Genomic DNA, 111,792 nt, shown 5'->3' on the forward strand with positions numbered 1-111,792 from the left:
CCAAGCAGCTCGAAGTGCGCAAGGCGTTGATGGATACGGGCTACGGGGTGACGCCGGTGATCGACCGAGATTATTTCTGGGCGATCTATTTCCGCACGCCGGGCGGCGTTCTGTTCGAAGTCGCCACCAACGAGCCGGGCTTCGACAGGGATGAGGACACCGCACATCTGGGCGAAGCGCTGAAGCTGCCGACGCAGCACCAGCATTTGCGGCCCTATCTCGAACAGCATCTGCAGAAGCTGGAAGGCTGAGCCATGAGCAAGGACGCTTACATCCATAAGGTGCTGCCCGGTTCGCCGGGCGGCCCCATGCTTTTCGTCTTTCACGGCACCGGCGGTGACGAGAGCCAGCTTCTGTCGCCGGGGCGCGATCTCGTGCCCCAGGCCACCATCATCTCGCCGCGCGGCGATGTGTCCGAATATGGCGCGGCGCGCTTCTTTCGCCGCACCGGCGAAGGCGTCTACGACATGGACGACCTGGCGCGGGCAACCGACAAGATGGCCGCCTTCGTCAAGGCGCATGTCGAGGCTGCGAGGCCCTCGATAGTGCTTGGCCTCGGCTATTCCAACGGCGCCAACATATTGGCGTCCGTGGTGTTCGCCGAGCCCGAGCTGTTCGACGCCACGGTGCTGATGCATCCGCTGATCCCGTTCGAACCGCAGGTCCAGGGCAGCCTCGCCGGCCGTCACATGCTGCTGACCGCCGGCAAGCGCGATCCGATCTGCCCGCCGAACCTGACGACGCGTCTCGATGCCTATTTGCGTGCCGACGGTGCCGATGTCACAGTGGAATGGCACGAAGGCGGGCACGAGGTGCGGCCAAATGAAATCGAAGCGGCCCGGCGGCTCTTTGCCGGTGTCGCTCAAGGAGTTTAGACATGCCCGACCAACTGCCTGAAATCGAACTGGAAGACCGCGGCTCCAAGGGGCGCTATGTGCTGCGGGGCCCTGGAGGCGCCGAGGCCGAGATGACCTTCACCAAGATCGGTGAACACCAGATCATCATCGACCACACCGAAGTGCCGGACGCGTTTCGCGGCCAGGGTGCCGGGCTTAGGCTCGTCACCCGCGCCGTCGAGGATGCGCGCGCGGCGGGCAAGAAGATCATCCCGCTTTGCCCGTTCGCCAACGCCCAGTTCCGCCGCCACGCGGAATGGGCCGACGTGCTGAAGCACTAGAGTGTTTCACCGTTTCATGGAAACGGCGAACCACTCTAACTCTTTGTTTTGACGCAATTCCCTAGGGAAAGCGCTACGCGCTTTTCCCGGGAGAACCGCTCACACTTTTCCTGGAATTGCTCTAGGAAGCGCAGGCACGTCATCGACAGGCAGCGAGGGGATAAAAGGGCAGTCCCCGCTGCCGGTTGGCTTTGTCATTTGCCGCGACCAGATATCTTGCCTAGATATGATGTCTCGCCGTGACGACAAACGAACTGAATGATCCCCCGATGACCGAAACCGACCTCGTCCCCGTCTTCGACGGCCACAACGATACGCTGCTCAGGCTGTATCAATCGAAGGACAGGGACGTCGAAAAACTGTTCGTTGAAGGCAAGTCGGGCGGCCATATCGACCTGCCGCGCGCCAAGGCTGGCGGCTTCGCCGGCGGCATGTTCGCGATCTTTCCGCCGCCGGTCGAAAAAGCCAGGCGCAGCGCCGTACCCCTGGCGCCGAGCGACAGCGAGCCGCTGCCGCCGGAGGTGCCGCGCGCCGATGCGCTCAACTCGACGATCGCGATGGCCTCGATCCTGTTTCGGCTGGAACGGGCCGGGGCTCTGGCCGTCTGCCGCACTGCCGGCGATGTGCGCAACGCCATGGCCAAAGGCACGATCGCCGCGGTGTTCCACATCGAGGGCGTCGAGGCGATCGATCCGGAACTGACCATGCTCGACGTGTTGCACGCCGCCGGCCTGCGCTCGCTCGGCATCGTCTGGAGCCGGCCGAATGCCTTTGGCCACGGCGTGCCGTTCCGCTTTCCGTCCTCGCCGGATACCGGCCCGGGGCTGACCGACGCCGGCAAGGCGCTGGTCAAGGCCTGCAACGAACTGAAGATCATGATCGATCTTTCGCATCTCAACGAGAAGGGTTTTCGCGATGTCGCCGGTCTCAGCGACGCGCCGCTGGTCGCCACCCACTCCAACGTGCATGCGCTCTGCACCCATTCGCGCAATCTCACCGACTGGCAGCTCGGCGCCATACGCGAGTCCGGCGGCATGGTCGGGCTGAACTTCGCCACCGGCTTCCTGCGCGAGGACGGCCGCATGAATGCCGACACCAGCCTCGACATCATGGTGCGTCATGTCGATTCCCTGCTGCAGGCGCTGGGCGAGGACGGCGTCGGCCTCGGCTCCGATTTCGACGGGGCGATGATCCCGGCCGTCATCGGCGACGTCGCCGGTCTGCCGAAGCTGATCGATGCCTTGGCGGCGCGTGGTTTTGGCCGTGCCCTGATCGAGAAGATCGCTTACCGCAACTGGCTGAGCATGCTGGAAAGAACCATTGGATAGCGCGCAGGCGCTTACTCGAAGCCGATCCTTTTGAGCCAATCCTTGCCGACGCCGCGATCGCGGATGATCGGCAGCGGGTTCTCCGAATCGAGCCGCGCGCAGATGCGGTAGACCTCGAGCGTCTCGGCGCTCATCTCGCCGCGCTTGTAGAAGAACATGGCGGCGGCATAGCGCGTGCGGCCGGACCATTTTTCGCCGAGCGGCGTGTTGACCAGCTCCCACTGCTCGGCCGCCTCCAGCTCTGCTTCGTCGGCCATGGTCAGAAATCCGCCGGCGGATTGGCGATGCGGCGGTCGAGCTTGATGAAGGGCCGCGCCACGACCTTGGCCCGTTTCATCAGCTTCTGATATTGCAGCTCGCGCATGGCGTAGATCTCGACCCAGAGGTCTTCGACGACAGTATCACCATAGGGCCGCGCCAGCGAGGCGATGGCGATGTTGCGCTTGGCCATCGGCGACCACATGGCGGCGCTGACCAGGCCAACCTCCTGGCTCTTCTTGTGATAGACGATGGCGTGTTCGGCCGGGATGTTGCCCTCGATCTCCAGCCCGACCAGCACATGGCGCAGCTTGCGTTTGGCGCGCGCCTCGAGGATGGCGCGGCGGCCGTTGAAATGGGCTTTCTGCGGATCGATCATGAAGCCGAGACCGATCTCGTCGGGCCTGCGCAAGCGATCGGCGCGGATGGCGTGCTCGGCGGTGGTGAAGTCGGCATTGGCCACGATCAGCCCGGCCTCGAGCCGCGCGCGGTTGAGCGCGGTGTAGCCGACGGCGCGGATGCCGCGCAGCTCGCCGGCTGTCATCAGCCGGTCCCAGAGGCTCAGCGCCTTGTCAGCCGAAACGAACAGTTCGTAGCCGAGATCGCCGGTGAAGCCGGTGCGCGAGATGGTGACGGTTGCGTCGTCGTGCGGGAAATCCGCAAGGTCGAAGACCTTGAGTTTTTCGACACCGGCAAAGCCGGCCTCGCGCAGCACGGCGAAGGAGGTCGGCCCTTGCAGCGCGAGGCCGGCAACAGCTTCGGTTTCTTCGTCGACGGTGACGTCGAAACCAATGGCGCTGTCGAGCAGCCACGGCAGATGCCGCTCCTGCGAACACAAGCGGAAACGCGCCGGCGACAGGCGAAACAGCGTGCCGTCGTCGAGGACAAAGCCCTCGTCGTCACACCATGCCGTGTAATGGACACGGCCGGGCCTGAGCCTGGTGACGTCGCGCAAGGTGACACGGTCGAGGAAGGCTTCGGCATCCGGCCCTTCGATCCGGTATTTGGTCATCGGCGAGATGTCGAACAAAGCCGCCTGGCTGCGGATGGCAAAGTATTCGAGTTCCTCGTCCCACAGCGAATGCGGCGCGCGATAGCCGGCCCAATTGTACCAGTCCTGGGTTTTGGCCAGTGCGTCGAGGCGCGGCTGGAACGGTGTGCCGAGGCGCAGCGTGCGGAAATGAGATTGCGCATCGATGCGGGCCGAGACAGCCGCATCTTCTGTCTTTGCAACGGGCCTCTTCCTGGTTGCCTGGGCCATGACCTATCCCTTCATCGCAATGATGCGTCGCGCGGCGTTGAGGCCTGGGGCGCCGGAGACGCCGCCACCGGGATGCGAGCCGGCGCCGGCCAGGAACAGCCCTTCGAGCGGCGTGTCGTAGCCCGACCAGCCGGAGACGGGCCGCGAGATCAGCATCTGGTCGGCCTGCAGCTCGCCGTGGTGCCAATGGCCGCCGGGCATGCGGTAGCGCGCCTCGATATCGGCCGGTGTCAAAAGCTCGGCGTGAACAACGCTCTCGCCGATGCCAGGCGCGTAAGCCTCGAGCTGCGCCATGATGGCCTCGAGGAATTTCGGCTTGCCCGCAGCCCAGCCCTCCTTCAACGCATAGGGCGCGTATTGCACCACCGCTGAGAGCACACAGGCGCCATCAGGCGCGAGCGATGGATCGGCGAGGCTGGGCAGCGTGATTTCCATCACCGGTTCGGGCGAGAATTCGCCATACTTGCTTGGGTTGAAAGCGCGCTCGACATGGTCGGGCGAGGGCGCAATCACAAGCCGCCCGTTGTGAGCGGCGGCATCGGCGCCGGTGAATTGCGGCGGCCGGTCGAGCGCCAGGTGAAGTTTGGCGGCATCGCCCTTCATGCGGATGTTTTTCATCTTGCGCACGAAACCGGTGTCGATCTCGCGAGGTCCGACAAGGTCGAGGAAAGTGGTTGCCGGACTGATCGCCGAGACAATGGTCCTGGCGCGCAGTTCCTCGCCAGTGTCGAGCGCGACGCCGACGGCATGGCCCTTCTCGACGGTGATTTTTGCCACCGCAACCGATGTGCGGATGGTGACGCCAGCCTTCTCCGCCGCGGACCGAATGGCGGCGACGACGGCGCCCGTACCGCCTTGCGGCAGGACCTGCGCACCGGCCGCTCCACCGGTCTCGCCGGCCAGGCGATAGTAGAGGCCGAGCAACGAGGCCGGCGAGCGCGGGCCGAGATGGCTGCCGAGCGTCGCGTCGAAGGCGAGCAGGCCTTTCAGCCTGTCATCTTCGAGCTGCTCGTCGAGCAGGTCGGCGACGTTCATCAAGAGCACGCGCAGGAAGTCGCGCATGTCTTCCTTGCCGAGTTTTTTCAGCGCCAGGGCGGTCTGGCCGAGCCCTGTGGTCTCCAGCAACGACATGGCGGCGAGATCGGGCGGACGGCGCGACAGGAAGGGCTTCAGTATGCCGGCATAGCGCAGCAATTGCGCGCGCAAGTCTTTCCAGGCCGACTGTTCGGAGGAACTGGTGCCCGTCAGCACCTCACCATAGGCGCCATGCAGCATCAGCGCCGGGCCGTCCTTCGACAGTGCCACCGACGGCAGGAAGTCGGCGCGGGCGAATTGCAGCCCATGCCTCTCCAGGTCCAGCGTCTTCACCACATCGGGATGCAACCGGTTCAGCAGATGAGCGACCGACGAGACGCGAAAGCCCGGGGCAAATTCCTCGGTGCGCGCGGCGCCGCCGACTTCGCTTCCAGCCTCCAGCACCAGCACCTTGCGGCCGGCTTTGGCCAGCGTGGCTGCGGCGACGAGGCCGTTGTGGCCGCCGCCAATGACGATTGCATCAAATGACGTCATGGGCTGGGCTCATATGCGAGGTGGATTTGGCGAGATCGCGCAGGATTTCGGCGGCTGAATTGCGGCCGGGCGCGCCCATGACACCGCCGCCCGGGTGGGTCGAGGAGCCGCACATATAGAGGCCGCCGACCGGCGAGCGGTACTGCGCGTAGCCTGGCACCGGGCGGTTGAACAGAAGCTGGTCGAAGGTCAGTTCGCCCTGGAAAATATTGCCTTCGGTCAAGCCGACCTCCGCTTCGATTTCGCGCGGCGTGCGCACCTCCATATGGACGATGCGGTCACGGAAGCCGGGCGAGTACTCGGCGATCTGTGCAATCACGCTCTCGGCGAAACCGTCGCGATCGGCATCGGTCCAGTCGCGGCCGTTCACCTTGGGCGGCGCGTATTGCACGAAGCAGCTCATGAAGTGCTTGCCTGATGGAGCCATGGTCGGGTCGAGCGTCGTCGGGATGACCATGTCGAGGAAGGGGTCCGCCGACCAGCGCCCGGCCTTCCAGTCGTCATAGGCGCGCTCCATGCGCTCCATCGAATCTGTGAAATGCATGTCGCCGCGATAGACCGGTGAATCCTTCGGCAAAGCGGGGAATTCCGGCAGGGAATCCAGCGCGATGTTGACCTTGCCGGAGGAGCCGCGGATCTTGAAGTTCTTCACCCGGCGCAGGAAAATATCGGGCAGTTCCTTCTCCTCGACGAGCTTCAGGAAGGTGCGCTTCACGTCGGCATTGGAGACGACGAGCTTGCCGTAGATTTCCTCGCCGCCGGCCAGCACCACGCCCTTGGCCTTGCCGCGGCTTACCAGCACATGGTCGACCTCGGCGCCGGTGCGGATGGTGCCGCCCGAGGCCTTGAACGACGCGGCGAGCGCCTTGGTGACGGCACCCATGCCGCCGCGCGCATAGCCCCAGGCACCGACCGAGCCGTCGACCTCGCCCATATAGTGGTGCAAGAGCACATAGGCCGTGCCGGGCGACATCGGGCCGAGCGCGGTGCCGATGATGCCGGACAGAGCGAAGTTCGCCTTGATGACATCGGTCTCGAAATACTCGTCGAGGAAGTCCGAGATCGACATCGTCCAGAAGCGCAGCGTCAGCGCCATCTCTTCGGCCGACAGGCCGGCGAATTTCTTGCCGAGATAAAGAAGCTCGCCAAGGTCGCGCGGCTTGAGGCTGGTCGGGTCGGGCGCGGTGCGCATCAAAAGCGGCTGGATGAAGCGGCACTGCCGCGTCACGTCGCGGGCGTAGCGGTCATAGGCTTCGGCATCGCGCCTGGAGAAGCGGGCGAATTCGCGCCGATGCACATCATGGTCGCGGTAGTTGGCGAGATAGTCTCCGTCGCGGGTGAACACCGCGCCGCCTTCATAGGAAATGACCTGCAGGCCGAAGCGCGGCAGTTCGAGGTCGCGCATGATCTCGGGGCGAAACAGCGAGCAGACATAGGAGCAGTTGGAATAGAGGAAGCCCGGCGTCAGCTCGCGGCTGGTGGCCGCACCCCCGACCCAGTCGTTCTTCTCCACCACCAGCACGTCGAGCCCGGCGCGCTGCAGGTAGCAGGCATTGACCAGGCCATTGTGTCCGCCGCCGATGACGATCGCGTCCCAAGCTTTCATTGTGGCCCAGTCTCTTTGTTTCCAAGCAATTCCCAAGCGAAAACCGCCCACATTGTTCCTGGAATTGCTCTGTGCGACCCGCTGTTCATTTTTGCGTGATCTGTTCCCGAATGCGCGGAATTTGGCACGGTATCGGGCATTCTGTCCAGTCATTCTGAATGAATGTTCAACAAATGATATTGCGTTTTCCCCGGCATGCGCTAGGCTTTGGCGGTGTTCGAAACGGGCATTCATCGATTGGGGATCGAGGGCTGATGATCGCAACGGCAGATGCCGAGTATGACGATACCACCATCCGCTTCCTCGAGGCGCTGTGGGGCGATGGCTACCTGTCGCCGGGCGGCCCTGAAGAGGTCGACCGGGTCGTCGAAGGGCTTTCGTTCGAGGGCAAGACGGTGCTCGACATTGGCTGCGGCTCCGGTGGCATCACGCTGCATCTGGTCGAGCGCCATGGCGCCGCCCACGCCACCGGCTTCGATGTTGAACAGCCGGTGATCGAGGCGGCCAGGCGGCGAGCCGCCGCGCACGGGCTCTCGGACCGCGCCAGCTTCGTCCAGGCGCCACCCGGAGCGCTGCCTTTCGCCGATCGCTCCTTCGATGTCGTCTTTTCCAAGGACGCACTGCTGCATGTGCCTGACAAGGACGGCCTGTTCGCCGAGATCTTCCGCGTGCTGAAACCGGGCGGCGTCTTTGCCGCCTCCAACTGGATGATCGGGCATGACGGCGAACCTTCACCCCAGATGAAGGCCTATATCGCGGCGGAAGGGCTGTCCTTCGCCATGGCCTCGCCGGCGCGCTATGCGCAAGCGATGCGGCGCGCCGGCTTTGCCGATGTCACCGTCACGGACCGTAACCCCTGGTACCGCGAGGTGGCGCGCGGCGAGCTGGAAAGGCTGAAAGGACCGCTCTATGCGCCGGTTGCCGCCGTGGTCGGCGCTGCCTATGTCGACAAGAACATCCGAACCTGGGAGGCCATGCAGAAGGTGCTTGACAGTGGCGAGCACCGTCCCACTCATCTGCGCGGTTGGAAGCCGGATGCGATTGGATAGCCGGCGATGCTGGAGACGATCACACCCATGAAAACGGCAGATGCCAAGGATGCCCTCCTTGAACCGGCGGGGAAAGCCGAGACCGAGAAGCGCGGACGCAAGGCTTCGAAGGAGGTCCGTCAGCTGCAGCTGATCGAGGCGACGATCGATTCGCTGGCCAAGCGCGGCTATGCCGAGACGACGATGGCTGATGTCGCCGATGGCGCGGGCCTGTCGCGTGGCATCGTCAACTTCCATTTCGAGAGCAAGGAAAAGCTGCTGATCGCGACGCTGCAGCACATGTATGACGAGTATTCGGCGCATTGGCGCGCCTCTCTTGAGAAGGCAGGCGACGATCCGGCGCGGCAGCTGCAGCAGCTGGTATGGGCCGACTTCGACCGCTCGATCTGCAACAAGCGCAAGCTCGCTGCCTGGCTGGCCTTCTGGGGCGAGGCCAAGTCGCGTCCGACCTATCAGGCGCTGAGCAGTTCGCGCGATGCCTATTACCAGCAGGTCTTCATCGATCTGTGCACGACGCTCAAGCAGAGTGGCTCATATGCCTATGAGCCGCAGGTGATGGCGCTGGCGCTGTCGGCCATGCTGGAAGGGCTGTGGCTGCGGCTGATGATGGGCACAGAGGACACAACGCGCGAAACTGCCTTGCAGGCCGCCAACGCTTTCTTGGCCGCTGCCTTCCCGAAGCATTACGGTTAGCAACAGCCGGCCACCAAGACCGGCAAGACCAAAAGAGGATGGAACAGCATGAAGAACCTTAGCCGACGCCTGACATTGACATTGGCGCTGGGCGGCGCGCTTGCGGCTTCGGCGGCAGCGTTTGCCGTTGCCGCCGACAAGGACCTGATCGTGTTCGACTGGTCGGGCTACGAGGATGCGAGCTTCCATCCGAAATATGTCGAGAAGCACGGCGATTCGCCGACCTTCGCCTTCTTCGGCGACGAAGACGAGGCGTTCGAGAAGGTGCGCTCGGGTTTCAAGGCCGATCTCGGCCACCCCTGCTCGCAGAGCGTGACGAAGTGGCGCGAGGCGGGTCTCCTGCAGCCGCTCGACACGTCGAAGATCACGGGCTGGAAGGACCTCAATCCCGGCATCATGGCGATGAAAAATCTCGCCACCACCGATGACGGCAAGGCGTGGTTCATGCCTTGGGACTGGGGCAACACGCAGCTCACCTACAACGCCTCCAAGATCGACGCCAAAGAGGTCCAGTCGCTGAAGGCGTTTGCCGATCCGAAGTTCAAGGGCCGGGTGTCGATCGGCGACAATGTCGACGACGCCTATGCGCTGGCGAGCCTCGCCATCGGCCTGAGGGACTGGACCAAGATGACGGACGACCAGTTCAAGCAGGCTTCCGACTTCCTTCGCCAGGTGCACAAGAACGTCCGCTCCTACTGGACCGATACCACCGATATCGTGCAGCTGTTGAGCGGCGGCGAGGTCGACCTCGCCTGGGCCTGGAACGATGCCACGGTGCAGTCCGTCAAGGCGGGCGTGCCGATCAAGTCGGTAAAGGATACGAATGAAGGCATCTCGACCTGGGTCTGCGGCTATGTGCTGTTCAAGGACGCGCCCGGCAACATTGACAAGGCCTATGACTATCTGAACGCCATCAACGATCCGGAGACCGCCAAGGTGCTGGTCAAGGACTGGGGCTATGGCCAGGCCAACGCCAAGGGCATGGCCGGCGTCGATCAGGTGATCCTCAAGGAAAAAGGCTATGACGACGTGCAGAAATTCGTCGACAAGACACTGTTCCAGTCGCCGTTGCCATCCGATCTCAAGCTGAAGATGATCGCCGAATTCGAGAAGATCAAAGCCGGGTATTGAGCGGTGGTTAAAGGTGCTGCGCAGACCTCGATTTTCCCATCATTTGAGACGTTTGCGCCGCCCCTCACCTGCCTGCCGGCATCCGCTCCCCGTATAGTGACTGGGAGAGGGGCGCTCTCATCGATGGTTTCGCCAATCTCCAGCGTTGCAGGAATAGCACCGAGGCTGCCGTCAGCCCCTTTCTCCCCGTCACTGTACGGGGAGAGATGTCCGGCAGGACAATGAGGGGCGGCGCTGACGTTGGCAGGCTCGCCAAATCTCACGAATTCTCTTAACCTCGCGCGAAATCTTCAACGGGGGAATTTCGCCATGACGCCAATGCTACGCCGCCTGGCGCTTGCCGCCGCCTGCGCGATCGGCGCCGGCGCGGCCTATGCCTGGGCGGAAGGCGGCGGCGATCTCGTGGTGTTCGACTGGTCCGGTTACGAGGACCCGCTGCTGCATCCCGCCTATACCGCCAAACACGGCGCCGAGCCGACCTTCGCCTTCTTCGGCGACGAGGACGAAGCCTTCGAGAAGATGCGGGCGGGCTTCGAGACCGATATCGCGCATCCTTGTTCGCAAAGCGTGGCGAAGTGGCGCGACGCGGGCCTGCTGCAGCCGCTCGACACGTCAAAGATCACGGGCTGGAAAGACCTCAATCCCGGCATCATGGCGATGAAGAACCTCGCCACCACGCCCGACGGCAAGGCCTGGTTCATGCCGTTCGACTGGGGCAACACGGCACTGCTCTACCGCACCGACAATGTAACGGCCGATGAGGCGCAGTCGCTGCGGATCCTGGCCGATCCGAAATTCAAGGGTCGCGTCACCATCGGCGACAATGTCGACGATGCCTACGCGCTGGCGAGCCTGGTCATCGGCCTGAAAGACTGGACCAAGATGACCGACGCGCAGTTCAAGGAGGCGTCCGATTTCCTGCGCCAGGTGCACAAGAACGTGCGTCTCTACTGGACCGACTCGAGCGATATCGACCAGGCTTTTTCCGGCAATGAGGTCGACCTTGCCTGGGGTTGGGGCCAGACACTGATCGCGATGAGCGGGCAAGGTGTTCCCATCGCCATGAACCGTGACACCAAGGAAGGCATGTCCACCTGGGTGTGCGGCTACGTGCTGATGAAGGACGCGCCGGGCAAGCTTGACCAGGCCTATGATTTCCTGAACGCGGTCAATGCGCCCGACATTTCGAAATACATGGTCACGACATTCGGCTACGGCCATGGCAACAGCGCCGGCATGGCTGCGATCGACCACAAGGTGCTGGCCGAGCGCGGTTTCGACGATATCGGCAAGTTCCTCGACAAGACCCTGTTCCAGCAGCCGATCGCGCCCGAACTGAAGAAGCGCATGGTCGACGAATTCGAGAAGATCAAGGCCGGCTATTGACGGACGAACTGGAAAGAACCGACGTCGTCATCGTCGGTGCCGGCTTCACCGGCCTGTCGGCGGCGCTTGAGCTGAAGCAGGCTGGCATCGATTTCGTGCTGATCGAGGCGCGCGATCGTGTCGGCGGACGGGTGGAGGCCGTTCGGAATGGACTTGGCGAGCGCATCGACAGCGGCGGCCAATTCCTGTGCGAGGACATGCCGGAAGTGATGGCGCTGGCGAAGGCGCGCGACAAGACATTCGTCGAAACCTATGTCGAGGGCGACTTCACCACACATCCGTCGATGCAGCCCAAGGACGCCAAGCAGACCTATTACGGCGCGATGGCGATCCGCGAGCGCATGAACGGCATCGAGCCGGACGACCCGTCGATTGCCGGCATGAGTGTCGCGGGCTGGCTGGAACAACAGCATGATCCCATCGATGCCAAGACGGCTTTCCGCTCGATGATCGAAGGCCTGTGGTGCCTGCCAATGGACAAGGTGCCGCTCTGGCACCTGATCGACAATGACCGGCGCATCACCAACGAGGTGCCCGAGCTGCAGTATTCCCTGCGCGAGACCATGCAATCGCTGGCCGAGGATCTGGCTGGCGATCTCGGCGACCGGGTGCGGCTTGGCGAACCGGTCACGCGTGTCGAGCACGGGTCGCAAGGCGTTCGTGTCGTCACGGGCAATGGCGTGATCCAAGCGCGTCAGGTGCTGGTCGCCCTGCCGCCGGCGACGGCCGCGAAGCTCGTTTTCGCGCCGGCCCTGCCGGCGACACTCGCGAAGGCGCTTGGCGTCTGGGAGAGCGGCGCGGTGATCAAGATCCTGGTGCGCTATCCCAAGCCATTCTGGCGCGAGCAGGGTTTGAGCGGCATGGTGATGTGGCGCGATCTGCCGGGGCTGTTTGCCTGCGACGCCAGCAGGGACGCGGAGCATGCCGCGCTCGTCGTCTTCGTCGGCGGGCCGCTGGCGCTCGCCTGGCGTGCGCTGGACGAGGCGGCGCTGCGGGTGGAAGTGGTCACCCGATTGCAGAAGGCCCTCGGGCCGGATGCCGGCGATGCCGTCGATTTCAGCTCACGCGACTGGATAGGGGATCGCTGGAGCGGCGGCGCCTATAGCGACCTCATCGTCGACGTGACGGCGAGGGATGCCGAGCGAACGATTCTTTCGGGTGCGCCGCCGGTGCATTTCGGCGCTTCGGAACTGTCGCCGTCATTCCCCGGCTATGTCGAGGGCGCGATCGTCGCCGGGCGTATCGCGGCGCGCAAGATCTTGGCGCAGCTTCAATCCCCCATCGCCACCAGCGCCTCGGGATCGTAGGCAAGGCGGATCGGGGTGCCGACGGGAATGTCGTCGGCGCCGAAATCGTTGGTCTCGGTCACCGACAGCGGCTTTTCCAGCCCCGGTATCTCGACGATCAGATGGGTGATTTCGCCGAAATAGTGGCGTTCGACCACCTTGCCGGCAACCTCGAATTTAGCCGTCGCATTGTCCCACAGCACGCGCAGACGCTCGGGGCGGATTCCCAGCGTGGCCGCGCCGCCATTGCGCACGAAGGCCTTCGGCTTGTCGGTTTTCACTCGGCCGAATCCCAGAGTGTCGACGATCAGCGAAGCGCCGTTCTCCTCGACGATCTCGGCCTTGACGAAGTTCATGCCGCCGAGGAAGTCGGCGACCTGGCGGTTGACCGGGCGCTGGTAGATTTCCTTGGGCGAGGCGACCTGCGCGATCCTACCGCCGAACATCACCGCGATGCGGTCGGACATTGCGAGCGCCTCATACTGGTCATGGGTGACCAGCACGAAGGTGATGCCGACGGCCTGCTGCAGGCGGCGCAACTCGACCTGCATCTGCTCGCGCAATTTCTTGTCGAGCGCCGACAGCGGTTCGTCGAGCAGCAGCACCTTGGGCCGCATGACCAGCGCGCGGGCGAGCGCCACACGCTGGCGCTGGCCGCCGGACAGTTCTGTCGCCAGCCGCTTGCCGAGCCCGGTCAGAGAGACCTGCGCCAGCGCCTCCTCGACGCGGCGTTTCTCCTCGCCGCCCTGCAGCTTCAGCCGCTTCAGCCCATAGGCGACGTTCTGCTCGACATTGAGGTGCGGGAAGATCGCGTAGCTCTGGAACACCATGTTGGTCGGCCGGCGGTTGGCAGGGATGCCTTCCATCGGCTGGCCGCCGACCGCGATCGATCCGCTGGTTGGGTTGTCGAAGCCGGCGATCATGCGCAAAAGCGTGGTCTTGCCGCAGCCGGACGGGCCGAGCAGCGAAAAGAATTCGCCCTCCCTTATGGTCAGGGACGCGTCGTCCAGCGCCTTGAACGATCCATAGCTGCGGGTGACGTTGCGGATCTCGATCATGGCTCGGTCAGATTGGGCTCGGTCAGACTGGGCCCGATCGGATTGAGGGCGCTCGATCTGCGGCTGTTCAGGCATAGAGGCCTCCCTCGTTCCGGGTGCGTCTGGCAGCGCGGCGGCGCAGGATTTCGGCTATTGTCATCAACAGGAAGGAGGCAACCAGAAGCAGCGTGCCCAGCGCCAGCACGCCGGGCAGTTTCGAGGCGAAGCGCAACTGGCCCCAGATGTAGATCGGCAGCGTCGCTTCGGTGCCGGTCAGGAAGAAGGCTATGATGAACTCGTCGAGCGAGAGGGTGAAGCAGACGAGCAGGCTGGAGATGATGGCCGGCGCCACCATCGGCAGCGTCACGCGGCGGAAGGTGCCGAAGGCGCTTTCGCCGAGATCGGCGGAGGCTTCCTCCAGGCTGCGGTCGAAACCTTCGAATCCGGAGGTCAGCACCGTCATCGAATAGGGAATGCAGACCAGCACATGGCCGAGCACGACGGTGAACAGGGAGAGGCTGAGGCCTAGTTGCAGCATGACCAGCAGCATCGAGATGGCGACGATCACCTCGGGCAGCACCAGAGGCGCCATGATCAGGCCGTTGATGGCGCGGCGCCCGGGATAGCGGTAGCGGGTGATCGAACGGGCGGCGAGGATGCCGAGCACGGTGGCCAGAACCGAGGCGCAGACGCCGACTTTCAGGCTGTTCCAGGCGGCATCGAGCAGGGCCGGTGTGTGCGGCAGGTCCGCATACCATTGCAGCGTGAAGCCGGTGAGCGGGAATTTCGGCGTCGGCGCCGTGTTGATCGAGAAGATCGGCAGGAAGATGACGGGCAGGTAAAGGAAGACGATATAGAGGAACGCATAGACGGACAGCCAGCCGCCTGACAGGAAGCCCCGCGCCCTCATCGTGCCAGCCTCTGCAGTGCGCGGATGATCAGCACCGTGGCGCCGGCCATCAGGGTGACGATCAGCATGGTGGTGACGGAAAGGGCGGCCCCAAGCGGCCAGTTGGCGGCCTTGCCGAACTGCGCCTGGATGGCGTTGGCGATCATGACGCCGTCCTTGCCGCCGACCAGCTTCGGCGTGACATAGTCGCCGACGGTCGGGATCATGACGATCAGCGCCGCCGAGATGACGCCCGGCGCCGACAGCGGCAATGTCACGCGCAGGAATGAACGCAAGGGACCATCGCCGAGATCGGTGGCTGCCTCGACCAGCGTGCGGTCGACTTTTTCCAGCGAGACGAAGATCGGCAGGATGGCGAAGGCCGCCCAGGCGTGGGTGAGGGTGATGATGACGGCGCTCGAATTGTAGAGTAGCGCCGTCGACGGCTCGTCGATGATGCCGAGGCCCATCAGGCCGGAATTCAAGACGCCATTGTAGCCGAGGATGACCTTCCACGACATCACGCGCAAGAGGTAGCTGGTCCAGAACGGAATGGTGATGAGGAACAGCCACAGGCTCTTGTGGCGGCCGCCATGGAAGGAAATGAAATAGGCGATCGGGTAGGCGAGGATGACGGTGAACAGGCTGACCGTCAGCGAGATGTAGAGCGAGCGCCACAACAGATCGCGGTAGATCGGCTCGGTCAGCGCCACGCGGTAGTTTTCCAGCGTGAAGGTGCGGTCGATGGTCAGGTAGTGCTGCGTCCAGAAGGAGTGGGCGATGACCACCAGGATCGGCAGGACCAGCAGGATGAGGGCGTAGAGAAAGGTCGGGCTGATCAGGGCAAAGCCCTGGACGGGTTCGGATTGCAGAAGGGCATTTCGTCTGGCCCGCGTCATGCGCAACGGGGGCGACCCTTCCACAGCCGCCGTCATTGCCAGACTCCAGGCGGCCAGACTCCGGGGAGCAGGGCTCCGGGCGTGATCTCGGTTGCTGGCCTGGACTGTTCCGCCATGCGGCATCCCATTGTGCTGACGCCGGCTGTTTGTTCCCACTTATCCCTGGAACGCGATCGAAAACAAAACCGGTGACCACTTTTGCTGGTCGCGTTCCTAGCTTGCCGGCTTTCTTTCATCATGCGCGCATCCGTGGATTGAAATCAAGCGCTATTTCTGAGATATTGATTGAACGGACATTCAAAATTAGGTGAAGAAAGCCGCCATTTCCGGCCTTTGCCGCCGAGTTTGAAGCTCAAGAAAAAATCGACAGAGATGTGGAGACGACAATGGCTGCAGTGAGGGACCTGAAGGCGACCGAAATGGCGGCGGCCGGTGGCGACGATGCCATTGAACTGGGCAAGCGCCATCTCATCCAGCCCTGGCCTTATGCCGGTTCCGTCGGTGCGGAAGCCCGCGCGCTGATCGGCGAGGGCGACGGCATCTACATCACCGACAGCACCGGCAAGCGGCTGATCGACGGGCCTGCCGGCATGTGGTGCGTCAATGTCGGCCACCGCCGCGAGGAACTGGCCAGGGTGATGTACGAGCAGGCGATGGCGCTGTCCTACAACACGCCCTGGTACACGATGAACGCGCCGTCGGCCGAACTTGCCATGCGCATCGCTGGCCATGCGCCTGATGATCTAAGCCATGTCTTCTACACGACCGGCGGCTCGTCGGCCGTGGAGACGGCGCTGCGCTTCATGCAGTTCTACAACAATGTGCGGGGCCGGCCGGAAAAGAAGCTGATCCTGTCGCGCGGCGGCGCCTATCATGGCTCGACCTATCTGTCGGCCTCGCTCAATGGCCGCCCGCGCGACCGCGACTGGATGGACGGCGCCGACGAGCTGGTGATCAAACTGTCCTCGCCCGATCCGTTCCGCCGCCCGCAAGGCATGAGCCTTGCCGCCTTCACCGACTTCCTCGTCGATCAGTTCCGCGACACTGTCGCCCGTGTCGGCGCCGACAAGATCGGCGCGTTCGTCGGCGAGCCCGTGCAGGCATCGGGGGGTGTCGTGATCCCGCCGGACGGCTATCTCAAGCGCATCCGCGAGATCTGCCGCGACAACGATATCCTCTATGTCTCCGACGAGGTGGTGACGGGCTTCGGCCGGCTTGGCCATATCTTCGCCTCGGGCGACGTGTTCGGCATCGATCCCGACATGATCACCTTCGCCAAGGGCGTCACCTCGGGCTATTTCCCGCTCGGCGGCGTCATCATCTCGGAACGGCTGCTGCAGGAGTTGCGCCGTTCGAACCATCCCGACGCGATGTTCGGCCATGGCCTGACCTATACCAGCCACCCCGTCGGCTGCGCCGTGGCGTTGAAAAACCTCGACCTGCTGGAAGAGAGCGTGCTTTCGCACACGCGCGCCGTCGCGCCCTATTTCCAGGCGCAGCTGAAGACGCTGGAAGAGCTGCCGCTGGTCGGCGAGGTGCGCGGCGCCGGACTGATGGGCTGCGTCGAATGCGTCGCCGACCGCGAAAGCAAGGACCCTCTGCAGCTCGACAAGGATGTCGGCAAACGCATCGACGCCCACTGCCATGAGCTCGGCCTGCTGGTGCGGCCGCTGATCAACATGTGCGTGATGTCGCCGCCGCTGATCATCACGCGCGAACAGATCGACGACATGGTCGGCATCTTGCGCGAGGGCATTTCGCGGACCATGGATGATCTGAGGAAAGAAGGCGTGTGGCGGGGGTAAAATTATCCCTTCTCCCCGTTTCACGGGGAGAAGGGAGCTACGACCGCGACCTCAGCGCGTCGTTCAAATTCCACATGTCCTTCTCCTCCGGCGCCGTCTCCAAGCCCAGCACCGGCAGCATCTTGCGCAGATGATCGTGGTGCGTGCGCACGCCATATTCGAGGTCGGAGAGATAAAAGCCCTCGAAGGCTTCGGACAGCATGGATTCGTTCGACCACACCGACAGCTGGACATCTTCCGACATGGTGTCGCGGTCGATGCGGAAGGACAGGTAGCGGGCGGCGGCCTGTTCGCGGCTTTCGTCGCGGTAGCGGTAGATGGCGCCGCGCAGCAGGGTCTCGCCCGTCGACAGCGGAAACTCCTGATAGAACTGCACGGATTCCGGCATCACCGAAATGACCGCGTTGGGGAAGATGCCGTAATAGACCCAGGCCTTCTTCAGATAGTCCGGCAGATGCGCCGGCTCCGGCGCGATCTTGACGTAGTTCTTGACGCTCCAGCGGCGGCCGGCATGCGGATTGTAGGTGGCGAAGGAGCGCGACACGCCATTGATGAAGGGCTCGTCGAAATAGGTCGCGCCATAAAGATCCTGCAGGGCAGGGTGGGCCATGGCGACGTGATAGCCCTCATTGTCGACATCGCGCACCGACTTCCAGTTGACCGGCGTCCTCTGGGTCCAGATGCCCCAGGACGGCACCATGCCGGCGGCCTTGTAATGCGCGAATTCGGGCTCGATCGGCTTCATCAGCTCAGCGACCGAAGGCTGCGGTCCGCCATTGCGGAAGCGGATGAAGATAAAACCCATCCAGACTTCGAGGTCGAGCTGCATCAGGCCGAACTCGGTCTTGTCGAGATCGGGGAAGGAGCGCGGGCGCGCGGCGCCGCGTAGCGTGCCGTCGAGATTGTAGACCCAGCCATGGAACGGGCACACCAGCGCGTTCTTGCAATTGCCCTGGCTGTCGGCGACGACACGGCTGCCGCGGTGGCGGCACATATTGTTGAAGCCGCGCACGACGCCGTCCTTGCCGCGCACGATCAAGGCGCGTTCGCCGACCACATCCATGGTCAGATAGTCGCCGGCGTTCGGGATGTCGCAGACATGGCCGACGATCTGCCAATGATTGCGGAAAACATGCTCCTTCTCGAGCTCGAGAAGGGCATCGGAATGGTAACTCCAGCCCGGTAGTCCCCGCCGGTCCCAATCGTTGGGGATCGCCACGTCACGGAGGTGCGGGTTCATAAAACGTCTCTTCTTTTTGTTGAATAATCATTCAATAAAATCATATTTTGCATTGAAATGCAATGGTTTGCGAAAACTTGAAAGATTTCGTGCCAAAGTCCAGGCGTCGTCCTCCGCTGAATTCGATGCGGCTGCTGCGCGAGAAAATCGCGGAGAATCCGGGTGTTAGCCCCGGTTTCCGAAATGCCATTTCAGCGTGACTTCGCAAAGCGCACGGGCTGCAGAACAGGTCGCCTTGCCGGTGGCAAAAACGTTCGCCGCGCTCTGGCCCATCGCTGTGCGGCAGGCGCCTGGGTTGGGACTGCCTGGCGGGAGCCGACCTGGGATTACCTTGCTCGCTAAGTGTGAGGCGGAATGACCGATTTTGCCCGGTTTTGCCCGAAACTGCTGTTTCAATTCCGTTACATTGCCAGAGCTACGCCAATTTTGTGCTGTTACAAAGTGCGATTAAGTTCGTTTCATCATCAAAAAGAAACGCAGCGAAGGGGAAGGCAATGCATGCGAAAATCGAGATCGTCACCAGCGAACACCGCCTCCAGGCTCCAGAGCGCGTTGATCGCCGCCCGAAACTGGCGCTACGCCAATGCGCCAGCGACCACCCCATGGCCATGTTCATGGGGCTGGCTGCTTGCGCCGTCATCGGCATGGCGCTCACGCCGACGGTCGGGCCGGCCTTCGCCTCGCTGAATCCGCCGGCCAATGTGGTCGACGGGGCGCCGACGACAATCAAGACCGCTCGGCTGCCGATGCCGACGCTCGACTTCGCCTGCAAGGGGCAGGCATGGGGTGCCGAGAGCGTCGATTGCCTGCGCGCCATCGCCGAACAGTCCGGGACGCACAAGGCCCGCGCGATCCGCATGATCGCCAATGCCGCGCCGCTGACCAACACGCCAAACATTTTCTGATTTCCGTCGAAGCGTGATCCCGGAACCGTTCCCTTTCGGGATCCTGCTCTGACCTCCCCGAGCGCTCCTCCAGCGCTCCATTCAGCTCCCGCCGCACAGTCGGCCGGGAGCTTCTTTTTTAGCCTTTCAACGCGGCCTGCTCGGCGATGGATGAAAGCACGCTGCGCACGTCCAGCGTGCTGAACGGCTTTTCCAGGATCTGCGGCCGCTGCTGCGCCGGCAAGGCTTCGATTTCCGCCTTGGCGCCGATCAGATCGCCGGTGACCAGCACGAAACGCCGTGCCAGTTCGGGCCGCTCGGCAAGCAGTTCGCGGTAGATGGCCATGCCAGATGTGCCGGGCATGCGCAGGTCCGAAAAGACGATGTCGGGCGGCATGTGGCCGCTCAAGGTGGCGGCACCCGATTCCCAGACCGGCGCGATGCGCGACTTGATGCCCATCAATTCGAGAATGTCGGACAAGGAGCCCGCGACATCAGGCTCGTCGTCGATGATCAAGGCATGACGCAGGCCGCTTGAGCGTGGCTGGCTCTCGCCGGCCGCGGCGATGCCCGCCGAAATGGCCGGCAACTGGACAACGAAACGCGCGCCTCGAGGCTGCACTTCCTCGAACCAGACACTGCCATTGTGCCGCTCGATGATCGATTTCGAGATCGACAGGCCGATGCCGGTGCCAACACCGACCGGCTTGGTGGTGAAGTAGGATTCGAAGATGCGGTTGCGGATCGCTTCGGGAATGCCGGGCCCGTTGTCCTCGACCGAGAAGCAGGGATTGTCGCGATCGCTGCGGAAGGTGCGGACCTTGATCAGCCGGTCGCCGGCAATGCCGGCCAGTGCGTGCTGGCTGTTGATGAGGAAATTGGCCGCCACTTGCGTCACGTGGTCGGCGTCCGCCATGGCCAGCAGCGGACCCGGCGCGAAATCGGTGTCGATGATGATGCCGCTCGAGCGTGCGCCATAGGCGGTCACCTCGAGAGCGGCGCGGATCACCTGGTTGAGATCGGTCTCGGCCTGGGCCGCGGGATGCAGCCGGACCATCGACAGGAAGCTCTTGACGATGCGGCCGCAGCGCTCGGCGGCGGCACGCACCTTCTCGGCACGAACCTTGGTCTGCGGGTCGGAGGCGAATTCGTGCAACAGCGTCGATTGCGCGACCACCACCGCCAGGGGATTGTTGAGCTCGTGCGAAACACCGGCAAGCAGCGAGCCCATCGCCGCCATCTTCTCGTTCTGGTGCAGCTTCTCGCGCTGCCGGTTGATCTCTTCCTCGGCACGCAGCCTGTCGCGCAGGTCGCGGATCGAGCCGAAGATCAGGCGGCGGTCGGCGACGCGCATCTCGGTCGCCGTCAGCTCGATAGGAAACACCTCGCCGGCGGCATTCTGCGTCACGGTCTCGAGCCGCTGGCCGACCATCGGCGCGCCGCGGCCCGACATGTAGTCGGCACCCGAGGAATAGCCCTTGCGGTAGTATTCCGGCACGACGGTGTCGAGCAGGTCCTTGCCGAGGATGTCGCTGCGCTGGAAGCCGAACATCTTTTCGGCGGCAGGATTGAATTCGATGATCGAGCCCGCCTCGTCGATGACGATGATGGCGTCGAGCGAAGCCTGCAGCATGGTGCGGCGGATCACTTCGCTGGCATGGGCGTCGGAGGGCGAGTGCTCGATGGCGTCGCCGATGGCGAGCGCGATGATGTGCAGCGTCGCCTCCTCCTCGTCGGTCCACTCGCGCTCGTCGACGCAGTCATTGACGGCGAGCGTGCCCCATAGATGGCCATGGGCGAAGACCGACACCGACAGGAACGACTTGATGTTCTGCTTTTCGAAATCGGTTCTCAGGAACCCTTCGAGATTGCGCGTGTGCCCGGCAAAGATCTTGCCCTGCCGTTCGTCCTCGGCGACGCGCTCCAGCAGGGGGTCCGAATTGACGATCGACTGCATGATCACGGTCGGCGAGGCCAGTTCTCCGCCAAAGTCGGGGTCGATCCAGTAGGCGGCAACCGACTGGGCAAAACCCTGGCCCGGCAGTTCGCGCAAGCGGAACAGGATGCCGCGCTGGCATTCGATGGCCCGGCAAAGGGTTTCCAGTATGCCGTCCATCTCGCGCTGCCAGTCGCCGGCCTCGCGCAGCCGGCGAACGACGCGCACGGCCGCCATCGCAGCGCCCTGCCTGAAACCCTGCATATCCCTGCTTGTTGCTTCGCCCGTCATTTTCAGCCGTTGTTCTAAAGTATGCCTATCCGATCGGCCCAATTCGATCGGCGAGCAACGGCTGTGAACCTGAGACCCTGTGGGCCTGGCGCTCAGTTGCTGTCGCCGGTCGGCAGCGAGAAGATATAGCCTTCGCCGCGCACCGTGCGCAGAAATTTCGGGTTGGCCGGATCCGCCTCGATCTTCTTGCGCAGGCGCATGATGCGAATGTCGACGGCGCGCGATGATTCCGGATCCTCGGTGAAGCCGATTGCCTCCGAGATCGCGGCGCGGGTCAGCAGCCGGTTGGCGCGGGTCAGGAAAACCTCCAGCACATCGAATTCGCTCTTGGCCATGTCGATCACTGTGCCATTGGCGCCGGTGACCAGCCTGCCGTCAAGATCGGCCTGGAACGGGCCGAAGGCGACGGAACGGCGGTCCGTCCTGGTCTTCCTGTCGAGCAGTTCCGTCGGCTGCGGAACGCGGCGCAGCACGCTGCGCACCCTCGCCAGCACTTCGCGCAGTTCGTATGGCTTGACGATATAGTCGTCGGCGCCGAGCTCCAGCCCGACGATGCGGTCGAGCGCCGTGCCGGCGGCGGTGGCGTAGATGATGCCGATCGGCATTCTCGAGCGCAGCCAGCGGCCGAGCGACAGCCCGTCCTCGCCGGGCATGGCGATGTCGAGAATGGCCAGATGAAAGGCTTGGGTCTCGATCAGGCTGCGCGCGGCGGCTGCGGTTTCAGCGGTCGCCACATCATAGCCGGCGGCGCCGAGATACTCGGCAACCGCGTCCCTCAGGTCGGGCTCGTCCTCGACGATCACTATTCTTGCCCGCACGATGCTCTCGCTCCCACTTTCAGTGGAAAGTAGATTGGGTATAAACATCATGTCCAGCACTCATATCCGGTTGCAAGGGAACGGTTGAAAAACATGGCTGCACGAGCGGTTATTGCGCTTGTTTCCGTCGCCGACGTGGTCGCGACCGAACTTGCCGACCATCTCGACCGGCGTGGCCATGATGTGCGGCAGGCGCGACAGCCCTGGGAGGCGGAATCGCTGCTGGCGGGCGGAGGCATCGATGTCGTTGTCGTCGGTGACAGTCTCAGCCAGGCGGAAGGGCGGGATCTGCTCAGGCGTTATGGCGGCCAAGGCGAGGGTGGCCGGGACGGACCCGATTTCATCCTGATCTGCCGGCCGTCCGATCTCGTCGACAAGGTGCTGGCGCTCGAACTGGGTGCGGCCGACGTCGTCGAAAGCCCGCTCAATGTCAGGGAGCTTGCCGCCAGGGTCGGCGGCCTGCTGTCGCGTCGTGGCAGGGGCACGCAGGAACTGATCGTGCTGGAGAACGCGACCGTCGATCTGAGATCGGCCATCGTCATGCACCGGTCCGGTACGGAGGAACAGCTTTCGCCCGGCCAGGTGGCGCTGCTCAGGCTGTTCCTGGCGAGCCCCCGCAAGGTGCTGACGCGTGACGACATCATCGCCGCGGCACCGGCCGAGAATGCCGACGCCTTCGATCGTTCGATCGATTCGCGCATCGTGCGGCTGCGCCGCAAGCTCGACACAGAGACCATCACCACCATACGTGGCGCGGGCTACCGGTTCGATCCGCCGCAGCAATTCACCGACTGAGGGCAGCGTACGCGGGCTATCTTTCTGGCTGAGCATCGGATTTTCCTCCTGCCGATGCTCCTGCGGTTCAGCGCACCACCAGCAGCGACGGACCCGATGGCATGTCGCTGCTCACGACGAGTCCGTTTGCGTGGGCCCGCTCCTTGAGGAGCACGGTGGCCAGGGCGGCAAAGCCAAGCAGGCCCTGCGCATAGAGCAGTGCGGAAAGCACAGAGGCGGCGAATTTCGTCTTCATCGTTCCAACTCCCCAGAAATGCCAATTCTTCAAAAATGAGTATGTCGCGGGTCGCTTCAGGAAACTCCCGAAGTGCCCGCGCCGCTCACGGAGCCCCCCGCTGCGGCGCGGGCCTTCGGTCCTCGCGGCAGCAAGTTGCCGGAGGGGCCGCGCAATGCCAGCAACCGAAGGCCAACCCGCCAGAGGGCCTTGAGTCGGGTGATGCGCAGGCTGGAAACAATCCAGACCGAGGCGGAAAACAGGGCGACGTGCAGGGTAGAAATCTCGCTCGAACTCATCGCCGCCAGCCTTGCCTCGGAGCCGCCGGCAACCGTGCCGACACCGCCTATGACTGCTGCTGCGATGCTGATCCTGAAGAGCCAGGATCGCGTGTTCGTTTTCGTTCCCATGGTCGTTGCCGTCTGCTTTCGTTACGTCAACCTTGCGGTCAGCCCGTATCCGGATCATGCCGCCCGAAGCCGCGCTTTGTTGCCGATTGGTTTCGAGATTGCCCATCGATCTTTCATATAGAGGCAATTCGAACTTTCGTTTTGCGGGGAATACCTATGTGCTCCACATCGCCGCCGTCGTCGGGATGCGATCGTCGTCGCTATGGCCGCTTGGCCTGTTAACCAGAGGAAACAGATTCGAAACACAAACGAGCATTTCGCGAAATCCCGCCGAAACATGCCGCAACGATAACCCGCTCATCGAATTGGAGCCGGCCTGACCGGCAGAGAGAGGGGACATCATGCACACCACCATTTCCGCCAAGCTCATCAACATCACCGCCGCCGCGCTCACGGGTGCAGCACTTCTGTTCGGCGCCAACGCAGCCCATGCCGCCAACAAGATCGTAGCGCGGGTCTCGCTTTCGCAGCAGATCATGGAGGTCTCGGTCGATGGCCGGCCGACTTTCGCCTGGAAGGTTTCCACCGGTGACCGGGCGCATGTGACGCCGACCGGCTCGTTCAAGCCGACGCGCATGCATGAGATGTGGTACTCGAAGAAGTACGACAACGCGCCGATGCCGCATTCGGTGTTCTTCAGCGGCGGCTACGCGGTGCATGCCACCTATGCCATCAAGCGCCTCGGCCAGCCGGCCTCGCATGGCTGCGTGCGGCTGCACCCGGACAATGCGGCCGATTTCTATCAGCTGGTCGAGATTTTCGGGCCGGCCAACACCAGCATCGTCATCGTCAAGTAGCAGGCTGTGGGCAGGCCGGCGGACTGCCGCGCCTGTTCAGGACTCCTGTCGGACCATTCCGGCGGTATTGAGCGCAGCCAAAAAAAGAGGCCGGATTTTTCCGGCCTCTTTTTTGTTCTTCGGCTTCTATCAGTCCGGCAATGCCGGCATCAGCCTCGGATCCGGCTTTTCAGCAAGATGCGGCAGGTCCTTGCTGGCGATGAAGGTGTAGAACATCGGCACGACGAAGAGCGTGAACATGGTGCCGACCAGGATGCCGGTGAAGATGACCAGGCCCATCGAATAGCGGGCAGCAGCACCGGCGCCGCTCGACGTGATCAGCGGTACGACGCCTAGCGCCATAGCCGCCGTCGTCATCAGGATCGGCCGCAGGCGCACCTTGGCCGAGGCGATGATGGCGTCGCGCCGCCGCAGGCCATGCGCCTCGCGCTGCTGGTTGGCGAATTCGACCAGCAGGATGCCGTGCTTGGTGATCAGGCCGATCAGCGTAATCAGACCCACCTGCGTGTAGATGTTGAGCGTGCCGAGACCGAGATTGAGCGGCACGATCGCGCCGAAGATCGACAGCGGCACCGCCATCATGATGATGAGCGGATCGCGGAAGCTTTCAAACTGCGCCGCCAGCACCAGGTAGATGACGATGACGGCTGCTGCGAAAGCGATCAGGATGGTGTTGCCCTGTTCCTTCTCCTGCCGGGACTGGCCGGAATAGTCGATGAAGAAGGTGTCGGGCAGGCTCTCCCTGGCAATGTCCTCGAGGACCTTCAAACCGTCGCCCGTGGTGACGCCGGGCAGGGGCAGCGCCGAGATAGTCGACGAATTCAGCTGGTTGAACTGTTCGATCGCCGCCGGCGAGGCATTGTTCGAGATATTCACCACCGCCGACAGCGGCACCATCTCGCCCGTTGCGCTGCGCACGAAATATTCGCCGAGCTTTTCGGGGTTGTCGCGGAATTGCTGCGGCACCTGGGGGATGATGTCATAGCTGTTGGAGTCGCGGTCGAACTGCGCCACTTCGGCACCGCCGACCAGCAGCGTCAGCGTCCGGCCGATATCGGCGATCGGCAGGTTCAGCGCGGCGGCTCGGTCGCGGTCGATGGTGACCGTCACCTGCGGCGAATCGTAAGACATCGAGTTCTGCACGACGATGAAACGGCCGGAGGCCTGTGCCTTGTTCTTGATCTGCTCAGCGGCCTTGTAGACTTCCGCGGAATCGCCGGTCGAGCGCACGACCAGGGCGATCGGCAGGCCGCCACCGGAGCCCGGCAGCGTCGGCGGTGCGAAGACGAAGGCCTGCACGCCCGCCACCTTCGCGATACGAGCCGTGATGTCGGCCTGCAGTTCCTTCGAATTGCGCTTGCGCTCCGCCCAATCCTTGAAGGCAAAGCCGACAAAGGCGCTGTTTGTCGTGCCACCGAAGGCGACCGCCGAGAACTGCGCCCGCGTTTCGGGAATATCCCTCACCAGTCCGAGCATCTGGTTCACATAGGTTTCGGTGTAATCCGATGTCGCATAGGTCGGCGCGGTCACGAGCGAGAGCAGGAAGCCCTGATCCTCTTCGGGCGCCAGCTCGCTCGAGGTCTTGGTGAACATGAAGCCGGTCACGCCGACCAGCGCGAGCACGATGATCAGCGTCAAAGGACGATAGTTCAGCGAACCGGTGACGGCACGCTCATAGACGTGCTCGACCCGCGCGAAAATGCCGTCGACAATGCGCTGGAAACGGCCCGGCGTGCCGGCCTTCAAGAGACGCGCCGACATCATCGGGGTGATGGTGACGGCGATGACGCCCGACAGCACCACCGAGCCGGCGAGCGTCACCGCGAACTCGCGGAACAGCGCGCCGGTCAGGCCGCCGGTGAAGGCCAGCGGCGCGAACACGGCGGCCAGCGTCATGGTCATGGCGACGATGGCCGAGGCGATCTCGCGCATGCCGCTGAACGCCGCCTGCATCGGCGTCATGTGGTCTTCTTCCATGTGGCGGTGGATGTTCTCCACCACCACGATGGCATCGTCGACGACAAGACCGATCGCCAGCACCATGGCCAGCAGCGACAGAAGGTTGATCGAATAGCCGACCGCAAACAACAGGAAGCAGACGCCGATCAGCGACAACGGAATGGTGATGATCGGCATCATCACCGAACGGAACGAGCCGAGGAACAGAAGGATGACCACGACGACGATGGCAACAGCCTCGCCGATGGTCTTGAACACCTCCTCGATCGAGGCGCTGATCTGCCCGGTCGCGTCGTAGACGACCTCGATCGTCATGCCTTTCGGCAGCGTTTCCTGGATCTGCGGCACAAGCTTGGTGAGCGCTGCCGCAGTAGTCAGCGGGTTGGCTGCAGGGGTTGGGAAGATGGCGAGGAAGGTGCCGGGCTTGCCGTTGAACGAGACCCTGGTGTCGGTATTTTCAGCGCCGAGTTCGACGCGGGCCACGTCGCGCAGCCGCACCACATTGCCGTCGGTCGAGCGCAGGGGCAGTTCGGCGAAGGCTTCCGGCGTCTGCAGCGTCGAGCGCACGGCGATCGACGAAACGACATATTCGTTCTGGGTGTTGCCGGGCGCCGACAGGAAGTTGGAATTGTTGATCGCCGTCAGCACTTCCGCCGCCGTTACACCGCGTGCGGCAAGCCGGACAGGGTCGATCCAGACGCGCATCGAATATTGCTGGGCGCCGAAGATCTGGACGTCGGCGACACCTTCGACCGTCGACATGCGGGGCCGGATGACGCGCTCGATATACTCCGTCAGCTGCTCCTTCGTCATGTTCGGATTCTGCATCGAGATGTACATCATCGCGAACTGCTGGCCGGTGCCCTTGACGATGACAGGGTCCTTGGAAGCGTCCGGCAAGGTGCCGCGCACGCCCTGGACCTTGGACAGCACTTCGGTCAGCGCCACGTCGGGGTTGGAGCCGAGCTTCATCTGCACCGTCACGGTGCTGGAGGACGGACGGCTGGACGAAGTGACGTAGTCGATGTTTTCGGTCGAGGCGACGGCGCGCGCGATCGGGGCGGAAATGAAGCCCTGGATCAGGTCGGCGCTGGCGCCCGGATAGGCCGTCGTAATCGTGATCGCGGTTTCGTCCACCTTCGGATACTGGCGGATCGACAGGTTGAAGATGCCTTGGAAACCCAGGAGCAGGATCATGCAGGCAAGGACCGTCGACAGGACGGGCCGGCGAATGAAGAGATCGGAAAAGCTCATTGCTGGTCGGCCTGCTTGTTCGCCGATTTGGTCGGGTCGATGGTGTTGTCGACATTGACGGACATGCCGTTGAAGAGGCGGTTCTGACCTGCGGTGACGACCTCGTCGCCGGCCTTCAGCCCTTCGACGATCTCGACCATGCCCTGATTGCGGCGGCCGGGCTTGACGAAGACCTGAGACAGCACCAGCGCGGGCTTGTCGCCCTCCGCCGCCGGCTTGGCCGGGTCGGCAGCCGGTTTGGCGGCGTCGGGAGCGGCCTTGTCCGCCGGCTTTGCAGCATCGGCGGCAGGCTTCATGGCATCAGCAGCGGGCTTCATGGCATCGGCAGCTGGTTTCATCGCGTCCGCCGGCTTGGCATCCGCCGGCTTGTCGGTGGCCGCCGCGGCCGGCTTTTCTTCCGGCTTGGCGGGCTGCGCCGGCGCAGCGCCGGCGGGCTTGGCCGGCTGCACCACGAAGATGTAATCGCCATAGAGGCTGGTGGTCAGTGCCGTCTGCGGCAGCGACAGCACGTTCTGCTCCTCGGGCAGTTCGACACGCACCTGCACGAACTGGCCAGGGGTTAGCTTGCCGTCGGGATTGGCGACTTCCGCCCGGATGTTCACCAGCCGGCTGGACGGGTCGATCTTGGGGTCGATGCCGCGGATTTCGCCGGCAAACGGCATGTCCCCGCCGCTCAAGCCCAGCCGAACCGTCTGGCCGATCTTGAGCAGCGGGAGCTGCTGTTCGGGTACCGAGAAATCGACCCGCATCGTGTCGAGATCCTGCAGTGTCACCACGGCGGTGCCGGGCGCCATATACTGGCCGATATCGATCTTCGGAATACCGACCGTGCCGCCGAAAGGCGCCGTCAGCTGCTTCTGGTCGAGCACGGCCTGCAGCTTGGTGACCTGGGACGCCGAAGCCGAAGCCGCCGCACGTGCGGTGTCCAGCGTCGAGTCGGAGCCGACGCCACGCCTGGTCAGTTCGATGGCGCGGGTCAGCGATACCTGATCGAGGGCGGCCTGCGCCTTCTGCGCGTCGAGATCGGCGCGCTCGACGGCATCGTCGAGCTGCAGCAGCACCGCATTGGCCGCCACCTTCTGGTTGGCATGGAAAAGGATGTCCTTGACGATGCCGGTGGTCTCGACCGTTAGGTCGACGCCGCGCACGGCTCGCACCGTACCGATCGCCTCGACGCCCGGCGTCCAGCTCGACGGCTTGGCGATGGTCGTCGACACTGTCGCAGCCGGCGGCTTCATCGTGGCGAAATACTGCTTGATGCCGTTGTCGCGCAGGAAGTTGAAGCCGACGATGCCGCCGACCACAACGACCAGCACGGCCAGAACGAGAATGATGACGAAGAAACGGAGTATGCGCTTGAACAAGGAAGTCCCCTCAGTCGAAATCCGGCGCGAAGCGCGGACATCGGGACACATATCGACTGCGGGTCCCGATTTCAAATAGTGGCGGCTTTACTGTACCGTCTGGACGGTCTTGTCAATTGGGCCTAAGCTTGCGAAGGGAGGCGCCATGAGAGCCCGACGACCGAACTCGCGCGAGAAGATACTCGCGGCGGCGGCTGACGTTGCCCGGGAATTCGGGCCCGGCAGCCTGTCGCTGGATGCCGTCGCCAGCCGCGCTGGCGTGTCGAAGGGTGGGTTGCTCTACAATTTTCCGACCAAGGCCAAATTGATGCAGGGGCTGGTCGAAGGCTATCTGCGCGACTTCGAGCAGGCGCTGGAGACCGCCAACAGCAACGACGATGGCAAAAATCCGCTCGCCGTCTACATCAGGCTGTCGGCCGATGATTGCGAGGAAAAGCGCCCCTCGGCCTCGTGGATCTTTTCGGCGATCGCCGAGGATCCCGATTTCATGACGCCGATAAAGACATTCAAGCGGCAGCTTTTCGAACGGCTGAAGGGCGAAACATCAGACCTCAAATCGCTGCTGGTCTGTTACCTCGCCATCGAGGGGCTGCGCAGCATGAACCTTTTCGATTCCGACGTGCTGTCGAAGGACGAGCGGGAACTGCTGGTGGCGTCCTTGCTGGAAATCGCCGGTTCGCCCGATGCGGCGCAAGCCCCCGCGACGTAATCCTGAAAGCCTTCAGCCGGCAGGCACCGGTTTTTCCGGGTCAGACTCAAAAAGCCTTGCCGGTGTCAGGGTCGAAGAGCCGCAGCGCGTCCTCGCTGAAGGCGAAGCTTGCCGCCTGACCTTTCGCGACGCGGGACGCCGGCGGCAGGCAGGCCGTCAGCCGCTGTGTGCCGATCCGTGCGGTGGTGACCAGTTCGGGACCGGTCAATTCGACGACTTCAATTTCCACCGGCACTGACGGCGCGGCCGCATCCGCCGCGACCCGCAGTGCTTCGGGCCTGATGCCGGCCACAACCCGCGCTCCGTCCTGCACCGCGTCGCGGAAACGGGCGGGCAAGGGCAGGCTCGCCTTGGCGCCATCGATGGCCAGCGTGGTCCCTTGAACCGTCGCCTGCAGCATGTTCATCGACGGTGCGCCGACAAAGCCGGCGACATAGAGCGTTGCCGGCTCGTTGTAGATCTCCTCGGGCGTGCCGAGCTGCTCGATCCTGCCGTCGCGCATCACCGCGATGCGGCTCGCCAGCGTCATTGCCTCGATCTGGTCGTGAGTGACGTAGACGACGGTGGTCTGCAGCATCTGATGCAGGCGCTTCAGCTCGGTGCGCATTTCCAGGCGCAGCTTGGCGTCGAGATTGGACAAGGGTTCGTCGAACAGGAACACCTGCGGCTTGCGCACCAGTGCCCTGCCGATGGCGACGCGCTGGCGCTGGCCGCCGGAAAGCTGGCTCGGCTTGCGGTCGAGCAGGGCTTCGATCTGCAGCAGTCTTGCCGCCTCGGCCACCGCCTTTTCGCGCTCGTCGGCGGCGACGCCGCGCATTTCCAGCCCGAAGCCGATATTACGGCGCACGGTCAGGTTCGGATAGAGCGCGTAGGACTGGAAGACCATGGCGATGTCGCGGTTCTTGGGGTGAACGCCAAGGATCGAGCGGCCGCCGATCAGCACGTCGCCGCTCGTCGCTTCGGCGAGGCCGGCGATGATGTTGAGAAGCGTCGACTTTCCGCAACCCGACGAGCCGAGCAGCACCAGGAATTCGCCGCTCTGCAGAGCGATGTCGATGCCTTTCAGCGTTTCGACGCTGCCGTAATTCTTGCGGACGTTGCGGATTTCAAGCGCGCTCATGCGTGGCTTTCCTTGGATGCATCGGTTCGCCGTAGTTACGGGGCAAGGTTGATATGGCGCGCGACGCCACCTGCGTCGCGGCTGCAAGCGAGGCGGTCAGTGTCTGGTCCTGCGCCAGTGCGGCCAGGAAGGCCGCATTGAAAACATCGCCGGCGCCGATGGTGTCGATGACCTTGACGTCAGGCGCGGTCGCCGTGACCAGCGCTCCGCCCGGGCCGATGGCGATCGCCCCTTCGGGGCCGCGCTTGACGACGGCGGTCGCGCCCTTCTTCATGCTGGACTGGATTTGCCGCGCGGCCTCGACCGGATCGGGCAGGCCGGCCAGGGTCACGGTCTCCACCTCGTTGAACAGAGCAAGGTCGCAGCGCGCGAGCCATGTGCGCGCCGCCTTGCAGTTCGCTGGGGTCCAGCCCTCCATCGGCCAACCGGTGTCCAGCGCCACCGCTATGTCGTGCCCGTTCGCCCAGTCGAAGAACGCTTCGTAGTCGCGGGTGAGGTCATCGGTGAGGAAGGAGCCGCACAGCAACGCATAGCCGCCGGCGAGGCGCTTGCCGTCGAGCACCGAAAATACGTCGGCAAGGCTGAAGCGGGGCAGGTGGCCGCGCGTGGTGAAAAACGTCCTTTCGCCGTCGGGATGGGTCATGCCGACCGAAAGCGTCGTGCTCTCCGGGCGCACCGGCCATTTGTCGGCGCGGCTGCCGAACGCCTCGCGCAACCAGCGGCCGAACTGATCGTCGCCGACATTGGCGGCGATCTCGAAATCAATGCCCAACGCCTGCCAGGCGAGCCCGGTGTTGCCGGCCTGTCCGCCAACGCGCAGATCGTCGTGATCGACGACGGTTTCGGTGCCTGCCTTCGGCCATGGCGCGACCGGGCCGACAATCAGGTCGACATTGACATTGCCGATCACCGCGAGCGGACGCATCACTCGCTCCTGGTGATCTTGGTCGAGCGCACGGGCGTACCGGCATTGTCGACGCGACTGTCGGCGAAGGCGATCATCAGGCGCTGTGCCACCGGCAGCATGGCGAAGATCGCGGCGAGACCCGAAGCCGGCTTGAACGAGAGCGTGACGGCGCCCGCGACCGGCGATTGCCCGGAAGCGTCGAAGACGATCAGCGGCGCGCCGGCCTCGACCACGGAAAGGGCCATCGCCGTCACCAGTTCCGCTGTCGGATCGTTGCCGCGAAACAGGATGATTCCGATTTTTGGGCCGAGCATCTCCATCGGTCCGTGCCGCAACTGGCCGCCTTCGAGCGAGAAGCAGGGCAGCCGCGACAGTTCGGTGAGGCCGAGCGCCAGCGCCTCGGCGACGCCCTGCAGGCGGCGGCCGGAGGTGACGATGGTCGTTACCTCCTCCAGCGCTGCGAGCGCTTGCGTGATGTCGTTGTCCTGTTTCTGGTCCAGCGCGCCAAGAGCGGCACTCGGGTCCTCGCCCAACGCAGCCAGGATGGCCAGATGCAAGGCGAAGGTCACGGTCAGGCTGCGGGTCGCGGCGAAGGCCAGTTCGGTGCCGCCGGCGCCGACCAGGCAAGGCGCGGCGCGGGCGAGAAAGGAGCCGCCTTCGAGCGTCAGGCCGAAAACATCGGCAACGCTTCCGGCTTCCGCAAACCATCTGACGACCTCCGCGCTCTCGCCAGACTGCGAGGTGACGAGCACCGTCTTGCCGTCCAGCGGCACCGGCTGGCCGAGCTGTTCCGAGAGCGCCAGCGCCAGCGCATCGATGCCATGCGCGCGATAGAGCGGCTCGACGGCGCGGCTGACGGCATGCGACCCGCCCATGCCGAGCAGCAGCAGCCGGCCGGTCTTCCTGATCGAGGCGGCGACGTTTGCCGCCATGGCAGTGTTGTGTTCGAACGAAGCACGCGCGTCCGCATGCTGGCGCGCCATTTCGCGGTCGATGGCGACCAGTCCGGCCGGCCGAATTCTTGTTGCAGTCATCGTCATCCTTTCACACCGCCGCTGGTCAGGCCCGAGATCAGCGCCCGCTGCATGACGAGGCCAATCAGCACCGGCGGCAAAGCGGCCAGCACGCCGGCGGTGGCGATCAGCCCGTAGTCGGAAACACGGCCGCCGGCCAAATCGGCGATGGCGACGGTCAAGGTCTTGGCGCGCTGGTCGGAGGTGAACAGCAGCGCATAGAAGAATTCGTCCCAGGCGAGCAGCACGGCAAACAGCGCCGATGTCGCCATGACTGGCGCCGCCAGCGGCAGCGTGATGATGCGCAAGGTCTGGAACAGGCCGGCGCCGTCGATCATCGCCGCCGCCTCGATCTCGCGCGGAATCGAGTCAAAACCGGATTTCATCAGCCAGGTGGTGAAGGGCGCCAATATGGTCAAATAGACCAGCGCCAGGCCGAAGACATTGTTGAGCAGGCCGAGATGCGACAGGCCCATATAGAGCGGCACGGCGAGCGCCACCGGCGGCAGCATGTAGGTGGCAATGACCATCGACAGCGACCAGCCGATCGCCGGCGTGCGCGAGACCGCCCAGCCGGCGGGGATAGCCAGGGCGAGTGCGGCCAGCGTCGCCATGCCGGCGATCTCCAGGCTGTTGCGCAGCGACGAGGTGAAGGCGGCGCCGGCGCTGTTTTCGGCGGTCGACAGCAATGTCTGGTAGCGCGAGAAGTCGGCGGCCAGCGGCCACCAGCGCAGCGGCTTGGCGGCGAGATCGGCGGCAGGCGAAATGCTCATGATGAACAGCCAGGCGATCGGCGCCAGGATGATGGCGGCGAGCAGCAGCGCGCAGGCATGGATGAAGATGGTGAAGGCGGCGCTTCTGCGTTCCATCAGGCGGCACTCCCGGCGGTCTTCCTGACCAGCGCCGCATAGGCGACGGCGAGCACGGTGACGAGCAAGGTGACGATCAGCGCCAGCGACGCGCCGGAGCCGGCGCGCTGGAAGGAGAAAGCCTCCTGGTAGACAAGGATCGACAGCGTGCGCGTGCTGTTTGCCGGGCCGCCGCGGGTCATCACCCAGATGATGTCGAAGACCTTGAAGGCCTCGATGGTGCGCAGCACCAGCGCCACCATCAGCGGGCCGGCGAGATAGGGCAGGATGACGAAGCGGAAGCGGTTGAACGGTCCCGCGCCATCGACAAGCGAGGCGGCGGTGATGTCGCGCGGCACCGCCTGCAAGGCGGCGAGCGCGATCAACGCCACCAGCGGAAAGTTCTTCCAGCAGTCGGCGACGATGAGCGCCACCAGCGCCGTTCCCGGCTCACCCAGCCAGGAGCGGTAGGCGTCGATGAGATTGAGTTGCGTCAGGGCGGCGTTCAGCGCGCCATATTCGGGATTGTAGATCAGCCGCCACAGCGTGGCGTTGACCACGGTCGGCAATGCCCAGGGCAGGATCATCAAGGCGCGCAGGATGGCGCGACCGTGGAACTGCTGATTGAGGAGCAACGCGGCGAGAACGCCGATCACCATTTCGGCGGCAACGGAAATGACGGCGAACAGCGTCGTGGTGACCAGCGTGCGCGAAAAATTCGAGCTCGACAGCATGTTGGTGTAATTGTCGAAGCCGACGTAATTGCCGCCGGTGCCGACCAGCTTGGCGTCGGTGAAGGAAAGACCGACCGTATCGACCAGCGGCCAGCCGATGACGGCGACCATGACCACGAGCAGCGGCAGCATCAGCAACCAGGCACGGGTCGTCATCCAGGTGCTCGACATCGGAGCAACCTCTCCCTAGCGATCTTGGTTTCAGACATAGCACGGGCGGCACTCGCGCATGACCCCGGAAGTCGGAACCGACTTCCGGAAAGGATCATGCGCAAGATCAGAAGCGCTACAGCGTCCTTTGCGCGTCCAAGGGACGCGCGGCGCTGTAGTGCCGCCCGCAACTGGAGAAAAGTGCTTAGAGGCCGCTGTTCTTGGCGGCCGTGGTCAAGGCATCCTCAGGCGAGGACTGGCCGAGCAGCGATTCCTGGATCGCCTGCTGCAGCGCGGTCGACAGTTCCTGGTATTTCGGCGTGGTCGGACGCGGATACATGGCGGCAAGACCCTGCTTGGCGGCGGCGATCAGCTCTTCCTGGCCCTTGGTGACGGCCGGGTCGTCATAGGACGAGGCCCAGATCGGCAGCGACAGCTTGGCATACTGGTTCTGCGTCGCCTGCGAGGTCATGTATTCGATGTATTTCCAGGCTTCGTCCGGATGCTTCGAGACCGCGGTGACGCCGAGGCCCATCGAACCGTTGACGGCCGACACCTCGCTGATGCCGGTGACGCCCGGTGCCGGCACGACGCCGACCTTGCCCGCCACTTTCGAGTCCTTCGGATCGTTGGCCATGTTGTACATGTAGGTCCAGTTCAGCGCGAAGGCGGCATCGCCGTTTTCAAAGACCTTGCGCACGTCTTCTTCCAGGAATTCCTTGGAATTCGGGTTGGTGAGGCCGGACTTGTAGCTGTCGACCATGTATTTCAGCGCCGAGAGGCCGCCGCCATTTTGGAAGTCCGGCTTGCCGTCCTTGAGGAAGTCGCCGCCATAGGCGCTGACCAGCGTGGTGTAGTCGCAAATCGCGGCCTCGGCCTGCGACCAGCTCCAGGCGATCGGCGTCTTCAGCAGGCCCTTGTCCTGGATGATCTTGGCCTGTGCGCCAAGCTCTTCCCAGGTCTTCGGCGGTGTCTTGATGCCGGCCTTCTCCAGGATGTCCTTGTTGTAGAACAGATATTTGGTGTCGAGGATCCACGGCATGCCGTAGTATTTGCCGTCGTACTGGACCGTGGTCCAGGCGCCGGGCAGCACACCCTTCTTCATGTCGTCGGTGATCTTCGACGAGACGTCGACCAGCACCTTGTTGGTGGCGTATTCGGCCGGCCAGATGACGTCGAACAGCACGACGTCGTAGCCGCCGCCCGACCCCTGGGCCAGCACGGTCTTGTCGTGCAGGCCTTCATAGGGAACGAATTCGAGATTGACCTTGACGTCCGGATTGGCCTTGGTGAAGGCGTCCGTCATGGCGCGCACATCGGCCTCGCTGTAGGCGGCCTGCGCCATGAACAGCGCATTGAGCGTCGTTTCGGCGAAAGCGTGAGGGACGAGCAGTCCTCCGGCGAAGACCGCGCCGACCAGTGTTTTGGTGATTGTCTTAAGCATCTTCTTCTCCCATTTCCGGCGTTGACGGGTCGGCGATGCGGGCGTTTCGCTTCGCCTTCCCGGGTCCATGTCGCGTGACCTGATGCTTACCCGGCCGACCAGTGGCGACAGGCGGAAGGCCTTGGCCATCTTGTTTTGGGACATTCGGTTTGCATTAAGTCAACTCGCTTGACTTAATTAGTCGATCAATATTCTAATGGAGTCAAGAGGGGAAAAGCCGGTGGATGACATCAGCCCGATCCGCGCCAAAAGCGGCACCAACCAGGAAGGCACCAGCGCACACAACCGCCGGGTCATGATCGAGGCGCTACGCCTCAATGGCGCCCTGTCGCGGGCCGACCTGGCGCGGGCGACTCAGCTCACCAAGCAGGCGGTCTCCAACATCATCGAGGATCTCGAAAGCGACGGCCTGGTCGTCGCGCTGGACGCGGTGCGCAAGGGCAGGGGGCAACCGTCTACCCCTTACAGGCTGGTGCCCGAAGGCGCCTTCGCCATCGGCCTGCATATCGACCGCCATCTGACGCGCGCGGTGGCCGTCGACCTGATGGGCAGCGTGCTGGCGCGGGCCGAGGCGAACCTGCCTTTCGATGAGCCGTCGAAGGGCGTCGAGATCATCCTGAAGCTGATTGCAGGTGTGCGCCGTGACCTGGCCGGCATTTCCGCGCAGTCGGAAAAACGGCTGGTCGGTCTCGGCGTTGCCATGCCCGGTCCTTTCGGACTGAAGGATTCGGACGACAAATGGATGATGCCGGCCTGGCAGAAGTTTCCGCTGCTGGAGACGCTGGCCAAAGGCACGGGGCTGAATGTCGGCCTGCAGAACGATGCCGCCGCCTGCGCCACTGCCGAACGTATCGTCGGCGCGGCGCACGGCGTCGACCACGCGGTCTGTCTCTATGTCGGCTACGGCATCGGCGCCGGGCTGATCCTCAATGGCGAACTCTATAGCGGCGGCCATGGCAATGCCGGCGAAATCGGCATGGCCCTGCTGGCGCCGGCCGGCCCAGGCTCGACGCCGCTCGAGCACCGCGCCTCGCTGGCCTCGCTCTACCAGCATCTCGACCTCAATCCGGCGGACAGCGATATCTACGAACAGATGAACGCCCTGGTGCTGGCCGAGGATACGAAGATGATGGCCTGGATCGACGGGGCCGCGCATGATCTGCGCTGGAGCGTGCATCTCATCGAGACGATCTTCGATCCGCAGACCGTGATCCTGACCAGCGGTGCGCCGGAAGCGCTGGCGCGCCGGCTCGTCGAGGCGATGCACCCGCTGCTGCCGTCGATCGCCGATCGGCCCGCAAGGAACCTGCCGCGCCTGCAGCTCGGCACCACCGACCCCTGGTCGATCGCGCTCGGTGCGGCCGCGGCGCCGATCAGCCGCGCCTTCGATCCGCTGTTCTCGGCGATCCTGAAGACGCGTTCCGCTCCGGCATAGGAGCTCCCAAGGCCGAAGCGTCTCGGCGTCACACAGGGTTCATCGTGCGGACATAGCGTCTTTCCCAGTTCTTTGCTGCAATGCAATAGGAGTGGGACATGGTGGACATAGTTTCTAGTGAGGCGGGCATTCCGAGACCGGATCATCCGCTGCACAGTTCGGGCGGCGCGACGTGGTTTCTGCCGGCCTTCGGCGTGCTGGTGCTGGTCGGCGTGGTCTATGTCGGCTACGCGCTGAGCCAGGACCTGGCGGTGGCCAAGACCGTGCCGTGGATCCTGCTCGGCATCGCCTTGCTGATCGCGCTCGGCTTCGAATTCGTCAACGGCTTCCACGATACGGCCAATGCGGTGGCGACCGTCATCTACACGCGCTCCCTGCCGGCCGAATTCGCCGTCATGTGGTCGGGCGTCTTCAATTTCCTCGGCGTTCTCACCTCCAGCGGCGCGGTCGCCTTCGGCATCCTGTCTCTGCTGCCGGTCGAGCTGATCCTGCAGGTCGGCTCCTCCTCCGGCTTTGCCATGGTGTTCGCGCTGCTCGTCGCCGCCATCCTGTGGAACCTCGGCACCTGGTTCCTCGGCCTGCCGGCTTCGAGCTCGCACACGATGGTCGGCTCGATCATCGGCGTCGGCCTCGCCAACCAGTTCATGGCGCCGTCCGGCAGCGCCACCAGCGGCGTCGACTGGTCACAGGCGACAAATGTCGGCGTGACCTTGCTGGTGTCGCCGATCATCGGCTTCTTCGCCGCCGCGATCCTGCTCTATGCGATGAAGCTTCTGGTGCGTAATCCGGCGCTCTACGAGGCGCCGAAGGGCAACACGCCGCCGCCCTGGTGGATCCGCAGCCTGCTGATCTTCACCTGCACCGGCGTCAGCTTCGCGCATGGCTCCAATGACGGACAGAAGGGCATGGGCCTGATCATGCTGATCCTGATCGGCGTGGTGCCAACGGCCTATGCGCTGAACCGCACGCCCGACATCAACTATCTCGAAGCCTACAAGTCGGCTTCGGCCAATGTTGAAACGGCGCTTGGCAAATATGCGAAGCCTGGTGTCACCGTCACGGATGCCAAGGATGCCAAGGCGGCCGTCCAGGATGCCGTGCGCACCCGCAGCTGGAGCGACAAGACTACGGTCGCCTTGCAGACCTACATCCATAACACGACGGCTGGACTGCAGCCCTATGCGTCGGTCGACAACGTGCCGACCGATCTGGTCAGCAACGCCCGCAACGACATCTATCTGATCGGCGAGGCGCTCAAGCTGATCGACAAGAAGCAACTGCTGCCGATGCAGGGCGCCGATCTCAAGGCGGTGACCGACTACCACAAGGCCGTCGACAATGCGACGAAGTTCATCCCGCTCTGGGTGAAGATCGCGGTGGCGCTGGCGCTGGGTCTCGGCACCATGGTCGGCTGGAAACGCATCGTCGTCACTGTCGGCGAGAAGATCGGCAAGAGCCACCTGACCTATGGCCAGGGTGCGGCGGCCGAACTCGTCGCCATGGTGACCATCGGCATGGCCGACCGGCTCGGCCTGCCGGTTTCGACCACCCATGTGCTGTCGTCGGGCGTCGCCGGAACGATGGCCGCCAATGGCTCGGGCCTGCAATGGTCGACGGTGCGCAACCTGCTGCTGGCCTGGGTGTTGACCCTGCCGTGCTCGATCGCGCTTGCCTTCGTGCTTTTCATCGTCTTCCGCCAGGTGTTCTGAGCGGAGCGCAGTGCACTACGCAAAAACGGCGCCGCTTGCGGCGCCGTTTTCGTTTGGGGTCTCAGAGGATAGAGGAAAAGTCCCGGCCTCTACGCTGGCCTGTCGATTTCAGGTCGGGTCTTCGCGATGCAGATCGTGGATGGTGACGCCGTCGGCATTGGCCGGCATGGTCAGCCATTTGCGATGGCGCAAGGTGCGCTGCGTGTCTTCCAGGCCGGTCTCCCAATGCTCGCGCATCGAGGTGCCGGAGAACTCGTAGTCCTTGGCGTGACCTTCATAGCCCTTGTGCTGGTAGATCAGGTGCACGATGTTGACCAGGCCGGCATCCGAATAGTCCGCGATCAGCGCTTCTTCCGCCGGTGTCAGCTGCTCCTTGGGTACGCGCTTGAGCGCATCGAGCAGGCGCATCTTCAGGCCATGGATGCGCTTGAAATTGTCGGTGTTCTGGCGCGTGCGGCTGGAATACATGATGTCCTTGTGGCGCGACAGCACGTCCGGCATGCTGCGCGGCAGCACACCGCGCGCGCTGAACAGGTCGACCTGGAACACCAGCGACGAACGGTCCTCTTCCTGGTCGAGCAGATATTGCAGCGGCGTGTTGGAGACGATGCCGCCGTCCCAATAGTATTCGCCTTCGATGCGGACCGACGGAAAGGCCGGCGGCAGCGCGCCGCTGGCCATGATGTGCTCGGGTCCGATGCGCACTTTTTCCGTGTCGAAATATACGAAGTTGCCGGTGCGGACATTGACCGCGCCGACGCTCAGCCGCTTCTTGCCGTCGTTCAGCACGTCGAAGTCGATCAGGCTCTCCAGCGTGTCTTTCAGCTCGGCGGTGTCGTAGAAGCTGGTGGCGCCCTCCGCACCCTGCGGCTCGAACCATGGGTTGGGGTTGCGCGGCTTGAAGAAGCCGGGCTGGCCCATGGTCATCGTCATCCAGGACGAGGTACGGTTGCGAATGTCGCGGTAGATGTCGCCTTCCGGCGTGTAGCTCCAGATCTTGCGGCCCGAGATCGTTTGCCAGAACTGTTCGAGCCGCTGCAGGCGGCGGCTGGGTTCATTGCCGGCGATGATCGCGGCATTGATGGCGCCGATCGACACGCCGGACAGCCAGCTCGGCTCGCAGCCGGCATCGGCCAACGCCTGGTAGACGCCGGCCTGGTATGCGCCGAGCGCGCCGCCGCCCTGGAACACCAAAGCGATGCGGTCATATTGCGCCGAAATCTCCGCGATTGTGGCGGCGGCTTCCTTGTTTCGGTGGCGTTCAAGCACGAATCTTCTCCGGCTGGGTTGTGCTGGTTGCGAGCCGGCTGTGATCACTGAGATAGTCGTGGACGACCTCGCCCAACCCAAGCGTCAAATCGGCCTTGAAGTGGACTGCGGAGACGATGTCGAGCACCGGCAGCTTCGCCACGTCGGCCATGACGTGGGGCCGCAGGTCCAGTGCCGCCGGCGCCGTCCAGGCCTCCTTCAGCATGATGTCGGTGAGATAATAGCGCACCAGCTCGCAGATACGCGGCGTGCCGTCGACATGCGGGATGATCTTGATCAGGAAATTGGGCGCGGCGAGCGATGCGAGCACGGAATCGTGATCGGCTTCCCGGTGTTTGTAGCCCATCGTGCCGATGGCGCACAGGACGCTGCCATAATGCAGCGTGCCGACGATCACCTCGCCTTCGCGGACGATCTTGGGATTGGCCAGTTTCTTCGGAAAGCCCCACAGCTCGCGGCCGCCGGCAATCGGCGCGTCGTCGTCGAGATACATCGAGTGGACGTAACCGCCATGCTGGCCCTTGTACTTCACCGGAATGACCTGGCCGGTCTCGGTGTAGTCGCCGAATCCGGTGGAGTCAGGCATGCGGATGAATTCATACTTGACCAGCGGTTCGTCGATTTCCAGGGGCGCCGGCACCACGGCCTCCAGCGCCTCGCGTGTCGTGCGATAGGTGATGATGATGTATTCGCGGTCGAAGAAACGGTAGGGACCGGGCGGGAAGGACGGGTTGGTCAGCGGCATCGCATAGGCGCGCTTCACGACATCGGCGATTTCCAAGCTGCACCCCCAAGGTTCTGTCGGATGAATTTCGTTCAGGAATGACCGCGCGAATGCGCAGCCGATTATGTTGCACGGCACCATGACAGTGCCGTGTCAGGCAAGCGACCGTGGTTTCGCAGCGGACGGGGTCGTGCCGGCGCTGCCGTCTGGCTGTAATCGCACCGACATATGGCTCTGTCATTGTCATGTTGCGACGCACAATTATATGCTCTCATTCCCTCCCTCCTCTCGCGAGATCACCATGGGTTCCCTGTCTTCGAAGAATTCCCTCGTCACCGGCTCGACCAGCGGTATCGGCCTGGCCATTGCCCGCGCCTTCGCCGCCGAGGGCGCCAACGTCACCATCAATGGTCTTGGCGACCCTGCGGCCATCGAGCAGGGGCGCTTGGGCATCGAGAGGGATTTCGGCGTCAAATGCCGCTACTCCGACGCCAACATGATGGATGGGGCGGCGGTGAGCGCCATGGTGCATGATGCCGAGGCGGCGTTCGGCAGCCTCGATATCCTGGTCAACAATGCCGGCATCCAGCACGTCGCGCCGATCGAGGAGTTTCCCGACGACAAATGGGAAGCCATCATCCGCATCAATCTTCTGGCGGCCTTCTATGCCATCAAGGCTGCGGTGCCGGGCATGAAGGCGCGCAAATGGGGCCGCATCATCAACACGGCTTCGGCGCACGCGCTGGTCGCCTCGCCGTTCAAGTCGGCCTATGTGTCGGCCAAGCATGGCATTGCAGGGCTGACCAAGACGGTGGCGCTGGAAGTCGCGCAGGACGGCATCACGGTCAACGCCATCGCGCCCGGCTATGTCTGGACGCCGCTGGTCGAGAAGCAGATCCCCGACACGATGAAGGCGCGCGGCATGACCGAGGAACAGGTCAAGCATGACGTGCTGCTCGCCGCACAGCCGACGAAGGAATTCGTCACCGTGGAGGAACTTGCGGCGTTGACACTGTTCCTGTGCTCGGATGCGGCCAGGCAGATCACCGGCACGACCCTGCCGATGGACGGCGGCTGGACGGCGCAGTAGAGGGGCAATCGAGGCATTGCGTTTTCTGGTTGGCGCCACGCGGCGCCGGCGGGAAGGGTACGGTCAGGTCCATGAAAATCATCCAGCTCTCCGATCCGCATCTGATGACGCCGGGTGGCCTGCTCTACGGCTCCGATCCGCTGGCAAGGCTGGACGCCTGCCTTGCCGACATCGGCCAGAACCACGCCGATGCCGAAATGGTGGTGATCTCGGGCGACCTGACCAATGATGGCGAGCGCGCCGCCTATGCGGCGTTGCGCGACAGGCTGGCGCGATTTTCGCAGCCCTGCCGGCTCATGCTCGGCAACCATGACGACCGGGCGCTTTTCCTCGAAATGTTCCCCGATGCCGCCGCCGAGCAGGGGTTCGTGCAGAGCGTGTTCGATGGCACAGAGGGCCGGCTGATCCTGCTCGACACGCTGGACAGCGGCCATGTCGAGGGCAGGCTGTGCGCCGCGCGGCTCGAATGGCTTGATGAACGGCTGCAAGAGGCGGGCAACCGGCCGGTCTTCCTGTTCATGCATCACCCGCCGTTCCGGATCCATATGCCTGGCCTCGATGAGGTCAGGCTTGCCGACGCCGATGCCTTCCATGACGTGCTGTCGCGCCACGGCAATGTCCGCCACATTTTCGCCGGCCACGTCCATCGGCCGATCGCCGGCAGCTGGCGCGGCATTCCCGTCAGCACGCTGCGCAGCACCAACCACCAGACCGCGCTCGATTTTTCGCAGAGCTGGAGCCTGGGCCACGAGCCGCCCGCCTATGCGGTGATCTTCATCGATGCGGAGGGGGTGATCGCGCATTTCCACGATTTTCCCGTCGCCGGATAATGTGCCGCCAACAGAGGGGGACAAGGACGCGATAGCGCCATCGCGCCATGTCTTTCTTCGTGTTTTAGGAGCATCTTGTGCAACCGTAGAGCAATCATGCGCGCCGAGAGTGCCATGCCCAGCGACACTGAGGAAGCTTCGCCGATCTCGTTCTATGAGGTTATGACCGCCGAGGCGTCGGTTGTTACACGGCGCCGGGAACTGGTTGCGGCCAGACACGCACCGGACATCAAGGCCGTGAACGGGCCTGCCGCCAAGCCGTCAGCCACCCAAGTCAATGTGGCAGGGGCGGACAAAGAAGACGAACGCGGCAACCTCTATCCCGTGGTCAAGACGGATCGCGACCTGACTGGTCTGGCGTGCTCGGGCGGTGGCATTCGTTCGGCGGCATTTTGCATGGGGGTGCTGCAGGCGCTGGAGACCATCACAGAAAAGGACCGGCCGAATGTGTTCGAGAATATCGACTATATGTCGACGGTTTCCGGAGGCGGCTACATCGGCACGTCGCTGGTCGCCGGGTTGATGCAGACCAATGGCGAGTTTCCGTTCACAAGCACGCTCGGCGGTCCTGAAACCCTCGAGACACAGCACATCCGGGACTACTCCAACTATCTGGCGCCGAAGGGAATGATCGATGTCGTCGTCGGCCTCGTTGTGGTGATGCGTGGGCTGCTGATCAATGCGATGATCTTCCTAGCCGCGCTGTTGACGCTCGCCTGGTTGACCATCCTGATCAATCCGACCGAAACGTCGCTGCGGCTACCCATTCTTCACAAGCTGACCCAGAATTCAGGGAACGTGTTCTATTGGTCGATCCTGATGGCAGTGGTCCTGGGACTCGTCCAGATCGGCTATTCGATATTTGCCTTTCGGCCTTCCAGCCGGACCGACCGCATGACGACACTTGTCGAGCGAGAAATGGCCAGCAGGATCTTGGCGCTCTTCTTCATCGTCTGCCTGCTGATCGCCTTCTTCGAGTTTCAAGCCTATGTCCTGGCGGGCTTCTTCGATGCGGCCAAGGCGCCAGACGATTGTTCCGAGATCAACTGGGTCGGCTGCATCCTGATCCACGCCCCTACGTCTCTCAAAGGGCTCTGGACCGTGCTTGCCGGCATGTCGGCGGCCCTTGCTGCCTTCGGCAACAAGCTGATTGCCGTAGCGGCGGCCTCGAAGAGCGACGATTCGTGGACCGGGACGGCCAGGCATCTTGCCTCAAAGATACTGCTCTACTGTCTGGCAATGGTCGTGCCGATATTGCTGTGGTGCATCTATCTGGGGCTTTCCTATGCGGGGATCGGCGCTGGAGACACGGTCATTGGAAACACCAGGATGACCTATGCGGTTCTGGCCGGTGTGCTCATCGTCCTGTCGTTGCTGGTGACACCCAACGCGAATTCCCTCCACGGATACTATCGGGACCGCTTGAGCAGGGCGTTTCTCTGGCGCCTGGACAAGCTGAAAGAGAGTGCCAGGAACGAGCTTGCCGAAAAGAGCCACATCCTTGCTGATTTGAGAAAGCGGCTGAAAGACAGGCAGGCTCGGAAACGGTCAACCGATGTCGATCAGTTCAAGTTGACTTCGCTCAAGCCCGGATCTCCGGGAAAGTGGGCCGATTCCGTCTGGTTCTCGCCGTACCTGCTCATCAACACTGCGGTCAATCTGGAGGGATCGCCCTATCTCGGTCGCCGTGGTCGCAGCGCCGATTCCTTCGTCTTCAGTCCCATCTACACCGGCAGCCAGGCCACTGGCTATGCCGCGACGATGTCGCTCGAGCGCGCTGACCGCAATCTCAATCTCGGCACGGCAATGGCCATCTCCGGCGCGGCGGCGTCGGCCAATATGGGCGCAAATACGATCCGGATCCTGACGTTCAGCCTTGCCGCACTGAATGTCCGCCTGGGGTACTGGCTTCCAAATCCGCGATTTCTCCGCGGTCGTACCGGCCTGCGGCGATTGCTGGCTAATATCGCACCCTGGTACTTTGCCAAGGAGGCGATTGGCAGGGTCGATGAACTGACGAGCAACGTCTACCTGACGGATGGCGGCCATTTCGACAATCTAGGCCTGTATGAACTGCTGAAACGGCGCTGCAAGGTCATCGTCGTTGCCGACGCGGAAGCGGACCCGACGCTCGACTTCAACTCGCTTATCCGGGTCGAACGCTACGCGCGAATTGATCTCGGCATCCTCATAGATCTGCCATGGTCCGAACTGCGTGGTTCCAATGCCCTGGCGACCGAGGACAGTCTTGTCAACGCCTCGACCGACGAGGCGCGGTTCCAGGGGCCGCACGTGGCGATCGGTCGTATCGACTATGGCGGAAACGAGCACGGTGTCCTGATCTACATCAAGTCCTGCATGAGCGGCGACGAGAGCGACATGATCCGCGATTATCGAAGACGGTATCCGCAGTTCCCGCACCAAACCACCCTGGATCAGTTCTTCAACGAAGAACAGTTCGAGGTCTATCGCGCACTTGGCTTCCACGCGACCCGCAATTTCTTCACCGGCAAGGATCATTTCGCCAGCTTGAAGAGCTGCCCGGTTCCGGACTGGCCGGGCGCTGTGGGGAAGGCACTGACCGAACTCAACGTGCCTGGCGACGCCGTGGAGAAGATCGTGCAGCGCCAGCAGGATGCGATGATATAGCGCCGCCATGGGCGACCGGCCCGGCGATGCGTTCGATGTCGCCGCATGACGATCCCCCGCGCGTTCCATCACGCAGCCGAGAACCTCGTGAGCCCTGTCGATCGAGAGCCCTGCCGCATCGCCGGTCGGCTGATCCCCTGAAAGCACGGAGTTGCGCGGAGGCGACAGGTCCTGGTCCGGTTCGCCGCCGGAAAGGGCTCCGGAAGGAGGTGCTGGAAAGTTCCCAAAAGCACACAGTTTTGGACATTAGTCTTGACAGAAATACAGATGTTCAATACCCGTCAGGCGAATGAACAAGCCTGCAATGTGGGAGGAATGAGCGGTATGGCTTCCAATATTTCGTTGACGGGCCTTGCCCGCGATCTCGATGAGCGCGGCAAGTCGGGCAAGCCCATCCGCATCGGCCTGATCGGCTCCGGCGAGATGGGAACCGATATCGTCACCCGCGTCGCCCATATGTCCGGTATCGAGATCGGCGCGATCTCGGAACTGAACCTGCCGGCCGCCAGCAAGGCGGTGGACATCGCCTTCCAGGAAACCGGCCATGCGCGTGAAGTGTCGAACGCTTCGGCGATGACAGCTGCCATGGAGGCCGGCAAGGTGGCGGTCACCAATGACGCCAGCCTGGTCATCAACAATGATCTGATCGACGTGGTCATCGACGCGACCGGCGTCCCCGCCGTCGGCGCCGAAATCGGCCTGCGCGCCATGGAACACGGCAAGCATCTGGTGATGATGAATGTCGAGGCCGACGTCACCATCGGCGCCTATTTGAAGAGTGAGGCCGACCGGCTCGGCGTCACCTATTCGCTGGGCGCCGGCGACGAGCCGTCCTCCTGCATGGAGCTGATCGAATTCGTCTCGGCCATGGGCCATCCGATCGTTGCCGCTGGCAAGGGCAAAAACAATCCGCTCAACATCGACGCCACGCCGCCCGCCTATGAGGAAGAGGCCAAGCGCCGGCATATGAATGTGCGCATGCTGGTCGAATTCGTCGATGGTTCGAAGACCATGGTCGAGATGGCGGCGATCGCCAACGCCACCGGGCTGGTGCCCGACAAGGCCGGCATGCATGGCCCGGCGGCGACCCTCGGCGAGCTCTCGAAAGTGCTGGTGCCCGAAAAGGACGGCGGCGTGCTGTCCAGGGTCGGCGTCGTCGACTACTCGATCGGCAAGGGCGTTGCGCCCGGCGTCTTCGTCGTCGCCGACATGTCGCATCCGCGCATTTCGGAGCGCATGGAAGATTTGAAGATGGGCAAGGGTCCGTATTTCACCTTCCACCGCCCCTATCACCTGACCTCGCTCGAAGTGCCGCTGACCTGTGCCCGCGTCGTGCTCTACGGCAAGGCCGACATGGTGCCTCTGGCAAAGCCGGTGGCCGAAGTCGCCGCCGTGGCCAAGAAGGACATGCAGCCCGGCGAGAAGCTCGATGCGATCGGCGAATATTGCTACCGCGCCTGGATCATGACGGCGCCCGAAGCCCATGCCGCCAAGGCCATTCCTTGCGGCCTGCTTCAGGGCGGCTCGGTCACCGCGCCGATCAAGAAGGGCGAGCTCATCACCTATGCCAATGCCGCCCCGGCTCCGGGCTCCAAGATCGCCGAACTGCGCGCCCGCCAGGACAAGCTCGTCTACGGAACCGCGGGAGCCTGATCATGGCCGGAGCCAGCAAAGCCGTCGCGGACAGTCGCGCCAACCTGCCTTTCGTCTATCGTCAGTACAGCGCCGAGCAGCTCAAGCAGGTGCTCTACAAGATGTACCTCATCCGCCGCTTCGAAGAGGGCGCCGAGGAAAGCTACATGCGCGGCCTGATCCACGGCACCATGCACCTGTCGATCGGCCAGGAAGCCAGCGCCATGGGCATCTGCATGCCGCTTGGCGAGGATGACCAGATCACCTCGACGCATCGCGGCCATGGCCACTGCATCGCCAAGGGCGCCGAAGTCAAGCGCATGTTCGCCGAGTTCTTCGGCAAGACCACGGGCTACTGCAAGGGCCGCGGCGGCTCGATGCACATCGCCGATGTCGCCAAGGGCAATCTCGGCGCCAACGGAATTGTCGGCGGCGGCATTCCGATCGCCGTCGGGGCGGCACTCTCCTCCAAGATGATGAAGACCGGCAAGGTCGTCGTCTCCTTCTTCGGCGACGGCGCCAACAATGAAGGCGCCTTCCACGAGGCGCTCAACATGGCGGCGGTCTGGAAGCTGCCGGTCATTTTCGTCTGCGAAAACAATGGCTACGGCATGTCGACGTCGACCGCCCGTTCCACCGCTGTCAAGAACATCGCCGACCGCGCCGCCGCCTATTCGATGCCCGGCGTCATCGTCAACGGCAACATCTTCTCGGAAGTCGCCGAGGCCTCCTACAAGGCCGTCGAGCGCGCCCGCGCCGGCGAGGGGCCGACGTTGATCGAATCCAAGACCTACCGCCATCGCGGCCATTCCAAGAGCGACCGTAATCGCTATCGCACCAAGGAAGAGATCGAGGACTGGATGTCGAACCGCGACCCGATCACGCTGTTCGAGAACGAGCTGCGCGAATTCGGCTTTATCGACGACGAGGGCATCGAGGCCATTCGCAGTGGGGTGGCGCAGGAGATCGCCGACGGCATCGAGTTCGCCAAGGTGAGCCCGTCGCCTGACGTCAGCGAGACCGGAAATTACGTGTATACGGAGCAGGCGTGATGGACGCGATGGTGCGTGAACTGAGCTACGCCCAGGCGATCCAGGAAGCCATGGCGATCGCCATGGACATGGACGAACGCGTCTTCCTGATGGGGGAGGATATTGGCGTTTATGGCGGCGCCTTCCAGGTGACCGGCGATCTGGTCGAGCGCTATGGTACCGAGCGGGTGATCGACACGCCGATCTCGGAACTGGGCGGCGCGGGCGTGGCGGTGGGTGCGGCGCTCACCGGCATGCGGCCGATCTTCGAATTCCAGTTTTCCGACTTCGCCACGCTCGCCATGGAGCAGATCGTCAACCAGGCGGCCAAGATGCGCTTCATGCTGGGCGGCGAGGTTTCGGTTCCCGTGGTGATGCGCTTTCCCGCCGGCTCGGGCACGGGTGCGGCGGCCCAGCACAGCCAGAGCCTGGAAGCCTGGCTCGGCCACGTGCCAGGGCTCAAGGTCATCCAGCCGGCGACGCCCTATGATGCCAAGGGCATGCTTTTGGCGGCGGTCGCCGATCCCGATCCGGTGATGATCTTCGAGCACAAGCTGCTCTACAAGATGAAGGGCCCGGTGCCCGAAGGCTATTACACGGTGCCGATCGGCAAGGCCGACATCCGCCGCGAAGGCCGCGACCTCACCATCGTCGCCACCTCGATCATGGTGCAGAAGGCGCTCGACGCCGCCGCCACGCTGGAAGCCGAAGGCATCGACGTCGAAGTCGTCGATCTCCGCACCATCCGGCCGATGGACAAGCAGACCGTCATCGACAGCGTCAAGAAGACGTCGCGGCTGATGTGCGTCTACGAAGCGGTCAAGACGCTGGGCATCGGCGCCGAGGTCAGCGCGATGATCGCCGAGAGCGAGGCGTTCGACTATCTCGATGCGCCGATCGTGCGGCTGGGCGGCGCCGAGACGCCGATCCCCTACAATCCGGAGCTCGAAAAAGCCACGGTGCCGCAGGTTCCCGACATCATCACCGCCGCGCGCGACCTCGTCAAAGGGGTTCGCTGAGACATGCCGACCGAAGTCATTCTTCCCAAGGTCGACATGGACATGGCGACCGGACAGATCTCGCGCTGGTTCGCCGAGGAAGGCGCCCGGGTCAAGAAGGGCGACGTGCTGTTCGAGATCGAGACCGACAAGGCAGCCATGGAAATCGACGCGCCAGCCAGCGGCGTGCTGCGCGACGTCACCGGCAAGGAAGGCGTCGACATTCCCGTTGGCGCGCCGGTTGCGTGGATTTATGCCGATGGCGAGGCCTATGCGGCCAAGCAAGACGCGGCGCCAATCTCCCCCCTTGTGGGGGAGATGTCGGCGAAGCCGGCAGAGGGCGGCGCTGTCCCGCCAACGTCGCATTCTGTCACGCCCCCATCTGCCCTGCCGGGCATCTCCCCCACAAGGGGCGAGATCGGCCAATCGCCGTCGGGCATACGTGCGACACCGCTTGCCCGACGTCTGGCCCGTGAGGCAGGTCTTGCCCTTGCCAGCATCATCGGCACCGGCCCTCACGGCCGAGTGGTCAAGGCGGACATTGACGCGGCGGTTGCCAAGGGCGGAGCCAAGGAAGCACCAGCGGTGGCTCCTGAAGCTCCCGCCGCCGCTGCTGCTTCCGCGCCGGCGGTGAAGGCGATGTCGGACGACCAGGTGCTGAAGCTGTTCGAACCCGGCTCCTACGAGTTGGTCCCGCACGACAATATGCGCAAGACGATTGCGCGGCGGCTGGTCGAGGCCAAGTCCACCATCCCGCATTTCTATCTGACGCTCGACTGCGAACTCGACGCATTGCTGGCGCTGCGCACGCAGATCAATGCCGCCGCCCCGATGAAGAAAACCGACAAGGGCGAGGCTCCCGCCTACAAGCTGTCGGTCAACGACATGGTCATCAAGGCGATGGCGATGGCCTTGATGGCTGTGCCGGATGCCAATGCCTCGTGGACCGAAAGTGCCATGGTCAAGCACAAGCATGCCGATGTCGGCGTTGCCGTGTCGATCCCCGGCGGCCTGATCACGCCGATCATTCGACATGCGGACGAAAAGACGCTGTCGACCATCTCCAACGAGATGAAGGACCTGGCCAGCCGCGCGCGCAGCCGCAAGCTGAAGCCGGAGGAGTATCAGGGCGGCACGACGGCGGTCTCCAACCTTGGCATGTTCGGCATCAAGGACTTCGCCGCCGTCATCAACCCGCCGCATGCGACGATCCTGGCGGTCGGCGCGGGTGAGGAGCGGGCTGTGGTCAAGAATGGCGAGATCAAAATCGCCACCGTGATGTCGGTGACCTTGTCGACCGACCATCGCGCCGTGGACGGAGCGCTCGGCGCCGAACTTCTGGTCGCCTTCAAGCGGCTGATCGAGAACCCGATGGGCATGCTGGTCTAGCTTCTTGTTGTAAGCCGGTGCCAAACGTTACGCCGGCTTACGACAGAAACGACTTGTCAGGCGCCGACCCTTGACCCATCTTCCCCAGTGGATCGCGACCAAGGGAGGCCAAAATGCCTGCATTCGACCCGTCTGACGTCAAAACCTTGTTCGGCAAGGTCATGGGTGCCTCGCCGTCCGACATCAAGCTGGTGGCGCAGCGCCTGCACGACCATGCCTTCGAGCCGCGCATGTCGGCGGAGGAGACCAGGCAGCTTGTCGCTGACCTGGGCTATGACAGCCTCGATGCGTTCTGTGCCGATATCGGCCTGCCCGCTCATATCGCCGAGCGCTGGAGCCGTTTTGGCGTTTCCGGTGAGATGAAACAGGTGTTCACCCTTTTGGCGGCCCAGCGCAAGCGGGTGGCCGAGGCGATCGCCGAATTCGAATCCATGACCCATGTCGGCGTCGAGGATTATTTGCGCGAACGCGGCCTCATCTAAGGTGTATCTATATTCGGGTGAGGTCGGCCTGCAAATGGCAGGACCTCAACCGCCCTTGGCCAGCAGTGCAGTCGCCGTGTCGCTGTCGGTGATCAGCACATTGGTGCTGACCGCCTTGAGTGCGGCCAGGATCGCCGCCACCTTGCGTTTTCCGCCGGCGGCCAGCACGACATTCGGCACCTGGCTCACCACATCGAGACCGATGGCCATGACGCGCCCGTTGACCTCATGGTCGACCAGCCGGCCGGCGGCATCGACGAAGTAGCACAGCATGTTGGCGACCGCGCCTTTCGCCTTCAATGGCGCGATCAGCGATGACGGCACGATCCCGTGGCGAAAGATGGTGGCGTCCGCGGACATGTCGCCGACGGTGAGCAGTGCGATGTCGGCGGCCGCCGCCCGCTGGCGTACGTCCTGCAGGGTCGGCTGCGCCCACAGGAGGTCGCGAAGCGCCGGATCGTCAACCATCACCGGCGCGGTGATCTGGTAGGAGTCGACCTCGAAGACATCGGCGACCTTGGCGGCGACGATCGAGGGGTTGATCCACTGCGAATGCGGCAGGCTGCCGACGAGCGCCACCACCGAGGCGCGCCTCAGCTGCTGGCGGGCGAGGAAGCCCAGGCTTGCATGCAGTGTCGCGCCGCCGCCGATCGCCAGCGTCATGCCGTCGTGCATCTGCTCGCCGAGATAGGCCGCCACGGCATGGCCGATCGCCTTTTCCAGATGCTCATGCGCCGAGGGTGTCGGGATGACCACCGCGGCGTCGAGGCCCCAGCGCTTTTCCAGTTCCCGCTCGAGCGCAACCTGTCCGGCGGTCGGTGCGTTGATCATGGTGACCACGATGCCTTCGGCGGTGCAGGCAGCCAGCGTGCGCATGACCTTCACGCGGGAGACATCGAGCTTCTCGGCGATCTGTTCCTGCGTGAAGCCCTCGACATAGTAGAGCCAGGCCGTCTTGACGTTGAGATCGGACGACACCATCGGCAGGCGGGCCAGTGTGGGTTTTTCCGTGGGCATCTGTTCTCGTCCCTCATCAGCCATGGCCGACCGCGTCGTCCTCATCGGAGAAACGCCGGCCGGATGTCAACCGGATGCCGGTTTCAGCCAAGCCGATTGTTGCACATCTCTGATCATTTGTAATTGACAATGTACAAATGAACATATTTTGTGGGTTTCACGCGCAGTGTCATCCACCAGTCATATGCGCCGTGCAGGGAGGAAGAGACGGGGAGCCGGCCAGGGGCCGGACCGGTCATGCACAGACAAGACAGGAGGTCTCATGAAGACGCTACTCATCAAGCTGCTGGCCAGCCAGTTGGCGCTCGCGGCAATTTTGTTTGCCGGCGTGGCAAACGCCGAAACACTGACGCTCTACACATCGCAGCCGGAAGCCGACGCGGCCAAGACCGTGGACGCCTTCAAGAAGGCGCAGCCCGGCATCGACGTGACCATCTATCGTTCTGGGACCAGCGACATCCTCACCAAGATGGCGGCCGAGTTCGCCGCCGGCAGCCCGCAACCCGACGTGCTTTTGATCGCCGACGCGGTCTCGATGGAGCTATTGAAGAAGGACGACCGGCTGCTGCCTTATCCCGAAGCCAAGCTCGATGGCATCGAGGCTGATGCCTATGACGCCGGCAGGACCTATTTCGGCAGCAAGCTGATCACCACGGGCATCGTCTACAACACCGCGGCTGCTGAAAAGCCGCAGCATTGGGCCGATCTTGCCAAGCCCGCCTATGCCGATGGCCTGGTCATGCCGAGCCCGCTCTATTCGGGCGCGGCCGCCTATCTGCTTTCCGGCTTTGCCGGCGATACCAACTTAGGCTGGGATTTCTTCCAGAAGCTGAAGACCAACAACACCGTCAGCGTGCGCGGCAACGGTGCTGTACTGAAGTCGGTGGCATCAGGCGAGAAGCCCTATGGCATCCTCGTCGACTTCATGGCGATGAACGCCAAGAAGAAGGGCTCGCCGGTCGAGTTCGTGTTCCCGAGCGAAGGCGTGCCGGCGGTGACCGAGCCGGTCGCCATCATGAAGACCGCCAAGAATGTCGACGGCGCCAAGAAGTTCGTCGACTTCATTCTGTCGGATGAAGGCCAGAAGCTGGCGCTGTCCATGGGCTACCTGCCGGCGCGTGCCTCGGTCGGCCGTCCCGAATGGCTGCCGGAAGGCGTCAAGGTCAAGGTGATGCCGTTCGACACCAAGGCGATCGTCGCCAAGACCGACGCCGACAAGGCGAAGTTCCAGGAACTGTTCGGCGGCTGAGCCGGCGATCGTGGCGGGATGTCGTTTCGACGGCATCCCGGACCTCAGGAAACACAACCATGCCAACACGCATCAGGGAAAGCCGGGGCCAGGAAATGGTCCTGACGGCGGCGGTGGCCGTCGTCATCGTGCTGCTTTCGCTGCTGCCCATGCTGCGCCTCATCAAGGAGATCGTGGCACCTGGCGGCACGCTGTCGACCGTGGCCATTGCGGCCGGGCTGAGAAGCCCGGCGACCTGGATCGCGACATGGCATACGCTGGTCGTCGGCATCGGCGGCACCTTGCTTGCGGTGCTGTCGGGAACGCTGGTGGCGGTGCTGGTCTCGCTGACCGACATACGCGGCCGCAGCGCCATGGTGCTCTGCTACGTCATGCCGCTGATGATCGCGCCGCAGGTCACGGCGCTGGCCTGGCTGCAACTGTTCGGACCGGCAAGCCCATTCCTCAAGCTGTTCGGAGCGGCACCGCCGCTCGGCACGAAAAACCCGCTTTACTCGACGTCAGGCATCATTCTGCTGCTTGGCGTCCAATATGGCCCGCTGGTGTTCCTGCTGGTGCGTGCCGGCCTGCGCAAGCTGCCGCGCGAACTGGTCGAGGCCGCGCGCGCCGGCGGCGCGGGCTGGTTCACCGTGCTGGTCACCATCGTTCTGCCCTTGATGACGCCGTCGATCATGGCGGCCGCGGCACTCGCCTTCGTGTCCTGCGTCGGCAATTTCGGCATTCCGGCTTTCCTCGGCATTCCCGCCAACTACCTGGTGCTGCCGACCCTTATCTATCAGAAGCTGGCCGGCGGTGGTCCGGCCGTGCTCGGCGAGACCGCGTTCCTATCGGCTCTGATCGGCGTTATCGCCATGGCCGGCATTGTCGCCCAGGAGGTGATGAGCCGCCGCCGCGACTACCGTATCTCTTCGACATCGTTGCCGGCCGAACCCTACGAACTCGGTCGCTGGCGGGCTATTGTCCAGGCCTGCATGTGGCTGCTGATCGTGCTGGTGCTGTTCCTGCCGCTGTTCGGGCTGGTGCTGACCTCATTGGTACCGGGCTATGGCATCGCGCTCACCGCCAAGACGGTGACGCTCGACAATTATCGTTTCGTGCTGTTCGAGCATGACGCCGCCAACCGCGCCTTCTTCAACAGTTTCTGGCTGTCGGTCGCGGCCGCATTCTTCGCGGTCGTGGTCGCCGTGCCGGTCGGCTATCTCATCGCCTGGGGCAGGCAGCGCTGGGTACGGCTGCTCAATCTGGCGGTCGAACTGCCCTATGCCTTGCCCGGCGTGGTGCTGGCGATCGCCTCGCTGCTGCTCTTCCTCAGGCCGATCCCACTGACCGGCATCCAACTCTACAACACGGTCTGGATCATCCTCTACGCCTACCTCGCCCGCTTCCTGGTGTTGGCGCTGCGGCCGACCATCAGCGGCTATCACCAGATCGACCGGGCGCTGGAGGAGGCCGCGCAGGTGGCGGGCGCCGGCCTGTTCACGCGCATGCGCACCATCATCTTTCCACTGGTCGCGCCGGCAGCGATCGCCGGTGGTCTGCTGATCTTCATGACGGCGCTCAGCGAACTCACCGTCTCGGCGCTGCTGTGGTCGTCAGGCTCGGAGACGATCGGCGTGGTGATGTTTTCCTTCGAACAGGGCGGCGATTCCAACTACGCGGCGGCGATGTCGGTCATCACGGTCGCGGTCACCTTCGTGCTGATGCTGGTGACCAATCTGCTTGCCCCCTACCTTCCCAGCGGAGTGCTGCCATGGCGCGACTGAGCCTGGACCGTGTGACCAAGAGCTTCGCCAACTTCGAAGCCGTGAAGGACGTCTCGATCGACGTTGCCGATGGCGAGTTCCTGGCCGTGCTTGGACCGTCCGGCTGCGGCAAGACTACGTTGCTCAGGCTCGTCGCCGGATTCGAGAAAGTGACTTCGGGAGAGATCCGCATCGGCAGCGATGTCGTATCGAGCAGCGTCGGCAGCGTCGCGCCGGAAAAGCGGCGCGTCGGCATCGTCTTCCAGAACTATGCGCTGTGGCCGCACATGACGGTGGCCGAGAATATCGGCTATTCGCTGAAGGTGGCGAAGCTCGACAAGACCGTCGCGCGCCAGAAGGTCGAGGACGCGCTGGCTCTGGTCAATTTGCAGGGACTGGGCCAGCGCAGGCCGGCCAATCTTTCCGGCGGTCAGCGCCAGCGCGTGGCGCTGGCGCGCTGTCTTGTCGCCGCACCGTCGCTGGTGCTGTTCGACGAGCCGCTCGCCAATCTCGACGTGCATCTGAGAGCCTCGATGGAGGACGAGTTCGCCGCCTTTCACAAGCGCACAGGCACGACCATCGTCTATATCACCCACGATCAGGCCGAGGCGATGGCGCTGGCCGACCGCATCGCGGTGATGGACCATGGCCGCGTGGCGCAACTGGCGACACCGCGTGAACTCTATCATGAGCCGGCAAATGAGATGGTCGCCTCCTTTATCTCGCAAGGCATCCTGCTGCCGGCGGATGTCCTGACGGGCGAAGACGGCGGCCATTGCAAGGTCAGGGTTCTGGGAACCGAGCTGGTGGTCCGCTGCCGGCCCGGCGAGCGGCCGCGTGCGGGTGCCAAGATCTGCTGCCGGTCGGCCGACCTTGACGTCTCACCGCATGGGCCAGGTTTCGATGGCCTCGTCACACGGGTGATCTACCAGGGTGGCGCCGCACGAATCGAATTCACCCCTGCTGCGGGGCCTGACCTCACCTTGCATTTCGAGCAGCCAGACCCGGTTACGCTGGAGAGTGGAGCCCAGGCACGCCTGCGCATAAGATCCGGCTGGCTGATCCCGGTGGGGACGGCCTCGTGATGATGCTCGATCTGCTTGGCGGCTTTGGGGAAAAGGGCCGCACCAGCCTCGCCGTCAGCAGCGGCGGCGACCGCATCCTGCTCGATATCGGCGTCAAGGTCGGCGCCTCCGGCGCGGAATATTATCCGGCTCTCGACGGTCGGGTCGACGACATCGATGCACTCTTCGTCTCGCACGCCCATGAGGATCATATCGGTGCGCTGAGTTGGCTGTTGTCGCGCGGCTATGCCGGCCCGATCTTCATGACGGCCGAGACGCGCGATGAGGCTGCGGCCACGCTTGCCGCCTATGCCGATCCGGGGGATTTCAAGCGCTTTCCGTTTCCAGCCAATCGCATCGAGCTCTTCGAACCCGGCGATACGCTGAAGAGTGGAAATCTCACGATCGGGACCGGGCGATCCGGGCATGTGGTGGGCGGCGTCTGGTTCGCCGTCGATGATGGCAAAAGCCGCGCCGCCTATTCCGCCGATGTCGTGCCGGACAGCAATGTGTTTGTCATGGACACGATCCCGCATTGCGATCTTCTGGTCTTCGATGCCTCCTACGGCGCCGATCCCGTGCCGGGGGCTGCGCGGGCGCAAGAAATTTCTGAATGGGTAGCGCGTCATCCGCGGGGATGTCTGCTGCCGACGCCGCTGTCGGGGCGGTCGCTGGAATTGATCGCGGCGCTGCCGGGCCCATTCGCCATCCATGCCGGCATGCGTTCGTCGCTGGCGGGGCAGGTCGGCGCCACAGCGGCCTTGTTGCCGGGCGTTTCCGAGCACCTGCGTGCCCGCTTGGCGAGTGCTGCGGACTGGACCGATGCCGATCCCCTGCCGTCGCTGCCGTTGCTGGCCGATGACGGCATGGGCGAGGCCGGCCCGTCGTCGCGGCTGTTGCCGCGTGCCGACGATGCCGGATTTCCCGTGTTGCTCACCGGACATTTGCCGGAAGGTTCTCCTGGCGATCTGCTGCACAGAGCCGGTCGGGCGGATTGGGTGCGCATGCCCACCCATCCAACGCTGTCGGGCAATGTCGAAATATGGGAGAAGGCAGGACGGCCTGAAGCGCTCGGCCATTCCTGCGTTGCCGATCTTCTCGATGACCTCAAAAGCCACATCCCGTCGCTGCGCACGCAATGCCGTACCGGCCAGCGCATCACGGTGCCGCAAGGAAGCAAAGAATGAGAATCCTGATCTGCAACGATGACGGCATCGAAGCACCGGGACTTGCCCGTCTCGTCAACGCCGCCGGCGGGCTGAGCGACGATGTCTGGGTCGTCGCGCCCGATGGCAAGCGCACCGCCGCCGGCTCGTCGCTGACGATCGCGAGGCCGCTGACGATGCGGCGCGTCAAGCCGAACTGGTACTCCTGCTCCGGCACGCCGGCCGATTGCGTGGTCTGCGCGATGACGTGGCTGTTTGCCGACGCGAGGAAACCGGACCTGTTATTGGCGGGTGTCAATGACGGCCGCAACGTCGCCGAGGATCTCGCCTATTCCGGGACGCTCGGCATTGCCCGGGAGGCGACCTTCTGGGGCGTCCCGGCGATCGGCTTTTCGCGCGTGAAGAATCCTGAGTTCACCGATAGGGACGATCCATGGCTTGGCGCGCTGATCGCCTCGCTGTGGCAGTCGCGCGCCGGCTGGGCGACAGAAGGCCATTGGTTGAGCGTCAACCTGCCGACCGCGCTGCCGGCCGAGATCCGGCAGCCACGCATCGGCCGTGACAAGATCGGCCGCACGGCCGAGATCGTGGAAAGCGATGGCGATCGCACCGTCATCACCGTGCCGCGCGGGCGCGCTCATGCGAGCGAGCCGGGCGACGAGAACGAGGCGATCGATACCGGATACGTCAGCATCAACAGGCTGAACTGGTTTGGCGAAACGCGGCTGGACGAACGGTTTGTAGGCGGGATTCTGGACTGATCTTCCTGTGTGCGACCATCCCGATCACCAAGCTGTCAGCGGCTAAACCGCGCCAATTCGATGCCTGTGCTTGAAGCCGCCGCTATTTCATTCCACATCGGGCGCAATGAACGGCAAGATGCGAGAGTGGTTTCGCAATTGGCGATGGGCTTTGGCCGCATCGCTGATCCTGCATGCTTTGATCGGAGCGTTCTTGTTCTTCGGCGTGCCGAGATCCGAGCAGCAGACGGAACAGCAGGAACAACCCGTCAATGTCGCGATTGTGCCGCCGCCCGAGAAGCCCAAGCCGAAACCTGCTTCAAAGCCAGCGGAGCCGACACCCGAAAAGAAGGCTGAAAAGCCGCCTGAACAAAAGCCGCCTCCGGAGCCCCCGAAACTGCCAGACGACCATGTTCTGAAGCGCGTCTTCCAGTACGGCCAGAAAGATACCGGGCCGGAGAAATCGCTCGACGGAAGCAGCGCTAAACCCAACACGCCGTCACCGGCCAAGGATGAGGCGGCGAAGCCGCCTATAACACCCGCGCCGACCCAGCCCGCCCCGGCTGCAACGCCACAGCAGAAGGCAGAGCCCAGCAAGCCTGACGAGAAGCCGGCCACCATCGCGCCGGACGAAAAGCCCGCGCAAGGCGAGGAAAAGCAGGAGGCCGCCGCGCCGGACGCCAAACCTGCGCAAAGCGAGGAGAAGCAGGCGACCGAGGACGCTGACAAACAGCAGCCGGACAAACAGGAGCTCGCACCGCAACCCGCCGAAAAGCAAGCGGTTGTGACGCCAAAGCCATTGGCGGCTGAGACTGGTGCTAAGCCAGCGCCTCCAGCCTCAGCTGGAAAGGCAAAGCCTGCCAAGACGTTGACGTTCAAACCCGCCAGAGCCTTCAAAGCGCCGATCGGGAACGCTGGGAGGTCAAATCCCACCAACAACGATGTTGCAGGATCGCCAATCTATTCCGGCCTTCCGGGCGTCAGAAAGCTTTACTCGCAGGGAGCAACCGGCAATGCCTTCGCCACAAGTTCCATGGAGAATGTGCCGCGCGGTCAGCGTGTGGCCACCCTTTGCGGCAATGTTCTGAGCCAGGAACTGCAAAGTGCCGACTATTCGGTCAAATGGGTGCCAACCATTACGCTGGACAAAGGCAATGTTCTGAACCCTGGTCAAGCGGCCTTCAGCACCAGAAACACTTGGTACAATCTAAACTTCCGATGTGAAGTCGACCCCGATGCGACGAGGGTCCTATCCTTCAACTTCCGTGTGGGGTCATTAGTCCCGCCTGGTGAATGGGCCAGCCGTGGATTCACCAAGTATCCGCTGAATTAGGCCGGCACGCCAAGCAGGGACAATTGCCGGCTAATTTCTTGCCAGTCGGCGCAGACGAAATCGGCACCGGCAGCCGTCAGCCACAGCGGTGTGCTCGGCATGGGTGTGGCCGCCGCCGGTGTCGCCGATCGCCGTCATGCCGGCGGCAACCGCGCCCTGGATGCCGACGCACCAATCCTCGATGACGATGCAGCCGGCCGGATTGGCACTCATCCCGGCGGCGAACTGACTGATCTCAGGTCTTGCTGGATCGGATCGTGCGTAGCCGCTTATTGAGCCGCCACAGCGACTTGGCCAGGCTGCCCTAGGTGTGGTGATCCAAATCGACAAGCTGTCAGCGGCTATATGCGCAAATCCAGTGCTTATGCTTGAAGCCGCCGCTATTTCATTCCACATCGGTCAGGATGAAGGGCGAGACAGAAGAACGGCGTCGGTATCTGTTGTGGGGTATTTCCGCATCGCTGATCCTGCACGTGCTTGCCGCGGCACTCCTTGTGTATGGCCTGCCCGTGCCTCCCCAACAGCCGCGCGAGGAGCAGCCAGTCAATGTCGCGATCGTGCCTGCGCCCGATCAGCCAAAGCCGAAACCCGTTCAGCCGGCGCCAAAGCCACCGGAACCGAAGGTTGAAAAGCCACCTGAGCAGAAAGTTGAAAAACAACCTCCGCCGGAGAAGCAGTCTCAGAAGCCACCGCCAGGCGAGGTCCTGAAGCCTGTTTTTCAGTTCGGCGACAAGGATACCGGCCCGCGGAAATCCCTGGACGGGGCCAGCGCTCAGGACAGTTCGCCGTCTCCGGCCAAGGATGACGATTCGAAGCCGCCTGTCGTGCCGAAGCCTGCAGACAGCCAACCTGTCACGCCGGCAGACTCCGAGCAGCAGGCCGCTTCAAGCGTCGAGATGGATAAACAACAGGCAGCCAAACAGCAGCCAGACAAGCAGGCGGCGCTCGACGCCGCCAAGCAACAGGGCGCGGCACCAGCGCCTTTGGCTGCCGATAGCGGCGGCGAGATCGAGCTTCCCACAACGGCCGAGGCACCAAAGCCCAAACCCGCAAATGCGCCGAAGCCCAGCCCTTCAAAGGCCTCGAAGTCTGCATCTCGGAACAACTCGGGCCTTCCGGGTGTTCGTAGGCTCTACTCGCAGGGCGCTACCGGCGATGCGCTGGCCACGACCGCGATGGGCGGGGTGCCTCGCGGTCAGCGTGCGGCCAAACTTTGCGCCAGCGCGTTGCAGCAGGAATTGCTGGATGCTTCCTATTTTCCCAAATGGGTACCATCTATTCCGTTGAAGGTGGGCAATATACTGGACGCCCCGGATGTCGCTTTCAGCACGACAACCACATGGTATCATCTGGGCTTTCGGTGCGAGGTCGACACCGATGCGACGAGGGTCCTATCCTTCGACTTCCGCGTGGGGGCACCAATCCCGCCCAGCGACTGGGCCGGTCTTAGATTACCTCGTCTCTAGATTAGACGCCGCCGCTAGATCTGGCCTATCGTCCCCAGATGCAAGAGCTGCGAGCAGGGGATTCGCATAACCGAAATATGGGTGCGCGATGGACGGGCATAGGCCCATCAAGAGCGCGATCTACCTACCATGTCGGTGGCTTCGATCGGGCACGGCACCTTCACGTACGCGAGAACAGCTGGCTGGTCGCGCATAATTTCGATAGGAGCTATTCGCACGCCGCTGTGTTGAAGAACGGTTTTGCACCAGGCTTGGCCGTCCCTCCGCACACCTTCACCCGCTCCCGCGGTGGCTTCGGTTGGACACGCGGATCAGGGGTATCGGGGATTTGGTTAAACGGCTTCGCGCCAGGCTTCACCACCGGCTTGCCACGCACGATTCGGCCTCCGACGATGTGGACGGCATCAATCGTGACGACGATATGTTGAATGTCCTGACGGGACGAATCGTAGGAAAGATTCCCTTTTACCGGGACGATCTCAAAATCGAGGCTCCCGCCACCTTTGGCCGTGATCGTGAAATTGCTGTCATACGCGTAGCTCTGCATGGACACCTTGGGGGGGCCGGCGGCTGCCATGCTCAGGTCCTGGACAATGGAGGCCATCCATCCCGAGAAACCTGCATCCCTGCCGCGCGCAATATTAGTATCGCAGATGCTGGGGTCTGCTTCGCTCATATCAAAATTGAACTTGACCGTCGAATTGGTCGTGATCTGCTTGTCGTTGGAAAAGGTGAACCCTGGCGTGACGGTCGCTCCCGTTGCGATCGGAATACCGGCGCTCAGGCCGCCCTTCAGAGTTCGGCCCAGTACCACGTTTACATCAAGCTCCACTTTCGCAACGCCACCTACAAGGCCACTACGGTAGTCGCGGTCCTCACTGATCGCGTAGGCAAGGCCGCATTTCATGGAGCCGATCACGTCGGCCAGTGGAACGACAGGCGTCTTGTCAGGGTCACCTTGAAGATGGGTGCTGGCGCACCCGGCAAGGGTCAGACTCACGGCTACGACCAAAGCAGTCCCCGGCCCAACGCGCATGCCAAGTCCTCCAGCATAGGCGGTATGTATTTCCATCAGAACCGGGGGCGAAGTCAATTGTTGTATTGAATAAAACAGTGCACAGCCCATAGAAATGCTGGCCGCATCTATTCACCTTACGAGCGCTTGTCGATGTAACACCGGATCTGAGCGAAGGCGCCATAGCACATGAGATGTGAGCCGTCGGGCGAAGCGACATCGTATCCGAAAACATTCTTCGCCAAAAAAGAGGTTGGCGAGTGAAACCCGCCGGCGGGTTAGCCTGAGACGTTGGCAGCGGACGTAAATTTGCTAGACACCCAAGTTGATGCAGAGGAGGCAACGGCCATTGAAATGACGGGAGCACGCGGTTCCGCATAGGCTTCGATCTCGACAGGCCCCGACAGCGGTATCAGATCATGAAGCCGAACGGCGCGGGTGTGCGGCAAGCACGTTTCTGAAACCGAGTTTCTCGCCGGGTCGACCCGTCTTGGCAGACGACTGCCTGTCGGCTTGGAGGGCCCATGGTCGTGGTTCACAACTCGCACGCGACGAACCCGATGCCAAGGGAGGGCTTCGTACGCAGTGTGAATATGCCGCCCGGGAATTCCCTGACTACCACCAACTGACGCGCAACCGGGTTGCCTCAACGAGCAATCGTTTTGGCAGAGCTCCAAGAAGCCATCGACCCCGGCAACTACTCGGTTTCGGCAGGACCATTGGCTAAATAAGGGTTGGGGGCTCCGGAGGCTCGCCGTGCCGCTTCACTATAGTAGATCAGGCCGGCACGCCGAGCCCGGACAATTGCCGGCTAATTTCTTGCCAGTCCGCGCAGACGAAATCGGCACCGGCCGCCGTCAGCCGCGCGGCGTGGTCGGCATAGGTGTGGCCGCCGCCGGTGTAGCCGATCGCCTTCATGCCGGCGGCAACCGCGCCCTGGATGCCGAAGGGCGAATCCTCGATGACGATGCAGTCGGCCGGATCGGCGCCCATCCTGGCGGCGGCGAACAGGAAGATGTCGGGCGCCGGCTTGCCGTTCTTGACCATGGAGGAGCTGTAGATCGCCTCGCCGAAGAACTGCGCCAGCCCAGTGACGGCCAGGCTGTGGTTGATGCGCTCGATGGAGGATGACGAGGCGACGCAGCGGTCGCCCTCGATCGTTTCCAGAAACGCCGCGATTCCTGGCGTCGGCTTCAATTCCTCGGTGAACAGCATCTTGGTCTCGGCCCAGATGTCGCCGGCGGCGGCAGCGGGAAACTGATGGCCGGTCAATTCCCTGATCCTGGCGATGATGTCGGACTGCTTCATGCCGACGCATTGGGCAATGATGCCGCCATGGACGCCGGGCATGCCGTGCTTTTCATAGACGCGTTCGTAGGCCCTGGCGGCCAGCGGCTCGCTGTCGACGAGAACACCGTCGCAATCGAAAATGATAGGCCTTGGTCGCGGCACGCGCTTGCCTCCTCACGTCAAATTTCGCACATCGCTATCGGCAAAAAGTCAAATGTTCAATAGTGCGATGTCTTGAGCGCGTTCTGGGGCTGAAACGGCGGGGCAGTCAAAGCTGGCGCAGCGCATCGCTTGCGCGGCCGGATCCGAGCGCCCGTTGCATGGCTTGCCGGGACTGAGCGCGGTCCGGCGTGATCCAGTTCGGCTCCGCACCCAGGAAGCGGTCGAGGAACGCCACCGCATAGGCCGGCATCTCGGTGACATTTTCGCGATAGGACCACCAGGTGCGCAGATCGTCGGCGCATTTGTCGATGCTGGGCGCCTTGCCGAACTCCTGCTCATAGATCGCCGAAATCACCGAGACGCAGTAGTTGGTGTAGAGGAAGCCTTCCGGCCAAAAGCGGATGATTTCCAGCGTGCCGGCATTGTGATCCGTTTCGATGAGTTGCGCGAGGCCGGAGATCTCCCTGGCCGGCGCCTGTTTGATCAGCTCGCGCAGCACGAGGCCGGCGGCAAAGACGATGAAGTCGGCGCGGTCGATCGCGGCGAAGCGCTTCTGCGCTTCCATGATCTCGACCCAGTCGAGAAAAGCTCGGGTCAGCTTTGCCTCGTCGATCTCGAAACGCACGCCGAACGTGTCCGAGACCACCTTGGCGCTGCCGCGGAAAGTGGCGCGAAACCAGCGCAGCTGCCGCAAGCGGTGGCGCAGGTCGGGCATAAGGGCCAGTTCATCCCTGAAGGGCAGTTCCATTTCATGCATCCCGTTTGACGACAGGCTAGCACAGCCATGCCGCCGCCGAAATCGGCAGGCGGCCCTGTGGATGGCGTGGCGGAGGCCAATATCATACATATTGACATTCGCGGAAACAAATGTTCTCACTTTGCTGTTGTCGTGCGCCGGTCCAAGGTGCGGCTCAACATAGGCTTCGGGAGGAGAACCGAATGGCGATTTGGCAGTGGGGACTGCTTCTGCTGGTTATTGTGTGGGCGCTGCAGTCGCTCGGCGTCTGGCTGCAGATGCGGCACTATTCGGATGTCTTCCGGGGCGTCACCGACCAGTACAAGGATGGATTCGTCGGAGCCGGCAATTTTCGCGGCCGGCTTGCCAAGGGCACCATCGCGCTCGTCGTGGTAACGCCCGACCTGATCGTGCGCCGCCTGATGGTGATGAGCGGCCGGTCCGTCTTCACCAAGTTCAAGAGACATGAAGAATTCGAGGGCGTTCCCCTCGATCGAGTCCGGTCCAACCCTGCGATCATGGGGGAGGGGGAACCCGGTGTGGCCGAGGCCGTGAAGCGGGCGATCGAACAGATCGACAAAGCACGGTCGGAGCCGGGGAAGAAGCCGGGCCTGGCCGGCTTGAACATAGCTAGGGCTTAGAGGACGCCGCGCACCGACTGGGATAACCGGCGGGCGGCATAAGGAGGAGAAATGTCTGTATTTTCGTTGTTGGCGCAGCATGCCGACATGGCCGTGCACAATCTGCATGTCGCGGGTGCCATGGTCTCGGATGCTGCATTGCATGGCAAGCTCGCCGTCGAGCATGCTTCCGACCATCTCGTTGTCCTTGCGCAAGCAGACAGCGGACCCATAACCGTTGATCAGTTCAAGGAAAAGCTGAAGGAAGTCCAGCAGGAAGAGCAGCTCGGCTGGCTGACCGCCATCGGCAAGTACTTCATCGGCATCTTCCAGAAGGGCGGCGAAGTGTTCGCCGGCTTCGTCACCGGCATCATTCCGACGCTGGTGGTGCTGATGACCGCCTTCTACGCCGTCACCGAACTGGTCGGCGAAGAGCGCGTGCATGGCCTGGCGCGCGGCGCCGGCAGGATTGCCTTGACCCGCTATACGCTGCTGCCTCTGCTGGCGGTGTTCTTCCTCACCAATCCGATGGCCTACACGTTCGGATCGTTCCTGGAAGAAAAGCACAAGCCGGCCTTCTATGACGCGGCCGTGTCCTACGTGCATCCGCCGCTTGGCCTGTTCCCGCACATCAATCCGGGCGAATATTTCGTCTGGGGCGGCATTCTCGTGGCTCTGCTCGAGCTCGAGAAGAAGGGCGTTGTCGTCGCCGGTTACCACGTCAAGGTGGCGATCTGGTACGCCATTGTCGGCCTCGTCGTCATCCTGCTCAAGGGCATGCTGACCGAGCGCATCACCACCATCATGGCACGCCGCCAGGGCGTCGAGCTGTAAGGGCGGGGAGGACATCATGGACAGGACATTCAAAGCCGTAAAGATCTCGCGGGGCAACACAGGCTGGGGTGGCCCGCTCGTCATTGAGCCGACCGCGCAGCGCGACAAGGTCGTCTCCGTCACCGGCGGCGGCATCCATCCCGTCGCCCAACTCATCGCCGACATGACCGGCGCCACGGCCGTCGATGGCTTCAAGGCGCCGCCAATCGAAGGCGAGATGGCGGTGGTCGTCGTCGATTGCGGCGGCACCGCACGCTGCGGCGTCTATCCGCGCAAGCGCATCCCGACCGTCAATCTGACGCCGGTCGGCCAGGCTGGGCCGCTCGCCCAGTTCATCACCGAGGACATCTACGTTTCGGGCGTGAAGCCGGCCAACGTCACAATGGCGGACGGGTCCGAGGCGGTCACCACTGCGGGGGGAGCAGCATCGATGAGTTCAAGCAATAACACTGCTGCCGCAGCGCCACAGCCGCTGCCGAGCGAAGGCGGGCTGATCGGCCTGATCAGCTCGATCGGCCGCGTCATGGGCCGGGTGGTCGGCATCTTCTTCAATTCCGGCCGCCGCACGATCGACCAGGTGGTGCGCAACGTGCTGCCGTTCATGGCCTTCGTGACCATGCTCATCGGCCTGATCCTCTACACCGGCATCGGTGATGTGCTCGCCCAGCCGATGGGGCCGCTGGCCAACAACATTGTCGGCCTGCTGATCATCTCGGCCATTTGCGGCCTGCCATTCCTGTCGCCCATCCTGGGGCCGGGCGCCGTCATCGCGCAGGTCATCGGCGTGGCCATCATCGGCCCGCAGATCGCCAACGGCACGATTTCGCCGGCGATGGCTCTCCCGGCGCTGTTTGCCTACAATACCCAGGTGGGCTGCGACTTCGTCCCCGTCGGCCTGGCGCTCGGTGAGGCCAAGCCGAAGACGATCGAAATCGGCGTGCCGGCGGTGCTCATCAGCCGCCAGATCATGGGCCCCGTATCCGTGCTGATCGCATGGGTCGTCAGCCTGATCGTGTTCTAAGGAAATAAGAGAATGAGGTTCGCCACATGTCGGTTCTGCTGAGAACACGGGTCACTTCCATCGGGCCCGAAGTGGCGGATCTTGCCGAAGGGGGCGTGCTCATCCTGTTTGCGGATGGCTCGCCGCCGGAGCTTGCCGAGGTTTCGGTGCTCCACAAGACGGAGCTTGGACCCAGCGACGGCGCGCCGCAAAAGGGCGCGTCGATCACCCTTGGTCCGGTTTCCGCCGTCATAACCGCCGTCGGCTCCAGCGCATGGAGCAAGGTGCTCGAGATGGGCCATGTCGTTATCTCGTTCAATGGCGCCACCGAGGCCGAAAGGCCCGGCGAGATCTGCGCATCGCAGGTCGATGCCCAGGCGCTCGTGGCCGCCCTGAAGACGGACGCGATCATCACCATCGCCGCGTGAAGCATTCGCGCCGCGACGCATCTGGTTTCGGCTCCAGAGCAATTCCAGGAAAAGTGTGAAACGGTCTTCCGCCCGGAATTGCGTTAGAACAAAGAGTTAGAGCAATTCGTCGTTTCTGGACGAATTGCTCTAGGAAAAGCAGAGTATTTGCCATGGAACGCTCGACCATCGTCAGAGTGCATGAAGGTTTGCACGCCCGTCCTGCCACACGGTTCGTCAAGCTCGCGAAGGGCTTCGAATCCGATGTCGAGTTGGTCAAGGACGGCAAGGCGGTCAGCGCCAAGAGCTCCGTCAAGCTGATGCTGCTGGCGGTCAAGGAAAACCAGGAAGTCACCGTGCGGGCGAACGGCGCCGACGCCATCGAGGCGATCGAAGCGCTGATCGGCTATCTCGAAAACCCCAAGGCGGGTCTCGACGACGAAGCCGAGCCGCAGCGCCCGGCCAATGATGCCGGCCAGGCGGCATCCGCATCGGCACCCCAATCCGTGCCGGCTGCAGCAGGCGAAGCGAACGGCTTGCGCGGTGTCGCGGCAAGCGAGGGCGTCGCGATCGGGCCGGCCTTCGCACATTTCCCGCCCGAGATCGCCGGACAGGGCCGCATGCTGCAGGCCGAAGAGATTGCCGGCGAGATCGACAGGTTCCGTGCCGCGGTCGCCGCCGTCCAGGCGCGCATGGACCGGGCCTTGGCGCAGGACAGCCTGTCGGCCGCAGACCGCGGCATCGTCGCGGCACTCAGGGATATCGCCGCCGACGACAGCCTGACCGGCGAGGCCGAAAAGGCGATCAGGGGCGGCAACGACGCGGTCTCGGCCGTCATCACCGCAGCCTCCACGATCGCCGCCGATTTCAGCGCGGTCGACGATCACTACCTCAATGCGCGGGCCGACGATGTCCACGCCGTCGGGCGGCAGATCTGTCTGGTGCTGCTCGGCCAGGACGACGTCAGCCTCGAAAGCATTCCCGAAGGCGCCATTCTGATCGCCGACGACATCGGCGCCTGGGATCTGGCTCGGGCGCCGCTGAAGCGCATTGGCGGGGTGATTTGCGGCCATGGCGGCGCCACCTCGCACATCGCCATCATCGCGCGCTCGCACGGCATTCCGGCGGTGCTGGGCCTCGGCGACCAGGTCAATGCCTTGCGCATCGCGCGCGACGTGGCGCTCGACGGCAACACCGGCCATGTGATCATCGATCCGGACGAGGCGACGCGGGCCGACTATGCCGGCCGTGTCGAAGCGGCGGCGAAGGAGCGCGCCGGCCTGACCGTCTTCAAGATGGTGACGCCGAAACGTGCCGACGGCAAGGTGATCGAGGTCGCGGCCAATATCGGCTCGCTGGAGGAGATCGAGGCGGCGCAGGAAGCGGGCGCCATGGGCGTCGGCCTGTTCCGCACCGAACTCCTGTTCATGCGTCATATGCACCTCCCCTCGGAGGACATGCAGGCCGAGACCTATGCGGCACTGGCCAAGGCCTTCGCGCCCTATCCGGTCATCGTGCGCACGCTCGACATCGGCGGCGACAAGCCTATCGCCGGCATCGAGTTCCCCGATGAGGAGAACCCCTTTCTCGGCTGGCGCGGCATTCGAATGTGCCTCGACCGGCCCGATATCTTCAAACGCCAGCTCAGGGCGCTGCTGCGGGCGGCCGTGCACGGCAACATCAAGGTGATGCTGCCGATGGTGTCCGATATTTCCGAAGTGACGCGCACCCGCGCACTGGTCGATGAATGCGCCGCCGAACTCAAAGCCGAAGGCGTGCCGCATGCGACATTCGATCTCGGCGTGATGATCGAGACCCCGGCCGCCGTGCTGATCGCCCCGGCGCTGGCCAAGGAAGTGGCCTTCTTCTCGATCGGCACCAATGACCTCACCCAATACATCATGGCCGCCGACCGGCTCAACCCGACCGTCGCCAAGCTCAACGACGTCACCAATCCGGCGGTCATGTCGGCGATCGAGCTGACGGCCAAAGCCGGCGTCGCCGCCGGCATCATGGTGGGCATGTGCGGCGAGGCCGCCGGACGCCCGGATCTGATCCCGGCCTTCATCGAGATGGGTCTGACCGAGCTTTCGATGAGCCCGGCCTCGATCCAGCGCGCCAAGAAAACGATCACGGCCATGACGGCCGGGGACTAGATTTCCGGAAGCGCTGCTGGAGCTTACGGCAAATGCGCAAGCAAGGTGGCAAAGACTGGTGTCAGTTCCTCGACCGGGCTTGCCTTGGCGCAGGCCTGCGCGATGCGGTCGTGACGGATATCGGCAGCCAGGATCGCGATCTCCAGCATGTCGGGCTCAGGCGCGCCGTCGCGGCCAGTTGTCGCCAGGCCGCAGGCCAGAACCACCGGCGCCAGGCAGCTTATGTCGAGCGCGCGCTCCCCGGCCGTTTCCGGCGCGGCTTCGCCAAAGCGCACCGGACGCTGGCTGAGCAACTCGACCAGCAACGCCGCGCAAGTGGCCGCGATTGCCTGCAGTCCCGCGCCCGGCGCGGTCAACGCGGCCAGCAGATCACCATGGCGCTTGCGGATCGTGGCATGCGCGGCGGCGAAATCGGCTTCGTGGATGCGGGCATTGTCGATCTTCAGCCCGGCGAGCACCGCCTTCGTCAAATAGTACATGTCGCGCCGGAACAGGCGCTCGGCGCTCAACTGCCGCTCTTCGTTTCCGGCCGGAAAATAGGTGCCGAGGCCTTTCACGGTCGTGCCGTCCACCTTGATCGGGCGCTCGTGCGGGACAAAGGATTCAGCGATCGACAGCGCCTCGTCGACGGCGCTGGCGGCATGGCTGAGCAGGCCTTCGATGCCCTTGCCCGGAAACGGCGGCAGATGGCTGGTCGCTTCGCGCAACAAGCTGGCGTCGCCGGTGCCGTCATGGCGGCTTTGCCGGATGATGTCGCGGACCTCCCGCAACCGGTCCTTCAAATTGACGCGGACGTCTTCGGAGATTTGTCGGAGCATCGCGGTCTGCCTCGAAAGTGTCTTGCAGGGCGGCCGGCGAGGGGCCAGCCACCGACTCTACATTGTTCCTATCGATTGGTAGATCAATAGGCGATACTAGACCAGCATGCAGAATCGGCGACGGCGCGCTCTTCCGTCGCCGCGGGGGAGGGATGATTGGCCAGGCGACGACAGACGGAAGAAGGGCGGGCAGGAGCAGAGGCGACCGAGCAGGTGGCCAGTGAAAGCCGGACGGACCGCCTCAGGATTCGCGCCGCCTGGATGTATTTCGTCGAGCAGATGACGCAGAACGAGATCGCCGACGTGCTTGGCGTCGGCCGCGTCACCATCGTGCGCATGCTGGCCGAGGCGCGTTCGCGCAACGAGGTGAAGATCACCATCGAGAGCGAATTGTCGGAGATCGTGCGGCTGGAGCGCGCGCTGGAGCGGACCTTCGGCCTGCAGCAGGCGCTGGTCGCCCCGCTCACCGCGCCGAATGCCGATCCGATCCCGGCAATCAGCGCCAAGACCGGGGCTTTCCTGTCCGACACGATGAAATCCGGTATGCGCGTCGGCGTCGGCTGGGGCCGGACGCTGTTCTCCAGCCTGCCCTTCATCAGCGCCAAGTCGCTCACCGATTTCAAGGTCATTTCGCTGCTGGGTGGTGTCGGCGTCGTGCGGCGCTACAACCCGGCCGAGTTCGCCTGGCGCTTCGCCCAGATATTCCAGGGCGACGGCTATCTGATCCCGACGCCGGCCGTCGTCGATAGTGTCGAGACCAAGATCGCGCTGGTCGAGCGCTGCGGCCTGCAGGAGGTCTTTGAAATGGCCAACGTGCTCGATGCGGTTCTGCTGAGCGTCGGCGGCATCGCCTCGGCCACCACCTTCTCCCGCGGCGGCTTTCTCAGGGAAGCGGACCGCGAGGCCCTGCTCGAGCGTGGCGCCGTCGGCGACCTTCTGTTCCATTTCTTCGACCGCAATGGCGACCTGGTCGACCATCCCGTCAACAGCCACGTGATGTCGGTGGAAGTCGACCGTCTGCGCGCGGCGCCAATCCGCATCCTCACCTCCGGCGGCGAGGAGAAGACCGAGGCGCTGCTCGGTGCGATGAACCTGATCGCGCCGACGATCCTGATCACCGACGAGGAAAGCGCCAAGCGCATGCTCGAGGCGGTCAGCCCAAGCTGAAGGATGCCGTGATGTAATCGGGCCAGGCCTGCTGCTCGTCGAAGACGGCGGCGAGATCCGGTGTGTCCGCCAATATGCCGCCGAGCACCAGAGCCGTGGCGACGCCGACACCTTTGCCGCCAGCAATGTCGTGCTCGACGCTGTCGCCGACGCAGACGACGCTGCCGCGCTCAGGCTCACCGGCCAGCGCCAGGGCCGCAGCGAAGATCGCGCGATAGGGTTTGCCGATGCGGGTGACGCTGCCGCCCAGGCTTTCGTAGAGATCGGCGATCTCGCCGGCGCCGAAGCGCGGCCCTGCCGCCGTCAGCATGATCCTGTCCGGGTTGGTGCAGAAGCACGGCACCTTTCGCGCTGCCGCCGGGGCGAGCAGTTGGCGGTAATGGTCGAGGTCGTGGCGGTCGCCTTCGCTGGCGGAGATCAGCACCAGTTCGGCGTCCTCACCGGCCTCGGTCAGCACAAAGGGCAGGCCCTCGATCGCCGTGCGGTCGTTGTCGCGGCTGATCAGCAGGCATTTTGTCCCCGGACGCAGCTTTCCCGACGCCGCCATGTCGTTGAAGGATCGCCACGCCACCTCGCCGGAGGAGACAAAATGATCCCAACTGCCGGCGGCGAAGCCGAGTTTCAGCAGGCGGTCCTCATTGGGCTTGGCGCGCTTGCCGGAATTGGAGATCAGCACCACCGTCTTGCCGGCGCGCTTCAGCGCCAACAATGCCTTTACCGCGCCTGGATAAGGAGCCTGGCCGTCATGCAGCACGCCGAACTGGTCGAGCAGGAACACCTGGTAGCGCTCGGCCAGCGGCCCGATACCGTCGAGGCGTTCGATCTTCTTCGCACTCATGCCAGTCCTGCCTTGTTTGCGCCCTTCAGCGCCAGCCGCGCCGTGCCGGCGGCCGCCTCATCGGAAAGTGTCGGCAGGAAATCGACGCCGAGCTTGCGCCGCCGGATATCAGTCCAGGCCGGATTTGCGGCGCCGCCGCCGACGCTCCTGACAGAGGTCAGCGCCGGCGCGCCGAGCTCGGCCAGCCTGCGGTAGCCGAGCGCCTCGATCGCGGCCATGCCTTCGAACATCGCTTTGAGATAGTCAGCATCATCAGCTGGTCGCGGCGAAAGACGCGGCGGCAAGGTGGGATCGGCGATCGGAAAGCGCTCGCCCGATGCGCCGAGCGGATAATAGTCGAGCCCGGTTTGCGTCGTGGGGTCGATTGCCGCGCTGAGTTCGATGATCCGCGCCAGCGGAAAATACTGCGCCAGCACCTTGCCGCCGGAATTCGACGCGCCGCCGGCCAGCCAGGTGTCGCCGAGGCGATGGCTGTAGATGCCGAAGCGCGGCGCCGAGATCGGCCGGTCGGAGAGGATCTTGATGGTGAGCGAAGATCCCAGCGCCGTGACGCCGTCGCCAGCCGTCGTGGCGCCCGTCGCCAGGAACGAGGCACAGCCATCCGTGGTGCCGGCGAGCACGACCACATCGCGCGGCAGTCCAAACAGTTCCGCGGCGGCCGCGGTGAGCGTGCCGGTGACGGCACCCGGCTCGACGACATGAGGCAGCAAGTCCACGCGCATGCCGGTGGCTGCGATCCAGTCCGGCCAGCGGCGCGCCTCGACGTCATAGCCTGTCTTCAGTGCATTGTTCTCGTCGCTGACGTCGAAGCGGCCGGAGAAGTTTGCGGCGATCCAGTCGGCCTGGTGCAGCACGGCCGCGATGCCGGGCAGATGCTGGAACAGTAACGCCTTGGCGAGGCCGGAAGTCGCGCCGTGCGCGGCGCTCGCGTCCGGCGCCTCGCGGGCGACGGCTGCCAGGATGTCGGCGTCGTCGACCTTGTCGTTGTACATCAGCGGCTCAGTCAGCGGCCGCCCGACGGCGTCGACCGGCAGCAGCGTGCCCGACGTGCCGTCGACAGCGATAGTGCGGACAGCAGCGCGGTCGATGCCCGAAAGCAGTTCCGTCAGAGCCGCCTGGACCGCTTGCCACCATGCCGAGGGGTCGCGGGGATTTTGGCCGAATCTGTCGAGTCGAACGGCGGACTGGCCGGCAATGGAAAAATCCGGGCGCATGGCGACGGCGCGCGCGCCCGACGTGCCGATGTCGATGCCGATGACAAGGGGCATCATGTCTTCAGTCCTTTGCTAGCCGCCTGTGGCATTGAGCTTCTGGCGATACTGCTCGGCGTCCCAATTGACCAGTTCGTCGTTCTCGGCAGCGGTGAGATAATTCAACCGCGCCGCGACATCGACGCGCGCGGCCACGTCGGCGAGGCAGCGCTGCATGGCGTCGGCGCCGGCGCTGGCGTCGCGGCGCATCAGCACGCCGGCGCCGGGGAACAGGATCGCCATGGGTGCCGTGCCGAGGCGCGCGGCGACCCCCGCCGCATCCTCGCCCGACCTCGCTACGATCGAGCCCTGGCCGAGGAAGATGACATGATCCGGATAGAGGCTGCCGGCCTCCGCCATGCGGCGGCTTTGCGGATCGAGCGCGACCGCATGAGCTTCCAGATCCGCCGGCAATCGGTAGACGCTGTCTGCCGCAAGCGCTGTCAGAGCCCTGACGTCGGGCGCTGCAGTCGCGCGCGCCGGCCGTGCCAACAGCGCGCGGACGCGATTGAGCAGCCTCTGCGCCTCGGCGACGGTTTCGGCGGCGACGACCAGCCCATGATTGCCAAGAATCAGGACATCGACACCAGGCCGCAGTTTCTCGGAAATGCCACGGGCGAGCGGCAGGCCCGGCCGGCAATAGGGCACATAGGCCCATTCGATGCCGCCGAGCCGCCTGGCGACCTCGGCCTCGCCATCGGCCTGCACGGCAAGCGAAATCGTGTCGACGCAGTGGACATGCAAAACCACGCGTTGCGGCATCAAGGCGTGCACCGTGGTTTCGATCGACGGGCGCAGGCCGCGCGTGTTGAGTTCCTCGATGGCGAAGGCCTGCGGCTTGTCGGCGGCGGGATCGCGCTCTTCGACCGCCTCAAGCAGCGGCGCCATTGCCACCGGCACCATGATGTCGTCGCTGAGCGCATCCTTCAGCCAGGTGCCGGAGGCCTTGATCCACAGCGTGTCGCCGGCCTTGAGCGAGGTATTGCCGCCTGCCGCCTGGGTCATATGCGGGTTGAGCCCGATGCTGGCCGAAAGCGCCCGCAAGGCCGCCAGTTCCTGCGAGTCAGCTTGGGTTGCCATGGCGCCTTTCCTTCAACGCTTGCCCGTGATCCCGCCGCTGGGGCCGGTGTTGGCGCTGATATCGCAGATGCGAGCGACTTACGTCAACAGTGATCTACTATCATCAAAACCAGCTTGCAATCTGACTATTGTTGAGTAAGTTGCACCAATTGCCATGGAAAATGGCACTTGGGAGGAAAGAGTTGAGCGACTCCGGCCGCCAGCGTCAGATCGTCGAATTGCTGCGGGACCGCCCGTTCGCCTCGGTGCGCGAGCTGCAGGAGCGGCTTGGCGTTTCGGCGGCGACGGTCAGGCGCGACATAGACCGGATCGACGAGGCCGGCGAGGCGCGCAAGGTCTATGGCGGCATCTCGGCGCTCGACGGCGCATCGCATGCGGGCGTCGCCTATGCCCGGCCCTATGACGAGAACCGTGACCTCGCGGTCGAGGCCAAGCGGCAGATCGCGGCCATCGCGGCGACCATGGTGCGCGACGGCGACGCGGTCATCGTCCATGGCGGCTCGACCTGCTTCCATCTCGGCGTCAAGCTCGCCGAGCGCAACATTCGCCTCTACACCAATTCGATGCCGCTCGCGGCCTATCTCAGCGACCATGGCCATTGCAGCCTGACGGTTGCCGGCGGCGAGCTGCATCGCGAACCCGGCATCATCCATTCGCTGACTCAGGCAACGCCCTTCTACGCCTCGAAATTCTTTCTCGGCGCGCAAGGCCTCAACCAGGAAGGCGTGCTGGAATCGCATCCGCTGCTGGTGCGCTCCATTGTCGATCTCAGCCTCTGCGCCGACCAGATCGTGGTGCTGGCCGACAGCCGCAAACTGTCGATCCACGCGCGCAATGTCGCGCTGCCGCTATCGCGCATCGGCACGCTGATCACCGATGACGGCCTGTCGGATGCCGATGCGCGCATGCTGGAGGATGCCGGCGTCATGTTGCGGATCGCGTCCACCTCGGGAGCCGTGCCGTGAAAGTGGCGGTGCTCGATTTCGGCAAGACCAATTCGAAGCTGTTCGTCTTCGGCCAGGACGGACGCATCCTCGACGAGCGCCGGACCCAGCCGAAATGGACGCGCCAGGACGGCTTCAGCGTGCTCGACGAGGCCACCCTCCACGACTGGGCGCTCGGTGCTGTCACGGACGCGGTCGAAAACCATGGCGTGCAAGGGGTGATGGTGTCGGGCCATGGCTGCACCTTCGCTCTCGTGGACGACGCGGCGCTGACGCATCCGATCCTCGACTACGAGCAGGAGCCGCCGGCCGAAATCGCTGCCCGGATCGATCGTCGCATCCCGGATTTTGCCGAGACGTTCTCGCCCCGCCTGCCGCTCGGCTTCAACTACGGCCGACACATGCTGTGGCTGCAGGAGGTCGATCCCGACGCGTTCGCTGCGGCGAAGTCGATTCTCGGCTACCCCCAATACTGGAGCTGGCGCCTCGGTGGCCGAGCGGTCTCGGAAGTATCCTACCTCGGCTGTCATTCGCATTTGTGGGCGCCGCGCAGCCAGGACTTTTCATCGTTGGTCGATGCCGAGGGGTGGCGCGGCCAGATGCCGGGCTTCGCGCGCGCCGGCGCGGTCATCGGCGAACGGCGCCTTGGCGGAGCGGCACAGCCGATCGCCATCCACAATGGCGTCCACGACTCGAATGCGGCGCTCCATGCCTATCGCCGCCAGGAGCTTGGCCCGCTGACCGTGGTGTCGACCGGCACCTGGGTCGTCGTGCTCAATCCCGACTGCCCGCTGGACGTGCTCGACCGTGACCGCGACATGCTGGTCAATGTCGATGTCGACGGCGGCCCGGTGCCGACCATCCGCTTCATGGGCGGACGTGAATTCGCCGCCATCAGCGGCGGCTGGCAAGGCGCGATCCAGCATGGTGCGGTCCAGCAAGCGATCGACGCCGGCATCATGGCGCTGCCGAGCTTCGCCCCGGGCGGGCCGATGCCGGACCGTCCCGGCCGGCTGGTCGGGCGCACGCCCGATGCCGCAGAACGCGCCGCGGCGGCTCTGCTCTATGTGGCGCTGATGGTCGATCTCTGCCTCGACCTCATCCATTCGCAAAACACCGTCATCGTCGATGGCGGGCTGAACGCTGGTGGACTGCTTGCCGGGCTGTTGGCTGAGCTGCGTCCCGGCCAGGCCTTCCTGCAGGGCGCCACGCTGGAGGGCAGCGCCACGGGCGCGGCGGCGCTTGCCTTCGAGAGCGTCGGGCGCGACTTCGCCGCCGAGGCGCCGGAGCCGGTGCATGCGACGCGCTTCAGAGGCTTAACCGGCTATCGCGACGCCTGGCGCGATCACGTCGGCGGGCAGGCCGCCGCCATCAAGGCCGCGGGTGGTGCACGATGAGCGCGACGGCGCAGAAACAGGCAAGCAGCCATCCTGTGCTGGAGATGCTTCACATCTCCAAGACATTCGGTGCGATCCGCGCCTTGCAGGATGTTTCGCTCACCGTCCATGCCGGCGAGCTGCATGCGCTGATGGGCGAGAACGGCGCCGGCAAGTCGACGCTGATGAAGGTGCTGTCGGGCGCCTATCGGCCGGATGCCGGCGGCGAGATCCTGATCGACGGTGTGCCCGCCGCGACCGGCGATCCGATCAAGGCGCGCGCCGCCGGTATCGCGGTGATCTATCAGGAACTGTCGCTGGCGCCCAATCTGACGGTGGCGCAGAACATCTTCCTCGGCAACGAGCCGCGGCGCTTCGGCATTGTCGACCGCGATCAATGCAGCCGGCGGGCGAACGAAATCATCGCCCGGCTTGGCGTCTCCTTCTCCGCGCGTGCGCTGGTCTCCAGCCTGTCGCTCGGCGAGCGCCAGCTGGTCGAGATCGCCCGTGCCCTGTCGACCAATGCGCGCATCATCGTCATGGACGAGCCGACCACGTCGCTGACGTCGCGCGAGACCGACAGCCTCTTCGAAGTGATCGCGACGCTGAAGGCGCAAGGCATCGCCATCATCTACATCAGCCATCGCATGGAAGAGGTCTACCAGCTCGCCGACCGCGTCAGCGTGCTGCGCGACAGCGGCTATGTCGGCACGCTGGAGCGCGCCGACCTCAACGCTTCGCGGCTGGTCTCGATGATGGTCGGCCGCGATCTCTCCGCCTTCTACAAGAAGGATCATCGCCCTCCGGACGCGAAGCGCGCCATCGCACTCTCGGTGCGCGGCATGTCCGACGGGCGCCTGTTGAAGAACTGCTCGTTCGACCTGCACAAAGGCGAGGTTCTGGCTCTGGCAGGTCTTGTCGGCTCCGGCCGCACCGAACTCGCCCGGCTGATCTTCGGCGCCGACAAGCGCAGCGCCGGCACGCTGGAACTCGACGGCAAACCGATCTCCATTGGCTCGCCGCGCGAAGCGCTCGACGCCGGCATCGCCTACCTCACCGAGGACCGCAAGGAACTCGGCCTGTTCCTCGACATGTCGATTTCCGACAACATCAGCATGGGCGTGCTGGCCAGGGACGCGCTGACCGGCGGATTGCGCGACTTCAGCGCCGCCGAAAGGCGCGCGGCGAAAGCCATTGCGGACCTGTCGATCCGCACCCGCTCGGCGCAGGCCAATGCCGGCTCGCTGTCGGGCGGCAACCAGCAGAAGGTGCTGCTCGCCCGGCTGCTGGAGACCGAGCCGAAAGTCGTCATCCTCGACGAGCCGACGCGCGGCGTCGATGTCGGCGCCAAGTCGGAAATCTACCGGCTGATCGACAACCTCGCCAACCGGGGCATCGCCATCCTGATGATCTCCAGCGAATTGCCCGAGGTGATCGGCGTCGCCGACCGCGTGCTGGTGATGCGCGACGGCGCCATAGCAGGCGAGGTGACGACATCCGGAGGCGAGCCGCTGCGTCAGGAGGCAATCATGGAACTTGCGACGGGAGCGGCCCAGGAATGACCGACAGAACGACGACGAGCGTGGATCAGGCGGCGGTCAGGAGCCGGCGGCTGCGCACGGCCTTCGCGGCGCTCGGCATGCTGCCGGGGCTGGTGCTGCTGGCGGCGGGCTTCCAGTTCATCAATCCGCGTTTCCTCACCGAGACCAATCTGCTCATCGTCACGCAGCAATCGTCGATCAACATCGTGCTCGCGGCCGGCATGACCTTCGTCATCCTGACCGGCGGCATCGACCTGTCGGTCGGCTCCATCCTTGCCGCGTCGGCAATGGTGGCGGTGCTGGTGTCCTTGGTGCCGGACTGGGGCCTGCTCGGCGTGCCGGCGGCCATCCTCGTCGGCCTCGGCTTTGGGCTCGTGAACGGGCTGCTCGTCGCCTATATCAGGCTACCGCCCTTCATCGTCACGCTGGGTTCGCTGACGGCCGTGCGCGGCATCGCCCGCCTGCTCGGGCAGGACACGACGGTGTTCAATTCGGACCTGCCGTTCGACTTCATCGGCAATGGCTCGCTGTTCGGCATCCCCTGGCTGGTCGTCATCGCGCTGTCGGTCGTGGTGCTGTCCTGGCTGGTGCTCAAGCGCACCGTGCTCGGCACCTGGATCTATGCCGTCGGCGGCAATGCCGAGGCAGCGCGGCTGACCGGCATCAAGGTGCCGCTGGTGCTGCTGTTCGTCTATGGCGTGTCCGGCCTGCTCGCCGGCCTCGGCGGCGCCATGTCGGCGGCAAGGCTTTATGCCGCCAACGGCCTGCAACTCGGCCAGTCCTACGAGCTCGACGCCATCGCCGCCGTCATCCTCGGCGGCACCAGCTTCGTCGGCGGCGTCGGCTCGATCTGGGGCACGCTGATCGGCGGCCTGATCATCGCGGTGCTCTCCAACGGGCTCATCTTGGCCGGTGTCTCGGACATCTGGCAGTACATCATCAAGGGATTGGTCATCATCGTGGCGGTCGCCCTCGACCGCTACCGGCTCCAGGCAGGGGCGAGAACGTGAGTGACCTAGTCGCCGGCATCAAAGACCGGCTTGTGTAACGCACCGTGAGAGGCGCGGGGCATCAGGAGGAAGTAAGCGTAATGAAGACCATCGCCAAACTGCTCTGCGGCGCCGCGTTCGCGGCCGTCGCCATCGCGCCGGCATCGGCCAAGGACCTCAACAAGGTCGGCATCTCGGTCGGCCTGCTCGGCAACCCCTTCTTCGTCGCCACCATCAAGGGCATCGAGGACGCGGCCAAGAAGATCAATCCGAAGGTCGAGGTGACGTCGGTATCGGCCGACTATGACCTCAACAAGCAGGTCTCGCAGGTCGATTCCTTCATCGCCGCGGGCGTCGACGTGATCATGCTCAACGCGGTCGACGCCAAGGCGATCGCGCCGGCGGTGAAGAAGGCACAGGCCGCCGGCATCATCGTCGCCGCCTTCGACGTCTCGGCGCCGGGCGCCGACGTCACCGTGATGACCAACAACGTCAAGGCCGGCGAGGAGGCCTGCCAGTATCTGGTCGATCATACCGGCGGCAAGGGCGACTACGTCATCCTCAACGGCCCGGCATCCTCGTCGATCCTGGAGCGGGTCAAGGGCTGCAAGAACGTGCTTTCGCAGCATGCCGATATCAAGATCCTGTCCGACGACCAGAACGCCGAAGGTTCGCGCGACGGCGGCCTGAAGGTGTTCCAGTCGCTGCTCACCCGCTTCGACAAGATCGACGCGGTGTTCGCCATCAACGACCCAACGGCGATCGGCGCCCAGCTTGCCGCCAAGCAGCTCAACCGCTCCGAGTTCATCTTCACCGCGGTCGACGGCGCGCCCGATATCGAAAAGGAGCTCTCTTCCGGCACCTCGATGATCAAGGCCTCGGCCTCGCAGGATCCCTATGTGATGGCCGGCCAGTCGCTGACGATGGCGGCCGAACTGCTTGCCGGCAAGAAGCCGGCCGAGGCCACCGTGCTGCTCGATCCCAAGCTGATCACCGCCGAAAACCTGAAGGACTACAAGGGCTGGACCGCGGCCCGCTGATCACTCCAACAGGCGCGGCCGGATTTGTCCGGCCGCGCCTCTCTTCATCGCCGCAAACCGGAGACGACCATGGCGCGCATCGGAATCCATTCTTTCGTCTGGTCGGCAAGCTCGGCACAGAGCGAGCTTGAACGCACGCTGGCCAACACCAGGGAGGCCGGCTTCGACCTGATCGAATTCTCCTATCTCAACCCGGCCGATGTCGACATTGGCGGGCTTGCCAAACGCATCGCCGATCTCGGCCTCGGCGTGGCGATCAGCATCGGATTGCCTGGTGACGGCGACATATCGAGCGCCGACAAGGCGGTCGCCGCGCGAGGCGTCGAGATCCTCAACCAGACCATCGCGCTGACGCGCGATCTTGGCGGCCGCAAGGTCGCCGGCATCCTGTCGGCCGGCCATGGCCTGCAGATCGAAGCGCCGACGCGCGATCAATGGAACCGCAGCACTGCTGCGCTGGCGAAAGTCGCCGAGACGGCGAAGGCGGCCGGCGTCACGCTCAATCTCGAAATCGTCAACCGCTTCGAAAGCAATCTGCTCAACACCGCCGCGCAAGGTCTCGCCTTCATCGAGGATACCGGCTCGGACAACATCTTCCTGCATCTCGACACGTTCCACATGAACATCGAGGAAGCCGATGTCGGGCTGGCCATCCGCCACGCCGCGGGCAAGATCGGCTATGTCCATATCGGCGAGAGCCATCGGGGTTTCCTCGGCACCGGCAATATCGACTTCGCGGCGATTTTCGATGCGCTGACGGCTATCGGCTATGCCGACGATCTCAGCTTCGAATCCTTCTCCTCGGAGATCGTCGACGAGAACCTGTCGAAGAAGACCGCCATCTGGCGCAATCTGTGGGCCGACAATATGGCGCTCGCCAAGCACGCGCGCGCCTTCATTGGCCTTGGGCTCGAGACGGCGCGGCGCAAGGCGGAACTGGTCTCTGCCCGTCACAAGCCGTAGGGCGGTCGCGGATTTCCCAAGACGCCCAGGCGCGTAAACGCCGCTCGTTGTCGTCGCGCATGCATTGCCGCCGTCCCATGCATCGGCTATCCGACCGCTGCGATACATGAAGCAGAAGGAAACCCGGCATGACCAATAAGACGATCCTCAAATTCGGCGCGATCGAACGCGCGGAAGCCGGCGACCTGCCTGGCTGGGTCGTGGTCGAGGGCCACCCGACCATGCAAACCGCCGTCCAGCACACGACGGAAGACGGCAAGGTGATGTCGGGCACGTGGCGGGCGTCGCCCGGCACCTATCATGCGACCTACACCGACTATGAATTCGTGCACATGATCGCCGGCCGCATCATCATCACGCCCGACGGCGGCACACCTGTCGAAGTCGGCCCGGGCGACGCTTTCGTGGTGGAAGCCGATTTCAAGGGAACCTGGAAGATCGTCGAGCCGGTTACCAAGCATTTCGTCGTCCGGGTGGCCTGAACCAGCCGTCTCGACAGCAGGAGCAGGCAGGTCGGCAATGCGCCGACCTGCAAGTGGCGCGGACCACGCGGTTCAATTCGCAACGCCACCGTCTTTATTTGTATCTGATCTGCTGATACATAACCCCGTGCGACCAGTGCGGGGCCATATGTCGAATGAAATCATGGTCGTCGATCCGCTTGAGCGGCTCGACCTGTTGAAGAGCCTCGCGAGCGAGGTTCGGGTCCGGATTCTCGACCTGCTGCACCGCAAGGGGCCGAAAAACGTCAATCAGGTGGCCGAAGAACTGGGTCTTCCGCAATCGACAATTTCGGCAAACATCCAGGTTCTTGTCGATGTCGGTCTGATCGAGACGAAATCACAGAAGGCGCGCAAGGGAAGCCAGAAGGTCTGTTATTCGACCTTCTCGGAGCTGGTTGTCGTCTTCAAGGACCGCACCCCGGCGCAGGATCTCGGCGTCATAGAAGTGGCGATGCCGCTTGGTCTCTACACAAGATGCGAAGTTTCCGCTCCCTGCGGTCTCTGTTCAAAGGACGGCGTCATCGGACTTCTCGATGTGCCCGATACCTTCCTCGATCCTGACCGTATGCGGGCCGGGCTGCTGTGGTTCACGCGCGGCTTCGTCGAATACCAGTTTCCCAACAATGCGACGCTTGCCAATGCCAAAGTCGGCGGGCTGGAGCTGGCGATGGAGCTTTCGTCCGAGGTGCCGGGCACATCGAAGGACTGGCCATCGGACATCACGGTCGCGATCAACGGACACGAGATCGATACCTGGACGGCGCCGGCCGACTATGGCGACAAGCGCGGCAAGCATACGCCCGGCTGGTGGAAGCTGGCCGGATCGCAGTATGGCGACCTCGCACACTGGCGCGTCACCAACAACGGCACCTATCGCAACAACGACAAGGTTTCCAAATGCTCGCTGGCTGATCTGGAGCTCGAGCGGCACCGCTCGATCCGGATACGTATCGGCGTGAAGGAAGATGCGCGTCACCCCGGCGGCATAAACATCTTCGGCAGCGGCTTCGGCAATTACAGCAACGACATCGTTCTGCGCCTGCTGAAGGCTTGAGAGCATATTTGGCCCTTGACGGCCGAACCAACTCCGCCCTTAACTGACCCACGATCCGGATATAGATCGGAAAGTCGGATTGATAATCCGCAGTGGGAGGGATCATGAAGGCCAGAGTCACGGCGAACGCGGCCTATACCGTCGCGGATATCGACAAGCGTCTCTATGGCTCGTTTCTCGAGCATCTTGGTCGGGCGGTCTACACGGGCATCTACGAGCCCGGACATCCGCAAGCGGACGCACAGGGAATGCGCAAGGACGTGATCGAGCTGGTGCGTGCGCTCGACACGCCGATCTGCCGCTACCCCGGTGGCAACTTCGTGTCCGCCTACAATTGGGAAGATGGCATAGGCCCAAAGGAGAACCGCCCGCGGCGGCTCGATCTTGCATGGCGCACCACGGAGCCGAACCTGGTTGGGATCCACGAATTCGCCGACTGGGCCGAAAAAGCCGGCACCGAGATGATGCTTGCCGTCAATCTCGGCTCCCGCGGCCTCGACGAGGCGCGGGCCTTCGTCGAATACGTCAATCACCCGGGCGGCAGCTACTGGTCAGATCTCAGGGCCAAGAACGGACGCGCGCAACCCTGGAACTGCCGCCTCTGGTGTCTCGGCAATGAAATGGACGGCCCCTGGCAGGTCGGCCACAAGTCGGCGAGCGAATACGGGCATCTCGCCAACGAGACCGCCAAGGCGTTGCGCGGCCTCGACCCGACGGTGGAACTGGTCGTCTGCGGCTCGTCGCATTCCAATATGCCGACTTATCCGCAGTGGGAAGCGACCGTGCTGGAAGCGACGTACGAGCAGGTCGACTACATCTCCCTTCACATGTATTTCGAGAATTACGAGAAGAATACGGCCGAATATCTCGCTCTTCCGGCCAAGCTCGACCGCTACATCGGCACCGTCGCGGGCATCATCGACTACGTGAAGGCCAAGACCCGCTCGAAGCGGGACGTGAAGATCTCCTTCGACGAGTGGAACGTCTGGTACCATCAGCGCAAGCAGGACGCCGAGCGCATGCGCGGCTGGGACTGGCCGGAAGCGCCCAGGCTTTTGGAAGACATCTACAATTTCGAGGACGTGCTGCAGGTCGGCTGCATCCTCAACACCTTCATCCGCCGGTCGGATGTTGTTCGCATCGCCTGCATTGCGCAGCTGGTGAACGTAATCGCGCCGATCATGACCGACCCCGGCGGCAGCGCCTGGCGGCAAACGATCTACTGGCCTTTTATGCTGGCCTCCAGGTACGGCCGCGGCACCGCGCTGCAACTCGCGGTCGAGGTGCCTACCTATGACGCGGCCGTAGCCGACAAGGTGCCGTGGCTCGACATCGCAGGCGTGCACAATTCGAACGCCGGCACGCTGACCTTCTTCGCAATCAATCGGCATGGGTCCGAGACGATAGAGGCCGAAATCGCCCTCGAGCGGTTCGCCGCCAAGTCCATCGAGCACACGATCATCCGTCATGACGATCTTGCGGCCTGCAACACCAAGGACGCGCCGGACAACGTAGCACCGGTCAAAGGCAACGGGGCAACGCTCAACAGCAAGGGAATGGCGCTGAACTTGCCGCCGCACTCCTACTCGATGGTGCGTGTGACGCTTTGAGTTAATATCCTGATATCGGATACATATCGTAAAATCCGTTGCGGGCGGATCGGTTTGGTGTAGCATTGAAACGTTCAAGGCGGATCTAACCGCCGTACTCGGGAGGAAGCTGAGATGAACTTTCGCAGGATGATGGCCATAGCGGTGGTTGCGGCCGGAGGAATCTGGGCCGTCGCGGCCCAGGCCGAAGAAACCGTCATGTGGTGGGATTTCCTCGGCGGCGGCGACGGTGTGCGCATGAAGCAGATGATCGCCGACTTCAACGCCGCCCACACCGGCAAGATCAAGATCGACGCCACGACGCTGGAGTGGGGCACGCCCTTCTACTCGAAGGTGCAGACCTCCGCCGCGGTCGGTGAGGCGCCAGACGTCATGACCTATCATGCCAGCCGTATCCCCCTGGCGGTGAGCCAGGACATTCTCGAAGAAATCACCGCCGACGACATGAGCAAGATGGGCCTCTCGGCCTCGGACTTCGCCCAGACGACGATGGGCGCCGTGACGGTCGACGGCAAGCAATACGCAGTGCCGCTCGATACCCATCCGATCGTCCTGTACTACAATCGCGTCCTCCTGAAGAAGGCAGGCGTGCTCGGCGACGACGGCCGTCCCGTGGGCATGAAAAACAAGGAGGAATTCACCGCGACACTGCAGAAGTTGAAGGATGCCGGCGTCGAGTTCCCGCTGGGCAGCGTCACCGCCGACGGCAACTTCATGTACCGCACCATCTATTCGCTGGTGTGCCAGCAAGGCGGCGAGCTTCTGACGGGCAACGAATTCCTCGCAGGCGACAACGGCAAGAAGCTGGCGAACGCGTTGGCGGTTCTGCAAGGGTGGACGAAGGCCGGGCTGCAGTCGACCTATACGGACTATCCAGCAACCGTCGCCCTGTTCACCTCGGGCAAGGCCGCAATGATGATCAACGGCGTCTGGGAAGTTCCCACGATGACCGACCTCGCCAAGCAAGGCAAGCTGTTCGACTGGGGCGCCGTCGAGATCCCGGTGATCTTCGACAAACCGTGCACCTATGCGGACAGCCATTCGTTCGCAATCCCGAAGAACAAGGGCAAGGAGCTCAGCCCGGAAAAGCGTGCCGCCGTTCTCGAGGTGATCTCATGGATCGACAAGCACTCGCTGTTCTGGGCCACGGCAGGCCACATCCCGGCATACAAGCCAGTCACCGAGTCGGCCGAATACAAGGCAATGCAGCCCAATGCGACCTACTCGACGCTGACGGCCAACATGATCTTCGATCCGAAGTCGACCAAGGCCGGTGTCGCCGGGCCGATCTTCGACATCATGTCCAATTATTTCGTGCCGACCCTCAACGGCGAGATGGACCCAGGCGAGGCGGTGAAATCTATCAAGGAAGAGCTGAACAGCATGTAGGGCTCAAAGGCTGGGACCGCCCGCCCAGGGCCGCCCCAGCCGTGTTCGAGGAAGAGCCATGCTTCGCAACTCCCGCACTGAACGTCTTGTCGCGCTGGTGCTGGTCGCTCCCTTCCTGGCGATCTACCTGCTGGCGTTCGTCTATCCGACGGTCCAGATGTTCCGCATCTCCTTCACCGATGCGCCGCTGATCGGCGCGGGTCGGTGGGTTGGCCTCGACAACTATCTGCGGCTCGACAACGACCCGATGTTCCGGCGCGCGGTCTGGAACACCGCTTACTTCGTGCTGATGACGGTCGTCCCCGGGACGCTCATCGCCCTTTTGATCGCGCTTGGCGTGTCGCGCCTCAAGGGCCGGTTCCAGTCGATCGTGCTGGCGCTGTTTTTCCTGCCCTACATTTTGCCGGTGTCGGTCGTCTATCTGATCTGGGACTGGACGCTGAATTTCCAGTTCGGGATCGCGATGCATGTGCTGGACTGGCTGGGAATCCCGCGCGTACCGGTCTTCAAGTCGCGCGTCTGGTTCTTGCCGGCGGTGGCCGGGGTGACGATCTGGTGGACCGCGGGCTTCTCGATCCTCCTCTTCCTCGCCGGACTGAGGTCCATACCAGTGGAGATCTACGAAGCCGCCGCACTCGACAACTCGACGCGATGGATCACGTTCCGGCGTATCACCTGGCCACTGCTATGGCCGGTTACCTCGCTGGTGTTGACCATCCAGCTCATCCTGCAGCTCAAGATCTTCGACCAGGTCTATCTGTTCTCGTTCGGCGGCCGGCCGAACGACAATATGGTCCTCGTCTATTACATCTTCCAAAAGGCCTTCCAGCAGAACCAGGGAGGCAGGGCGGCGGCTGTCGCCGTTACCCTCTTCGTGCTTGTGGTGGTCGTCTCGGTCCTGCAATTCCAACTGCTCCGGTTCGCCGAAAGGCGGCGCCGATGAACGCCATGGCTGCGCAACGCTGGAATTTCTGGGGCGGGATCATCACGGCGCTGACGCTCGTCTGGGCCATCCTATGGGCATTCCCGCTCTATTGGGGGGTGATCTCATCGCTCAAACCGGACGACGAGGTCGTCCGGCCTTACATCGAACTCTGGCCCGAGACGCCGACGCTGGAGAACTACATTAGCGCCGTGACCACCACACAGATCGGCGCCTGGTACGTTAATTCGGTGGCGGTCGCGGTCGGCGTAACGGTCATCACCATCTTCATCTCGATGCTGTGCGGCTACGCGATCTCGCAGTTGCGGTTCCCGGGGCGCATCGCGCTGTGGTGGCTGATCCTCGCCTCCTTCATGGTTCCGACTTCGGCATTGATCATCAATCATTTCGTGCTGGTCGCCAACCTTGGCCTGCTCAACAGCTGGGCCGGGATCATGTTGCCGCAGCTTATCCACCCCGTCATCATCATCGTGTACAAGCAGTTCTTCGATCAGGTCCCGAAGGATTTCCGCGAGGCCGCGGTCATGGACAATGCGTCTGAATTCGGGATCCTCTTCAAGATCTACATGCCGATGAACTGGGGGGTAACGACGGCGCTGTCGATCGTCTGCTTCATCTGGACGTGGAACGCGTTCTTGTGGCCGTTCCTCTCGGTGACCCGCACCGAGATGATGACGATCACCGTCGGCATCACGCAGGTCAACGACGCCTTCGGTGTCTACTACGCGCGCCAGCTGTCGGCAGCCGTACTGGCCGGCCTGCCGGTGGCACTGGCCTACCTCTGCTTCCAGCGCCGGGTAACCGAAGCGATAACGCTCTCGGCAGGTATCAAGGGCTAAAGCGCCAGCAAGTGCACCGCAATGCCGGAGGGCACGATCGCCGCTGGGCAGGTTCAGGCCCCGTCAGCGCCCGCGTGCCAGGCCGATCCGTCCGCGGCGAAGAGATGCAGGGCCGTGGTGTCGAACTTCAGCCGAACGGCGTCGCCCGGTTTGACGCTCGAAAGCCCGCGATCCTGTGCCGTAACCTGCGTCCCATCCGCGAGCCGTGCGTAGACGAGCGTTCGCTCGCCAAGGCGCTCGACAACGGTGGCCGTGGCGGATGTTTCATTGCCCTCCGCGACGACCGTCAGCGATTCCGGCCGCACGCCGAGTTCGCGCCAATCCCTGTTGACCGGCGCGCCGGGAAGTTCGACCAGCGATCCGTCGGTCAAGCGCGCATTGAGCCTGTCACCCGAGCCCGAAACCGTAACGGGCAGAATGTTCATCGCGGGTGACCCGACGAAGGTCGCGACGAATCGCGACGCCGGACGCGCATAAACATCGACGGGTCTGCCCATCTGCTCTATCCGGCAATTGTTGAGGATCACAATACGGTCGGCGAGCGTCATCGCTTCCACCTGGTCGTGGGTGACGTAGATCATCGTCGACTTCAAACGCTGATGCAGTTCGGCAAGCTCGACGCGTGTACGGGCTCGAAGTGCTGCGTCCAGATTGGAGAGTGGCTCGTCGAACAGGAATGCCTTGGGCTCCTTGACGATCGCTCGCCCGATGGCGACGCGCTGGCGCTGCCCGCCGGAGAGCTGCGACGGCCGCCGCTGGAGCAGCGCTTCGATCTCCAGGATACGCGCAGCCTCGGCGATGCGTTGGCGTATGACATCGGGCGCGACCCGGATGTTCCTCAGCCCGAAGGCCATGTTCTCCGCGACTGTCATATGCGGGTAAAGCGCGTAGTTCTGGAAGACCATCGCAACGTTGCGCCTGCCCGGCGCAAGGTTCTCCGAGCGCACTCCGTCGATCGTCAGCGTGCCCTGGTCTATGCTTTCGAGGCCGGCGATCATGCGCAGCAGCGTCGTCTTGCCGGAACCGGACGGACCGAGAAACACGACCAGTTCTCCCGGCTCGATGTCCAGACTCACGTCGCGGATCACTTCGACTGAGCCAAAGTGCTTCGATACGCCCGAAAGCGCGATTCCCGTCATGCTTGCGATCCCTTCTTTCCTACATAATTTCGGATAAATACCCGATGTCAAGGAACTAAGGGCGCCGAGCCGATCAGGCGGCCCAAACGCCGCATTGACCTGGCCAGGCATCGGCAGTCTCTTAGGGTCGCCCTTGGTGTTCAACGACTGGTCGAGGAAACGACAGATGCATCGGCGAGGTTTTCTGGCAGCAGGTCTTGCGACGATTTTTGTGGGCGAGCGTGCCGCTGCGCAGATGAAGATGGACGACATGCCGGGCATGAATATGGGCGGTCACGCGGGCCATGACATGGGCACCGCGCCGCAAGGCACGGTGGTTCTGCCCGAGGGCGAGGCGTTGCGCGAATTGCCCCTGCTGGCGAACGAAGCCGGCAGGCCGGGTCTGTTCAAGGCGACGCTGACGGCCGGGTCCGCCACGGCGCGTTTTGCGGAGGGACTGGACACGCCGATCCTCGCTTACAACGGCACCAGCCCCGGGCCTCTGATCGAGGCCGTGGAGGGCGACCGCGTCGAGATCACCTTCGCCAACCGGATCGCGAACGAGGCAAGCACCATCCACTGGCACGGCATGCCGGTGCCGGCCGATCAGGACGGCAATCCGATGGACCAGGTCGCCACCGGCACCGATCGCACCTACAGTTTCGATCTGCCGGAAGGCAGCGCCGGCTCTTATTGGTATCACCCGCATCCGCACGGCAAGACCGCCGAGCAGGTCTATCGCGGCCTTGCCGGCGTGTTCGTGGTCAAGCCGAAGGCCGATCCGATCCCGGCCGCCTATGGCGATACCGTGCTGGTTTTCACCGACCTGCGCCTTGCGGCCGATGGCACCTTGCCCGACAACACGATGACGGACCTGATGAACGGGCGCGTCGGCGACCATGTGTTGGTCAACGGGCAGAAGAATCCCACACTGGCGGTGTCCTTTGGCGCGAAACGGCGCTTCCGGCTCTACAATGCGACCAACGCGCGCTTTCTGCGGCTTTCCTTCGACGGCGCGGCGATGACGATCATCGGAACGGATGGCGGTCTGCTGGAGGCCCCGGTGGCTGCCGGCGACATCCTGCTCAGCCCGGCGGAACGGCTTGAACTGGTCGTGTCTTTCGACAAGCCCGGCGCGGCCGCGCTTGCCACGCTGGACTATGACCGCGGCTGGATGGGTCCCGGGCGCCCTGCCGATGCCGGGCTGACGCTGCTGACGGTCAATGTCTCGGAGACGCCGACCGGGCCTGTCCCGCCACTGCCCGACAGGCTGCGGCCGATCGCGCAACTCGGCGCTCCGGCGGTCAGCCGCCGCTTTGTCTTCACCGAAACCATGGCCATGAACGCCGGCGGCATGGAGATGGGCTTTCTGATCAATGGCGCCGCCTTCGACATGCAGCGCATCGACGTCGTCGCCAAGGCTGGTCAGGTCGAACTCTGGGAGATCGTCAACGAGGCGGACATGGATCATCCATTCCATGTGCATGGGACGCAGTTCCAGGTGGTCGAGCACGAACGCGGCGGCACCATGTCAAAGCCGGCCTATCGCGCCTGGAAAGACACCGTCAATGTCGCGCGCGGGGAGACGGTAAGGCTGCTGCTGCGGCAGGACCGGCCGGGGTCGAGGATGTATCACTGCCACATCCTCGAGCATGAGCAGCTCGGCATGATGGGCGTCGTCGACGTGCAGGCATAGTCCGGCGTGGCGGCGCTCTATGGCGCACTGTTCCTCAGCGCCTTCCTCGCCGCAACCGTCCTGCCGGTTTCGTCGGAGGCGGTGCTCGCCGGCCTGATCGTCTCGGGTCGCGGTGACCCTTGGCTCATCCTTGTGGTGGCGACGATCGGCAACACGCTCGGCTCCGTGGTGAACTGGGTTCTGGGGCGTGGCATCGACGGGCTGCACAACAGGCGCTGGTTTCCAGTCGCCACGGATCGCTATGAGCAGGCATGCCGAACGTTCCGGCGCTTTGGCGAATGGACACTGTTGTTTACCTGGCTGCCGGTCGTGGGAGATGCTCTCACCCTTGCCGCGGGCGCCGCATGCGTGAATCTCGGCGTGTTCGTCGCTCTTGTCGCAACCGGCAAGGCTGCCGGACGAACGCCCACACCGGTTTCTACGATCTCGGCCTCGCCAAAGGCCGGATGGAGGGCATAGGCGGCACCCAGCTGCTCCATCATCGAATGCGCCGTGACCGGTCCGGCGGACTGGCTTTCAATCATCGTCGCGCCGATCATGAACTGCATGTCCGCACGCAGCACCGCATAAAGCGGAAAGCGCGGATGCAGCAGCCTGACCGGGCGCGACAGCGACACATCAGGCGTGCGCAAGGATCAGCATTTCGCCGCGAACGCCGCGCAGCCTGTCATCGACGGCGGCCATTCCTGTGCAGTCGATCCGGCGATCGAAACCGGAACCATGCCGGGCGGACCGTCAGGCGACGTAGTTTAACGTTAGCGCGGCGCGCCCTGATGCGATGTCCGGGTAGCGTCGTAGGCGCACGGGATCGGTCGCTCCATCGCTGCCACCTTTTGATGATCGTGCGCACCACGTTGTGGCAGAAATCCCGAGTCCTATGTCATTTTCGCCAGGCTCTTCAGCCGGTAGACTGAACTCGACGTTTCAAAACGATGGCCTGTGCTTGCGGCGCCCTGTTTGTACCGGGTGAATCGCTCGGAATTGGTACCGGTTAAGCGCATTGAGCCGGTGCATCCAGCGGAGAAGCATTGTGCAGAACTGCTTCGTTGAACACCACTATAAGACAATCGGCGGGCACCGCCTGTTCCTGCGGGAGGCCGGCCCGGCCGACGCACCGGTGCTGCTCCTGCCGCATGGCTATCCCTGCTCGTCATACCAGTTCCGCCGCCTCATGCCAGCGCTTGCCGATCGTTGGCGGACCGTGGCATTCGATTGGCCCGGCTTCGGTTACAGCGATACGCCCGACCCGGCCGCGTTCGACTACGACTTCGACGCTTACGAAAGCGTGCTGACGGCAGTCGTAGACCATTTTGGCTTGCACCGTTATGTGCTGTGGCTTCATGATTACGGCTCGCAGATCGGCCTGCGCCACGCGATCGCCCATCCCGACCGTATCGCCGCACTCATTCTTCAGAATGGTGACATCTACGAGGATGTGCTTGGCCCGAAGTACAAGACCATCAAGGAATGGTGGGCGGACAAGAGTGATGAGAAGCACCGCCCGCTCGAGAAGGCGGTGAGCGAGGAAGGCTTCCGCGCAGAGTTCGTCGGGGAAGTGTCCAACGAGGTAGCCGCACGAGTCCCGCCCGACCTGTGGAAGCTGCACTGGCCGCTCATGGACAACGCAGTGCGCCGACAGGTGGCGGTCGGGCTGATGGAGAAGCTGGAGGCGAACCTCGCCTGGTTCCCGCGCTATCAGGCGTACCTTCGCGACCATGGTCCGCCGACGCTGATCGTTTGGGGGCCAGAGGACGGCTATATGCCCGCCGAGTCCGCGCGAGCCTATCTCCGCGACCTGCCCGATGCAGAACTGCACCTGGTTCAGGGGGCTGGCCACTGGCTTCTGGAAACCCATTTCGACGCGGTACTGCCGCTGGTTCGCGACTTTCTCGCCCGTCATCATGCTTGACGGCCGCGCCGTCCCGGCCAGTTCGGCGGCGCCTGCACAAGGGAGACTGCCATGCCGACCAAACCAACCATCGCCCGCATTTGGCGCGGCCGCACCCGCCCGGAAATTGCCGACGAATACGAGCTCTATATCCGCGCCGAAGGCATTTCGCCGCTGGAGAAGACCGCGCTCGGCGTTCAACTCTTTCGCGAAGATCGCGACGAAGAAGTCTGGTTCACTACCATCTCCTACTGGGCCGACATGGAGGCGATGAGTGATTTCACCAAGGGAGAGCCGACCAAGGTCCATCACCTCGGTCGCGACCCCGAACTTCTCATTGCGCTGCCCGAACGTATCGAGATCCATCAGATTCTCGTCGACGAACAGGGTCTTCGCTGACCCATCCTCCAAGGAGAGTAGAATGCCCACGATCCCGAGCGTCGCGCGTAGCTGGCGAGCCCGCACCCGTCGAGACGTCGCCGACGAATATGAGCCCTATCTGAGCAAGGGTGGGATCCCGCCACTGAAGGAAACCGCGCTCGGTTTCCAGCTCTTCCGTGAGGATCTGGAGAAAGAGACGTGGTTCACCTTTGTCTCCTACTGGGCCGACATGGAGGCGATGAGTGATTTCACCAAGGGAGAGCCGACCAAGGTCCACCTGCTTCCTCGCGACGATGAATACTTGATCGAGAAGCCCGATCGAGTGGAGATTTGCCTTATCCTCGTCGATGAGCAGGGTCTGCGCTGATGCTTCGGCCGCGCTGCCGGCGGTTCATCCGCGCAAGGTGACCAGTTCCGTACCGGACCGAACCGCTCGCAGCCAGCAACAGGAGAAGAGGATGACACCAAAAATTCTCGATCGGAGTGATGGGGCCCGCTCGGCTTCCCAGTCGCTGGGTTTGCCGCTGAATATCGGGACGCATGCCCGTGCAGAGCGCCAGGTCGACCTCGCCGCCGTCTGTGCCCGTTTGGGGATGAGGGCAATTGGTCAGATTCTTGATTTGCTAGGAAAAGGGTGAGCAATGACTGAAATCGTTTCTGAAATCATGCTGACGGTCGACGGTGCGGCGCGCGGCGAGAAATCGCCAGCCTACTACGGCTACACTGGACCCGAATTCATGGAATGGTTGGCTCAGAATAACGCGCAGCCCCATCGCACCCTGATCGGCCGCAAGACCCTTGATGCCTTGAGCAGCATACCTGCGGCCTATCAAGATGATGACTATCGCCGGATGACCGAAAATCCGGGTTGGGCCGTTTCCTCCAGGCTCAGCCATGTGAGCTGGCCGGGCCTGACGGTGCTGGGTTCCGGATTCCTCGATACGATCCGTGCAGAGCGCGCGGGCGATGGTGCTGAAATCCGGACGATGGGAAGCCTATCAATCGTCCGCCAGCTTCTTGCGGCGAATCTGCTGGACCGGCTGCGCCTGATCTACTGCCCGCTGATCCTGCCACAGTCCGGCGTCGAGCCCTTTTTCAAGGGGATGCCGGACCAGAAATTCAAACTGGGGGATCATCGGATCCTCGATGGCGAGGTCCTCGTGCTCGACTACCGGCCCGATGGCGCGCCACATTATGCGTGATGGCGCGGAGTCCGCGATGACGACCTGATGGTCGTTCACCCCGGCCGGATCGGACCGTCTGCAGGCCGCTCATGCCGCCGTTATCGCCGCTGCCGCAGTCCCTGAAAGGAGGCAAGACCATGCCCAAGTTCGTCACGATCGGATATGGCGACCGAGCCGGCTACGACCGCACGCCCCAGCCGCTCAGAGACGCCGCGCATGCTCAGGACGCAAAACTGCGGTCCGAAGGCGCCGTGATGGGGATCGCCGGTACTCCGGTCCAAGTCCGCAATCCAGAAGCGCGCGGCATGGAAACTCTCGACGGTCCCTTCATGTCGTCAGCCCTGCCGATCGCGGGCTTCGCCATCATCGAAGCCACCGACCTCGCCGACCCCATCGGGAAGGTTTCACTCGTGCCATGCGCGGTTACGCACGGCGTCGTCGAAGTCTGGCCGTTGAAAGAGACGCCCTGATCCGCGCCAGCGGGGATCGCTGATGCCGGGTTTCGCGGCGTCTCCCGATCGCGGCGATCGCTCATTCTTCGGATGTCCACACAGGAGCGAACGAGACGCCCCGAAGGCCGGAGCCGCGGACCTGCTCAACGAAACTACCGGTGACATAGACGGCTGAGGCCCGTCGCGGCAGCTTGAAGATTTCGGCGGTTCCGATGACGTCCCTTTTGAACACATGCTGCTCGATATCGAGGATGTCGCCATCGTCGAAATAGACGATGCTCGATTTCTCCTTGTCGAGGGCGTCGAGGACGGTGGTGACGTTGAACAGCCAGACGTCCTCGCCCTTCAGCGGCAGAAGCTGCCCGTATTGGGTCAGCACCGGCGCCAGCGCTTCGACGGCGGGCTGCTTCAGGATCGGCGCATGCTCGCCCAGCCAGGGGAAATCGGAGTAGCTCGGTTCCTCCGCTTCTTCCTCCGCCTCCACCATTCTCATGACGGGGAGAGCCCAATCCTGGATGACGCGTCCGTCCATCGCGAAGAAGGTCTCGAACTCATCGTCATCGACCGGGAAAATCCATTCCTGATTTTCAAAGACGGCGAACTTGTAGATCGTCATTGTCATTGCTTGACCCTCCCGGCGGTCAAAACTCCGCATGCATCTCGCGAAACAGCCGTGGCGTGATGCCGAACCGGCGCTCGAAGGCTTCGCAAAAGCGTGTTGCGGGCGAAAGGCCGACCTCGGCAGCCACCGATTTCAAGGAAAGCCCGCGGCACAGCAGCATGCGGGCGGCATCGAGGCGGGCCGCCTCGATGAAGCGGGCCGGCGTCTCGCCGGCGGCTGCAACGAACTTGCGATGGAACGTCCGCTCGCTGAGCCCGGCGCGCTCTGCCAGCTTGGGAACATCCAGCGGCGAACTGAGGTTTGCCAATATCCAGGCGATCAGGTCCGCGAAGGGACTGTCGGCTTTCACCTGCGCGTGGAGCAGCGGGCTGAACTGCGACTGGTAGCCAGGACGCCGTGCATAGAGTACCAGCCGCTTGGCGACGGCGCCGGCAATATCGGCCGACAGATCCTGCGCGACCATGGCGAGCGCCATGTCGATGCCGGTGGTGACTCCGGCTGAGGTCCATAGCCGGCCATCGACGACGTAGAGGGAATCCGGATCGACGGTGACGGACGGGAAGGCCGCGGCCAGCGGCGCGCAGGCATCCCAGTGGGTAGCTACGCGATGACCGTCGAGCAGCCCGAGCCTTGCAAGGATGATGACGCCCGAACAGACCGATCCGAACCGCTGCGCCTTGCCGGCAAGATCCGGAAGCCAGACGGACCAGGCGGAATCCGCCAGAACCGGCAGCAGGTGTTCGCTTTCAGCGCCGGCGACAAGAAGCGTATCGACCGCCTCGCAGGCGCATTCGTCCAGGCTTCGCGTATGAACGGCGACGCCGCTGCTGCTCGTCACCGGTCCACCTGCTGGCGATGCCAGGTCGATCGCATAGAAAGGCGGCTTGCCGCTGAGGCCCAGAGCGCGGTTGGCGCTGGTGAAGACCGAGATCGGCCCGGACGTGTCGAGCAGTTCGAAGCCGGGATACACGGTGAACACGAGGCGATGCATTGGCGGAAAATACGATCTTTCTGTCATTTCCGCCAGAGGGCGGGCCCGATACCTTGTGATGGCGGCATTGCAGATCGGAGCGCCGGATGTTGACGCGCTATCTTCTCCTCGCAGGCTTGGCGCTCGCCGCCGTGTCGTTGGCGGGTTTCGGCCTTTGGCTGGCAAGCTTGCCGGCCATGCCTGTTGCCGCCGCGCCATCGCCCGTTCCGCAGGCGGAAATGGATGCCATGCTGGCGGCATTGAAGCCGCCGAAGCGGGCTAGGCCGGTTGTTGCGGTCGTCGGCATCAACGACGCCACGGAGACGACGGACTATTTGATGCCCATCGGAATCCTGCGCCGGGCTGACATCGCCGACGTAATGGCCCTTTCGACCGAGCCCGGCCCGGTCAAACTTTATCCGGCGCTCACCGCCGAGGCCGATGCCACGATCGAGGCCTTCGACGAACTCCACCCCGAGGGAGCCGACTATGTGATCGTTCCGGCGATGAGCCGCGACGATGACCCTGTCGTCACGGCCTGGCTGCGCAAGCAGGCGCAGGGCGGAGCCGTCATCATCGCCGTCTGCGCCGGCGCGAAGGTTCTCGCCGCCGCCGGACTGCTCGACGGCCGCCGAGCGACCACCCATTGGTACTATCTCGGGGATCTGCTGAAGCGCCACCCGTCGATCCGCTACGTTACCGACCGGCGCATGGTGATGGACCGCGGCGTCGGCACGACGACAGGCATCACGGCCTCGATGCCGATGATGCTGACCTTGATCGAGGCGATTGCCGGCCGGAACAAGGCGGAAGCGGTTGCCGGCGATCTCGGGCTGGACGGTTGGGGTCCCCGCCATGACAGCGGCGCCTTCCGCCTGACCCGCCCTTTCGCCACGACCGTGCTGGGCAATCGCCTTGCCTTCTGGAACCGCGATCGTTTCGGCATGGCGCTCGAGCCGGGGATGGATGAAGTCTCGCTCGCGCTCGTCGCTGACGCCTGGTCGCGCACCTATCGTTCGAGCGTCACGCCCTTCGCAGCATCGCCCGCGGCCGTGACGACACGCAACGGCGTGCGTCTCCTTCCGGACAAGGTTACTGCGGCCTGGTCTGGTGAGCGGCTGATGCTGGACAAGCGGCCGGCGGAGACCCTGGACAGCGCATTGCAGGACATCGGCGCCCGCTATGGGCAAGGCACTGCCGATGCCGTCGCCATGCAGCTCGAATATCCGCAACAGGGGAGAGGGCCATGAAGGCATTGATCGCGGGGGCTGGGATCGGCGGATTGACGACTGCCCTCTTCCTGCACCGGGCCGGGATCGAAGTGGAGATTTTCGAACGCGCCGAGGCGGTGCGGGAACTGGGCGTCGGCATCAATATGCTGCCGCACGCCGTCGGCCTTCTGGCTGAGCTCGGGTTGATGGACGACCTCGACGCAGCGGGAATCCGCACGCGCGAGCTGATCTATGCGAACAGGTTCGGCCAGATCGTCTGGCGGGAGCTGCGCGGCATCGATGCGGGCCATACTGTGCCGCAGTTCAGCATCCATCGCGGCAGGCTGCTGGGCCTGATCCATCAGGCTGTCGTCGACCGGTTGGGGCAGGATATCATCCATACCGGTTGCAGCGTGACAGGCTTCGAGCAGGAGGGGAGCAAGGTCACCGCTTTCCTGTCCGAAGCCGGTAGGGCCTTGCAGGCGGGAGGCGACCTGCTGATTGGCGCTGACGGCATTCATTCGGCCGTGCGCGCAGCGCTTTATCCGGAGGAAGGCCCGCCGGTCTGGAACGGCGTCATGCTCTGGCGCGGCGCTACGCGCTGGCCGACATGGCGGGACGGCCGCACCATGGCGATCGCTGGCGGCAACCATGCAAAGTTCGTCTTCTATCCGATCGGCGAGGATCCGGACGATCCGGACATGCGCCTCACCAACTGGGCCGTGATGGCTCGCAGCCACGTGCCGCAGGCCGGACGCTTCACCCTTGGGGACTGGAGCCGACCGGGGAAATTCGCGCAGGTCATGCCCTTCGTGCGCGATCGTTTCCGCCTGGATTACGTCGATCCGGCCGAGATCATCAGCGCCACCGGCGCGTTCTATGAATATCCCAACTGTGACCGGGAGCCGCTGCCGCACTGGTCGTTCGGGCGCGTCACCCTGCTGGGAGATGCCGCCCATCCCATGTATCCCGTCGGCTCGAACGGCGCGAGCCAGGCGATCCTCGACGCCCGCTCGCTGGCGGAGCATCTGCGAACCCATACGTCAGTCGAGGCGGCGCTCGGTGCCTACGACAGCGCGCGCCGTCCGCCCACATCGCAAATCGTCCTGTCGAACCGCAGGGGCGGGCCGGAAGGCGTGATCGATCTCGTCGAGGCGCGCGCACCCAATGGTTTCGACGATATCGAGGCGGTCGCATCCCACGCGGAACGCGAGCAGGTCGTTCGTGGCTACGCGAGCCTTGCGGGGTTTGCCGCGGGCAATCCGCAAGGCGAGGCTGGAGCGAAGGATTCCGAACCATCATAAGGGTGGAACCATGAACGACCGCACGAAACAGCTCCTATTCCTTGTCGCCGGGACGGCCCTCTTCGTGGCCACTTCGCTGGTCCATGCCGGTATCGTCGCTTCCGGTTTCGAGCACGCGCGCGCCATGGTCGCCGAGGGCGTGATCGCGGTGGTCCTGGGCATCGGCCTGCTGGCATCCCTAATCTGGCCGGCGTATGCCGCGGCCGTGGCCCTTTCCGTTCAGGCCTTCGCGCTTCTCGGCACGCTGGTCGGCGCATTTACGATCGCGGTCGGGGTCGGCCCGCAGACACGCGGCGACATCGCGTTCCATGCCGCGCTGCTCCTTGTCCTGGCGGCCGCAATTTTCGTTGCCTGGAAAGCGTGGCGACGATGACACGCGGGCTGGGGCTGCTCCGCGAAGACGAAAGGATGGTCCGCAACGTCGGATGGCGCCAATCTCATTCGTCCTTTCTCATCGAAACATCTTCCGAATCTAAAGGAGGACAGGAAATGAATATCAATCGGCGGGGAACACTCGGTTTGCTGGGCGCCGCGGTGGCGTTGCCAGGCGCGGCGTGGTCGCAGGCGACTGGAGACGAAACGGAGAACCATCTCAAAGAGGCTCTGGACGCCGGGCATGCGCCGGGCCTGGTCGGCCTCGTGGCGCACGGCAAGGAGCTACGAACCATCGTCCTCGGCCGCATGGCGATCGACGGCCCGCCGATGCAGCGGGACTCGATCTTCCGCATCGCCTCCATGACCAAGCCGGTCACGGCCGTGGCGACGATGATGCTCGTCGCCGACGGAAAATTGAAGCTCGACGAGCCGGTCGAGCGGCTCTTGGCCGAACTTGCCGATCGCAAGGTGCTGCGCAACCTCGACGGCCCGGTAGACGATACCGTCCCGGCAAAGCGCGCCATCACCGTCGAGGACTTGCTGACCTTCCGCGCCGGCTATGGCCTGCTTCTCGTTCCACCGGATACCTATCCCGTCCAGAAGGACCGTCAATGTCGCGCGCGGGGAGACGGTAAGGCTGCTGCTGCGGCAGGACCGGCCGGGGTCGAGGATGTATCACTGCCACATCCTCGAGCATGAGCAGCTCGGCATGATGGGCGTCGTCGACGTGCAGGCATAGTCCGGCGTGGCGGCGCTCTATGGCGCACTGTTCCTCAGCGCCTTCCTCGCCGCAACCGTCCTGCCGGTTTCGTCGGAGGCTGTGCTCGCTGGCATGATCGTCTCCGGCCGCGGTGACCCTTGGCTGCTCCTTACCGTCGCCACGATCGGCAACACGCTCGGCTCCGTGGTGAACTGGGTTCTGGGGCGTGGCATTGACGGGCTGCGCAACAGGCGCTGGTTTCCAGTCACCGCCGATCGCTATGAGCAGGCATGCCGAACGTTCCGGCGCTTTGGCGAATGGACGCTGTTGTTTGCCTGGCTGCCGGTCGTCGGAGATGCTCTTACCCTTGCCGCGGGCGCCGCACGCGTGAACCTCGGCGTGTTCGTCGCTCTTGTCGCGACCGGCAAGGCTGCACGCTATGCGGTGATCGTCGCGGGAGGGTTGTGGGCGACGGCGTGAGTCATCGTCCGCATTGTCGACCGCGAGCGGCATGCTTATTCGCGTGAGGCCGTTTCCGGCCGGCCGAAGACCATGCTTCGCATGACGCCATCGCGCAACAGCCCCAAATGCACCATGGCAGCCAGGACGTGAACGCCGATAAGTCCAAGCATTATCCAGACCAGCTTCTGATGCACGAAGGCGAAACTCCTTGCCGACAGCGCCCCTACGGAGGGCGCCAGCGGCACGGGCAAGGTTCCGAAAAGCCGTGCAGGGGGAATGAAAGGCATTGGCCGATAGCCTAGCCATCCCGTTATCAGGACGGCGAGGATCGTGACATAGAGAAGCACGTGGAAGAAAGCCGTCGCAAACCGCAGGAATCGTGAGGTTGGCCTGACGGGGGCCTGCGTGAAGCTTCGCCAGCAAAGCCTGAGGACGACGATGGTCAGGATCGTCACGCCGATCGACATGTGAAGCGGCAGCCAGTTCATCATCGTCATGCCCGGCCCCCGCATCGGCCCGAAGGCAATGGCGATTTGCGCCGCGAGCGCCGCCACGGTCAACCAATGCAGCAGACGAATGCCGAAATGCCAATGCAAGCGAGGTTTCCCGCTCACCTTCGCGGCCCGACGTTTTTCAAGGGTGCGCATGAGGGCGTGATGTCTTCGTCCTCTTCAACGGACCTGATTGCGCAAAGAGGTACAATGCTTCTTCGCCAAGCGCTTGAAAATGCATGGTGATCCCGACAGGAATCGAACCTGTGACCTACAGATTAGGAATCTGCCGCTCTATCCTACTGAGCTACGGGACCACGCGGCCCGACACATAGCCGCTTCGGACCGTTTCGCCAAGAGGCCGGCCGCATGCAATCGGCCGACCTTCTGGGCAATGAGCTTCAGGCGGCCAGGGCGGTTTCCGCCAGCTTCACCCAGTAGCTCATGCCGTGCGGGATGGCCTCGTCGTTGAAATCATAGGCCGGGTTGTGAAGACCGGCAGTGTCGCCATTGCCGATGAAGATGAAGGCGCCGGGGCGGGCTTCCAGCATGTAGGAGAAATCCTCGCCGCCCATCACCGGCTGGATGCCGCGGTGGACCTGGGCGTCTCCGGCGACATTGGCCGCGATATCGCTAGCAAACATCGTCTCTTCGGCGTGATTGAAGGTCACGGGGTAATTTGCCTGGTAGTCGACCTCGATCCTGGCGCCGAAGGCGGTCGCCAGGCCGTCGCAGATGGTGCGGATGCGCTCTTCGGATTTCTTGGCGATCTCCTTGCGCAAGGTGCGAACGGTGCCGGCGATCTCGGCCGATTCCGGGATGATGTTGTAGGCGTCGCCGGCATGGAACTTGGTCACCGACACCACCACGGCCTCGACCGGATCGGTGCTGCGCGAGGCGATCGTCTGCAGCGCGCCGACCAGCTGGCTGGTGATGACGATCGGATCAATCGTGCCGTGCGGCATCGCGGCGTGACCGCCCCTGCCTTTCACGGTGATGGTGAATTCGGCCGTCGCCGCCATGATCGGGCCCGGACGGATGGCGAACTGGCCGACGGGCAAGCCCGGCATGTTATGCATGCCGAACACTTTGGAGATGTCGAAGCGCTCCATCATGCCGTCCTTGACCATCTCGTTGCCGCCGCCGCCGCCTTCCTCCGCCGGCTGGAAGATCACCGCCACGGAGCCGGCGAAATTGCGCGTCTCGGCAAGGTATTTGGCGGCACCCAAAAGCATCGCGGTGTGACCGTCGTGGCCGCAGGCGTGCATCTTGCCGGGAAAGGTCGAGGCGTAGGGCTTGCCAGTGATTTCATTGAGCGGCAGCGCATCCATGTCGGCGCGCAGGCCGATGGTGGCGCCTTCGCCCTGGCGGCCGCGGATGACGCCGACGACGCCGGTCTTGCCGAGGCCGGTGACCACATCATCGCAACCGAACTCCTTTAGCTTCTCGGTGACGAAAGCCGCCGTCTTGAAGACATCGAAGTTCAGCTCCGGCGTCTGGTGCAGATGCCGGCGCCAGCCGGCGACTTCGTCCTGCATTTCAGCGGCGCGGTTCAGGATTGGCATGATGGTTCCATTCGTTGTTGGTGCAGCCGGCTTCAGCCTGTGTTTTGCAATTGTACCCGGGGTTTTGCAATTGTGCGCGGGGTTTTGGAATTGTGATTGTCAGGCACTTTGCCATGTTGGCGTCACATAGGGTAAATAGCACCGCACCGATGCGGTCCGTTTTTGAGGGTCGGACTCATTGTGCTGGCGGTCGCGTAACGAAATCTTACGGAGCCAGGGGCAATCAGGGCAAGAGGCGATTTCGGATTAGATCATGCGGCACAGGCATTTCCTCAAACTATTCTCGGCTGGCGCAATCATGCTGTCGGTCCTGGCCGGGCCGGCGCTGGCCAATCCGGTGGTTGTCTTCGATTTGAAGAACGGCCAGATCCTGCAGCACCAGGATGCCTTCAAACGCTGGTATCCGGCCTCGCTCAGCAAGCTGATGACCGCCTATGTGACCTTCCGGGCGATCGCGGCCGGCGAGGTCCAGCTCGATTCACCGATCAAGGTGACCAAGCACTCCGCCGGTGAGCCGCCAAGCAAGATGGGTTTCAAGCCGGGCTCGGTGATGCGGCTCGACAATGCGCTGAAGATGATGCTGGTCAAATCGGCCAATGACATCGCCATGGCTGTCGGCGAGAATGTCGGCGGCTCGCAGGCCGCCTTCGCCGAAAGGATGAATGCCGAAGCGGCTCGGCTCGGCATGAACGGCACCCATTTCGTCAATCCGAACGGCCTCTACTCGCCAGACCAGTACACGACGGCGCGCGACCTTTCGGTCCTGGTGATGGCGATCCGCCGCGAGTTCCCGCAATATGCGCCGTGGTTCTCGATCGAAGGCCTTGCGGTTGGCAAGAAGGCCATTCCGAACTACAATCTCCTGATCGGCCGTTACCCCGGCGCCGATGGCATGAAGACGGGCTTCGTCTGCCCTTCCGGCTTCAACATGATCGGTTCGGCGACGCGCAACGGCCGCACGCTGGTCGCGGTCGTGCTTGGCGAGAAGTCGGCGGTCAGTCGTGCCGAGACCGCGGCAAAACTGCTCGACCAGGGGTTTGACACGCCCACGGCCGGTTCGGCCACCGTCGCGACGCTGGCGCCCTATGGCGACACGGTCTCGCCCAACGACATGCAAGACGAGGTCTGCAAGAAGAAGAAGACGTCGGAGGAGCAGTCCGAGACGCCGCCCGCGGTTGCCGCCAAGGACGCGCCGAAATCGCCCTATCAGGAAAAGCTCGACCATGTGCCGACGCTGGTTGCCGTCGGCCTCGGCGGCGCCACCGGTCCGGCGCCGAAGGCGATGCTCGACCAGGGCGGCCAGGAATATGCCGACGTGCCGATCCCGAGCTGGCGGCCCGATCGGCCGGTGCCGACCGGCGGCGGTCCGGCCGTTGCTGGTTCCGCCGCACAGGGCGACCAGCCGGTCAAGGTCGCGAACTAGAGCATGATCCCGAACCGAAGGTCCGCGTCAGCGAAACTTGGAATCCGGTTTTCGGAAAAGATCATGCTCAAACAAAGAGACAGATTCCGATGAATGGGTTACCGATCCCCGTCTCGGTGCTGACCGGCTTCCTCGGCGCCGGCAAGACGACGCTGCTCAACCGGCTGCTGAAGGATCCGGCGCTGGCCGACACGGCGGTCATCATCAACGAGTATGGCGAGGTGGCGATCGACCATTTGCTGGTCGAGCAGGCCTCCGACGGCATCATCCAGCTTTCCGACGGCTGCCTGTGCTGCACCGTGCGCGGCGAACTGGTCGACACGCTGGCCGATTTGGTCGACCGGCTGCAGACCGGCCGTATCGCCCGGCTTGCCCGCGTCATCGTCGAGACCACGGGGCTGGCCGACCCGGCGCCGGTGCTGCAGTCGATCATGGCGCATCCGGCGCTCGTCCAGGCTTTCCGGCTCGACGGCGTCATCACGCTGGTCGACGCGGTCAATGGCAATGCCACGCTCGACGCCCATGTCGAGGCGGTCAAGCAGGTCGCCGTCGCCGATCGCATCGTGCTGAGCAAGGTCGACCTGGTGACCGATGCCGGCGATCTCGACACGCTGCGGGCGCGCCTGCGGCAGATCAATCCGGGCGCCGAACTGCTTGATGCCGGTCATTCAACAACCGGCGTGGCGGCGCTGTTTGATTGCGGCCTCTACAATCCCGCCACCAAATCAGCCGATGTGCGCCGCTGGCTGGGCGAGGAAGCGGCGCACGACCATGCTCACGACCATCACCATGACGATCATGCCCACGGGCATGACCACGATCACAGTCATGATCATGGCCATAGCCACGATTCGCGCGTGCGCTCCTATTCGCTCGTCCATGACGGTCCGGTGCCGTTTTCAGCGATAGAAATGTTCCTCGACCTGTTGCGTTCGACGCATGGCGAGAAGCTGCTGCGCATGAAGGGCGTGATCGAACTCAGCGAAGATCCGTCACGTCCGCTGGTCATCCACGGCGTGCAGAAGATCCTGCATCCGCCGGCGAGGCTGCCGGCGTGGCCGGACGGCCAGCGCGGCACGCGGCTGGTGCTGATCACGCTCGACATGCCGGAAGACTATGTGCGCAGGCTGTTCGCCGCCTTCACCAACCGGCCGTCGATCGACACACCCGACCGCGCGGCACTGGAAAACAATCCGCTGGCGATCGCCGGAAGATAGCGTTTTGCATCGAAATTCAGACGGTCTCGCCGCGCTCGACCAGGAACCGATGGCCGCCTGATACCGCCGCTGTTTCAATCAGCTGGTGGCCGGCATCCGAGCAAAAGGCGGGAATATCGATGACGGCGAGCGGATCGGTGGTCTCGAGCCAGAGCCGGCTGCCCGGCTGCATTCCCGCGAGGCGTTTCTTCGCCTTGAGCACGGGAAGCGGGCAGTTCAGCCCTTTCAGGTCGTAGACAGCGGTATCCTCGGCCAAGACCAGGCTCAGCCGCCGAACATGCCGAGCAGCTTGTTCTTCAGCTTGGTCACCCGGCTTTCATCGGCGCTCGCTGCCTGCGTTTCGGCTTCCGGCGCGGCCTCCGTCGGGGCGGCTATGGTGGCGGTGGCGACCGGGGCTTCCTTGGCGGCCTTTGCCGCTTCCTTTGCCGCCACGGCTTGCGCCTTGGCCGCTTCCTTTTCGGCCAGCGCCTGCGCCTTTGCGGCCTCCTTGGCCTGCTTGGCGGCCTCTATCGCGGCCAGCCTCTGCTCCTCGGCCTTCTGCTTGGCGGCTTTCTCGGCGTCCAGTGCCGCCATCTTGCGGCCGGCGGGCGAATCGATGCGGCCCATGCGCGCCGTTTCGCTCACCGTGCCGTCATTGTTGAGCGAAGGCGGATCGATCGGCACGCGCTCGCCGCGCGCCCGGCGCTTCGACCAGTCGGAGACGATGCTAGCTTCCTTGATGCCGGCGATGGTCGGCTTCGGCGGAGGCACGCTTGCCTTGAGCGCGCTGTTGAAGGCCGCGTCATAGGTGCTCTGATAAGCGTTGTAGGCGCTCTTCAGCGAATCCGGCTGCGTGGTTGCCGGGCATGGTCCGGTCGGATCGAATGTCTGGCCATCGGCGGCGACCTGGTTGAAGACGTAGCGCTTCTCGCAGACATCGACCTTCGGCGGCACCTTGGTGACCTCGAAATTGTCGTAGCCGACCTTCAGCATCTTCCAGAACTCGTAGTTCGGGTCGTTGCGGTAGCGCGCCATGTTGGCGGCGGTCATACGGAATGGGAAGGCCTGGACCTGGAACTCGGTCTGGCCGCCCTGGAAAGCGTCGCGGCCGAAGGCATAGATCTGCTCGATCTGCGCGTCGGTCATCGAATAGCAGCCCGAGGACGAACAGGCGCCATGCACCATCAGGTTTTGGCCGGTGCGCCCATTGGCGCGGTCATAGGCGTTGGGAAAGCCGATGTTGAAGGACAGATGGTAGTTGGAGCGCGGATTCATCTGCGACGGGCGGACCGTGTAGAACCCTTCAGGCGCCTGGCGGTCGCCTTCGGTGTATTTGGGGCCGAGCTTGCCCGACCATTTGCAGATGTCGTAGCTCGCCACCATGTCGTAGCGGCCGTTGGTCTTGGCTTTCCAGATCTCGAGCTTGCCCTCTTCCTTGAAGATGCGCGCCATCACCGAGGAGGTGCGCACCATGCCCTTGGCCCTCATGTCGGCAAGGATCTTGTCCGGCAGCGGCTTGTTGGCTTCCGGGGCAAAGTCCTTCATCGACGAATCATTGCAGCCGGCGATGGCTATCGAGGCGGCGAGGACTCCGGTGCGGGCGAGCTTGGCAAACATGGATACGGCTATGTCTTTTCCCTCGGGCCAATGGCTGCGAACTGCCGAGCCCGTATGCTGAACACCGACGGACCGTAAGCCCGTTAACCTTGAAAATTCCTTACCGCAAGCTTCGACCAACCCCTCACGGCAATTTCATTGACCCGGATCCGGCGGCATTTTTGTGGCGAAATTGCACATTGCCGCCACATTGCCGCGCGCGCGGGGCTTCCGATGGCCTTGTCCGCCGGCAGATGCCGTCAGAGACTGCGGCCCATCGCCAGATATTTCTCGCGGCGCTGTTCGCGGAAATCGGTGTTGGCGCCGGCAAATTCCTTCATCGTCTTGGCAATGAGGTCGCCGGTCGCGGCAATCACCGTTTCGGGCGCGCGCTGGGCGCCGCCCATCGGCTCGGGGATGATGGCGTCGATGATCTTCAGTTCCAGAAGATCCTGCGCGGTGATCTTCATGTTGGTCGCCGCGTCCTTGGAGCGCGTGGTGTCGCGCCACAGGATCGAGGCCGCCCCTTCCGGCGAAATCACCGAATAAATGGCGTGTTCGAGCATGTAGACGCGGTTGGCGGTGGCGATCGCGATGGCGCCGCCCGAACCGCCTTCGCCGATGACCACCGAGATCGACGGCACTTTTAGTGCAAGGCAGGCCGAGGTCGAGCGGGCGATGGCTTCGGCCTGGCCACGCTCCTCGGCGCCGACGCCGGGATAGGCGCCTGCTGTGTCGACCAGCGTCAACAGCGGGATCTTGAAGCGGTCGGCCAGTTCCATCAGCCGCACCGCCTTGCGGTATCCTTCCGGACGCACCGAACCAAAATTGTGCCTCAGGCGGCTGGTCGTGTCCGAGCCCTTTTCCTGGCCGATGATCGCGACAGGTTCGCCGCGGAAACGGGCAAAACCGCCGACGATCGCCTGGTCCTCGCCGAAATTGCGGTCGCCGGCGAGCGGCGTGAAGTCGCTGAACAGGCCCTTGATGTAGTCGACGCAGTGCGGCCTGTCGGAATGGCGGGCAACCTGCACCTTCTGCCAGGGCGTCAGCGCCTTGTAGAGATCGCGCAGCGCGTCGCGCGAACGCTTCTCCAGCCGGGTGATCTCATCGGCGACATCGACCGCTTCGCCATTCTCGGCAAGCTTCTTGAGCTCGAGGATCTTGAGCTCGAGATCCTGCACCGGCTTTTCGAAATCGAGATAATTATACATGCTTGGGCGGACCGATACGTCGGAAGGCAAGGACTGCGGAACCCTTGAAACCAAGGCTCCCGGCGGTGAAATGTCGTCCTCACATAGCGATATGAGGCCTAGTCGGCAAGCGGATGATGATCGTTGACCAGCCGCACCAGCCGCTCCTCCAGCACATGGGTGTAAATCTGTGTCGTCGATATGTCGGCATGGCCGAGCAACTGCTGCACCGCCCTGAGATCGGCGCCGTTCTGCAGGAGATGGCTGGCGAAAGCATGGCGCAGCACATGCGGCGATATCTTGGCCGAGGCGATGCCGGCCCGCGCCGCCAGCCCTTTCAGGTCGCGGGCAAAGACCTGGCGCGAGAGATAGCCGCTGTCGGACGCCGCCGGAAACAGGAACGGGCTGTCGGCGAAAGCGGGCACTCCGGCCCGGGCGGCAAGCCAGGCGCGCATCGCCACCCGCGCCTTGGCCGAGAGCGGCACCATGCGTTCCTTGTCACCCTTGCCGCGTACCATAAAGAAACGGTCGTCGCGCTGCGCAACCGTCACAGGCAGGCCGACCAGCTCGGAAACGCGCAGGCCGGTGGCGTAGAGCACCTCGACCAACGCGTGCAGGCGTAGCGCGGCCAGCCTGTCACTGTAGCCGAGCCCGGCGTCGCCGGCTTCCACCGCGGCGCGGTCGATCAGCCGGCCGGTTTCGGCCTCGCTCATCGTCTTGGGCAGCGGACGGCCTTTTTTCGGGCTGTCCAGTGTGCCGGTCGGGTCATCGGTGCGCAGGCCCTCGGCGTAGAGGAATTTGAAGAACTGGCGGATCGCCGACAGTTTGCGCGCCTGCGAGGTCGGCGCGAAGCCGCGAGCTGCGATGTCGTCGAGATAGGCACGGATATCGGCGGCGGCTGCACCGGCAAGCCCGCCATCGATCCCGCTCGAAGCGTCTTCGAGGTCACGTCGGTAGGAGGACAGCGTGTTTTCGGCGGCGCCGCGCTCGGCGCTCATCATTTCCAGGAAGGCCTCGATGCGGGCGGCGCTGTTCATCCTCGGGGATCAGTTTTCTTCGGGGTCAGTTTTTCTTGGGATTCAGCTTTTCCGGCGGGATGCGCACGCTCATCTCGGCTTTTTTGGGCTCGACGAACATCACCAACGCGAACATCGTACCATAGGCAATGCCGGCCAGAATCGCGAGGATCACGACAAAGCGAAACAGTGTCGGCATCAATTTTCGCCCGTCTTCTTGTTCTGCGTTTCCAAACCCTGTGCCCTTATGGGACGCCTATCCGGCCAATTCAAGGAAGAAGCGGAGGCCTGTCAGCAACTTCTGATGCAGGCATCCTCCGCCCGATATAGGCTTGCCTGTGCTCGGCACGCTTGACGCAAACCGGCTTTTCATGTCGATACGCCGGCAAAGAGGGCCCAAGAAACAGCTGATGAACGCGCACCAGGCAAATCCTCCAGGCGAGAGCCTCGCCGCGCTGCTTGGCCGGCTGGGCAGCCGGTCCATCGTGTTTGTCGGCCTGATGGGCGCCGGCAAGACGGCGATCGGCCGCAAGGTGGCGACGATGCTTTCGCTGCCCTTCATCGACAGCGACCAGGAGATCGAAAGCGTCTCGCGCATGACCGTGCCGGAGCTGTTCGAGCGCTATGGGGAGACCGAGTTCAGGGCCCTGGAGCAGCGTGTCATCCTGCGCGTGCTTGAAAATGGCCCGCAGGTGCTTTCGACCGGCGGCGGCGCCTTCATGAACGCGCAGACGCGCGAAGCCATCGCCGCGCATGGCGTCTCGGTGTGGCTAAAGGCGGAACTCGATCTTCTGATGGACCGGGTTTCGAAGAAGCAGAACCGGCCGCTGTTGAAAAGCGCCGATCCCCGCGCCGTGCTGGAGCGGCTGATGGGCGAGCGCTATCCGGTCTACGCGACATCAGATGTCACCGTGCCGACCCGCGACGACCGCAAGGAGGTTATCGCCGCCGAGGTGCTGGACGCGCTGTGCCGGCATTTCGGCATCGATGAAATTGCAGCGACGGGCGAGATCGAATCGTGAGCGTGGACCAGCCAGTCACCGTCGAAGTCGGCCTTGGCGACCGGGCCTACGACATATTGATCGGCTCCGGCCTTTTGTCGCGCGCCGGCGAGGAGATTTCACGCCGGCTACCGGGTACGCGCGCGGCTGTCGTTACCGACGAGAATGTCGCCGCCGCGCATCTCGATACGCTGAAGGCAGGGCTCGAGAAGGGTGGCATCCAGCCCACCGTCATCACGATGCCGCCGGGCGAGAAGACCAAGAGCTTTGCCCATCTCGAAGAGGTGGTTGATGGGATTCTGGCCGCAAGGCTGGAGCGTGGCGACGTCGTCGTCGCGCTGGGCGGCGGCGTCATCGGCGATCTCACCGGTTTTGCCGCCGGCATCGTGCGGCGCGGCATGAATTTTGTGCAGGTCCCGACCTCGCTGCTGGCGCAGGTCGATTCCTCGGTCGGCGGCAAGACCGGCATCAACAGCCCGCGCGGCAAGAACCTTGTCGGCATCTTCCTGCAGCCCAGGCTGGTGCTGGCCGACACCGGAGTGCTCGACACGCTGCCGATCCGCGAATTCCGCGCTGGCTACGCCGAACTCGCCAAATACGGGCTGATCGACCGGCCGGAACTTTTCGCCTGGCTGGAAGTGAACTGGCAGAAGGTGTTCGCCGGCGGGCCGGAGCGGGCGCAGGCGATTGCCGAAGCCTGTCGCGCCAAGGCTGATGTCGTCGCGCGCGACGAGTTCGAGACCGGCGACCGGGCACTCCTCAATCTCGGCCACACATTCGGCCACGCACTCGAAGCGGCCACGCAGTATGACGGTGCCCGGCTCGTCCATGGCGAGGGGGTCGCGATCGGCATGGCGCTGGCGCATCGCTTCTCCTCGCGGCTCAATCTGGCAAGCCCCGACGACGCGGCACGCGTCGAAACGCATCTGCGCGCCGTCGGCCTGCCGTGGCGGATGTCCGATATTCCGGGCGAATTGCCGGATGCCGAGGCACTGCTTTCCTTCATCACCCAGGACAAGAAGGTGTCGCGCGGCGCGCTGACCTTCATCCTGACGCGCGGGATCGGCCAGGCTTTTATCGCCAAGGACGTTCCGGCTTCCGAAGTGCTGTCGTTCCTAAGGGAAAACCATCCAGCCAGCCGGAAAGCCGGCTGAAATGGATAATGGCTGGATCGTCGTCGCCGTTCTTGCCATCCTCATCCTGCTGGTCGTTGCCGTGCGCACGCGCCTGCTTGCCATGTTCGGCTATGAGCTGTCGCGCATCGAGCCGCAACGCTCGAGCCAGGACGAGCTGCGCGGCGCGGTCGACGATTTCCGCCGCGACGGCCAGGTGGTGCGCGAGGACCGCGACCGCATCGGCGGCCTGTTCGATCTCGAAGAGCTCGAAGTCTCCGATATCATGGTCCACCGCACCAATATGCGCTCGGTCAATGCCGATAATGCACCGGAAGCGGTGGTGCGCGAGATCCTGCAGAGCCCGCACACCCGCATGCCGCTGTGGAAGGGCTCGCTCGACAACATTGTCGGCGTGCTGCATGCCAAGGATCTGCTGCGCGCACTGAACGAAGTCGGTAACGACTTTTCCAAGATCGACGTGATGAAGATCGCCTCAAAACCCTGGTTCGTGCCCGACACCACGACCTTGCAGGAACAGCTCAACGCCTTCCTGCGCCGTAAGGCGCATTTCGCCGTCGTCGTCGACGAATATGGCGAGGTCGAAGGGCTGGTGACGCTGGAGGACATCATCGAGGAGATCGTCGGCGAGATCGCCGACGAGCACGATGTCGACATCCAGGGCGTCAAGCAGGAGGCCGACGGCTCCGTCGTCGTCGACGGCAATGTACCGATCCGCGACCTGAACCGGGCGCTCGACTGGAACCTGCCGGACGAGGAAGCGACGACGATTGCCGGCCTCGTCATCCACGAGGCGCAGTCAATCCCCGAGGAGAAGCAGGCTTTCACCTTCCACGGCAAGCGCTTCATCGTCATGAAGCGGGACAAGAACCGCATTGCCAGGTTGAGGATCAGGCCGGCGGGCGACGCCTAAAGCGTCGCGTTTTGAACGCATTCCTGCGACGGACTTTAGGTCCTTGTTTTGGGCATGTCGTTGCC

At 63.7% G+C, this 111,792-nt stretch carries 108 protein-coding genes, 1 tRNA gene and 2 pseudogenes (1 of these 111 running past the window's edge); 69 read left to right on the top strand and 42 right to left on the bottom strand.

From position 1 onward, the window contains the following. From JG747_RS07180 to JG747_RS07195, 4 genes are all read left to right on the top strand, one after another. Positions 1 to 251, top strand: partial view of a VOC family protein gene (locus JG747_RS07180; RefSeq protein WP_038653450.1) — the end only. It extends 682 nt beyond the left edge of the window; the window shows 251 of its 933 coding nt (coding positions 683–933); its start codon lies beyond the left edge, outside the window; its stop codon occupies positions 249 to 251. A 3-nt stretch (positions 252 to 254) separates the two neighbouring features. Next, on the top strand, positions 255 to 875 hold the full coding sequence (locus JG747_RS07185) for an alpha/beta hydrolase (protein ID WP_202361456.1): 621 nt from the start codon (positions 255 to 257) through the stop codon (positions 873 to 875). Positions 876 to 877: 2 nt separating this feature from the next. Continuing rightward, on the top strand, positions 878 to 1,177 hold the full coding sequence (locus tag JG747_RS07190) for a GNAT family N-acetyltransferase (protein ID WP_010911871.1): 300 nt from the start codon (positions 878 to 880) through the stop codon (positions 1,175 to 1,177). A gap of 269 nt (positions 1,178 to 1,446) precedes the next feature. After that, on the top strand, positions 1,447 to 2,505 hold the full coding sequence (locus JG747_RS07195) for a dipeptidase (RefSeq protein WP_064981710.1): 1,059 nt from the start codon (positions 1,447 to 1,449) through the stop codon (positions 2,503 to 2,505). An 11-nt stretch (positions 2,506 to 2,516) separates the two neighbouring features. Here JG747_RS07195 and JG747_RS07200 read toward each other — a convergent pair whose 3' ends face one another. Genes JG747_RS07200 through JG747_RS07215 form a run of 4 tightly spaced genes read right to left on the bottom strand, consistent with a single transcriptional unit; the run spans position 2,517 to position 7,199 of the window. Then, entirely contained in the window at positions 2,517 to 2,762 is a 246-nt protein-coding gene (locus JG747_RS07200; protein ID WP_064981080.1) for a hypothetical protein, read from the bottom strand. Between the two features lie 2 nt (positions 2,763 to 2,764). Beyond that, positions 2,765 to 4,024 (bottom strand): aminomethyltransferase family protein, encoded by a 1,260-nt coding sequence (locus tag JG747_RS07205; protein ID WP_202361457.1) that lies wholly within the window; start codon positions 4,022 to 4,024, stop codon positions 2,765 to 2,767. Positions 4,025 to 4,027: 3 nt separating this feature from the next. Further along, complete coding sequence (locus JG747_RS07210) at positions 4,028 to 5,593, bottom strand: phytoene desaturase family protein (protein ID WP_202361458.1); 1,566 nt, start codon at positions 5,591 to 5,593, stop codon at positions 4,028 to 4,030. Next, a complete protein-coding gene (locus tag JG747_RS07215; RefSeq protein ID WP_064981074.1) occupies positions 5,580 to 7,199 on the bottom strand; it encodes a phytoene desaturase family protein in 1,620 nt (539 codons plus the stop codon). Before JG747_RS07215 ends, JG747_RS07210 begins: the two co-directional genes overlap by 14 nt. 254 nt (positions 7,200 to 7,453) lie before the next feature. Here JG747_RS07215 and JG747_RS07220 point away from each other — a divergent pair, with 254 nt between their 5' ends. The 5 genes from JG747_RS07220 (at position 7,454) to JG747_RS07240 (ending at position 12,765) form a co-directional block, all read left to right on the top strand. Continuing rightward, positions 7,454 to 8,248, top strand: coding sequence for a class I SAM-dependent methyltransferase (locus tag JG747_RS07220; RefSeq protein ID WP_202361459.1), 795 nt, complete (start codon positions 7,454 to 7,456; stop codon positions 8,246 to 8,248). Positions 8,249 to 8,254: 6 nt separating this feature from the next. After that, complete coding sequence (gene betI / locus JG747_RS07225; RefSeq protein WP_019861571.1) at positions 8,255 to 8,941, top strand: transcriptional regulator BetI; 687 nt, start codon at positions 8,255 to 8,257, stop codon at positions 8,939 to 8,941. Positions 8,942 to 8,989: 48 nt separating this feature from the next. Continuing rightward, on the top strand, positions 8,990 to 10,072 hold the full coding sequence (locus JG747_RS07230; protein WP_202361460.1) for an ABC transporter substrate-binding protein: 1,083 nt from the start codon (positions 8,990 to 8,992) through the stop codon (positions 10,070 to 10,072). A 309-nt stretch (positions 10,073 to 10,381) separates the two neighbouring features. Continuing rightward, a complete protein-coding gene (locus JG747_RS07235; protein ID WP_038650075.1) occupies positions 10,382 to 11,458 on the top strand; it encodes an extracellular solute-binding protein in 1,077 nt (358 codons plus the stop codon). Then, positions 11,455 to 12,765, top strand: a complete 1,311-nt coding sequence (locus JG747_RS07240; protein ID WP_038650072.1) for a flavin monoamine oxidase family protein — start codon at positions 11,455 to 11,457, stop codon at positions 12,763 to 12,765. The genes JG747_RS07235 and JG747_RS07240 overlap by 4 nt, the downstream gene beginning before the upstream one ends. Here the strand turns inward: JG747_RS07240 and JG747_RS07245 are convergent. The 3 genes from JG747_RS07245 to JG747_RS07255 form a co-directional block, all read right to left on the bottom strand. Next, positions 12,729 to 13,802 (bottom strand): ABC transporter ATP-binding protein, encoded by a 1,074-nt coding sequence (locus JG747_RS07245; protein WP_019861565.1) that lies wholly within the window; start codon positions 13,800 to 13,802, stop codon positions 12,729 to 12,731. The genes JG747_RS07240 and JG747_RS07245 overlap by 37 nt on opposite strands. Positions 13,803 to 13,869: 67 nt before the next feature. Further along, positions 13,870 to 14,691, bottom strand: a complete 822-nt coding sequence (locus JG747_RS07250; RefSeq protein WP_202361461.1) for an ABC transporter permease — start codon at positions 14,689 to 14,691, stop codon at positions 13,870 to 13,872. Further along, positions 14,688 to 15,605 carry an ABC transporter permease gene (locus tag JG747_RS07255; protein WP_032931941.1) on the bottom strand — a complete coding sequence of 306 codons (918 nt, stop codon included), beginning with the start codon at positions 15,603 to 15,605 and terminating at the stop codon, positions 14,688 to 14,690. Before JG747_RS07255 ends, JG747_RS07250 begins: the two co-directional genes overlap by 4 nt. A gap of 350 nt (positions 15,606 to 15,955) precedes the next feature. On the opposite strand from JG747_RS07255, the gene JG747_RS07260 reads away from it, so the two are divergent. Continuing rightward, on the top strand, positions 15,956 to 17,374 hold the full coding sequence (locus JG747_RS07260) for an aminotransferase (protein ID WP_202361462.1): 1,419 nt from the start codon (positions 15,956 to 15,958) through the stop codon (positions 17,372 to 17,374). Between the two features lie 37 nt (positions 17,375 to 17,411). On the opposite strand, the gene JG747_RS07265 is transcribed toward JG747_RS07260, so the two are convergent. Further along, entirely contained in the window at positions 17,412 to 18,614 is a 1,203-nt protein-coding gene (locus tag JG747_RS07265; protein WP_202361463.1) for an aromatic ring-hydroxylating oxygenase subunit alpha, read from the bottom strand. Between the two features lie 494 nt (positions 18,615 to 19,108). On the opposite strand from JG747_RS07265, the gene JG747_RS07270 reads away from it, so the two are divergent. After that, a complete protein-coding gene (locus JG747_RS07270; protein WP_019861559.1) occupies positions 19,109 to 19,519 on the top strand; it encodes a hypothetical protein in 411 nt (136 codons plus the stop codon). Between the two features lie 118 nt (positions 19,520 to 19,637). On the opposite strand, the gene JG747_RS07275 is transcribed toward JG747_RS07270, so the two are convergent. After that, positions 19,638 to 21,725, bottom strand: a complete 2,088-nt coding sequence (locus tag JG747_RS07275; RefSeq protein WP_020629058.1) for an ATP-binding protein — start codon at positions 21,723 to 21,725, stop codon at positions 19,638 to 19,640. A gap of 92 nt (positions 21,726 to 21,817) precedes the next feature. Further along, entirely contained in the window at positions 21,818 to 22,591 is a 774-nt protein-coding gene (locus JG747_RS07280; protein ID WP_171880411.1) for a response regulator, read from the bottom strand. 45 nt (positions 22,592 to 22,636) lie between these two features. Here JG747_RS07280 and JG747_RS07285 point away from each other — a divergent pair, with 45 nt between their 5' ends. After that, the gene (locus tag JG747_RS07285) at positions 22,637 to 23,338 is read left to right on the top strand and encodes a response regulator transcription factor (protein ID WP_019861556.1); all 702 of its coding nucleotides are present in this window, start codon (positions 22,637 to 22,639) and stop codon (positions 23,336 to 23,338) included. A 67-nt stretch (positions 23,339 to 23,405) separates the two neighbouring features. On the opposite strand, the gene JG747_RS07290 is transcribed toward JG747_RS07285, so the two are convergent. Continuing rightward, positions 23,406 to 23,573, bottom strand: coding sequence for a hypothetical protein (locus JG747_RS07290; protein ID WP_019861555.1), 168 nt, complete (start codon positions 23,571 to 23,573; stop codon positions 23,406 to 23,408). Between the two features lie 201 nt (positions 23,574 to 23,774). Between JG747_RS07290 and JG747_RS07295 the strand changes: the two genes are divergently transcribed. Both JG747_RS07295 and JG747_RS07300 read left to right on the top strand, forming a co-directional pair. After that, positions 23,775 to 24,083: a hypothetical protein gene (locus JG747_RS07295; RefSeq protein WP_027047464.1), complete on the top strand. Its 309-nt coding sequence runs from the start codon at positions 23,775 to 23,777 to the stop codon at positions 24,081 to 24,083. Between the two features lie 220 nt (positions 24,084 to 24,303). After that, entirely contained in the window at positions 24,304 to 24,759 is a 456-nt protein-coding gene (locus tag JG747_RS07300; protein ID WP_202361464.1) for a L,D-transpeptidase, read from the top strand. Positions 24,760 to 24,888: 129 nt separating this feature from the next. Here the strand turns inward: JG747_RS07300 and JG747_RS07305 are convergent, their stop codons facing one another. Next, positions 24,889 to 27,972 (bottom strand): efflux RND transporter permease subunit, encoded by a 3,084-nt coding sequence (locus tag JG747_RS07305; protein WP_202361465.1) that lies wholly within the window; start codon positions 27,970 to 27,972, stop codon positions 24,889 to 24,891. Continuing rightward, positions 27,969 to 29,336: an efflux RND transporter periplasmic adaptor subunit gene (locus tag JG747_RS07310; protein ID WP_027047463.1), complete on the bottom strand. Its 1,368-nt coding sequence runs from the start codon at positions 29,334 to 29,336 to the stop codon at positions 27,969 to 27,971. The genes JG747_RS07305 and JG747_RS07310 overlap by 4 nt, the downstream gene beginning before the upstream one ends. Before the next feature lie 145 nt (positions 29,337 to 29,481). Between JG747_RS07310 and JG747_RS07315 the strand changes: the two genes are divergently transcribed. Continuing rightward, positions 29,482 to 30,045 carry a TetR/AcrR family transcriptional regulator gene (locus JG747_RS07315; protein WP_019861550.1) on the top strand — a complete coding sequence of 188 codons (564 nt, stop codon included), beginning with the start codon at positions 29,482 to 29,484 and terminating at the stop codon, positions 30,043 to 30,045. Positions 30,046 to 30,091: 46 nt separating this feature from the next. Here JG747_RS07315 and JG747_RS07320 read toward each other — a convergent pair whose 3' ends face one another. The 6 genes from JG747_RS07320 to JG747_RS07345 form a co-directional block, all read right to left on the bottom strand. Continuing rightward, entirely contained in the window at positions 30,092 to 31,165 is a 1,074-nt protein-coding gene (locus tag JG747_RS07320) for an ABC transporter ATP-binding protein (protein WP_064981063.1), read from the bottom strand. Next, a complete protein-coding gene (locus JG747_RS07325) occupies positions 31,152 to 32,090 on the bottom strand; it encodes a PfkB family carbohydrate kinase (RefSeq protein WP_202361466.1) in 939 nt (312 codons plus the stop codon). Before JG747_RS07325 ends, JG747_RS07320 begins: the two co-directional genes overlap by 14 nt. Next, positions 32,090 to 33,112 carry an SIS domain-containing protein gene (locus JG747_RS07330; RefSeq protein ID WP_202361467.1) on the bottom strand — a complete coding sequence of 341 codons (1,023 nt, stop codon included), beginning with the start codon at positions 33,110 to 33,112 and terminating at the stop codon, positions 32,090 to 32,092. Before JG747_RS07330 ends, JG747_RS07325 begins: the two co-directional genes overlap by 1 nt. After that, positions 33,109 to 33,954: a carbohydrate ABC transporter permease gene (locus tag JG747_RS07335; protein ID WP_202361468.1), complete on the bottom strand. Its 846-nt coding sequence runs from the start codon at positions 33,952 to 33,954 to the stop codon at positions 33,109 to 33,111. The genes JG747_RS07330 and JG747_RS07335 overlap by 4 nt, the downstream gene beginning before the upstream one ends. Further along, on the bottom strand, positions 33,954 to 34,838 hold the full coding sequence (locus JG747_RS07340) for a carbohydrate ABC transporter permease (RefSeq protein ID WP_019861543.1): 885 nt from the start codon (positions 34,836 to 34,838) through the stop codon (positions 33,954 to 33,956). The genes JG747_RS07335 and JG747_RS07340 overlap by 1 nt, the downstream gene beginning before the upstream one ends. Positions 34,839 to 35,022: 184 nt before the next feature. Continuing rightward, complete coding sequence (locus tag JG747_RS07345) at positions 35,023 to 36,261, bottom strand: extracellular solute-binding protein (RefSeq protein ID WP_027047462.1); 1,239 nt, start codon at positions 36,259 to 36,261, stop codon at positions 35,023 to 35,025. Between the two features lie 220 nt (positions 36,262 to 36,481). On the opposite strand from JG747_RS07345, the gene JG747_RS07350 reads away from it, so the two are divergent. Both JG747_RS07350 and JG747_RS07355 read left to right on the top strand, forming a co-directional pair. Further along, positions 36,482 to 37,696, top strand: coding sequence for an ROK family transcriptional regulator (locus JG747_RS07350; protein ID WP_202361469.1), 1,215 nt, complete (start codon positions 36,482 to 36,484; stop codon positions 37,694 to 37,696). A gap of 98 nt (positions 37,697 to 37,794) precedes the next feature. After that, positions 37,795 to 39,405 (top strand): inorganic phosphate transporter, encoded by a 1,611-nt coding sequence (locus tag JG747_RS07355; protein WP_202361470.1) that lies wholly within the window; start codon positions 37,795 to 37,797, stop codon positions 39,403 to 39,405. Positions 39,406 to 39,513: 108 nt separating this feature from the next. Here JG747_RS07355 and JG747_RS07360 read toward each other — a convergent pair whose 3' ends face one another. Both JG747_RS07360 and JG747_RS07365 read right to left on the bottom strand, forming a co-directional pair. Continuing rightward, on the bottom strand, positions 39,514 to 40,674 hold the full coding sequence (locus JG747_RS07360) for a patatin-like phospholipase family protein (RefSeq protein ID WP_202361471.1): 1,161 nt from the start codon (positions 40,672 to 40,674) through the stop codon (positions 39,514 to 39,516). Further along, the gene (locus JG747_RS07365) at positions 40,667 to 41,455 is read right to left on the bottom strand and encodes an acetoacetate decarboxylase (RefSeq protein WP_202361472.1); all 789 of its coding nucleotides are present in this window, start codon (positions 41,453 to 41,455) and stop codon (positions 40,667 to 40,669) included. The genes JG747_RS07360 and JG747_RS07365 overlap by 8 nt, the downstream gene beginning before the upstream one ends. 244 nt (positions 41,456 to 41,699) lie before the next feature. Here JG747_RS07365 and JG747_RS07370 point away from each other — a divergent pair, with 244 nt between their 5' ends. The 8 genes from JG747_RS07370 (at position 41,700) to JG747_RS07405 (ending at position 51,499) form a co-directional block, all read left to right on the top strand. After that, complete coding sequence (locus JG747_RS07370) at positions 41,700 to 42,488, top strand: 3-hydroxybutyrate dehydrogenase (RefSeq protein ID WP_202361473.1); 789 nt, start codon at positions 41,700 to 41,702, stop codon at positions 42,486 to 42,488. 71 nt (positions 42,489 to 42,559) lie between these two features. Then, complete coding sequence (locus tag JG747_RS07375; RefSeq protein ID WP_202361474.1) at positions 42,560 to 43,318, top strand: phosphodiesterase; 759 nt, start codon at positions 42,560 to 42,562, stop codon at positions 43,316 to 43,318. Positions 43,319 to 43,432: 114 nt separating this feature from the next. Continuing rightward, positions 43,433 to 45,967: a patatin-like phospholipase family protein gene (locus JG747_RS07380; protein WP_202361475.1), complete on the top strand. Its 2,535-nt coding sequence runs from the start codon at positions 43,433 to 43,435 to the stop codon at positions 45,965 to 45,967. Positions 45,968 to 46,291: 324 nt separating this feature from the next. Continuing rightward, on the top strand, positions 46,292 to 47,620 hold the full coding sequence (locus JG747_RS07385; protein ID WP_019861534.1) for an NAD(P)H-dependent oxidoreductase: 1,329 nt from the start codon (positions 46,292 to 46,294) through the stop codon (positions 47,618 to 47,620). Positions 47,621 to 47,622: 2 nt separating this feature from the next. After that, on the top strand, positions 47,623 to 48,651 hold the full coding sequence (locus JG747_RS07390) for a thiamine pyrophosphate-dependent dehydrogenase E1 component subunit alpha (RefSeq protein ID WP_019861533.1): 1,029 nt from the start codon (positions 47,623 to 47,625) through the stop codon (positions 48,649 to 48,651). Then, positions 48,651 to 49,649, top strand: a complete 999-nt coding sequence (locus tag JG747_RS07395; protein ID WP_069090279.1) for an alpha-ketoacid dehydrogenase subunit beta — start codon at positions 48,651 to 48,653, stop codon at positions 49,647 to 49,649. Before JG747_RS07390 ends, JG747_RS07395 begins: the two co-directional genes overlap by 1 nt. A 3-nt stretch (positions 49,650 to 49,652) precedes the next feature. Next, on the top strand, positions 49,653 to 51,017 hold the full coding sequence (locus tag JG747_RS07400) for a pyruvate dehydrogenase complex dihydrolipoamide acetyltransferase (RefSeq protein ID WP_202361476.1): 1,365 nt from the start codon (positions 49,653 to 49,655) through the stop codon (positions 51,015 to 51,017). Between the two features lie 113 nt (positions 51,018 to 51,130). Continuing rightward, complete coding sequence (locus JG747_RS07405) at positions 51,131 to 51,499, top strand: hypothetical protein (RefSeq protein WP_064981045.1); 369 nt, start codon at positions 51,131 to 51,133, stop codon at positions 51,497 to 51,499. Positions 51,500 to 51,544: 45 nt separating this feature from the next. On the opposite strand, the gene JG747_RS07410 is transcribed toward JG747_RS07405, so the two are convergent. Further along, positions 51,545 to 52,516: a sugar-binding transcriptional regulator gene (locus tag JG747_RS07410; RefSeq protein ID WP_202361477.1), complete on the bottom strand. Its 972-nt coding sequence runs from the start codon at positions 52,514 to 52,516 to the stop codon at positions 51,545 to 51,547. A gap of 262 nt (positions 52,517 to 52,778) precedes the next feature. Between JG747_RS07410 and JG747_RS07415 the strand changes: the two genes are divergently transcribed. The 6 genes from JG747_RS07415 to JG747_RS07440 all read left to right on the top strand — a co-directional run bounded on the left by JG747_RS07415 (position 52,779) and on the right by JG747_RS07440 (position 59,810). Further along, positions 52,779 to 53,765, top strand: a complete 987-nt coding sequence (locus tag JG747_RS07415; RefSeq protein WP_202361478.1) for an ABC transporter substrate-binding protein — start codon at positions 52,779 to 52,781, stop codon at positions 53,763 to 53,765. Positions 53,766 to 53,824: 59 nt separating this feature from the next. Next, positions 53,825 to 55,528, top strand: coding sequence for an ABC transporter permease (locus JG747_RS07420; protein ID WP_202361479.1), 1,704 nt, complete (start codon positions 53,825 to 53,827; stop codon positions 55,526 to 55,528). Continuing rightward, positions 55,516 to 56,592 (top strand): ABC transporter ATP-binding protein, encoded by a 1,077-nt coding sequence (locus JG747_RS07425; protein WP_202361480.1) that lies wholly within the window; start codon positions 55,516 to 55,518, stop codon positions 56,590 to 56,592. Before JG747_RS07420 ends, JG747_RS07425 begins: the two co-directional genes overlap by 13 nt. Further along, positions 56,592 to 57,758: an MBL fold metallo-hydrolase gene (locus JG747_RS07430; protein ID WP_202361481.1), complete on the top strand. Its 1,167-nt coding sequence runs from the start codon at positions 56,592 to 56,594 to the stop codon at positions 57,756 to 57,758. The genes JG747_RS07425 and JG747_RS07430 overlap by 1 nt, the downstream gene beginning before the upstream one ends. Continuing rightward, the gene (locus JG747_RS07435) at positions 57,755 to 58,498 is read left to right on the top strand and encodes a 5'/3'-nucleotidase SurE (protein ID WP_202361482.1); all 744 of its coding nucleotides are present in this window, start codon (positions 57,755 to 57,757) and stop codon (positions 58,496 to 58,498) included. The genes JG747_RS07430 and JG747_RS07435 overlap by 4 nt, the downstream gene beginning before the upstream one ends. 106 nt (positions 58,499 to 58,604) lie before the next feature. Continuing rightward, complete coding sequence (locus JG747_RS07440; protein WP_202362239.1) at positions 58,605 to 59,810, top strand: DUF930 domain-containing protein; 1,206 nt, start codon at positions 58,605 to 58,607, stop codon at positions 59,808 to 59,810. A 30-nt stretch (positions 59,811 to 59,840) separates the two neighbouring features. Here the strand turns inward: JG747_RS07440 and JG747_RS07445 are convergent, their stop codons facing one another. Further along, complete coding sequence (locus tag JG747_RS07445; RefSeq protein ID WP_244748344.1) at positions 59,841 to 60,023, bottom strand: hypothetical protein; 183 nt, start codon at positions 60,021 to 60,023, stop codon at positions 59,841 to 59,843. Positions 60,024 to 60,214: 191 nt separating this feature from the next. Between JG747_RS07445 and JG747_RS07450 the strand changes: the two genes are divergently transcribed. Then, the gene (locus tag JG747_RS07450) at positions 60,215 to 61,276 is read left to right on the top strand and encodes a DUF930 domain-containing protein (RefSeq protein WP_202361483.1); all 1,062 of its coding nucleotides are present in this window, start codon (positions 60,215 to 60,217) and stop codon (positions 61,274 to 61,276) included. 208 nt (positions 61,277 to 61,484) lie between these two features. Here the strand turns inward: JG747_RS07450 and JG747_RS07455 are convergent, their stop codons facing one another. From JG747_RS07455 to JG747_RS07465, 3 genes are all read right to left on the bottom strand, one after another. Beyond that, on the bottom strand, positions 61,485 to 62,312 hold the full coding sequence (locus JG747_RS07455) for a hypothetical protein (protein ID WP_202361484.1): 828 nt from the start codon (positions 62,310 to 62,312) through the stop codon (positions 61,485 to 61,487). Positions 62,313 to 63,068: 756 nt separating this feature from the next. Further along, the gene (locus JG747_RS07460) at positions 63,069 to 63,743 is read right to left on the bottom strand and encodes an HAD family hydrolase (protein WP_202361485.1); all 675 of its coding nucleotides are present in this window, start codon (positions 63,741 to 63,743) and stop codon (positions 63,069 to 63,071) included. A gap of 106 nt (positions 63,744 to 63,849) precedes the next feature. Further along, positions 63,850 to 64,491, bottom strand: coding sequence for a hypothetical protein (locus JG747_RS07465; protein WP_038653435.1), 642 nt, complete (start codon positions 64,489 to 64,491; stop codon positions 63,850 to 63,852). A gap of 191 nt (positions 64,492 to 64,682) precedes the next feature. On the opposite strand from JG747_RS07465, the gene JG747_RS07470 reads away from it, so the two are divergent. The 5 genes from JG747_RS07470 (at position 64,683) to ptsP (ending at position 69,496) form a co-directional block, all read left to right on the top strand. Beyond that, positions 64,683 to 65,120: a transcriptional regulator GutM gene (locus JG747_RS07470; protein ID WP_027047457.1), complete on the top strand. Its 438-nt coding sequence runs from the start codon at positions 64,683 to 64,685 to the stop codon at positions 65,118 to 65,120. A 51-nt stretch (positions 65,121 to 65,171) separates the two neighbouring features. After that, the gene (gene srlA / locus JG747_RS07475) at positions 65,172 to 65,933 is read left to right on the top strand and encodes a PTS glucitol/sorbitol transporter subunit IIC (RefSeq protein WP_027047456.1); all 762 of its coding nucleotides are present in this window, start codon (positions 65,172 to 65,174) and stop codon (positions 65,931 to 65,933) included. Positions 65,934 to 65,949: 16 nt separating this feature from the next. After that, the gene (gene srlE, locus JG747_RS07480; protein ID WP_038650011.1) at positions 65,950 to 66,954 is read left to right on the top strand and encodes a PTS glucitol/sorbitol transporter subunit IIB; all 1,005 of its coding nucleotides are present in this window, start codon (positions 65,950 to 65,952) and stop codon (positions 66,952 to 66,954) included. Between the two features lie 26 nt (positions 66,955 to 66,980). After that, positions 66,981 to 67,361 (top strand): PTS glucitol/sorbitol transporter subunit IIA, encoded by a 381-nt coding sequence (locus tag JG747_RS07485; RefSeq protein ID WP_038650009.1) that lies wholly within the window; start codon positions 66,981 to 66,983, stop codon positions 67,359 to 67,361. 152 nt (positions 67,362 to 67,513) lie between these two features. After that, on the top strand, positions 67,514 to 69,496 hold the full coding sequence (gene ptsP, locus JG747_RS07490) for a phosphoenolpyruvate--protein phosphotransferase (protein WP_202361486.1): 1,983 nt from the start codon (positions 67,514 to 67,516) through the stop codon (positions 69,494 to 69,496). Between the two features lie 23 nt (positions 69,497 to 69,519). Here ptsP and JG747_RS07495 read toward each other — a convergent pair whose 3' ends face one another. After that, positions 69,520 to 70,314, bottom strand: a complete 795-nt coding sequence (locus JG747_RS07495; RefSeq protein ID WP_019861513.1) for a hypothetical protein — start codon at positions 70,312 to 70,314, stop codon at positions 69,520 to 69,522. A gap of 156 nt (positions 70,315 to 70,470) precedes the next feature. Between JG747_RS07495 and JG747_RS07500 the strand changes: the two genes are divergently transcribed. Further along, positions 70,471 to 71,481, top strand: a complete 1,011-nt coding sequence (locus tag JG747_RS07500) for a sugar-binding transcriptional regulator (RefSeq protein WP_027047454.1) — start codon at positions 70,471 to 70,473, stop codon at positions 71,479 to 71,481. Here JG747_RS07500 and JG747_RS07505 read toward each other — a convergent pair. Genes JG747_RS07505 through JG747_RS07515 form a run of 3 tightly spaced genes read right to left on the bottom strand, consistent with a single transcriptional unit; the run spans position 71,468 to position 74,649 of the window. After that, positions 71,468 to 72,319, bottom strand: a complete 852-nt coding sequence (locus JG747_RS07505; RefSeq protein WP_019861511.1) for a TIGR01459 family HAD-type hydrolase — start codon at positions 72,317 to 72,319, stop codon at positions 71,468 to 71,470. The genes JG747_RS07500 and JG747_RS07505 overlap by 14 nt on opposite strands. Then, entirely contained in the window at positions 72,316 to 73,590 is a 1,275-nt protein-coding gene (locus JG747_RS07510; protein ID WP_019861510.1) for an FGGY-family carbohydrate kinase, read from the bottom strand. Before JG747_RS07510 ends, JG747_RS07505 begins: the two co-directional genes overlap by 4 nt. Positions 73,591 to 73,605: 15 nt before the next feature. Then, positions 73,606 to 74,649, bottom strand: coding sequence for a class II aldolase/adducin family protein (locus JG747_RS07515; RefSeq protein ID WP_202361487.1), 1,044 nt, complete (start codon positions 74,647 to 74,649; stop codon positions 73,606 to 73,608). 182 nt (positions 74,650 to 74,831) lie between these two features. On the opposite strand from JG747_RS07515, the gene JG747_RS07520 reads away from it, so the two are divergent. The 12 genes from JG747_RS07520 (at position 74,832) to JG747_RS07575 (ending at position 87,840) form a co-directional block, all read left to right on the top strand. Continuing rightward, positions 74,832 to 75,614, top strand: a complete 783-nt coding sequence (locus JG747_RS07520; RefSeq protein WP_027047453.1) for a DeoR/GlpR family DNA-binding transcription regulator — start codon at positions 74,832 to 74,834, stop codon at positions 75,612 to 75,614. Further along, the gene (locus JG747_RS07525; protein ID WP_202361488.1) at positions 75,611 to 76,990 is read left to right on the top strand and encodes a carbohydrate kinase; all 1,380 of its coding nucleotides are present in this window, start codon (positions 75,611 to 75,613) and stop codon (positions 76,988 to 76,990) included. The genes JG747_RS07520 and JG747_RS07525 overlap by 4 nt, the downstream gene beginning before the upstream one ends. Continuing rightward, positions 76,987 to 78,531, top strand: a complete 1,545-nt coding sequence (locus JG747_RS07530; RefSeq protein WP_202361489.1) for a sugar ABC transporter ATP-binding protein — start codon at positions 76,987 to 76,989, stop codon at positions 78,529 to 78,531. The genes JG747_RS07525 and JG747_RS07530 overlap by 4 nt, the downstream gene beginning before the upstream one ends. After that, positions 78,528 to 79,520 (top strand): ABC transporter permease subunit, encoded by a 993-nt coding sequence (locus tag JG747_RS07535; RefSeq protein WP_202361490.1) that lies wholly within the window; start codon positions 78,528 to 78,530, stop codon positions 79,518 to 79,520. The genes JG747_RS07530 and JG747_RS07535 overlap by 4 nt, the downstream gene beginning before the upstream one ends. Positions 79,521 to 79,600: 80 nt before the next feature. Then, the gene (locus JG747_RS07540) at positions 79,601 to 80,539 is read left to right on the top strand and encodes an ABC transporter substrate-binding protein (protein WP_027047452.1); all 939 of its coding nucleotides are present in this window, start codon (positions 79,601 to 79,603) and stop codon (positions 80,537 to 80,539) included. Between the two features lie 69 nt (positions 80,540 to 80,608). After that, on the top strand, positions 80,609 to 81,502 hold the full coding sequence (locus tag JG747_RS07545) for a sugar phosphate isomerase/epimerase family protein (RefSeq protein WP_019861503.1): 894 nt from the start codon (positions 80,609 to 80,611) through the stop codon (positions 81,500 to 81,502). Between the two features lie 128 nt (positions 81,503 to 81,630). Next, positions 81,631 to 81,984 carry a cupin domain-containing protein gene (locus JG747_RS07550; protein ID WP_202361491.1) on the top strand — a complete coding sequence of 118 codons (354 nt, stop codon included), beginning with the start codon at positions 81,631 to 81,633 and terminating at the stop codon, positions 81,982 to 81,984. Between the two features lie 148 nt (positions 81,985 to 82,132). Continuing rightward, on the top strand, positions 82,133 to 83,059 hold the full coding sequence (locus tag JG747_RS07555) for an ArsR/SmtB family transcription factor (RefSeq protein ID WP_038653432.1): 927 nt from the start codon (positions 82,133 to 82,135) through the stop codon (positions 83,057 to 83,059). A 104-nt stretch (positions 83,060 to 83,163) separates the two neighbouring features. Next, positions 83,164 to 84,669, top strand: coding sequence for an arabinosylfuranosidase ArfA (arfA, locus tag JG747_RS07560; protein WP_244748345.1), 1,506 nt, complete (start codon positions 83,164 to 83,166; stop codon positions 84,667 to 84,669). 114 nt (positions 84,670 to 84,783) lie between these two features. Beyond that, positions 84,784 to 86,058: an extracellular solute-binding protein gene (locus tag JG747_RS07565; RefSeq protein WP_020629056.1), complete on the top strand. Its 1,275-nt coding sequence runs from the start codon at positions 84,784 to 84,786 to the stop codon at positions 86,056 to 86,058. Between the two features lie 58 nt (positions 86,059 to 86,116). Next, entirely contained in the window at positions 86,117 to 87,001 is an 885-nt protein-coding gene (locus tag JG747_RS07570; protein ID WP_202361492.1) for a carbohydrate ABC transporter permease, read from the top strand. Further along, positions 86,998 to 87,840 (top strand): carbohydrate ABC transporter permease, encoded by an 843-nt coding sequence (locus JG747_RS07575; RefSeq protein ID WP_019861495.1) that lies wholly within the window; start codon positions 86,998 to 87,000, stop codon positions 87,838 to 87,840. The genes JG747_RS07570 and JG747_RS07575 overlap by 4 nt, the downstream gene beginning before the upstream one ends. Before the next feature lie 53 nt (positions 87,841 to 87,893). On the opposite strand, the gene JG747_RS07580 is transcribed toward JG747_RS07575, so the two are convergent. Continuing rightward, the gene (locus JG747_RS07580; protein ID WP_019861494.1) at positions 87,894 to 88,979 is read right to left on the bottom strand and encodes an ABC transporter ATP-binding protein; all 1,086 of its coding nucleotides are present in this window, start codon (positions 88,977 to 88,979) and stop codon (positions 87,894 to 87,896) included. A gap of 166 nt (positions 88,980 to 89,145) precedes the next feature. Between JG747_RS07580 and JG747_RS07585 the strand changes: the two genes are divergently transcribed. Together JG747_RS07585 and JG747_RS07590 are read left to right on the top strand one after the other, a co-directional pair. Further along, entirely contained in the window at positions 89,146 to 90,654 is a 1,509-nt protein-coding gene (locus JG747_RS07585) for a multicopper oxidase family protein (protein ID WP_027047450.1), read from the top strand. A 6-nt stretch (positions 90,655 to 90,660) separates the two neighbouring features. After that, positions 90,661 to 91,113 (top strand): YqaA family protein, encoded by a 453-nt coding sequence (locus tag JG747_RS07590; RefSeq protein WP_202361493.1) that lies wholly within the window; start codon positions 90,661 to 90,663, stop codon positions 91,111 to 91,113. On the opposite strand, the pseudogene JG747_RS36835 reads toward JG747_RS07590, so the two are convergent. Then, positions 91,047 to 91,383 (bottom strand): annotated as a pseudogene (locus JG747_RS36835) (FAD-dependent oxidoreductase); the annotation flags it as partial. The gene JG747_RS07590 and the pseudogene JG747_RS36835 sit on opposite strands and share 67 nt — an antisense overlap. 301 nt (positions 91,384 to 91,684) lie before the next feature. Here JG747_RS36835 and JG747_RS07595 point away from each other — a divergent pair. From JG747_RS07595 to JG747_RS07620, 6 genes are all read left to right on the top strand, one after another. Beyond that, positions 91,685 to 92,563: an alpha/beta fold hydrolase gene (locus JG747_RS07595; protein ID WP_019861488.1), complete on the top strand. Its 879-nt coding sequence runs from the start codon at positions 91,685 to 91,687 to the stop codon at positions 92,561 to 92,563. A gap of 51 nt (positions 92,564 to 92,614) precedes the next feature. Next, the gene (locus tag JG747_RS07600; RefSeq protein ID WP_019861487.1) at positions 92,615 to 92,941 is read left to right on the top strand and encodes an antibiotic biosynthesis monooxygenase family protein; all 327 of its coding nucleotides are present in this window, start codon (positions 92,615 to 92,617) and stop codon (positions 92,939 to 92,941) included. A gap of 22 nt (positions 92,942 to 92,963) precedes the next feature. Next, positions 92,964 to 93,290 carry a hypothetical protein gene (locus tag JG747_RS07605; RefSeq protein WP_202361494.1) on the top strand — a complete coding sequence of 109 codons (327 nt, stop codon included), beginning with the start codon at positions 92,964 to 92,966 and terminating at the stop codon, positions 93,288 to 93,290. Between the two features lie 91 nt (positions 93,291 to 93,381). Next, positions 93,382 to 93,561 carry a hypothetical protein gene (locus tag JG747_RS07610; protein ID WP_202361495.1) on the top strand — a complete coding sequence of 60 codons (180 nt, stop codon included), beginning with the start codon at positions 93,382 to 93,384 and terminating at the stop codon, positions 93,559 to 93,561. 3 nt (positions 93,562 to 93,564) lie between these two features. Continuing rightward, positions 93,565 to 94,125, top strand: a complete 561-nt coding sequence (locus JG747_RS07615) for a dihydrofolate reductase family protein (RefSeq protein WP_019861485.1) — start codon at positions 93,565 to 93,567, stop codon at positions 94,123 to 94,125. 119 nt (positions 94,126 to 94,244) lie between these two features. Further along, a complete protein-coding gene (locus JG747_RS07620) occupies positions 94,245 to 94,577 on the top strand; it encodes a hypothetical protein (protein ID WP_027047449.1) in 333 nt (110 codons plus the stop codon). A 61-nt stretch (positions 94,578 to 94,638) separates the two neighbouring features. On the opposite strand, the gene JG747_RS07625 is transcribed toward JG747_RS07620, so the two are convergent. Continuing rightward, the gene (locus tag JG747_RS07625) at positions 94,639 to 95,181 is read right to left on the bottom strand and encodes an imm11 family protein (RefSeq protein WP_202361496.1); all 543 of its coding nucleotides are present in this window, start codon (positions 95,179 to 95,181) and stop codon (positions 94,639 to 94,641) included. A gap of 19 nt (positions 95,182 to 95,200) precedes the next feature. Beyond that, a complete protein-coding gene (locus JG747_RS07630) occupies positions 95,201 to 96,199 on the bottom strand; it encodes a GlxA family transcriptional regulator (RefSeq protein WP_032920767.1) in 999 nt (332 codons plus the stop codon). 59 nt (positions 96,200 to 96,258) lie between these two features. On the opposite strand from JG747_RS07630, the gene JG747_RS07635 reads away from it, so the two are divergent. The 6 genes and pseudogenes from JG747_RS07635 to JG747_RS07655 all read left to right on the top strand — a co-directional run bounded on the left by JG747_RS07635 (position 96,259) and on the right by JG747_RS07655 (position 100,221). Then, positions 96,259 to 97,401: a DJ-1/PfpI family protein gene (locus JG747_RS07635; RefSeq protein ID WP_202361497.1), complete on the top strand. Its 1,143-nt coding sequence runs from the start codon at positions 96,259 to 96,261 to the stop codon at positions 97,399 to 97,401. Further along, the gene (locus JG747_RS07640; protein ID WP_202361498.1) at positions 97,398 to 98,666 is read left to right on the top strand and encodes a flavin-dependent oxidoreductase; all 1,269 of its coding nucleotides are present in this window, start codon (positions 97,398 to 97,400) and stop codon (positions 98,664 to 98,666) included. Before JG747_RS07635 ends, JG747_RS07640 begins: the two co-directional genes overlap by 4 nt. 10 nt (positions 98,667 to 98,676) lie before the next feature. Further along, complete coding sequence (locus JG747_RS07645) at positions 98,677 to 99,039, top strand: hypothetical protein (protein WP_202361499.1); 363 nt, start codon at positions 98,677 to 98,679, stop codon at positions 99,037 to 99,039. 116 nt (positions 99,040 to 99,155) lie between these two features. Next, positions 99,156 to 99,566: pseudogene (locus JG747_RS37760) on the top strand (serine hydrolase domain-containing protein); the annotation flags it as partial. Between the two features lie 34 nt (positions 99,567 to 99,600). Next, a complete protein-coding gene (locus JG747_RS37765) occupies positions 99,601 to 99,780 on the top strand; it encodes a multicopper oxidase domain-containing protein (protein WP_244748346.1) in 180 nt (59 codons plus the stop codon). A 6-nt stretch (positions 99,781 to 99,786) separates the two neighbouring features. Beyond that, positions 99,787 to 100,221, top strand: a complete 435-nt coding sequence (locus tag JG747_RS07655) for a YqaA family protein (protein WP_202361500.1) — start codon at positions 99,787 to 99,789, stop codon at positions 100,219 to 100,221. A 35-nt stretch (positions 100,222 to 100,256) separates the two neighbouring features. On the opposite strand, the gene JG747_RS07660 is transcribed toward JG747_RS07655, so the two are convergent. The 3 genes from JG747_RS07660 to JG747_RS07670 form a co-directional block, all read right to left on the bottom strand. Then, the gene (locus tag JG747_RS07660; protein WP_244748347.1) at positions 100,257 to 100,799 is read right to left on the bottom strand and encodes a cytochrome b; all 543 of its coding nucleotides are present in this window, start codon (positions 100,797 to 100,799) and stop codon (positions 100,257 to 100,259) included. Positions 100,800 to 100,934: 135 nt separating this feature from the next. Beyond that, positions 100,935 to 101,011 (bottom strand) — tRNA-Arg (locus tag JG747_RS07665). Positions 101,012 to 101,095: 84 nt separating this feature from the next. Then, positions 101,096 to 102,259, bottom strand: coding sequence for a M20 aminoacylase family protein (locus JG747_RS07670; protein WP_202361502.1), 1,164 nt, complete (start codon positions 102,257 to 102,259; stop codon positions 101,096 to 101,098). A gap of 253 nt (positions 102,260 to 102,512) precedes the next feature. Between JG747_RS07670 and JG747_RS07675 the strand changes: the two genes are divergently transcribed. Continuing rightward, a complete protein-coding gene (locus tag JG747_RS07675) occupies positions 102,513 to 103,682 on the top strand; it encodes a D-alanyl-D-alanine carboxypeptidase family protein (RefSeq protein ID WP_202361503.1) in 1,170 nt (389 codons plus the stop codon). An 89-nt stretch (positions 103,683 to 103,771) separates the two neighbouring features. Further along, positions 103,772 to 104,899, top strand: a complete 1,128-nt coding sequence (locus tag JG747_RS07680; protein ID WP_202361504.1) for a CobW family GTP-binding protein — start codon at positions 103,772 to 103,774, stop codon at positions 104,897 to 104,899. 16 nt (positions 104,900 to 104,915) lie between these two features. Here JG747_RS07680 and JG747_RS07685 read toward each other — a convergent pair whose 3' ends face one another. From JG747_RS07685 to JG747_RS07705, 5 genes are all read right to left on the bottom strand, one after another. Then, on the bottom strand, positions 104,916 to 105,155 hold the full coding sequence (locus tag JG747_RS07685; protein WP_019861468.1) for a sulfurtransferase TusA family protein: 240 nt from the start codon (positions 105,153 to 105,155) through the stop codon (positions 104,916 to 104,918). An 8-nt stretch (positions 105,156 to 105,163) separates the two neighbouring features. Beyond that, positions 105,164 to 106,495, bottom strand: a complete 1,332-nt coding sequence (locus JG747_RS07690; RefSeq protein ID WP_038649974.1) for a L,D-transpeptidase family protein — start codon at positions 106,493 to 106,495, stop codon at positions 105,164 to 105,166. Positions 106,496 to 106,734: 239 nt separating this feature from the next. Further along, positions 106,735 to 107,685 (bottom strand): acetyl-CoA carboxylase carboxyltransferase subunit alpha, encoded by a 951-nt coding sequence (locus JG747_RS07695; protein ID WP_019861465.1) that lies wholly within the window; start codon positions 107,683 to 107,685, stop codon positions 106,735 to 106,737. Between the two features lie 98 nt (positions 107,686 to 107,783). Then, positions 107,784 to 108,701 carry a site-specific tyrosine recombinase XerD gene (locus JG747_RS07700; protein ID WP_038649972.1) on the bottom strand — a complete coding sequence of 306 codons (918 nt, stop codon included), beginning with the start codon at positions 108,699 to 108,701 and terminating at the stop codon, positions 107,784 to 107,786. A 25-nt stretch (positions 108,702 to 108,726) separates the two neighbouring features. Continuing rightward, positions 108,727 to 108,879: a hypothetical protein gene (locus JG747_RS07705; protein WP_019861463.1), complete on the bottom strand. Its 153-nt coding sequence runs from the start codon at positions 108,877 to 108,879 to the stop codon at positions 108,727 to 108,729. Between the two features lie 211 nt (positions 108,880 to 109,090). On the opposite strand from JG747_RS07705, the gene JG747_RS07710 reads away from it, so the two are divergent. Genes JG747_RS07710 through JG747_RS07720 form a run of 3 tightly spaced genes read left to right on the top strand, consistent with a single transcriptional unit; the run spans position 109,091 to position 111,727 of the window. Then, positions 109,091 to 109,702, top strand: coding sequence for a shikimate kinase (locus JG747_RS07710; RefSeq protein ID WP_027047447.1), 612 nt, complete (start codon positions 109,091 to 109,093; stop codon positions 109,700 to 109,702). Then, positions 109,699 to 110,835, top strand: a complete 1,137-nt coding sequence (gene aroB, locus JG747_RS07715; protein ID WP_202361505.1) for a 3-dehydroquinate synthase — start codon at positions 109,699 to 109,701, stop codon at positions 110,833 to 110,835. Before JG747_RS07710 ends, aroB begins: the two co-directional genes overlap by 4 nt. 1 nt (position 110,836) lies before the next feature. Next, positions 110,837 to 111,727, top strand: coding sequence for an HlyC/CorC family transporter (locus tag JG747_RS07720; protein WP_019861460.1), 891 nt, complete (start codon positions 110,837 to 110,839; stop codon positions 111,725 to 111,727). The last annotated feature ends 65 nt before the right edge of the window (positions 111,728 to 111,792 follow it).

The organism is Mesorhizobium sp. 131-3-5, assembly GCF_016756575.1.
In the GTDB taxonomy this organism is placed as follows: Bacteria; Pseudomonadota; Alphaproteobacteria; order Rhizobiales; family Rhizobiaceae; genus Mesorhizobium; species Mesorhizobium jarvisii.

What these genes read in the sequence shown, in the direction of transcription:
- JG747_RS07700 (WP_038649972.1), bottom strand. Translation starts at nt 108,701, where the DNA reads ATGAACAGCGCCGCCCGCATCGAGGCCTTCCTGGAAATGATGAGCGCC.
- JG747_RS07505 (WP_019861511.1), bottom strand. Translation starts at nt 72,319, where the DNA reads ATGAGTGCGAAGAAGATCGAACGCCTCGACGGTATCGGGCCGCTGGCC.
- JG747_RS07580 (WP_019861494.1), bottom strand. Translation starts at nt 88,979, where the DNA reads ATGACGGGAATCGCGCTTTCGGGCGTATCGAAGCACTTTGGCTCAGTC.
- JG747_RS07690 (WP_038649974.1), bottom strand. Translation starts at nt 106,495, where the DNA reads ATGTTTGCCAAGCTCGCCCGCACCGGAGTCCTCGCCGCCTCGATAGCC.
- JG747_RS07450 (WP_202361483.1), top strand. Translation starts at nt 60,215, where the DNA reads ATGAAGGGCGAGACAGAAGAACGGCGTCGGTATCTGTTGTGGGGTATT.
- JG747_RS07375 (WP_202361474.1), top strand. Translation starts at nt 42,560, where the DNA reads ATGAAAATCATCCAGCTCTCCGATCCGCATCTGATGACGCCGGGTGGC.
- JG747_RS07550 (WP_202361491.1), top strand. Translation starts at nt 81,631, where the DNA reads ATGACCAATAAGACGATCCTCAAATTCGGCGCGATCGAACGCGCGGAA.
- JG747_RS07200 (WP_064981080.1), bottom strand. Translation starts at nt 2,762, where the DNA reads ATGGCCGACGAAGCAGAGCTGGAGGCGGCCGAGCAGTGGGAGCTGGTC.
- JG747_RS07355 (WP_202361470.1), top strand. Translation starts at nt 37,795, where the DNA reads ATGGTGGACATAGTTTCTAGTGAGGCGGGCATTCCGAGACCGGATCAT.
- JG747_RS07610 (WP_202361495.1), top strand. Translation starts at nt 93,382, where the DNA reads ATGACACCAAAAATTCTCGATCGGAGTGATGGGGCCCGCTCGGCTTCC.
- JG747_RS07640 (WP_202361498.1), top strand. Translation starts at nt 97,398, where the DNA reads ATGAAGGCATTGATCGCGGGGGCTGGGATCGGCGGATTGACGACTGCC.
- JG747_RS07575 (WP_019861495.1), top strand. Translation starts at nt 86,998, where the DNA reads ATGAACGCCATGGCTGCGCAACGCTGGAATTTCTGGGGCGGGATCATC.
- JG747_RS07585 (WP_027047450.1), top strand. Translation starts at nt 89,146, where the DNA reads ATGCATCGGCGAGGTTTTCTGGCAGCAGGTCTTGCGACGATTTTTGTG.
- JG747_RS07720 (WP_019861460.1), top strand. Translation starts at nt 110,837, where the DNA reads ATGGATAATGGCTGGATCGTCGTCGCCGTTCTTGCCATCCTCATCCTG.
- JG747_RS07385 (WP_019861534.1), top strand. Translation starts at nt 46,292, where the DNA reads ATGGCTTCCAATATTTCGTTGACGGGCCTTGCCCGCGATCTCGATGAG.
- JG747_RS07340 (WP_019861543.1), bottom strand. Translation starts at nt 34,838, where the DNA reads ATGTCGAGCACCTGGATGACGACCCGTGCCTGGTTGCTGATGCTGCCG.
- JG747_RS07410 (WP_202361477.1), bottom strand. Translation starts at nt 52,516, where the DNA reads ATGCCCACGGAAAAACCCACACTGGCCCGCCTGCCGATGGTGTCGTCC.
- JG747_RS07600 (WP_019861487.1), top strand. Translation starts at nt 92,615, where the DNA reads ATGCCGACCAAACCAACCATCGCCCGCATTTGGCGCGGCCGCACCCGC.
- srlE (WP_038650011.1), top strand. Translation starts at nt 65,950, where the DNA reads ATGGACAGGACATTCAAAGCCGTAAAGATCTCGCGGGGCAACACAGGC.
- JG747_RS07675 (WP_202361503.1), top strand. Translation starts at nt 102,513, where the DNA reads ATGCGGCACAGGCATTTCCTCAAACTATTCTCGGCTGGCGCAATCATG.
- JG747_RS07235 (WP_038650075.1), top strand. Translation starts at nt 10,382, where the DNA reads ATGACGCCAATGCTACGCCGCCTGGCGCTTGCCGCCGCCTGCGCGATC.
- JG747_RS07625 (WP_202361496.1), bottom strand. Translation starts at nt 95,181, where the DNA reads ATGACAATGACGATCTACAAGTTCGCCGTCTTTGAAAATCAGGAATGG.
- JG747_RS07515 (WP_202361487.1), bottom strand. Translation starts at nt 74,649, where the DNA reads ATGGCAACCCAAGCTGACTCGCAGGAACTGGCGGCCTTGCGGGCGCTT.
- JG747_RS07230 (WP_202361460.1), top strand. Translation starts at nt 8,990, where the DNA reads ATGAAGAACCTTAGCCGACGCCTGACATTGACATTGGCGCTGGGCGGC.
- JG747_RS07620 (WP_027047449.1), top strand. Translation starts at nt 94,245, where the DNA reads ATGCCCAAGTTCGTCACGATCGGATATGGCGACCGAGCCGGCTACGAC.
- JG747_RS07535 (WP_202361490.1), top strand. Translation starts at nt 78,528, where the DNA reads ATGACCGACAGAACGACGACGAGCGTGGATCAGGCGGCGGTCAGGAGC.
- JG747_RS07680 (WP_202361504.1), top strand. Translation starts at nt 103,772, where the DNA reads ATGAATGGGTTACCGATCCCCGTCTCGGTGCTGACCGGCTTCCTCGGC.
- JG747_RS07510 (WP_019861510.1), bottom strand. Translation starts at nt 73,590, where the DNA reads ATGATGCCCCTTGTCATCGGCATCGACATCGGCACGTCGGGCGCGCGC.
- JG747_RS07315 (WP_019861550.1), top strand. Translation starts at nt 29,482, where the DNA reads ATGAGAGCCCGACGACCGAACTCGCGCGAGAAGATACTCGCGGCGGCG.
- JG747_RS07215 (WP_064981074.1), bottom strand. Translation starts at nt 7,199, where the DNA reads ATGAAAGCTTGGGACGCGATCGTCATCGGCGGCGGACACAATGGCCTG.
- betI (WP_019861571.1), top strand. Translation starts at nt 8,255, where the DNA reads ATGCTGGAGACGATCACACCCATGAAAACGGCAGATGCCAAGGATGCC.
- JG747_RS07705 (WP_019861463.1), bottom strand. Translation starts at nt 108,879, where the DNA reads ATGCCGACACTGTTTCGCTTTGTCGTGATCCTCGCGATTCTGGCCGGC.
- JG747_RS07285 (WP_019861556.1), top strand. Translation starts at nt 22,637, where the DNA reads ATGGCTGCACGAGCGGTTATTGCGCTTGTTTCCGTCGCCGACGTGGTC.
- JG747_RS07250 (WP_202361461.1), bottom strand. Translation starts at nt 14,691, where the DNA reads ATGAGGGCGCGGGGCTTCCTGTCAGGCGGCTGGCTGTCCGTCTATGCG.
- JG747_RS07185 (WP_202361456.1), top strand. Translation starts at nt 255, where the DNA reads ATGAGCAAGGACGCTTACATCCATAAGGTGCTGCCCGGTTCGCCGGGC.
- JG747_RS07300 (WP_202361464.1), top strand. Translation starts at nt 24,304, where the DNA reads ATGCACACCACCATTTCCGCCAAGCTCATCAACATCACCGCCGCCGCG.
- JG747_RS07380 (WP_202361475.1), top strand. Translation starts at nt 43,433, where the DNA reads ATGCCCAGCGACACTGAGGAAGCTTCGCCGATCTCGTTCTATGAGGTT.
- JG747_RS07670 (WP_202361502.1), bottom strand. Translation starts at nt 102,259, where the DNA reads ATGCCAATCCTGAACCGCGCCGCTGAAATGCAGGACGAAGTCGCCGGC.
- JG747_RS07260 (WP_202361462.1), top strand. Translation starts at nt 15,956, where the DNA reads ATGGCTGCAGTGAGGGACCTGAAGGCGACCGAAATGGCGGCGGCCGGT.
- JG747_RS07320 (WP_064981063.1), bottom strand. Translation starts at nt 31,165, where the DNA reads ATGAGCGCGCTTGAAATCCGCAACGTCCGCAAGAATTACGGCAGCGTC.
- srlA (WP_027047456.1), top strand. Translation starts at nt 65,172, where the DNA reads ATGTCTGTATTTTCGTTGTTGGCGCAGCATGCCGACATGGCCGTGCAC.
- JG747_RS07420 (WP_202361479.1), top strand. Translation starts at nt 53,825, where the DNA reads ATGCCAACACGCATCAGGGAAAGCCGGGGCCAGGAAATGGTCCTGACG.
- JG747_RS07280 (WP_171880411.1), bottom strand. Translation starts at nt 22,591, where the DNA reads ATGTTTATACCCAATCTACTTTCCACTGAAAGTGGGAGCGAGAGCATC.
- JG747_RS07630 (WP_032920767.1), bottom strand. Translation starts at nt 96,199, where the DNA reads ATGACAGAAAGATCGTATTTTCCGCCAATGCATCGCCTCGTGTTCACC.
- JG747_RS07570 (WP_202361492.1), top strand. Translation starts at nt 86,117, where the DNA reads ATGCTTCGCAACTCCCGCACTGAACGTCTTGTCGCGCTGGTGCTGGTC.
- arfA (WP_244748345.1), top strand. Translation starts at nt 83,164, where the DNA reads ATGAAGGCCAGAGTCACGGCGAACGCGGCCTATACCGTCGCGGATATC.
- JG747_RS07195 (WP_064981710.1), top strand. Translation starts at nt 1,447, where the DNA reads ATGACCGAAACCGACCTCGTCCCCGTCTTCGACGGCCACAACGATACG.
- JG747_RS07470 (WP_027047457.1), top strand. Translation starts at nt 64,683, where the DNA reads ATGGCGATTTGGCAGTGGGGACTGCTTCTGCTGGTTATTGTGTGGGCG.
- JG747_RS07415 (WP_202361478.1), top strand. Translation starts at nt 52,779, where the DNA reads ATGAAGACGCTACTCATCAAGCTGCTGGCCAGCCAGTTGGCGCTCGCG.
- JG747_RS07290 (WP_019861555.1), bottom strand. Translation starts at nt 23,573, where the DNA reads ATGAAGACGAAATTCGCCGCCTCTGTGCTTTCCGCACTGCTCTATGCG.
- JG747_RS07270 (WP_019861559.1), top strand. Translation starts at nt 19,109, where the DNA reads ATGCATGCGAAAATCGAGATCGTCACCAGCGAACACCGCCTCCAGGCT.
- ptsP (WP_202361486.1), top strand. Translation starts at nt 67,514, where the DNA reads ATGGAACGCTCGACCATCGTCAGAGTGCATGAAGGTTTGCACGCCCGT.
- JG747_RS37765 (WP_244748346.1), top strand. Translation starts at nt 99,601, where the DNA reads ATGGCCTGCTTCTCGTTCCACCGGATACCTATCCCGTCCAGAAGGACC.
- JG747_RS07370 (WP_202361473.1), top strand. Translation starts at nt 41,700, where the DNA reads ATGGGTTCCCTGTCTTCGAAGAATTCCCTCGTCACCGGCTCGACCAGC.
- JG747_RS07330 (WP_202361467.1), bottom strand. Translation starts at nt 33,112, where the DNA reads ATGACGATGACTGCAACAAGAATTCGGCCGGCCGGACTGGTCGCCATC.
- JG747_RS07275 (WP_020629058.1), bottom strand. Translation starts at nt 21,725, where the DNA reads ATGACGGGCGAAGCAACAAGCAGGGATATGCAGGGTTTCAGGCAGGGC.
- JG747_RS07400 (WP_202361476.1), top strand. Translation starts at nt 49,653, where the DNA reads ATGCCGACCGAAGTCATTCTTCCCAAGGTCGACATGGACATGGCGACC.
- JG747_RS07540 (WP_027047452.1), top strand. Translation starts at nt 79,601, where the DNA reads ATGAAGACCATCGCCAAACTGCTCTGCGGCGCCGCGTTCGCGGCCGTC.
- JG747_RS07530 (WP_202361489.1), top strand. Translation starts at nt 76,987, where the DNA reads ATGAGCGCGACGGCGCAGAAACAGGCAAGCAGCCATCCTGTGCTGGAG.
- JG747_RS07265 (WP_202361463.1), bottom strand. Translation starts at nt 18,614, where the DNA reads ATGAACCCGCACCTCCGTGACGTGGCGATCCCCAACGATTGGGACCGG.
- JG747_RS07635 (WP_202361497.1), top strand. Translation starts at nt 96,259, where the DNA reads ATGTTGACGCGCTATCTTCTCCTCGCAGGCTTGGCGCTCGCCGCCGTG.
- JG747_RS07455 (WP_202361484.1), bottom strand. Translation starts at nt 62,312, where the DNA reads ATGCGCGTTGGGCCGGGGACTGCTTTGGTCGTAGCCGTGAGTCTGACC.
- JG747_RS07390 (WP_019861533.1), top strand. Translation starts at nt 47,623, where the DNA reads ATGGCCGGAGCCAGCAAAGCCGTCGCGGACAGTCGCGCCAACCTGCCT.
- JG747_RS07485 (WP_038650009.1), top strand. Translation starts at nt 66,981, where the DNA reads ATGTCGGTTCTGCTGAGAACACGGGTCACTTCCATCGGGCCCGAAGTG.
- JG747_RS07210 (WP_202361458.1), bottom strand. Translation starts at nt 5,593, where the DNA reads ATGACGTCATTTGATGCAATCGTCATTGGCGGCGGCCACAACGGCCTC.
- JG747_RS07425 (WP_202361480.1), top strand. Translation starts at nt 55,516, where the DNA reads ATGGCGCGACTGAGCCTGGACCGTGTGACCAAGAGCTTCGCCAACTTC.
- JG747_RS07395 (WP_069090279.1), top strand. Translation starts at nt 48,651, where the DNA reads ATGGACGCGATGGTGCGTGAACTGAGCTACGCCCAGGCGATCCAGGAA.
- JG747_RS07405 (WP_064981045.1), top strand. Translation starts at nt 51,131, where the DNA reads ATGCCTGCATTCGACCCGTCTGACGTCAAAACCTTGTTCGGCAAGGTC.
- JG747_RS07445 (WP_244748344.1), bottom strand. Translation starts at nt 60,023, where the DNA reads ATGAGTGCCAATCCGGCCGGCTGCATCGTCATCGAGGATTGGTGCGTC.
- JG747_RS07305 (WP_202361465.1), bottom strand. Translation starts at nt 27,972, where the DNA reads ATGAGCTTTTCCGATCTCTTCATTCGCCGGCCCGTCCTGTCGACGGTC.
- JG747_RS07245 (WP_019861565.1), bottom strand. Translation starts at nt 13,802, where the DNA reads ATGATCGAGATCCGCAACGTCACCCGCAGCTATGGATCGTTCAAGGCG.
- JG747_RS07710 (WP_027047447.1), top strand. Translation starts at nt 109,091, where the DNA reads ATGAACGCGCACCAGGCAAATCCTCCAGGCGAGAGCCTCGCCGCGCTG.
- JG747_RS07465 (WP_038653435.1), bottom strand. Translation starts at nt 64,491, where the DNA reads ATGGAACTGCCCTTCAGGGATGAACTGGCCCTTATGCCCGACCTGCGC.
- JG747_RS07335 (WP_202361468.1), bottom strand. Translation starts at nt 33,954, where the DNA reads ATGGAACGCAGAAGCGCCGCCTTCACCATCTTCATCCATGCCTGCGCG.
- JG747_RS07605 (WP_202361494.1), top strand. Translation starts at nt 92,964, where the DNA reads ATGCCCACGATCCCGAGCGTCGCGCGTAGCTGGCGAGCCCGCACCCGT.
- JG747_RS07255 (WP_032931941.1), bottom strand. Translation starts at nt 15,605, where the DNA reads ATGACGGCGGCTGTGGAAGGGTCGCCCCCGTTGCGCATGACGCGGGCC.
- JG747_RS07345 (WP_027047462.1), bottom strand. Translation starts at nt 36,261, where the DNA reads ATGCTTAAGACAATCACCAAAACACTGGTCGGCGCGGTCTTCGCCGGA.
- JG747_RS07440 (WP_202362239.1), top strand. Translation starts at nt 58,605, where the DNA reads ATGAACGGCAAGATGCGAGAGTGGTTTCGCAATTGGCGATGGGCTTTG.
- JG747_RS07295 (WP_027047464.1), top strand. Translation starts at nt 23,775, where the DNA reads ATGCGCAGGCTGGAAACAATCCAGACCGAGGCGGAAAACAGGGCGACG.
- JG747_RS07555 (WP_038653432.1), top strand. Translation starts at nt 82,133, where the DNA reads ATGTCGAATGAAATCATGGTCGTCGATCCGCTTGAGCGGCTCGACCTG.
- JG747_RS07220 (WP_202361459.1), top strand. Translation starts at nt 7,454, where the DNA reads ATGATCGCAACGGCAGATGCCGAGTATGACGATACCACCATCCGCTTC.
- JG747_RS07325 (WP_202361466.1), bottom strand. Translation starts at nt 32,090, where the DNA reads ATGCGTCCGCTCGCGGTGATCGGCAATGTCAATGTCGACCTGATTGTC.
- JG747_RS07435 (WP_202361482.1), top strand. Translation starts at nt 57,755, where the DNA reads ATGAGAATCCTGATCTGCAACGATGACGGCATCGAAGCACCGGGACTT.
- JG747_RS07695 (WP_019861465.1), bottom strand. Translation starts at nt 107,685, where the DNA reads ATGTATAATTATCTCGATTTCGAAAAGCCGGTGCAGGATCTCGAGCTC.
- JG747_RS07430 (WP_202361481.1), top strand. Translation starts at nt 56,592, where the DNA reads ATGATGCTCGATCTGCTTGGCGGCTTTGGGGAAAAGGGCCGCACCAGC.
- JG747_RS07190 (WP_010911871.1), top strand. Translation starts at nt 878, where the DNA reads ATGCCCGACCAACTGCCTGAAATCGAACTGGAAGACCGCGGCTCCAAG.
- JG747_RS07645 (WP_202361499.1), top strand. Translation starts at nt 98,677, where the DNA reads ATGAACGACCGCACGAAACAGCTCCTATTCCTTGTCGCCGGGACGGCC.
- JG747_RS07495 (WP_019861513.1), bottom strand. Translation starts at nt 70,314, where the DNA reads ATGCTCCGACAAATCTCCGAAGACGTCCGCGTCAATTTGAAGGACCGG.
- JG747_RS07205 (WP_202361457.1), bottom strand. Translation starts at nt 4,024, where the DNA reads ATGGCCCAGGCAACCAGGAAGAGGCCCGTTGCAAAGACAGAAGATGCG.
- JG747_RS07545 (WP_019861503.1), top strand. Translation starts at nt 80,609, where the DNA reads ATGGCGCGCATCGGAATCCATTCTTTCGTCTGGTCGGCAAGCTCGGCA.
- JG747_RS07615 (WP_019861485.1), top strand. Translation starts at nt 93,565, where the DNA reads ATGACTGAAATCGTTTCTGAAATCATGCTGACGGTCGACGGTGCGGCG.
- JG747_RS07565 (WP_020629056.1), top strand. Translation starts at nt 84,784, where the DNA reads ATGAACTTTCGCAGGATGATGGCCATAGCGGTGGTTGCGGCCGGAGGA.